The following is a 93,421-nucleotide window of genomic DNA, read 5'->3' as shown; positions in this document are numbered from 1 at the left end:
CTGCTGCCGCATACCATCGGCATTCTGTTCGGGCGCTACGTCCTTAAGATGGACCCGCTCATCGTGCTCGGCGCCTGCGCCGGGGCCGGCACCATCACGGCGGCGCTCAGGGCCATCCAGGACGAGGCCCAGAGCAGCATTCCGGCGCTGGGTTACACAGTGCCCTATGCCATCGGCAATATCCTGCTCACGGCCTGGGGGCCGATCCTGATCGGAATCATGTCGCGTTAGGGCAGCCGATCTGTTGCGGGTCCGTTTCCACGCTGTGGACATCCAGCCCCTGGCGAAAGCTCAGGTCGCGCGTGCTTTCGGGTATTCGAGGAAAGAACCGTGGCAGTGCGCGGGTTGATCGCAGCAGAGATGGCGCTCTCCTTATCTCACAAGGAGCTTCGTCTGATGGGCGCTTCCTGAACAGAGCCGAACAATTCCGTTCATCCTGCGTTCCCTTTCGGAAGGCTTTAATCGCCGGGAGGAAAGAAGGAGAACCCCGATGCGTCGGTTCTTGATCACAGCCACTATCGTCTTGGGCGCGGCCGCAACCATGGCCGGCCTCGCGCCCGCAGCTCACGCCAGCGAAGCGATTGCGCCCTCGATTGCGCAGCAGCTCGACAAGCAACCGTTGGCGTTCGCCATGACCGAGGCGAAGCGGGAACGCTTGATGATCATCCAGGGCAACATGGATCGGCAGCGATATTACGGCCGCCGCGATGGCTATAGTCACGGCTACGGCTATGGTTATGGCCGTCGCCATGGTGGTCCGCCGCCCTGGGCGCCTGCACATGGCTACCGCCGGCACCATTATGAGCGCTGGTAGGCTCGCTCCCGCGGGATAATTTCCCCGCTGAATAGGCGGAGGGCCGGCAGGCGGCTCTCCGGAATGGTCGAGGCTCCGGTCTCATAAGCTCGGAGCCTTGGTCATGGGAGCCACGCGTTAGGCTCGAGCAGGTCAGCCTTGTGCATCGTCGCGCGCGTGTCGCCGCCGACTTCGTGCGTGCCGCCAGAACGCGACAAGCGCAATCAGGGCGGTGACCAGCAGGAGTGAAACGCCCATCTGGATCAGTCCGAACTTGTGTGCGCCTGGAGGCACAAACCACCCGGCGACGACGGCGGCGACGTTCAGAACGGACTCAACGAAGCGGTCCAACATCTTGATCCCCTTTCCCAAAGCCCGTTTCAGGAGCAAGTCGCTGAACGGTGGCGAACGAGAGGACTCTCATCCTCATTTGTCGGGGGTGCCCGCTCGCGGTGCAAGCAAATTCTAGAAGATCCTGCCCGCAAAATTCATTCTGGAAGCAGTATTCAGCGGCATCGGGCTGCCTGAACATTTCCGAGCCACTTGCGAAACCGGGATGCGCCCGGACTACCCTTCAGTCAGCTGCTACAGCCGCGCAAATCAACCAGGTCTGGCGTGCGCCATCCCAGGGCTTTCTGCCCTCGGGCGGTGTTGCGGCGGCCAAGCTAACAGCTGATCGAGGCCTATGCCGGTGGTCCTTATCCACCGCCGGGAACCACCCCCCGGCAGGCCCAGGCGACCGCCGCAAATGAGCGCGGGCCATCAGGTTGGCCGGCCTCATAGGCGGCCCTGACGGCTTCACCGGCCTTTGCCCGGGACGCCGGATCGAGCCCCGCCACATATTTGCCGAGCGGCCCCTCCCCGGCGGCGAACGGGTCCCAGTAGTCAGCGAAATTCGCGTAATCCATCCTGATCATAAGCGAGGTCTGTTCGACGCTCTCGAGGCCCTGCGCCGTGAAGGTCTGCCGCATTTCGTCGGGCCTCATCATGGGCTGGAAGCAGTAATGAGCGCGCAGGCTTCGCGCCTGCTCGTCCTGCGCAGCGAGGGTGTCCAACATCATGCGCATCCCCGACATCCCGCCGAGATGATCCCAAACGGCGGCTGCGACAACGCCGCCCGGCCGCACGACGCGACGCATTTCGGCAACCGCCTTGTCGGCTGCCGGCACGAAGTGCAGGACGAGCAGCGACAGGGCCCGGTCGAATTCGTCGTCGGGGAAAGGGATGGCGCAGGCATCGCCCTCCTTGATCGTGATCCGCGGATCACTGTTCCGGCGCCGGGCCTCCGCGACGAAGATCGGTGAAAAGTCGATCGCCGCGACCTCGGCGATTTCCGCTGCCTGGGGCAGCGCGAAGGTCAGGCTGCCTGTGCCGCAGCCGACGTCGATGACGCGCTCGCCATGGGCGATACCGGCGAAATCAATGAACGGGCCGGCAAGCTGACGGCTCCAGCGGCCCATGAGCTGCTCATAACCGCTGGCGCTGCGGACGGTGAAGCTGGACGGCATGGTGGGGCTCTCCTTGCTCGCTGAAGAACCTCCCTACTGCGCAACCTGGGAAACGGCCGACATGAGCTCCTGGGGGTTCGGCGCCCCGAACATGTAACGCCCCCCTTCCGGAACTTCGGTGAAGCACCAGCGCACGATGCCTTGCCGGTCGAGCAGGAACTGGCCGACAAGCTGGCCAAGGCCTGTCGCCTTCATCTCCAGGTCGGCCTCGGTCAGTTCGTAACCGTCCTTGTTGTCGAGGAATTGCGACCCCGCCAGCGGGTCGAGCGGTCCTGGCGTCTCGCCGGAAATCTCGACCCGCATACCCAGCACGGCGGCCATCGAGACCTTGTGCGGCCACGCCGTCTCGTTCTCCGTGAATTCGAGATTTGGCAGGCCAAATGCCTGGTGGGAGGTTCGTTTAGGGTCGGAGGCGGCGATAAGATTGGGCATCGGATGATAACGGAAATAGAGCCGCGCGCGTTCAATCGGCGTGTTGACCACGGTCAGGCTCTCGACGCCCGCAGCACGGAGCGCCGGATCGAGCTGCGCCTGGGCGGCGATATGGCGCCGGCAGAAGGCACAGTGCAAGCCGCGGTACAGGCCGACCAGCACCGGCTTTTGACCGCGAAAGTCGTCGATCGCGATCTTTCCCTCGCGGGTGATGGCGTCGAGCACGACGTTCGGTGCCCTGTCGCCGGGTTGAAGAGGAACCATGTCGGCCTGCGCGAGCATATCCAACCTCCTCCGCGGTCAATCGAGGAAAGGCAGCACCACGAGCGCTTCCGGGTCGAGCCCGTGCCGGGCGCAGACATCTTGCGCCAGCGAAAAGTAACGGTCGGCTTCCGCCAGATCGTCACGGTCGAGATTGAGTGTTGCGAGACCATCATAACATGGAAAGAGCAGCTGCGGCTCGCCCGTTTCGCGGGCAACGTCGAGCGCTTCGTTGTAGAAGCTGGCCGCGATGTCTGGTTGCCCCTGGCATTGGTGAATCTGCCCGAGCACGATCAGGGGCACAGGCAGGTGCTCGCGCTGGTCGAGCGCACGGTCGATCTCCACCGCCTTCTCCGCCGCCGGAACGCCCTCTGTCGGGCAGCGGTCCGTGAATGTGCAGCAGGCGACCGCCAGATTGGTGAGGAGGCGTGCCTGGAAACCCAGATCGCCGATACGCCGCGATATCTCGAGGCCGCGCCGACACACCTCCATCGCCTGCACGGGATTGATCGTTGTATAGAGCACGCCGAGATTGGTGTAGCCGCGGCAGGCGGCGCCAGGCAGGTCGGCAGCTTCAGCCACCTCTATGCTTCGCTCCACCTCGCGCACTGCTTCGCGGTTCCGCCCGAGCCGGGCCAGCGCGACGCCCTTGGTGTTGAGCGCTTCCGCAGTCACGAGCGCTGCCTCGCGCCCGATCCCGGAGGCCTCGTCCCGGGTCAGCGTGCACGCGCATGCGAGCGCAGCGTCGGCCCATTCTGCTGCACGCGCGTGGTCGCCGGTCCGGAACGCCAGGCGGCCGCGTTCCTGCCAGAGATGCGCCTGCTCGATCGGTGCGTCAGCTCCGTCGAGAAGTGTCGCGGCCTCGGCGTAGCAGGCTTCGGCCTTGTCGCGCTTGCCGACATCCCAGAGCAGGCGGCCGATCTTGCGAAGAACCCGGGCCGAGGCGACGCGGTCGCCGTTCTCGCGATAGACCCGCAGCACCATCCCATAGTGCTCATGCGCCAGCGCACGGCGGCCGGTCGGGCCACAGAGATCGGCAATCCGCTCGCCGACCTGCAACCTGACCCCTGTCGGTTCGGCCGTCGCCAGCGCCGCGAGCGCCTGCTCGTAGAAGCGAAGGGCGTCATCATTGGCATAGATCATGCGGGCGCGATCACCGGCCTCGCGCAGGTATTGCGCGCCCTTTTCCCGCTCTGCGCTCAGCCCGAAATGATGACCGAGCACGGTCAGATCTTCGAGCCTTTCGGGACTTTCGCCGCACAGGCCTTCGAAGGCGGTGGCGATCTGCCCGTGCAGTTCGGTCCGTCGTAGCAGCAGCAGATTCTGGTAGATCACATCGTGCAGCAATGTCTGCGTGAAGCGGTAGCACTGCGACGAGATTGCGCCTGTCCCGGCCTTCTGGATGATTTCCGCGTCGCCAAGCAGTTCGAGCCCGGCTTCGAGCCTGGCGGGGTCGGCGGTCACCGCTGCAAGCAGCGTCGCATCGAAGCGAGGGCCAATGACCGCGGCTTCCTGCGCGAGACGCCGCGCCTCCTGCGGCAGCCGGTCGAAGCGGGCGAGCAACATCGCCTGGATCGTGTCCGGGATGCTGACTGCCGCTTCGCCCGCCACGATCTGCCAGTGCTGGCCGTCGCGCTTCAGCACGTCGAGCTCGATCAGGCTGCGCACGATCTCCTCGAGGAACAGGGGGTTGCCGCCGGCGCGCTCGAGGATCCTCTCAGGCAGCGCCCCGATGGAACTCAGCCAGCCCTCTCCGAACAGGGCCGCGAGCAGGCGGCGTCCGTCGCTGTCTCCAAGCTGCGTCAGCCTGAGCGCGGTATGGCTGAAGCGGCTTGAGTCCAGCGGGTCGTTTTGCTGCGTGGGGCGATGAGTGACCACCAGCATCAGCCGCGATCGGTCCAGCCTGTCCATCACGAAACGCAGCGCTTCCAGCGATACCGTGTCAGCCCAGTGCAGATCTTCGACGACGATCAGCAGCGGCGATAGCGCCAGGCGCCGCTCGATGATCGTGCAGACAGCATGGAGGATTTGCCGCCGCAATTGCTCGGGCTCGACATGCTGCAAACTTGCCTTGGGGTCGCCCAGGCCGAGCACATGGTAGAGCAGCGGCATCAATCGCTCCGCCTCTTCGCCCGCCATGCCAAGGTTGGCCAGCAAGGCTGCGAGCTTCAAGCGCATCTCGTCGGGAGCATCGTTCTGCATCACCCCGGCAGCGCTGCGCACGACTGCGCCGATGGCGCCGAAGGACTGTTCGCCAAGCGGCGAGCAGGCGGCCTGCCGTACGGCAACGTCGCGAAAGCGCTCCTCGCAGCCGAGGCGGCCGACGAACTCGTTCACCAGCCGAGATTTCCCGATGCCGGCCTCACCGACAAGGCGCAGAAGCTGCGCCTGGCCAGCACAGGCCTGGTCGAGACTCGCCAGCATGCGCTGGAGCTCCGCATCGCGGCCGATCAGCGGTGCGCTGAGGCCGAGTGCATCGAGCCCACGCGCTGCACGGGGTGATGCGAGCGGTCCACCCAGCCGATGCACCAGCACGCTGCCGGACCTGCCGCGAAGGGCGACCTCACCGAGCGAGGTATAGGAGAAGGCATGCCGGGTCAGCCTATAGGTCAGCGGCCCCACCAGGACCTCGCCCGGGGCGGCCAGCGATTGCAGTCTCTGCGCTGTATTCACCGTGTCGCCGGTCACCGAATAGGATTTCGCAGTACCGACGCCGAGACCTCCAGCAACAACCGGCCCGGTGTTTATGCCGAGATGGAGCACCATTTCAGCGCGCCCGGCGGCGGAGCTTTCGCCGAGCCGCGCCGTGCGGGCGATCATGTCGAGCGCAGCGCGGAGCGCGCGTTCGGGATCATCCTCATGCGCGACAGGTGCGCCGAACAGTGCGAGCAGCGCATCGCCGATGAACTTGTCGACAAAGCCACCGAAGCTCTGCACGGCCGCGGTCAGTTCCGTGAACAACGCGGTCTGCAAGGTCTGGACGACCTCGGGGTCGAGCCGCTCGCTGAGCGCGGTGAAGCCGCTGAGGTCGGCGAACAGGACCGTCACCGTCCTGCGATCCGCATCGGAGACCGGCGGCGCGGTTGTATGGTCCCTTTCAACGTCCGGAAGCGGTGCTGGCATCCGGGAATCCAGCGCAGCGATTGCTCTCGACGCGGACGCTGTCTGAGGAGTGGCCCTCGCGGTGGTGCGGGCGCCGCATTGCGGGCAAAAGGCGAAATCCGGCGCACAGAGAAAGCTGCAACTCGAACACGGCACGGGCTGGCGCACGCCGCATTTCGGGCAGAAGGCAAAGCCGCTTTCGATCTGGAAACCGCAGCCCGAGCAGTCCATCGACCAAGACCTCGCGGGGCCGTAAAAGCCTGCTCTCGCTTCACGCTTTGCCGCACGGCCTTCATGAGGTTGAACCCATAACGGCCAGGCTGCAAGCGACGGCGCGATAACGGAATCAGTCGGCCGTTCCTACCAGGCGAGTTGGCCGGTCGGGCTCTCGGCGGCAGCCGATCGCGTCGGCGCGTCCTGCGCCATGAGCGATTTGCCGTCGGGCCGAGAACGTTCCTGCGTGCGCGGTCGTCCCCTGCCCTCAGAACCTCATTCCAAGCCTGGCGTTGAAGCTATGGTCGGTGGCGCCCCGCGCGAGCTGGCCATCATAGGCGATGCTGAGCTCGGCCGCCGGCGTGAGCTTCATGCCGATGCCCGCGCCGACCACCAGCGCATCGCGGGCGATCGGAACGCCCGCGATCGAGAACGGGGCGCCGCCGGCGAAGGCCTGGAGCGAGAGTGGCGTCAGGTCGCCGCCAGCATGGCGCCAGCCGAGCGTGCCGTTGAGCTGCACCGTGCTGCTGCCGAGTTCGACGCTGGTCTGCGCACGCAGGCCGAGCGTGGCGAAGGTCACGGCGGCGGTCTGCGGGCCCGCGGACAAAGCGGCGATGCCGCCCGTCTCACGAAAGCCATCACTGCGAAGGTTGACATAGGCCAGATTGGCGAACGGCTCGAACACGCCCGGCCCGAAGTCGAGACGATAGGCGATCTCGCCAAAGGCCTGGAGGGAGTGGGCGCCGTAGCCCGACAGAAGCTGCTCGCCGCTGCCAGGGAAGGAGACCGAACGCCGCATCGAGAGATCGTGCCAGGTAAAGTTCGCCGCGCCGGTCAGGCGGAGACGATCGAAGCGGGCCCCGCCATAGAGGCCGATCGTGTAGTTGTCCGCGTCCGCCTGCGACCTGCGGCGCGCCACCTCGAAATGCGAGCGCGAATATCCCGCCATGATGCCGGCCCGACTATCCGCCGTGGCAGCGAGGTCGAGGCCGGCGACGAGGCCGTTGGTCGAGCGCGTGAGCGAGGCGGCATTGCCGTCCCCTTGTGTCTGCCCCCAGGAGCCGAAGCCGCGCGCCCATAGCGCCAGGCTTTCCGCCGGGGCCGTCGAGATCGCCCCGTTGCCCGAAGCATAGGCCAGCGTCGCGATATGCGGCGCGCCGATTCCGTCGAAGGCCGCGCGGATCCGGTCGGAAACCGCACTGCGCACGATCTGGCTGCCTTCGATCAGCACGGTCTTGGCCGAGGCGTGAATCTCGCCGGACAGGCTGTCGAATGCGCGTCGGCCTTCATCCTCGTCGCGCAACTGCGTGAAGCGCTGCCAGAGCGGATTGGCCTCGTCGAGGCTCTCCAGGCCGAGGCTGGTCTGGGTCTGGTTGCGGGTCTGTGCGAGAGCGGAGAAAGGCAGGTCGTTGCGCAGCAAGGTCAAGGTGACGCTGGTCGCGTCATAGCCCAGCGTCGGATCGAGGAAGAGATAGCGCGAGCTGACATCGTCGAAACGGCCCTGCACGCCCCGATCGGCGGTCAGGATCGTATAACGCTGGTTCGCTCGATAATTGCCGTCCTCACCGAGATGCACCACCGAGCCGCCGCCGAGCCGTGCCGCACCACCGGCACGGATCAGGTCGCTCGACATGCCGCTGGCATCGACCTCGACCTCATAGCTCGCGCCCGGCTCGAACGCGATGTCGCCGGTAACCGTCAGCGTGCCGATCGAGTTGCCGGGCGCGATCGTCGCGCCGGAGCGGATCGTCGTTGCGCCGACGGAACCGCTGCCCTGAAGTCTGGCGCCAGCGAGCACGTCGATCTCGCCGCCAAGGGAACCATTGACCACGAGCATGCCCGCCGACACCGTGGTCGTGCCGGAATAGCCCGCGCTATCGCCGCGCAATTCGAGCCCCCCGCGGCCGGTCTTGTCGAACCGTCCCGTCCCGGAGAACACGCTAGCGATGCTGGCGTCTCTGCGCTGATCGAACACGACCGTGCCGTTATTGGCGATGTCGCCGGAGATCGAGGCTGCGTCGCCGACGAGCCTGCCCGCCGCGACGACGGTGCGGCGATAGAAGTTGGTGCCGGTCAGCGTCAGCGTTCCCGCCCCGGTCTTGATCAGATCGCCGAAGCCATAGACCCCACCCGTCAGCGTCGCGTCGCGGCCATTGGTATCGACGGTGCCGTTGCCCAGCAGCAGCACGGTGCGGCTGGTGTCGAACGCGGTGCCGAAGCGCAGCGCGCCGCCGAAGAAGCTGATCGCCGTGCCCCGGGCGCCGAGATTGCCGTCGGACGCGACCTCGAGCACACCAGCCCTGATCACCGTGCCGCCGGAATAGCTGTTATTGCCGGTCAGGATCGTCGTGCCGCTGCCGGACTGGACGACGCTGCCGCTGCCCGAGATGGCGCCGACGAAGACGTAGTCGTTCGTGCGGTTGAAGCTCAGAAGGGCGTTGTTGACGACATCGCCGGCGAGTTCGCCGGAGGTCCCGCCATTGCCGATCTGCAGCATGCCGGCCGCAATCGTCGTGCCGCCGCCATGGCTGGCGCTTCCTGTCAGTGCGAGCGTGCCCCAGCCGTCCTTCACCAGGCTGCCAGTGCCGCTGACTGCCCCACCGAGGGCCAAGGTTGTGCCCGCGATGGTCTCGATCGTGCCCGAGCCGGTGAGCGTGACCGCGCGGCTGCTGGTGATGTCGGCGAGCGTCGCCAGCCGGCCTCCCCCGCTCAATGCAAGGCTGGAGGATGCATTGCCGAGATTGGCGTCGGCGATGATGGCCAAAGTGCCGCCGCGGATCGCCGTGCCCCCGGAATAGCTGCTCGTCCCCGTCAGCAACAGCGTGCCCGCACCTGCCTTCGCGACCCGTCCGGCGCCGGTGATGCTGCCGGCGAAGGCACTGTCCTCGGCCTGGTCGACGGTCAGCGTAGCCGTGCCGAGCGCAATCTCGCCGCCTGTGCCGGCGAGTTGGCTCATCGCCAGATGATAGCTGTTGAGATCGAGCCTGCCGCCGGTCAGGACGTAGCCGGTCATCCCTGGCAGGGCTCCGGCGCTCTCTGCGATCAGCGTTCCGGCCGTGATGAGCGTGCCGCCGGACCAGCTGTTGCTGCCTGAAAGCGCGAGCGTACCGGTGCCCCATTTGATCAGCCCGCCCGCGCCGCCGAGCCCCCCGGTGAGCCGCAGCGTCGTGCCAGTATCGGTGTCGAGGGCGCCGGTGTCGCGCAAGGCGATGCTGCGGCCGGAGGTGAAACTCGCGGTCGTATGGAGCGCGCCATTGTCGAAGGTGAGGCCGCCCGCACCGCCAAGATTGCCGTCATCGGCGATCTGAAGCGTGCCGCCCCCGATCTCCGTGCCGCCGGTATAGGTATTGGCTCCAGACAGGATCAGCGTGCCGTCGCCGGTCTTGGCGAGACCGTCAGAGCCAGTAATCGTCAGGGCGACCGTTGCGGTCTCGCCGTCGAGGACGCGGATCTCCGGCGTCGTGATGACGAAGCTGCCGTTATTGTAGCCGCGCAGGTTCAGGCTGCCTCCGGCCCCGTCGACCAGCGTGTAGCTGCCGCCCGCGAATTGCAGCCCGACGAGGTTCTGCTGGCCGTCAACGGTAACGGTGCCGCCCGGACCGCGGAAGACACCGTAGCCGCTCCCCCATTGCGTCGGAGTGGCGCCGGCATAGTCGAACCAGTTCTGGCTTCCGGCATTCCAGGTGCCGGATGCGCCGCCCGCCGATGTCGTGCCCCAGAGTTGCAGGATGTTGAGGCCGTTCTGCTGGACGAGCAGGTCGACCTTGCCCGCCTGCGAGATGTCGATTCTGTAGTCATAGGCGAACGGGCTGGTCGCCGGCGTGCTCCCGATGCCGAGGCCGCCGCCGGAGAGGGCACCGGTATAGGTGAAGACACGATGGAAGCCGATCATGGGCTGAGAACCGGCGCCGATGTTCAGTATCCCGCCATTGAGGGCGAGGTTTCCATTGACCTGTGTCGTGGCGGAGTCGATCGGGGGGGCGTCGGCGCTGCGCAGTTGGTAATCGTAGTTGCTGCCGGCGTTGAGTGTCAGCGTGCCGTTGACGATGAGCGGGGCGGCATCCGATGGCCTGATGGTGCCGCCTGCATTCCCCGTGAGGTTGCCGTTGACGGTCAGCGAGGTCGGGCCGGAGGGCGCCAGGGTGCCGCCATTGCCGATCGTGATCGCACCCAGGCTGCCCTCGCCTTCGACACGGCCGCCAGCATTGAGCGCGATGGCGCCGCCGAGACGCGCCGAGCCCGCCATCCTGAGCGTGCTGCTCGCCACCGTCACAGCGCCCGAGAAACCCGAACTGTCGCCCGTCAGGATCGTCGTGCCCGAGAGCAGCCGGATCGTCCCCGCGCCCGCGCTGGCGCTGGAGAGCGCCGCATCGAAGCGATAATCCGACGCCGTGTGGTTGAAGACGAGCGCACCGGCTGTCGAGATTTGCACGCCACCGGTTTTCAGGAATCCGGGAGCGGCTGCCGGAGCCCCGGCACCAGCACCGATGTTCAAGGAGCTGGGGCCGTAATCCTTCAAGGCGATGACATATTTGCCGGTATCGATCAGCCCGCCATCCGAGACCGTCGCGGTTGCGGCTGCGCCGCCGAGCCCCGACAGGGTGAAGGCCTCGACGCCATGATAGAGGGCATCCGAATTGACCGTGGTCAGCACGGAACCGGCACCTGTGACGACGAGGCTGCCGGCGACCGCCACCGTGTCGCTCTGGACCCGACCACCATCGGAGATGAGCAGCGAACTCGTGCTGCCGACGCCAAGTTCGGCGCGCTCGAGGTAGCCGGGGCCGCGATGCACGGTCCAGCGCGAGCCTGCACCCGTGACGACGGCATCGGAGCCGGGCGCGCCGGGCTTGCCGCCGATGATCGTCTCGCCATAGCTGTCGAGGCTCCCGCCATTGGCGATCGTCATATGACCTGAGCCGTCGATCCCGAGGTACAGCGCCGAATAATTGCTCCAGTGCGACCCTGGCCCGGAAATGAGGACCGTGCCGCGAGAGCCGGCCTCCTTGCCGATGATCGTGGCGATCCCGAGCTGGGGCTGGAAGAGCGTGAACAGGCTGGTCAGGGTACCGCCATTCGTGATGGTCAGCGACGCATCCCCCCTGTCGCCCACGACCATGGGGACAGCATTGTTCCATTTGGCCGCGGAACCGGAGATCGTGACGGCAGCATGGGAGCCCGCATCAGGCGCGATGACCGCCGTCGTGCTGGAGAATTCCGCCGCACCGGACAGGACGAGCCCGCCATTCCTGACGCTGATCGTGCTGAAGCTCGCCGCGCCCGTCACGGTCCAGGTGCCCGGGCCGTCCTTCGCAAAGGTGCCGAAGGCCTGGCTGGCATTGCCCAATGCGCCGAAGTCGAAACCGGCATTCTGCCAGCCTCCGAGGACGAGCGTGTTTGGATTGCTGTCGTCGCGGGTCAGGACGACAGTGCCGAGGATGCGATAGCCCGCCTGCAATTCCAGCGTATTGCCGCCGCCGCTCAGATTGATGGCATCGGCACGCGACCCGTCGGGATTGAGCCCGCCTTCGATCTGCCCGGCCGTGACGATCCGAACGCCGCCGCCGCCCGACACAGCACGCCCGCCGCGCCCGTTCTGGCCCGCAGTGCCATCATGGCCGGGATCGATATTGTACGACCCATATCCTGCCGCGCCGGCCGCCCCTCCAGCGCCGCCCTTGCCGCCGGCAACGAGTCCTCCGGCCTGAACCTCCAGGCTTCCGCCGGCGGCGAGGACGAGACCGTCACCGCCATTGCCGGCGCTGCCGCCATGGCCTCCGTCGCCGCCGTTCTTGCCCCCGCCCCCCGTTCCGCCGATGCCCCCGGCACCGCCGTCACCGCCGCGAATGACCGACTGGTTCTGGACGATGATCGGGCCGGAGCCGGAGGCATAGAGCCCGGCTGCGCCATCGCCGCCATTGCCGCCGCTGCCGCCATAATACCCGTCCCCGCCATCGTCTCCCCAGAGGAAACAGGGCAGGCCCGGAGGGCAGTTCTGGCCGAGCACACCTCCCGCGCCGTCCCCGCCCGTACCGCCGGCACCGCCTGCGCCGCCATTGCCGCCCGAAATCACCGACCTGACGAGGACTTCTCCGGACTGCAGCAGCACCAGCCCGACCCCGCCGCCGCCGCCACCGCCGCCACCGCCGCCCGCACCGCCATAGCCTGCCCCTGGGATCGGTCCAACCAGGCCGACGGCACCGGTGCCGGCCTTGCCGCCTCTCGCGCCCGCGCCACCGCTGCCACCGAGAATCGGCGCGGTGACGAAACTCGCGCTCGGATCACTCAGGATCGCGCCGGTACCACCGCCGCCACCGCCGCCGCCGCTGCCGCTGTCATGCCCCCAGATGCCACCGAAGGGCTGGCCGTCGCTGCCGTCTCCGCCAACCGCGCCTGCCTCACCGGCACCGCCCGTGATCGCTTGGCCGCCCGGTAGCGGGCCGGAACCACTCCTGCCGTCGAAGCCGATGGCACCGGCACCGCCGCCATCGCCGCCGCCTTTGGCATGCGCGCCGCTACCCCCGGCTCCGCCCAGGCCGCCGTTGGCAGTACCGCTGCGCTTGTCGCCGTGCCGGCCGCCGCCGCCGCCGCCTCCCCCGCCCGCGAACAATCCCGAGCCGGCGCCCGCTCCGCCAGCGACAGGCTTGCTGACGCCATGGCGGCCGCCCGCGCCGCCGCCGCCCAGCGACTGGGCTGCGGCCGGAGATGCGCCGATCAGGATGGCGCCGAGCATGACGCCCCCGGCCAGGGCTCCGGCGATGGCCGTGGACGAGCGCAGCGCAGCCCGCTTCTGCGACAATGCCGCGCCGTGATATCCGCGCAAGCTTGCAATCGGCGTCCGGTCAGGACGCCGGCTGATTTCAAAGGCCAGGCTCGGCCGCGCCGCCGTCATGCCCCTGCCGTCCGCAACGCTCAGCGCCCTTCTGCCGCGGGCACGAGTTCGGCAGCGAGATCCCGGACCGCCTGCCGTATCCCTCCGAACATGGCGAAGTCGACGCGGCTGGCGACGACGAAGATGCCGAGCTTGCGGTTGGGCGAGAGCACGACATAGCTCATGAAGCCGCCGATGCCGCCGCTCTTGCCGAGCAGCAGCGGCACGCGTTCGCGCGCCGGGCTGACGATCCAGCCCAATCCCATCCCGTCGGAATCCGTGGCCTCGACGCCAACGAGGCGCGCAAGTCCGTCATGGGGCCGCCAGAGCGCATGCGCGAGTGTCCGCGCCGGGCGCCCGGCCGCGTCATCGGCCAGATGCCAGCGCATCCATTTCACCATGTCCTCGGCGGTGGTGTAGATGCCGGCGCTGGCCTGCATCACCTCACTTGCCTCCCAGTTCGGATCGGGCTTGCCGAACGGATCGAGCCCGGTCATCAGTCGGGGCTTCTGAGCCTCCGAGAGACGCAAGCCCGTGTCCGCCATGGCGAGCGGCGCGGTGATGCGCTCGCGCACCAGTTCGGCAAACGGCTTGCCACCGGCCCTGCCGAGCGCGTCGCCGAGCAGGCCGAAGCCGAAATTGGAGTACATCGCGGTGGTGCCGGGGCGGTAGGCCGGGCGATGACCCGAGATCCAGTCCCAGTAATAGGATGCCTTGAAGGTCGCGAACGGGTTCTTCTCTTCCGCCGGCGTCGCTGGATCGGCCATTTCGCGCGGCAGTCCAGCCGAATGCGTTGCGAGGTCGAGCAACGTGATCGGCCGGTCGGCGAAATCCAGCGGAGCCTTGCCGGGCGGGGCATAGCGACTGAGCGGAGCGTCGAGGGCGAGCTGCCCGGTTGCGGCCATCGCGGCAAGCACATCGGCCGCGAAGACCTTTGAAACCGAACCGACGCGGACGATCGATCGGCGGTCGGGCTCCTTGCCGCTGCCCGGCGCGGCTTCGCCATAGCCCGCGATGACGCTGTCCTCGCCCCTGACGACGGCGAGGATCAGCCCCGGAGCGCGCGCGTTCAGGAACATCGCGACGCCGGCCATCGATGCCGCATCCTGCAGGGCCAGATCTTCGGCAGCGGCTTGGCGCTGCCAGCCTGCGGACAGCACGACGGCCAACAAAGAGACGACGGCTAACCTTGCCGCCTTGCGTCCCGGGATGCGTCTGGAGGTTGGAGCGGTGACGGTGCGGCGGAGCGGCATGGGCAAAGCGTGAATCGGTTGATCGGTTCGCCTATCGGGTTGGCGTGCCGGGCGGGAGGCAAGCTCAATTCGACCAACCGACATGCCGGTTCGATGAATGCCCTTGCCGATAGGTTTCATCGTGAGAAATCGGTAAAGCGGCAGGAGGTTACGTTACGCAAAGCGGCCGGCGCTCAAATCCCGAGTCGCTGCCGCAATTCCTGCCGGTAGGGGCGCGACACGGGCCAGGCGTCCGCGAGCTGGCCGAGCGCAATCTTCCAGCCATTTCCGTCGCGCCGGTCGAGCCCGCTGACATGATGCAGATTGACGATCGCGGTGCGGTGCACGCGCAGGAAGGAGGCCGAAGGCAGCAGCCCGGTCCAGAGGGCGAGCGGGCGCAGGTCGAGGACCGTCGAGCCGTCCTTCAGCCAGACCTTGGCATAGTCGCGCGCCGAGCGGACGCCGAGAATGGCATGGGGCTCCACGCCGATGATCTGCCCCTGCCGGCGCAGATGGATCAACGGTGCGAACGCCTTCGCCGGGCCGTCCAGCGCCTGCGCGCTGCGGTGCGATCCGTAACGCGCCAGCGCGATAAGCTCCGCGCATTGAAACAGCGCCCTGATATCCGCCTGCTGCCAGCGCCGGGCTGCGGTGGTCGCGTCGAAACCGATACAGGCACGCAGCTGCCCATCATGGAAGACCGGGACGCTAAGCACGCTCTGGTCGCCCTGGCGCAGCATCTCGACCTGGAGCTGGCGGGCCGGACGCGGCAAGTCGGCAACCCGATTGATCATCACGGCCTTGCCCGAGACCAGGAACTGCTGCAGCCAGGCAATCATCGTCACCGGCGTGTTCTGCAGGTCCTCGACGAAGGAGCGAACGCCCTGCCTGCTCCATTCATGGGTGTTCCGGAAGCGGAGCAGCGCGGCGTCATATTCGAACATCCAGGCCCGGTCGGCACCGGCAAGCGCGCCGATCTCGGCCAGCGCAGCCGTGATCGCGACATCGGCCGGCTCCTGAATCAGCCGCTTGGCCGTGCGATGGGGCCAGTCGGGCCCTGGTCCATCGCCGCAGTCGGACAGCGAACGGGCCTCGTAGGCGGCGTCAGGCGGCTCGCCTGCCGGGGTGCCTGCCTCCGCCTGCGCAACGACCTGCCAGCTGCCTGTGCCACGCACGGCGATTCCTCCTGCTGCATCCGCACATTTGGCGGCGGCCACTGTGCAGGTGCAACCGAAATATTGGCCGTGACGCAACCAGTCCGAACGATGGCAGGGGGCCGCGCCTGCTCGCTCAGCGTGATTGCAGCGTCGGGTCGAGCCTGTCGCGGACCCAGTCGCCGATGATCGAAATCGACATGGTCGTCAGGAAGATCGCCATGCCGGGCAGGATCGCGATCCACCATGCGGTGGTCAGGTAGGCGCGCCCTGCCCCCAGCATCTGGCCAAGGCTGGTCAGAGGCGGGCGGATGCCGAGGCCAAGGAAACTGAGCGAGGTTTCGAGCAGGATCACCTGCGGAAAGTTGAGCGTGAACTGAACGATCAGCACGCTCAGGATGTTGGGGAGGATATGCCGGAGATAGACATGGCGCGCCGGCGCGCCGAGCGCGACCACGGCCGTCGCATAGCCTTGCGTGTTTGCGGCGATGACGACGCCCCGCGTCAGCCGCGCAAAGACCTCCCAGCCGTAGAACCCCATGATGGCGATGAAGAGCAGGAAGCCACCCCCGAACATGGCGATCAGCGCGAGCGCGATCATCATGAAGGGCAGCGACGCCTGGACGTCGGCCAGCATCATGATCGCTTCCTCGACGAAGCCGCGGAAATGCGCCGCGATGAACCCGAGCGCCGTGCCGATCAGGGCGCCGATCAAGGTGCCGCCGAGTGCGACAAGCACGCTGAAGCGGATGGCGTAGATCAGGCGGCTCAGGACATCGCGGCCGAGTTCGTCGGTGCCGAGCAGATGATCCGTCGTCCCACCGAGGAAGACCGGCGGCCTGAGGCGCTTGAGCAGCGCTTGCGCGCGGTAGTCATAGGGCGCCAGCCAGTCCGCGAAGAGAAAGACGACAACGATCAGCGCCAGCAGGACGAGGGCAACGACGACGAGGACGGGATAGCGCGCTTCCGCACGCACCGGAGTGTCGTCAGCCCGACGGAAGGACCATGGCATCGCCATCTCAGTTCTCCGAACGTGCAGCGCGCATGCGCGGATCGATCAGGGTGTAGATCGCGTCGACCGCGAGATTGGCGAGGATCATGGTGACCGAGACCATGATCAGGATCGCCTGGACCAGCGCGAAATCGCGCGACGTGACCGCGTTGACGAGAAGCCGACCGACGCCAGGGACCGCAAACACCGTCTCGACGATGATCGAGCCCGCGACGAGATCGCCGAGCTTGAGCCCGATGATGGTGACGATCGGGATCGCGGCGTTGGGCAGGGCATGCCAGAGCACGCGGCGCATGCTCGGCACGCCCTTGGCGCGGGCCGCTACGACATATTGCTTGTTCAGGACCTCAAGCATCGCCGAGCGGGTGAAACGCGCGAATGTACCCGCAAAATGCGTGCCCAGCGTCACAGCAGGCAGGATCAGGTGCAGGGCCGTCGCGTCGCCCGAACTCGGCAGCAGCCGCCAGTGCAGCGAGAACAGCAGGATCAGCAGGATGCCGAGGAAGAAATTCGGCAGGCTGAAGCCGAGCACGGCGAAGCTCATCACCAGCCGGTCCACCGGCCGATTGCGGTTCAGCGCCGCGACGATGCCGAAGCCGACACCAAGAATGAGGCCAAGCACGAAGGCCGTCAGTCCAAGCCGCAGCGTATGGGGGAGCGCACCTGCGATCAGCTCCACCGCCGGGCGCTGATCGGAGAGCGAGAGGCCGAAATCGCCCTGTGCGATGCCGGCGAGATAGGAGACGTATTGCTGCCAGAGGGGTCGATCGAGCCCGAATTTCTCGCGGTAATGCGCGATGAGTTCGGGCGAGGCCTGGTCTCCGACCAGGGCATCGATCGGGTCCCCCGACAGGTTCAGCGCGACGAAGGTCAGGGTCACGATCAGCCAAACCGTCAGGAGGCCGCGCGCCAGCTTGGTCAGGAAATGACGGCCCGGCATCACGACGCCACGCGGTTTTGTGTTCCGACGAGCAGGTCGGGGTCGTTGAGCAGCACGGCCTGCGGCGACTTCTCCAGGATGGCAGCAAGGCCATCGGCATCGACATCTCCGACACGGCGCCCGGTTCCGCTCCCTCCCGCCGTGACCCAGACCGGCACATGCCCGAGCAGGCCTGTCGCGACCGTTCCGTCGAGACCGCCTTCCCAGATCCGGAAGGCGCTCGCTCCGGCTGCCGCGAAATGGTCCGGGTTTGCCTTATCGGGAAGGAAGGCGAGCACCTGGACGCCCGGCATCTGGAGCCGGGCGTGGGCGACCTGCAGGACGTCGCGCACACCGATCCATACCCGATCGCGCAGCCCTGCCCCATCGATCACCGCGATCACCGCGTCGATGATCGTCAGATCCTGCGTCTTGACGTCGATCAGGGCCTGTCGATGCGGGCAGATCGCTGCGAGCGCCTCGGCCAGGGTCGCGAGCCGGATGCCGCTCGAGCGCGCGATCGTCGCCAGCTCCGCGTAGGTGGTTGTCGCGATGGCCGCCGTGCTGCCTGCCAGCCGCGCCAGATCTGGATCATGCGCGGCGATGACGACGCCGTCCGCCGTCAGGCGCGCATCGGTCTCGACGAGATCGGCCCCGGCGGCGATCGCCGCCCGATAGGCCTCCAGCGTATTCTCCGGGTAGCCGGCGGAGTGGCCGCGATGGGCAATGACAAGCGGCCGGTTCACGATTCTGCCCTCAGTTCTTCGGAGAAATGGCAGCGGACGCTGCGGCCACCCTCGACTTCCCGCAGCACCGGCATCTCGACGGAGCAACGCGGGCGGGCATAGGGGCAGCGGGTGTGGAAATGACAGCCCGGGGGCGGATTGGCAGGCGACGGCGGATCGCCCATAAGCCGGGCCGATCGCGTGCGCCTGGGCGCGGAGAGATCGGGAATCGCGGCCAGAAGCGCCATGGTGTAGGGGTGCAGCGGCTGCCGGTAGACCGGATCCGTCGGCCCCTCCTCGACGATCTGGCCGAGATACATCACGGCGATGCGGTGCGAGAGCTGCTTCACTACGCGCAAATCGTGGGAGATGAAGAGATAGGCGATATCGAACCGCTCCTGCAGCTCCTGCAGGAGTTCGGTCACCTTCGATTGAACGGAGACATCGAGCGCCGAGACCGGTTCATCACAGACGATCAGGCTGGGTTTCATGGCCAGCGCGCGGGCGATGACGACGCGCTGCGCCTGGCCGCCACTGATCTGATGGGGAAAGTGTCCGGCCGTTTCCGGCGGGAGGGCCACCGCCCGCATCAGGCGCGCGACCTCGGCATCCCGACCGGCCCGATCTCCGATCTCGTGCAGGTCGAGCGGCTCGCGGATCTGCCGGCCGATGCTCAGCCGCGGATCGAGCGCCGATTGCGGATTCTGGAAGATCATCTGGATGTCGCGGCGCTGCCGCTGCCAGACGCCCGGGCTCAAACCGGCAAGGTCGCGCCCCTTGAAGACGATCTCGCCGCCGCTCGGGCGCTCGAGCCCGACGATCATCCGGCCGGTCGTGGACTTGCCACAACCGGATTCCCCGACAAGGCCGAGCGTCTCGCCGACCCGCAGCATGAGCGAGACATCTTCGACGGCGCGGATCGTCTGCTGCGACCGGAAGAAGGAGCGTCCGCCGCCGAAATGGCGACGCAGCTTCGAGACCCGCAGCAGCGGTTCCGACCGTTCACTCATGAGGCGACCCGCTCGCGATAGACCGGCGCGGAGACATCGAGGCGCGGCATCGCGGCCAGAAGCTCGCGCGTGTATTGCGCTTCCGGCGCCTGCAGGATGCGCTCGGCCGGGCCGGCCTCGACCACGCGGCCATGGCGCATCACGACGACATCGTCGGCCATCTCGGCGACAACCCCGAGATCATGGGTAACGAACAGGATCGCCATGCCCAGCTCGGCCTTCAGCCGGTTGAGCAGGTCGAGGATCTGCGCCTGGATCGTCACGTCGAGTGCCGTCGTCGGCTCGTCGGCGATCAGCAGACGCGGCTCGCAGGCCAGCGCCATCGCGATCATCACGCGCTGCGCCATGCCGCCGGAGAACTGGTGGACATAGGATGCCAATCTTTGTGCGGGCTCGGGAATTCCGACCATCCGCAGCAGCTCGAGCTCGCGCGCCTGGCGCTGCGGCTCGGAGAGCGAGCTGTGCAGCCGCAGGGTCTCGCGCAGTTGCGTGCCGACGGTGTGCAGCGGATTGAGCGAGCCGAGCGGGTCCTGGAATACCATGCCGATGCCGCGTCCACGGATCGTCTCCAGCTCGCTTTCGCTCGCCAGGGCGAGATCGCGCCCCTCGAACAGGATGCGCCCGCCGACGCGCCGGCCGTTCCGCGGCAGCAAGCCGAGCACGGCCTGGCAGGAGACGCTCTTGCCGCTGCCGCTCTCGCCGACGACGCATGTCGTGGCGCCGCGACGGACCGAGAACGAGACGGAATGGAGGATGTCGGCATAGCCGGCGGCGGTGCGGAAGCCGACCGTCAAATCCTCGACGGAGAGGAGCGTGTCGCTCCCCTCGCCGGTTTCCGTGATGCGGTCCGTGTCCGTCACTTCGCGCCGATCGACAGGTTCGAGGGGCGGAAGTCCATGTAGTACTGGCTATAGGGCGTCCAGTTGATGCCCTTCTTCAGCGCGTAGCCGGTGACGGGGTTGTAGAGCATCGTCATCGGCATATCGTCCTCGAAGGCAACGAGCAGCTTCGCGAACTGCGCCTTGCGCTTGGTCTCTTCGGTCTCGGCGAGCAGCTCCCTGGCGGCCTCGTTGAATGCAGCGCTCGCGCCGTAATATTTCCAGGTGTTCTGGTTGTCGGTGTCGGGGCCCCACAGGGTCAGGATCGCGCCTGCCGGATCAGGCACGCGATAGGTGTTCGACCAGGCGAAGACCTGGGCACCGGGCTTGCGGACATCCTTGAAGCTGTCGACGAAATCGATGCGCGCATTGATGCCGACTGCGCGCCACATCTCCTGGATGACCTGCGCCGCCTCGACATTATAGAGGTAGTAGTTCGGGATCAGCCTGTAGGAGATCTCCTGGCCCTTGTAGGAGCTCTCGGCAAGGAGCTTCCTGGCGAGCACGGGATCGTAGGAATAGCCCTTGTTCTCCTTCACATAGATCGGCCCGAAGCTCGGCAGCTGGTGGCCGTTGGGCGCATAAGTCTGGCCCTTCCAGAGAGCGTCGATCAGCCCCTTGCGGTCGATCGCCAGGCTCATCGCGTGGCGCAGCTTCTTGTCGGAGAGCACCGGGTCGTTGGTGTTGAACTGGAGCACATGGCTGTTCTCCAGCGGCTCCGTCTTCAGCGTGACATCCTTGTAGCGCTTGAGGCCGTCCCACTGGTCCGGCGGGATCTCGACGGCGATATCGAAATCACCCGCGACGAGACCGGCGACACGGGCTGCGACCTCCGGAACCGAGCGGAAGGTGATGGATTTCGCGGCGGGAGCGCCCTCGAAATAGCGATCGAACGCGGCAAGCGTGATGCGGTCGTTCTTCTGGTAGTCGACGAAGCTATAGGGGCCTGTGCCGACGGGCTTCCAGCGCAGCGCTTTGGCCGCCTGATCCATCCAGGTCTTCGCTTCGACACCCTCCGTCCTGAACTTGTTCCAGGCCTCGTCGCAAATGACGAAGGACATGTAGCTCGACAGGCGGTGCTCGATGATCGGGTCGTGCTGGGCCGTCGTGATCCGGATCGTAAACTCGTCGAGCTTCTCGACATTGGTGAAATTGCCGAAATAGACGCGGCCATCGGGATAATAGGACTTCGCCCCCCAAAGCCGATCGGCAGAAAACGTCGCCAGCACGTCATTAGCGTTGAACGGGCTGCCATCATGGCACACGACGCCGCGGCGCAGCTTCATGTCGAAGGTGGTCGGCGTGCTCCAGGACCAGCTTTCCGCCAGCCCAGGAACCAGTTTCGCACCGCCGTCCGCCGTCGGATGCGCGAAATCGCGCCGGATCAACGTATCGAAGATCGAGTAATAGACCCGGACGTCGACATTGCCGGTGTTCTCGCCGGGGTCGAGCGAGCGCGCAAGTTCGTTCACAGCCACCGTGAGGGCCGGCCGCTCCGCTGCCGACGCGCCGGTTTGCATGGATGCAGCCAGCCCCGCGCCAAGCACCGCCCAAAGCCCTGCATTGCGTTTCATCGCTCTTGCCATTGCATCCTCCCTTGGGGCGCCCCGCTACCGGGGTCCTTGTTCAGTGGTCCGATCACGCGCGACACCGCAGCCGCTATCCCGGCTTGCCGCGAAACATCCGTTGCAGCGTCTCGACCTTTGCCAGCGTCTTCAGCGAGCGACCGCGGTCGGTGCGCGACAGTTCCAGGATCAGGGTATTGCAGATCGCCATCGGGACGGTGAGCGAATGGAATTCGCCCTGCTCGCCACGGTCGGCAACGAGTTGCGCGTCGCAATCCGGCACACCCGTGCGCCGGTCCGTGATCAAGAGCGTTCCGGCATTGATGCCTTGCGCATAGGCGATGATCCGCGCGGCCGCCGGGCTCTCGTGGCGAAAGACCAGGGCGACGACGACATCGCCGGCGGCGAGGCCGAGCAATTGGTCAGCCGCCTGCCAGTCGGCATGGGCGACCACTGCCGCCCTGTAGCCGGACCTGACGAGACGGCGCACGAACAGGTCCGCCAGGCTGCTCGCATGCCCCTCGCCGACCACCAGGATCCGCCCGGCGTCGCGCAGCAGACCGGCGGCGGCAATGATATCGGCATCCGAAATCTGCGCAGCCACCGCGTTCAGGGCACGGATTTCACCATCGACGACAGAGCCCAGGAGGGAATCGCCGCGGACGCGGCTGAGCCGGCGCCGGACGCGAACCGACGCGTCGAGATCGGCGACGACCGCGTCCTGCAAGGCGCCGCGCATGTCGCGATAGGTGGCAAAGCCGAGCTTGCGTGCGAGCCGGCCCGCAGTCGAGGGATGCACGCCGGCCTGCCCTGCGACCTTGTGCGCCGGCAGAAAGCTGCCCGCTGTCCGGTCAGCCAGGAGAACCTCGATCAGCCGCCGATCGGCTTCGGTCAGTTCGTCCCGGTGCGCCGCGATAATCTCCGTCAGGCTCATGCAACCCTCCCAATGCCGCCCAAGGTAGACAAGCCCTTCGGAGCTATGCAAGATAAATTGCTGACTCTTGATATCGCAATTTATCTTGCAACGCAGAAAACCTCTTGGACTGTGACGGTGACATGACAGAGATCGCCTCTCATCGCGGCGGAGCCAGACTCTGGCCCGAGAACAGCCGCCTCGCCTTCCGCAACTCCGCCGCGATGGCTGTCGACTTCATCGAGTTCGACATCCATCGCAGTCGCGACGGCGTGCTGCTCGTCCATCACGATCCGCTGCTCGGCCGAACCTCTGCCGGCACCGGAGCGATCGCGGACAAGGACTGGGCCGACCTCCGGGAGGTGGCGCTGCTGCGCACAAGCGACGAGACCATTCCGAGCCTTGACGAAGTGCTCGACGTTCTCGAGCCGAGCGGCATCAAGCTGCGCATCGAGCTGAAGAACCGGCACGACGGCAGCCGCTATCCCGGGATCGAGGCCCAGATCGTCGAAGTGCTCACGGAAACGCGCCTGCTCGACCGGACGACCTTCACCGCGTTCGATCTCGCGACGCTGGAAGAACTGTCCAGCTTGGCGCCAGCCACGCCATTGATCTGGCTGATCGCCGAGAAGACGCTCGCCGCGCCGACGCGAGATCTCGGTGCCTTGTGCCGAAAGGCGCGCATGGCGGGCGTTCCGGAGATTGCGGTGCGCATCTCGCAAGCCCAGGACACCGATGCGGAGATCTGCCGGCGTGAGGCGATCCGCTACGGTCTCTTTGCCGTGCATGAGGAGGCGGAGATCAAGCAGGCCTTCGCCGCGGGCGTGAGCGCCTTCACGACGGATCGGCCGGACCTCGCCGTCGCCCTAAGGCCATAGGCAAGTCGGACTGCGCGGGCTCTGCTGCGTCTTGCCGATCCATCAGAACTTTCCCGCTTCCGGTCTCGAAGGGGTGCCGCCATGCCAACCAAGGCGGCACGCTGGAAAACCTCGATCCAATCTCTCAATATTTGATCTCATCCTGAACGTCGGTATTATCCAAAAAATAATTATGGATCTTTCCTGAGTTATTCACGCTATATAGCGGCGCGATCGACTTTCTCGATACTTTTAAAATTCACCTCATAATTTAGGTTAAATCTCGTCCGTAGTGAATTGTTCTCATGTCAGGAAGCGCCATTATTTTGTCGGCGACACTCCCTGGTGTGCGCCGGCTGCTTGGGGCCAGCTCAAGGACAAGGCCGGGAACGATCGTGTGCGGCCAGACTTTATGCTGCGGGCCGCGTGTTCCGGCATGGCGTCAGTCGTGCAACTCTGCCGAATGAGGGCATGTGCCTTTCGAGGCGACGCGCAATGGATGATGAGATCCGTCTGCACGGCACCCTTGCTAAGAACCGAGCCGTGCTAGCCGGTCTCAGCCCTGGCGCGCAGGTCCTCCCATGAAGCGGAGCACCTGATCCATCGAGGACCGCGCGACGCGCGATCATCCAGCTATCCGGGCCGCGGTCCTGCTCCAGCGTTGGAGCGGTATCTGGCCTGTTCGATGCGCCCAACGAGCGCATGATGCTGCCTGCGGCGGGCCTTTTGTCCCTCGCCAGGCGCCATTGAAAGCCGTCGCCGACCATTGCCGCATCGATCGACAGCCGTCGCTCGATCACTGGCGATGCGCACCAGGAGACCGATATGGCGCTCGAACAGGCCTGCGTACATGCGATGCCCAAACCCTGGGGGTCGACCGATCTCCTGCCCTGGAGCGAGGTCGCGCATGACGGCGTCGCCATCGGTGAACTCTGGTTTCAACGCCGCGACATTCACGCGGCCGAGCCCGCCCTGCTGCTCAAGTTGTTGTTCACGCGCGAGGCATTGTCGATCCAGGTGCATCCGGACGACGCTTTCGCGCAAGCTATGGGGCTCCCTCACGGCAAAACCGAAGCCTGGTATATTCTCTCCGCGACACCGGATGCCACGATCGGCGTCGGGCTGAAATCGGCCCATACGCCCGCAGAACTGCGGGCCGCCATCGAGGATGGCTCCATCACCGACCTCGTGCAGTGGCGCAAGGCCTGCAAGGGCGACGTCATCTTCGTGCCGGCCGGAACGATCCACGCGATAGGCCCCGGGCTTGTCCTCGCGGAAATCCAGCAGCGAAGCGACACGACCTTCCGCCTGTTCGACCATGGCCGCCAACGCGAACTTCACATCGAGCACGGCGTTGCAGCGGCCCTGGCCGCGCCCGCCGCAGGGCAAGCCCCAGTGCGGTATCTTGGCGATTGCAGGACCCTGCTCGTCGCGAGCCCGTATTTCGTCCTCGAGCGGTTTGATCTGGCTTCGGGATCGGTCTGGAACCTCAGTGCAAGCAGAGAGACCTGGCTGGTCATCATCGCTGGCACCGCCAGGCTCGGGGCGTTCCAAGCAGTCGCCGGCGAGGGCTGCTTCATCGAGGCCGACAGCATGCGCATCGAGGCGGGGGGCGAAGGCCTGACCTGTCTGGTGGCCTATGACGCGACAAGCCCCTGCCCCGACCTTTTGCATGCCGTCTCTGCGCATGATGCGAATGCGCCAGGCGACGCCGTTTCCCAGCCGCCTCAGCCGCCCCTGCCGCTCCCGACGCTGGCGGGTCCGTCCAACCCCTTCACGGAGGCCCGACCATGAGCCCGCTCCACCGCATTGCCTTCATCGGCAACTCGCTTCCGCGTCGCTGCGGAATCGCGACCTTCACGACGGATTTGCAACAGGCGGTCGCCTTGTCGGGCTCGGATCTCGAAACCTCGATCGTGGCCATGAACGACCATGGTCATGCTTACGACTATCCACGCTCCGTCCACTATCAGGTCGGCGACGACCGGTTGGAGGATTATGCAGGGGCCGCCGACTTCCTGAATGATGGTCGGTTCGACATCGTCTCGCTCCAGCATGAGTTCGGCATCTTCGGCGGAGAGGCCGGCGGCCACATCATGGCGCTGCTGTCGCGGCTGAAGACGCCGGTGGCCACCACACTCCACACCGTCCTGTCCGAGCCGACGCCGGTGCAGCGCGATGTCATGGAACAGATTGTCGACGCCTCGACGCGCATCGTCGTCATGGCCGAGAAGGGCCGTGACCTGCTGCGGACCGTCTACAGACTCCCTGCCGACAAGATCGAGGTGATCGCGCACGGCATTCCCGACGTCGCCTTTCTCGCACCTGACGACGCCAAGACCAGGCTCGGGTTCAGCGGCCGCTCCGTCATCCTGACCTTCGGTCTGCTGTCGCCCAACAAGGGCATCGAGGTGATGATCGACGCGATGCCGGCGATCCTGCGGCGTCGCCCCGATGCGGTCTATGTGGTTCTGGGTGCAACGCATCCCAATCTCGTCCGCGACCAGGGCGAGGCTTATCGCGCCAGCCTGATGAGCCGCGTGCGCGAACTCGGCGTCGAGGATCATGTGGTCTTCCTCGACCAGTTCGTCGATCAGGCGACGCTACTGGGCTTCATCTCGATGTGCGATGTCTATGTCACGCCCTATCTCAACGAGGCGCAAATGACATCGGGCACGCTGGCCTACAGTTTCGGCCTCGGGAAAGCCGTCGTCTCGACGCCCTACTGGCACGCACAGGAACTGCTCGCTGATGGGCGCGGCATTCTGGTGCCCTTCGGCGATGCGGTTGCCATCGGCGACGAGATCGCGGGACTGCTGACCGATGTCGACAGGCGCCAGGCAATGCGGCTGCGTGCCTATGCCAGTAGCCGTTCGATGACATGGGAACGAACGGCCAAGCGCTATCTCGCCGCGTTTGAGACGGCGCGTCGGGGCCGGGTGCTGAGCGTCGTCGCCAGCCCCATCATGACAACGCCCTCGCCGCAGATTCCTGCGCCTCCGGAGATGCAGACAGGACATCTCCTGTCCATGTGCGACGATACCGGATTGTTCCAGCATGCCGTCCATTCCGTGCCGGATCGCGCGCATGGCTACTGCGTGGATGACAATGCCCGCGCGCTCCTCCTCGCCTGCACCTTGAGCAGCACCGGCGAACGGCAGCTTACGGACGCGCTGACGGCGCGTTACGCATCCTTCGTCCAGCACGCCTGGAATCCCGACACGCGACGCTTCCGCAATTTCATGAGCTTCGACCGGCGCTGGCTGGAAGATACGGGTTCCGAGGACAGTCATGGCCGGACGCTCTGGGCGCTGGGCGAATGCGCGCGCAGCGATGTCAGCCCGTCGCGCCGGCAATGGGCAGCCGCCCTGTTCGCACAAGCCCTGCCCATCGTCGAGAGCTTCACCTCGCCCCGCGCCTGGAGCTTCACCCTGCTCGGCCTCGACGCCTATTGCGCCGTCGCCGGGGCGCCGCCGACTGCCATCTGGCTGCGCCCGCTGCTGGCCGATCGCCTGCTCGCCCTGCTCTCGGCGGTCGAGACACCGAACTGGGTGTGGTTCGAGGACGGGCTTTCCTATGACAACGCGCGCCTGCCTCAGGCCCTGATCGCAACCGGTACCTCCATGAAGGTCCCAGCCTATCTCGAGGCCGGGTTGCGGTCGCTGCGCTGGCTCGCGGATCTGCAGACGACGCCCGCGGGTTTGTTCAGGCCTGTCGGCTCCGACAGTTTCGGCGACAAGCGCCGTGCACCGAGGTCCTTTGATCAGCAGCCGCTGGAGGCCACGGCGACAATCTCAGCCTGCCTCGCAGCCTGTCGGGCCGATGGCGATCCGCATTGGCGGACCGAGGCCGCACGTGCCTTCGCCTGGTTCCTCGGCCATAACGACCTCTCGGTGCCGCTGGTCGATCTTGATACCGGCGCCTGCCGGGACGGCCTGCACCGCGACCGCGCAAACGAGAACCGCGGGGGCGAATCCGTGGTATCCTATCTTCTCAGCCTCGCCGAGATTCGCCAGCAGGCCCGCATCAGCGGGGACCGCCCGAAACTGGCGCCGCTTCGGGTCCTCCATGCCTGATCCTTCCGCCAGCGCGCACGAACAGACTGGGGTCGCCTTGTCCCAGCCCGCTTTCCTGAACCGCCAGGCCCTGTATTTGCGCCCCGATCCTTCCAGGGTGGTCGTGCGCCGGTTCGGCCCCGCGGTCGAGCCCAGGGACCTCAGCCCAATCGACAAGACGCGGGCGAATCATATCGTCGACCGGGTCCTGGCGCTGGATGCCGATACGGCCGAGAGCCTGCTCTCCGACGTCTTGGAGAACTTCAAGGGCCGACACCGCAACCTGCTGGAGAAATTCGAGGAGCGCGCCGATGAGATGGAGGAGGCATTCGCAACGCATTGCGACTTCACCAGGATTCAGCGTCAGCTGGTCGGAGCCTACTTTCTCCAGGAGAATTCATTCGAAGCAGCGGCGCTCTTCAACCCGAGCATCGTTTCGCACCCTGACCAGTCCGGCGCTCCTCCAGGCGGGCGCCGCTTCATCCTGAGCGTTCGCGCGGTTGGCGAGGGCCATATCTCGTCCCTGACTTTCCGCTCGGGCTCGATTGCGAATGACTGCAGCATCAGTGTCGATCCGACATCGCGGCTGGCTTCGATCGCCACCTTGCGCAACCGCATGGCGCGCCTCGACGGCGACGATGTCGAGGTCGCATTTTCGCCCGATGGCGACATCAGCGAGCGGGTGATCTTCCCCATTACCGCATCTCAATCGAATGGCATCGAGGACGCACGTTTCGTCGCGTTTGACGAAGATGGGAGGACGGTGTTTCGGGCGACCTACACGGCCTATGACGGCCGGGCGATCCGGTCCGAACTGATCGAGACCAGCGATTTCCTGTCGTTTCGGATGTCGCCGCTGCGGGGCACCGCGGCCGCGAACAAGGGCATGGCGCTGTTCCCTCGCAAGATCGGTGGGCGCTACGCCATGATCGCGCGGCAGGACAATGAGAACCTCTATCTCATCTATTCCGATGACCTCTTCACCTGGAACGGTGGGGTCGTGATCCTGAGGCCCCAATTTGCATGGGAGTTCGTTCAGATCGGCACCTGCGGCTCCCCGATCGAGCTTGACGAAGGCTGGCTGCTGTTGACCCACGGCGTCGGGCCCATTCGGAAATACGCGATCGGAGCGGTTCTTCTCGACAAGCAGGATCCGTCGAGGGTCCTCGCGCGGACCCGCGAGCCGCTCGTCCGGCCAGAACCGTCCGAGCGTGAAGGCTATGTTCCCAATGTCGTCTATACCTGCGGCGCGATACGCCATAACGACCACATCATCCTGCCCTACGCGGTCTCCGACACGTTCTGCAATTTCGCGACGATCAGGATCGCTGCGCTGATGGGCGCCATGGAACGCTAGGAAGTCTTCCGGGCACGGGCTCGCGCGAGAAATCGGCTACGCAGGCTGGAAAAAGGTTCCGCCTGCGCCTGGCTCAAAGTAAGCATCGACGTCGTCATATGTCATGCCTTCGGCCAGGCCGGAATAATTGAAATCATCAAGCAAATCAGGGTTAAGACAATCGGCAGAGGGGCTGGAACGATGTATGTGCGAAGATGACGCGGCCTTAGAACTTGCTTAGCGACTGAAAGAAGCGCGTAGTGGATTGTCGCCTCCCTTCGCACTGAACCGAGAGCGGGTCGCGGTGTCATTGTGGCGCCGGTCGGCACTGGATTTTCGTCTTGCAAGGCAATGGCCAGATCATCTGGCGCAACGGCACGCGCCAGCCGGCATCATTCAGCTTCAGAACGTCACTGAATGCCAGGGACATGTGTTCCGGGCATCTTGTCGCGAACCTGAGCCGGACGGACCCGCTCCAGTTCGCCTTTCCGATCCACCTGATCCGGGACGACGGAGACATCGTGGATCTCCTGATCATGGGCCATCGCCACGATGGGGCGGCCTTCATCGGCCATCTGGCTTCGTCGAATGAGAAGGCGCGCAATGGATCGGGCATCGAGGACACATGTCATGACAACCGATTATAAGGCAGGCGATGTCATCAGCTTGGCTTTTGGCTTCTTCGACAGAACCGGCGTCGGGAAATACGAGATCATACGGGTGCTTCCGGCGAGCGAGAACGGACAGCGGCAATATCGGGTGCGCGGCGCCGATGGCCACGAGCGCGCCATCGAAGAACTCCAGATCCGCGCCAGCGTCACGCAAACGAACCATTTCGGCAACCTGAAATAACCGCGGCGTCCGGAAGAGAGCCGAGCAGGCGGCTCTGTTAGCATTGGCAGGGAATGGCAGGTGCGGATCATGACGGACCGGACCACCGAAACGGAGATCACGTTCAGCCATCCCTTCAGGTTGAGCGCGCTGTCGGATCCTCAGCCGGCCGGAACCTATCGGGTCGTCACCGACGAAGAAGAGATCGTGGGCGTGTCGTTCCGGGCTTTTCGCCGGACCGCCACGATGCTGCAGATCCCGGCCATCGAATTTTCACGCGGTTCCTCGCAGATCATCCTCGTGGATCCGATCGAACTTACAGCTGCCCTGGAGAAGGATAAGCAGGCCTAGTCACACCTATGAACCGTGAAGTGAGACGATCATGCGTTATCTCGGTGGAATCTCGGGGCGAGGCGCCCTGATGAGCAACGGCATCAAGATCGGCCGTGCATCCTACGATTTTGAAGGTTTCTTCCAGGATCCGATCGGAGTGACCAGCTGCGGCGAGGTCCGGCTGGCCTTTCCCGCACTGAAGACCGTCTTCGGCCGCGCGGATGTGCAGCTGCTGACCGATGATGGCCATCTCCTCGATCTCAGGTTCTCCTATCGGGAATTTCCGTCGACGACCGGCGCCGCCCATGTCGAGGTCACGGGAGATCTGCCTGCTACGCCGCAGAATTGGCACCATTGATCATCTCGCCCGCGATGCTGCCGATCGGCGGGCGTCGCTCGAATCCCCGGCTCTCATCTCGCTCGACATGATGCGGTCGAATTGCCCGGCCCACCCGCCGCGAGGTCGAAGAAACGGAAACAGCCCGGCGCATGGTCCGGGCTGTTTGCAGATCCAGGATGCGCGACTCAGAACTTGTAGTTCACGCCGACGCGAACGATGCCGCCATTACCGCCACCATTGGTGGTCGCGGTATAGAGCCCGGCCGGGAGCACGCCACCCGCCGGGTTGGTGAAGGCCCTGTTTCGCCGGCCCTCGCCGGTATCGACGTAGAGACCTTCGAGCTTGACGGTCCAGTTATTGGTGAAGGCATATTCGACGCCGCCGCCGATGGTCCAGCCGGTATTGCTCGTCGTGTTGCCGGTCAGCGGGTTGCTGTTCAGCCCGCCATAGGCGAGACCGCCCGTGATGTAGACCAGGGTCCGATCGAAGGCGTAGCCGACGCGGGCACGCACGGTGCCGAAATAGCCGCCGTCACCACCGCCTCTGTTTGCCCACCAGGTGTATTGCCCCCAGGACACATCGCCGCTCGAACCGACATATTGGATATCGGTCTCGAGACCGTAGACCCATGCGCCGGACTGCCAGTTATAGCCGATCTGGCCGCCACCGACGAACGCGCCGTCGCCGCCACCGCCACTCAGGATTCCCGAGGAGCCAGTCGTCGGCCCGGTGACGATGACGTCACGCGACCCGCCCCAGCCCACACCGGCGTTGAGACCGACGTAGAAGCCGGCCCAGGTAAAGACGGGAGCGTAGACGATCGGGGCCGGGGGCGCGGAGCGGCTGGGAAGATCGGCGGCGAAGGCAGACGTAGCCAGGCAGGTTGCAAGGACGGCGGTGGATGCAAGCCCTAGTCGCATGGTGTCCTCCGAGGTCGGCATTTCACCTCACAATTGTTGCACAACAATCCACATCGGTGAACCTCAATAATCGACCGTCCTTTACTGCAGGAGTGGCCTAGTATTCCGATGGAGATGCTTTGGCCAACCAGCCGATTCCAAACGTGGAATCTGCACTGCCCACGCCATCCCGATCCGGTGGCCGCTTCACAGTCGCCACGCCCGCCGGCGCGCTTTCAGTCCAGCTCCGGCCGTCATGGCTTGGCCCGCTCGCCCTCCAGATCATCCTCGCGAGACGTTGCGAGCGATGGCGGTGTCTCCCGGCTGTAAATGAGAATTGCGCGCTACGGCGCGATCGATTGGGGGGATCGCTCGGCTTCGCCTTCGGCCGCGACGATGCAGTTTCGGCCTCTCGACTTGGCGGCATAGAGGGCCTTGTCGGCACGTGCGTACAGGCTCAGCGATACATCCGTCGGATCCGTCTCGGCGATTCCTGCCGAAAAGGTGCAACGAAAATCGCCATGGCCGCCTTGCGGCTTCATCGCCCGAACGACGATGAGCATGCGTTCCAGGACCAGCGCAGCCTCGGCAGCGGATGTCCTGGGCATGACCAGGACGAACTCTTCGCCGCCGACCCGGCCGAAACAATCGGAGCGCCTGACATTCGCGTGGATCTCCTTGGCAAATCTGCACAGGATCTCATCCCCGGCCGCATGCCCGAAGCGATCGTTGATGACCTTGAAATGGTCGATATCGAGAACGGCCAGGCAGCCCGTCAGCCGGCTGTCCAGGCGCCGTTGAAGCAGCATGTCGTCGATCCGGGCCATCACGAACCGGCGGTTGGCGATCCCCGTCAGTTCGTCCGTGTACGAGGCCTTGACCGCACTGTCCCGGTCCTGGCGCAGAGTTCTCTTGTCGGAATGGAGATCGGTCGTGACGCTCGCGATGCAGAGCATCCAGCCGTCATCGCTGACCATCTCGGTCATCCAGAGCCACCGCCCGTCATGCAGATCGGTCTCGTAGGCGCGGTACCCGACCTTGCCTCGCCGCGACTGCGTCGAGATCAGCCATTCCTCGAAATTCTTGGTTCGAACGACCGTCCCGGTTTCCGCCGAAAAATTCCGGCGCATGATCTCCGACCAGGACGGATCCTCGCTGGCGCGGATGGAATAGGCCTGGCGAAAGGCTCGGTTCGCCTTTCGAAGCCGGTCGAACTGGTCATACAGGGCGACCAGGACCGGGGAGCCCTCAAGCATCTCAATGAGCTGTTGAGTCGTCTCGTCCATCGATCGGGAACCTAACACGTTACCGGGAGGGGAAGCAGCCCTTCACTCGACGAATGACCGGCCCGGTTTCTGTCCGACGAGCACGGCATTGCCGGAAAGGGACTGCCGATCAGGCAGTCGAGCGGAGGTTTGCAGCATAAGGCCAGTATGCAGTGACGATGGCTCACCGTACCCAACCCTCGCACTGCCGATCAACCTGCCTTTTGCCGAGGAGCGGTCGAGCGCCTTGCTGCCGGCCTTGCCGGCGCCCTGGCTCAGGCACTGGCGCGCAAGGTTTCCATAAGGTCGCCTGCAGTCGCGACCCGGCTCGTTCCGGCTGAAGTTCCGATCGGGCCGCGTCGTCACTGCATGTTGTAGACGATGCGCCCGATCCAATAGCCCTGATAGGCAAGATGCACGGCAGCCATGGACATCTGGACCCAACGTTGCGCGAAAACACAGGCAACGAGACAGAGAGCCAGGCCAATCGGTACCTGGATCAAGTAATCGCCGCTGAGTTGGGTCCAGCGCTCCGTGCCCTTGATCAGGGTATCGACCACGTCGAGAATGAAGGACGTCGCCATGAGGCCGAAGAACCAGCGCCGCCGGTTGATGAAGAAGTCCTCGTAGCCGGCATATTCAGCGACGTTGTCCGGAAACAGCAGCGCCGACAGCAAATAGAGCACGATCGCGTAGCCGATCAGGAAGATGTAGACGCCGAAGCTCCAGTTGGGGATGCGCGACAGCCCGAATTCCCACCACCAGAACAGCACGAGTTCCAGCAGGATCGAGCCGACCCAGAGCATGTGAAGCATCGAGACGCGATAACGATCGGGATGCTGGATGAAACCGGCGATGCCGGTCAGCATCCGGGTGATGCCGAGGCCGATGATCATGCCCATTACGATGCGGACATGGGGAAAGAGTTCATGCGGCGCGACGGTATCCATCGCGTGTGATTAGAACATCCGGCCGGAAATTGGAATCCGGTTCAGCTTCGAAGCGGATCGTTCACTCTTGCCTCGAAGAGATTGAAATCACGTCTGAAAATTGAAGCGACACTTGCCAGAAAGACCCCCTCTGCTTCCGAGGCAATGCAGGCATCGCCTACTCCCTGCGGCGCGGAAAGCATGGACACCGATCCGCGCAACCTCGGTCGCCGGCGAGTTCGTCCTGGAGGCGCAGCCCCCCTGCCCGGATTACTTGGTTTTGACCAGAACGACGCGAGCGTTGCTGTCTTCCCACCGCTTCAGGACATTGATCGTGACATCGCTCTCATGCCGATGCACGCGCACATCGAATCGTGAGGCCCCAAGTCTCAGCCCGCGAATTGTCACATCGTCGAGAAACGAAGGCAGGACGGGATCCAGGAGTTTGACCTCGTTCGTCGCCGCCGGCAATTGCAGCCCCAGGCAAGCGGCCAGCATCGCGAAGGGCGCGGCTGCAGCCCAGGCCTGAGGCGAGCAAGCGACGGGATAGGCAGTCGGTCCACGTCGACGCCGTCTCAGGAAGCCGCAGAAGAGCTCCGGCAGGCGGCGCTGTTCCTGATAGGCGGCCGCGTCAAAGATCGCCTCGAACAGCCGTGCAGCCTCAGTTTTCAGGCCGTAATTGCTGAAGCCGAGCGCGATCAGCGCGTTGTCATGAGGCCACACCGAGCCATTGTGATAGGACATCGGATTGTAGCGGGCTTCATTGACATTGAGCGTGCGAATGCCCCAGCCGCTGAACCCCCCTTCACTCATGAGTGACTGGGCGACCTGCGCCGCCCGCGAGGGGTAGGCGATGCCACCGAACAGAGCATGACCGGCGTTGGAAGAGCGGACGCGACACTGCCGCTTGTTTCCGTCCAGCGCCAATGCGTAGGAGCCGATATCCTCGCACCAGAAAGCCCGATCGAACCGCTCCTGCAAGATCGATGCTTCACGCCGCAAGACGTGGGCGCGCTCGCCGAGATCGAGAGCGCTCGCCATGGTGGCTGCAGCTTGCTTTGCGGCATAGACATAGGCCTGAACCTCGACGAGGGCGATCGGTCCCTGAGCCAAGGAGCCATCGGCATGCGAGATCGAATCGTGACTATCCTTCCACCCTTGATTGGTTAGGCCATTGTCCGTCTCGCGATAGTATTCAACAAACCCGTCGCCGTCGCGATCTCCGAATGTGTCGCACCATTGAAGTGCGGCCTCGACGTTGGCCCAGATCTGCTCGATCGTGGCCCGGTCGCCTGTTCGATCAAAATACTGGCCGGCCAACATGACGAAGAGCGGGGTGGCATCCACGGAGCCGTAATAGAGTCCGAATGGAACCTCGCCGAGATTGGCCATCTCTCCGTGTCGTCGTTCATGCAGGATCTTGCCCGGCTGCGCATCGGCTTCAGGGTCAGGGGCGATGGCCTGTGCCTTCGCCAGCTGCAGCAGTACGCCCCGCGCCACCAAGGGATCGGTCCATAGCAACATCATTGCCGTGATAATGCCGTCGCGCCCGAACATCGTCGAAAACCACGGAATGCCAGCATAGGGGTAAACTCCGTCGGCGCTCCGGGTCATGAGCGTGTAAAGATCCGATGTCGAGCGATAGATAAGATCTGAAAAGAGTGTATTCGTAGACTCTACCTTGGCAATATTGGAAGTCAGAGCGCGCAGGTCTCGGCGAGCGTCCTGGTAGGCCTTGGCAAAGCCCTGAGGTGGGGCGCCGGGGGCGTCCTCTCCGGAACGAATGTCTCGATTGGGTGCGTCAAGCACGTCGCAGGCGATGGCGATAAGGAGCGACGTTCGCTCGCCTGGCTTGAGCGAAAATTGAAATGACGCAAAGTCCCTGGTCAATTGAACAGGTTCAGGCTCGAATCGAAGAACGGTTCTGCGCACCCTGTCGTCGAGGCCGCGATAGAGGAAACGCGCAATCTGCGAAGACATGAGGACGTCGACTTCGCCGCGATGCGCGCGTTTCATACCCCTGACTTCGAAGAGATCCCGGAAATCTGCCGCGAAAGACAAGGAAATCTTGAAATCGTGCGGAACACGGTCGAAATTGCGCAATCCGACACGCTCATAGCAAACGGAGTTCCAGAGAAATTTTGTCCGCTCGATGGCGATCGCATCGCGCGGAATGATGGTCGTGCCATCATTCCGGACAATCTCAGGATTGGCCAGATCGACGGTCAAGGAAGCATTGTCGTCCTGGATGACCGAGCTGAGAAGGAGTGGACGCTTGCCTTCGAAGAAGAGTTGCAGCCGCGAAAGGTGCCTGGTGTCGTTGCAGAATAGCCCCTCCGACGTGTCGGGGGTGATGCCCAGGTCGCCATAGCTGTCGAGAACAGCGAACGCATCGCCCGCCTTCAGTGTGCGCAATGGGCGCTCTACGAGCGACGGGTGGGCATCGAGGGCGTGCTCGGCCAGTTGTTCCTGCAGAGGCGGGATCTGGCGCTCGCCTGCGGCGACGCTGTGCTCATTCATCCCACTGCTCCTCCTCGCTGGAGATCAGGCAGGTTCGTGCGGATTGGGTCATGGTTCTGCGTCTATTCTGCGGCCCTTCGGGTGTGCCCTGGCGAACGCAGCAGGTGATCGAAGGCGTCGAGATAGTCGGTCGCCATCCGGGCGGCGGTGAAATGGCCTTCGAAATACCGCCGGACCTGGAAGCGATCCATGGCAACGCTATGCTTTGCAGCGGCAACGGCTTCAGCGATGGAGTCGACGAGGATCCCGGATACGCCATCCCTTACGACTTCAGGCACGGAACCGTTGCGCCAAGCGATAACCGGCGTTCCCGCCGCCATCGCTTCGATCATCACAAGCCCGAACGGCTCTGGCCAATCGATCGGAAACAGAAGGGCACAGGCTCCGCCGAGGAACGCAGATTTCTGCGCCTCGTCGATTTCCCCGATGAACTCGATTGAGGGATGATCGAGCAGCGGCAAGATTCGGGTCCTGAAATACTCCTCATCAACCGGATCGACCTTCGCCGCGATCTTGAGCGGCATGCCGGCACGCTTGGCGATCTCGATCGCCCGATCCGGTCGCTTCTCCGGCGTGATGCGCCCGAGGAAGGCCAGATACGCCCCTCCCCGCGCGTCGAACGGGCAAAGGCCCGGACCCAATCCGTGATGGACGGTCGCCAGCCAATTCGCAGTTGCCGGCATCGGTTTCCGTTGGCAATCGGAAATCGATATCAGCGGCATCTGGGGGAAGGCCTCATAGACCGGGAGAAAATCGGGCAGGTCCAAGCGGCCATGCAGCGTCGTCACGCATTTGTGCGCGAGATCCGTGAACAAGGCATGCTGCAGCAGATCGAGATGGAAATGAATAATGTCGAAGGAAGCCGCACGCGCCCGGACCTTCGCAAGCATCGCAAGATGGCTCGCGGTGTGATCGCGAATGCCCGCAAGTCGCAAGCCCTGCGGTGCGCAAGCGACAAGCTCGGCGGACGTCGTTGAATCGGCCGATGCGAACAGAGTGACCTGATGTCCTTGCCGAACAAGCTCTTCGGTGAGCCAGGACGCGACCCGCTCCGTCCCGCCATACAGTCTCGGCGGAACCGACTCGGCCAGCGGTGCAACTTGCGCAATCCGCATCCGATTTCTCCAAACGCCGCTGACGCCTGCCGGGACGGCGAGCTAGCAACTCCGGTCGGGCGGAAAAGTTCGGACGCCTTGACCGCCGGCAGCCTGCCCGGCCTGGATCCGGGGGACCGTTTCCGGCATTGCCATCACCATCAGGATAAGCGCGACCAGCCCCACTGCGGACAGCACGGCAAAGGCAACGCTGTATCCGGCCCAGACCACGAGACTGCCGGCAAACACATAGCTCGACGCACCGCCAATGCCCTGAATCGTGCCGATGATCCCGCGAGCCATATTGTAACGACCGCTGCCACGGACGGCACCATAAAGAATAAGCGGGAGCAACACGTCGAACAGCCCTGCGCCGACTCCGTCGAGAAGTTGGAAGCCGATCATCCAGTAGGGGTCATCGACAAGCGCGAACAGGATGCCGCGCAGAGGCACAGCGGCGAATGCCAGCGTCAGCAGCCACTTCCCACCGATGAGATTGGCCCGCATGACAAGGAAAGCCATCGGGATCGTCGCCAGTTGGGCAACGATGATCGCCGCGGACGTCACGGCCGTCTCGAAGCCCTTGGCCTCCAAGGCAAGCTTCTGGCTCGCAAGGGCCAGCATCGGCGCATTGGTGAAATGGAACAATGCAGCTCCGATCGCGAGCACCGCAAAGGGCCGCTCGGCAAACAGCCGTCGCCATGCATAGGGACCGCCCCGGTCGCGGCTCGGTCCTTCGAGACCGCGGGCCAATTGATGGTCGATCGCGCTCGCGGGAATCGAAAGCGCGGCAATCGTCGCCAATCCTGCGAACAGCGGAAGCATGTAGAAGACGCCGCGTTGCCCGAAATGGGTGCCGATCAGCGCAGCAAGTGCAGCAATGAACACATTGCCGATGCGGTCATACGCGGCATTGCGCCCAAGTTGCCGGGCAATGCCGCGCGGCCCGAACATTCCCACCGTGATCGCCGCAATCGTCGGTGCAAAGACGGCCCCCAGCAGCGCCATGCTGACGTCCGCGACGAAGACAACGGCGAGTGTCGGGACCGTCGCAATGGCAGCGCCCAGCGTCGCCAGGGCCCAGGCCCCGCCGACTATGAGGGCCCGCTTGGCCCGCGTGGCATCGATCAAGGCGCCGATCGGGGCGTGAAAGGCAATGCCGATCAGCCCGCTTACGGTCAGGAGCGCCCCGATCGTCGCTTGATCCCACCCGACATCCGTCAGGAGGAACACGTTGACATAGGGCCCAAGGCCCCCACGCAAATCCGCCAACAGGAAGTTCAACCAGTCCAGGCTGAGCCGATGCGACACTGAAACCTCGCCGTGGTTTCCCACCCAGATGTCGATGACTGCGTCGTCCACAGGGCGCCCCCCGGCGGCGCTGCGGTTTGAAGCGATATGCCGAAGCCGGCAGAGGGAGCCTTGGAGAGATGCCCAACGCTCCTTACCGCCAGTGTGCCAGGCCGCTGCCGCGATTGCAGACGTGTTGTCCGCGCGTTTCGCCCTGTGCACGCCGTGCTACAGGAGGCTGGTAGCCACCATTCCAATGGCGGTGACGGCCATCACAGCGGTCGAAAGCCAACCAAAGAAGGTCAGTCCACGGCCGATCGTTTGTACGCCCATCACCCGTGGCTGGGTTGCCATCACCATCATCAGCACCATGATCGGAACGGCCACGATGCCGTTGATGACGGCGCTCCAGTAGAGCGCCTTGATCGGATTGATCGGCGTCAGATTCAACGCCACTCCGCAAAGGGTTGCCACCGCAATTGTGACGTAGAACGCCTTCGCATGCTTCGGCTTGCGATCGAGCCCCGTCGGCCAGCGCAGCGTTTCGCCGACGGCATAGGCTGCTGATCCGCCGAGAACGGGGACGGCCAACAGGCCGGTCCCAACAATGCCAAGCGCGAAAAGTCCTTCGGCAAAGACGCCAGCGACGGGTTTCAATGCTTCCGCAGCTTGCGAAGAGCTTTCAATGTCCGTCACGCCATTGGCATGCAGCGTGGCTGCGGCCGTGACCATGATTGCCAGCGCGATGACATTCGAAAATCCCATACCCACAAAAGTATCGAGCCGTATGCGCGCCTTGGCGTCATCGGCTTGCCGGGGCGCCTCCTTGAGCGGTTCGCGCTTCGGATTCGCCATGATATCCTCGACCTCCTGGGAGGCCTGCCAAAAGAACAGATAAGGGCTGATCGTCGTGCCCAGTATCGCGACGATTGCAGTCAAATAATCAGCCCTTAAAGATATGCTTGGAAGTATAAGACTCCGCCCCAATTCCAACCAATCGATCTTTACAAAAAACAGGGTTCCGACATAAGCGAAAAGGGCGATCGTCAGCCATTTCAACACACTGACATAACGTTTGTATTCCAGTAGAACCTGCATAAGGATGCAAGCAATTCCAAATATAATGACATAGACGAGCTGCGGACCAGCCACGAGCAGGCGCAAGGCATCTGCCATCGCACCGATGTCCGCTCCAATATTGATGATGTTTGCAACAAGAAGCAGGGTTACGCCGCCATAGACCAGCCAATCGGGATAATGCCGACGCAGATTTCCTGCGATCCCATGTCCTGTGGTGCGTCCCAGCCGGGCACTGATGATTTGAATGGCACTCATCAAAGGATAGGAAAAGACGAGCGTCCAGGTCGTCATATAGCCGAACTGCGCCCCGGTCTGGGAATAGGTCGCGATCCCGCTTGGATCGTCATCAGATGCGCCAGTGATCAGCCCGGGGCCCAGAACATGCAGGAGCCGCGGCTTGCTGGGCTCCACGACAGGCCTGCGAAATCCATGCGCGTCAGCCATTGTCGTCCGGCTCCTGCGGCCTTTCCTCCATAAGTGGCGAGATGCCGCGATGTTCCCAATAATCTGCCGGAGACTTACGCGACGATCGGATTGCAGCCAGAGATCGTTCCCGATCTGAGGTCATCCATGTGGGGATGACCGCGCCAAATGGTTCCTGGCGTGTCCGGCTAAGCCGAAGGCGCGTTGAACCGACAATCCGCGCGCCAGGGCCAAGATTCCCGACAAGCATTGTCGCGCCGAGGCGAGCGTTGCCCTGCTAGATCATCGGACCGGAGATCGTATCCAGTCCGATGATCTAACCCTTTGTCTTTGCATCGGCTTTGCCCCGAAAACCGCAATCCACTTTTCGGGCCGATGCTTTAGACCGGAACCTTGCTTGCATTCATGCGCGATCAATGACCGCGAGGGGCTCGACGAATGGCAGGCCTTGAGCCCTTGCCACGGGCTCGCAGGTGACCTGCCCGACGCATATGTTGAGACCTTGGCGCAAGTGCGGATCCTGCTTCAAAGCCTCGCGCCAGCCGTGATTGGCGATGGCCAGCACGAAGGGCAATGTCGCATTGTTGAGCGCGAAGGTGGAGGTGCGCGCGACTGCGCCAGGCATGTTGGCCACGCAGTAATGCACGACCCCATCGACGATATAGGTCGGGTCGGAGTGCGTGGTGGCCTTTGAGGTCGCGAAACAGCCGCCCTGATCGATGGCCACGTCCACGACGACGGCGCCCTTCTTCATGGTGCGGATCATATCGTGGCTGACCAGCTTGGGCGCCGACGCGCCAGGGATCAGCACCGCACCAATCACCAGGTCCGCTTGCCTGACGAGCTCTTCAATCGCCGCCTGCGTGGAAAAGACGGTGGTGATCGCATTGCCGAACTGGGTGGCCAGGCGCTTCAGCGGCTCCGCCGACCGGTCCACGACCGTCACCTGCGCTCCCATGCCAATGGCGATGGTCGCCGCATGCGTGCCCGACACGCCTCCGCCGAGAATCACGACGGACGCTGCCGGGACTCCCGGCACACCGCCCAGCAAGATGCCGCGTCCCCCTTGGGCCTTCTCCAGGGCATGTGCGCCGACCTGAGGTGCGAGTCTGCCCGCCACTTCGGACATCGGCGCCAGAAGCGGCAGGCTGCCGGAGGGTGAAGTGACTGTCTCGTAGGCGATACAGATCGCCTTGGATTGAATGAGATCGCGGGTCTGCGCAGGATCGGGAGCAAGGTGCAGATAGGTGAACAGAATCTGTCCGGGCCGCAGACGCTTTCGCTCCTGGGCCAGGGGTTCCTTGACCTTCACCACCATCTCGGCTTCTGCGAATATTATCTCCGGCCCGTCGACTATCTTGGCGCCGACCGCGACGTAGTCCTCATCGGTGATGCCGGCACCAAGACCTGCGCCCGACTGGACCATGACCTGGTGACCATGATGGACCAACTCCCGGACGGATGACGGGACGAGCCCGGTACGCGCTTCATTGTCCTTGATTTCGCAGGGCACGCCGACGAGCATGGAATTCTCCTCCCATGGAGCCAGGGCCTTTATGTTTGGCCCATAGTGCGCGTTTGATTGCGCGGCTGGCAGGATCATTCACCAGCCCGCGCTCGATCATTGCGTCAAATGAGCCCGCTGGCCAGTGCATGGCGATCTGGTCACCCCATCACGAAGTGCGTGAGCTGCGAACGACTTCGATCTCGATTTCTGTACAGCACTCGCCGTTTGTCGGATGGAAATCGACCGAACACGCCGTAACGACCAGGAGAAGATCGCACTCGGCTCGAACGACGACATACCCGCCAGGCGGGTTGATCGACGGGAGAACCTCAAGCCGACCGTCTGGTTGCGGAGGCGAGTTTTGGAACAGGTCGACCGGATCGGGTACGAAAGGTAGCGCAACGCCCTCTTCCTGAAGTGCCAAGAGCAGGTTGTCCCTGCAGTTTGGGTGATCGTGCAGCCCGGCCCGCTCGTAGAGTTCACGGTTGCAGGCAGGAAACAGCATGTCGTGCGGACCGGGGGACCCGTCCTCGACCAATGTCAGAAACGGAACGCCGCGGTCGCTGTAGAAGCTCTCTCCGACCTTGGGAAACAATCGCTCGTTGATGTCTCGGGTCTGGGCCGTGCTCAGCCAGTCGAGTCGGGGCGAGGTGACGAAGGCCCAGAGATCGGCGACCTGCTGCCCCTTCGGATCGACGATGCGGATGATATCGCCACCCGATACGCGTACTGACCGTCCGGATTGGGCGGGAACGACGATGGACAGGTCGCCTGGCTCACGCTTCACAGAACTCGACTGCATTCCAGATCCTCACATCCATTCCGGATCATCCTAAGGTGCCGGTGTTAATTGACGATCAGGATGGCTTGTTCATGGTTCGGGGCGCGCACGATAGCGCTTCAGCTGGACCTCACGCGCCCCCTGACGTCGCAGGTCTCGAAGTTTCGGAACAATCATTTCCCGCGCCTGTTCCTGTGATGTCTTTGCACGGAGTGCCGCCAGGACGTGCATCTTGCGTGCAAGCTCAGCCGCGAACGCGGAGTGTCACTTGGAAAAGCTCAAGGCGTATCGTCAGAAGCGCGATTTCGAGAAGACCAGGGAGCCTGACGGAGACGCTGCGGTTTCGAAATCGAACCGCCTGCGCTTCGTCATCCAGAAGCATGATGCGACCAGGCTTCATTATGATCTGCGCCTGGAACTGGACGGGGTCTTCAAGTCCTGGGCGGTGACCAAGGGCCCCTCGCTTGATCCTGGCGACAAGCGCCTCGCAGTCGAGGTGGAAGACCACCCCCTGCCCTATGGAGATTTCGAAGGGACCATACCCAAGGGGCAATATGGTGGGGGGACGGTTCTGCTCTGGGATCGCGGCTACTGGCAGCCGGAGGGCAAGATCAGCCCGGAGCGCCAACTGGAAAAGGGCGAACTCAAGTTCGTTCTGGACGGCGAGCGCCTCGAGGGCAGCTTTGTCCTCGTTCGGATGCGTCATGACCGGGATGGCGGCAAGCGCACCAACTGGCTGCTGATCAAGCACCGGGACGCGCATTCCGTGGATGGCGACGGTGATGCGGTCTTGAAGGCCGACACGTCCGTTGCCTCCGGCCGCAGCATGGACGCGATCGCGGCCGGCAAGGGGCGTTCGCCCAAGCCATTCCTCCTCGCGAAGGACGCCCTCGCCGCTGACGCCGAATGGGACAGCCGGAAGGGTCTGGCCGCGCAGCGCAGACGAAGCCCGGAACGATCCGGATCTCCCAAGAGATCTCGCCCGGCCCCCATGCCACCGTTCATCGCGCCGCAGCTATGCCGAAGTGTCGAGCGTCCCGCCAATGGTGGCGGGTGGGTGCATGAGATCAAGTTCGATGGCTATCGCATCCAGATGCGGGTCCAGGGCGGGACCGTCACGCTCAAGACGCGGAAGGGGCTCGATTGGACCTCCCGTTTTGAAACGATCGCCAAGGCGGGAGAGAGCCTGCCCGATGCCATCATCGATGGCGAGATCGTCGCGCTCGACAAGCATGGCACGCCGGATTTTGCCGCCCTCCAGGCCGCCATTTCGGAGGGCAGGACGGAGGATCTGATCTTCTTCGCCTTCGACATGCTGTTCAGCGTCGGGGCCGATCTCCGCGAGCTGCCACTCCTGCAGCGCAAGGAGCGTCTGAAGGAGACTCTCGACGACCACGGCGACGGCGTCATCCTGCGCTATGTCGAACATTTCGAGACCGGCGGCGACGCCATCCTGAAATCGGCCTGCCAACTCTCCCTGGAAGGCATCGTCTCGAAGGCGGTCGATGCGCCCTATGTGTCAGGGCGCAGCAACAGCTGGACGAAGGCCAAATGCCGCGCCGGGCACGAGGTCGTGATCGGCGGATGGTCCACGACGGCCGGCAAATTCAAGTCGCTTCTGGTCGGCGTCAATCGAGGGTCGGATCTTGTCTATATCGGACGGGTGGGTACGGGCTACAGCGCCGCCAAGGTGCAGGCGCTGTTGCCAAAGCTGAAGGCGGCGGCCGCGACAGCCTCGCCCTTCAAAGGGGCCGGCTCTCCAAAGCGCGAGCCCGGGGTCACCTGGTTGAAGCCCGAACTTGTCGCGGAGATCGAGTTTGCCGGCTGGACCGGGGATGGCATGGCTCGTCAGGCCGCCTTCAAGGGCTTGCGCGAAGACAAGCCCGCCGACGAGGTGGAAACCGACCTCCCCGCCGATCCGAAAGGCACCGAGACGCCGCAGCCGAAACAGGTATCCTCGCGCCGTCGGGGCGAGAGGGCCACTGTCATGGGGGTCGGTATCAGCCACCCCGAGAAGATCTTGTGGCCGAATGCGGGGGATGACCGGCCTGTCTCCAAGCAGGAACTGGCCGAATATTTCGCGGCGGTCGGCGACTGGATGATGCCCCATATCAAGGGCCGGCCCTGTTCGCTTGTGCGCGCGCCCGATGGAATTACGGGCGAGATGTTCTTCCAGCGCCACGCCGGCATGGGAACCTCGAACCTGTTCGAACTCGTCCGGGTCTTTGGCGACAAGAAGCCCTATCTCCAGATCGATCGGATCGAGGCGTTGGCGGCGGCGGCCCAGATCGGCGGCATCGAGCTTCACCCGTGGAACTGCGCGCCCGGAGATCCGGAGACGCCGGGCCGCCTGGTCTTCGATCTCGATCCAGGGCCCGGCGTGACATTCGGTGAGGTGATCGAGGCCGCAAGCCAGATGCGCGAACGGCTGGATGCGCTTGGACTGGCCAGTTTCTGCAAGACCACAGGCGGCAAGGGACTGCATGTCGTCACGCCCTTGGCGGCTGGAAAGCGCAACAAGATCGAGTGGCCTGCGGCGAAAGATTTCGCTCGCCATATCTGCGCGGAACTCGCCGCCGAACAGCCCTCACGCTACGTGGTCAATATGGCCAAGCGTCTCAGAAATGGCCGCATCTTCCTCGACTATCTGCGAAATGACCGCATGGCGACGGCGGTCGCCCCCCTGTCGCCGCGGGCACGGCCGGGCGCTCAGGTCTCGATGCCGCTGACTTGGCCGCAGGTCAAAGCCGATCTCGACCCCAAGCGTTTTACCGTRCGGACCGTGCCGGGCCTGCTGAAGACGACCAAGGCTTGGGAAGGCTATGACGACGCGGCAGGCTCGCTCTCCGACGCGATCAAGAAGCTGGGCAGGCGCGCCACGGCTGCCTGACGGGTTGCCGAAAGCGGCGCCGGGGAACGATCAGCCACGCCACCGCGTTCACCGCGTGTGTCGGGAGATGTGACCATGGCGCCGCGGACGTTCTGGAAGGGCTATCTCAAGCTGTCCCTCGTGACCTGTCCAGTCGCGATGATGCCGGCCCGATCGGACAACGAGAAGGTCCGCTTCCATACGCTCAACCGCAAGACCGGAAACCGGATACGAAGTCGCTTCGTCGATGCGGTCACCGGCAAACCCGTCAGCGACGAGGACGAGGTCAAGGGCTATCCAAGGGGCGATGACGACTATGTCATGTTGGAAGACGATGAACTCGACTCCGTGGCACTGGAGAGCACCCGAACCATCGACATCCAGACCTTCGCTCCAAGATCATCGGTCGGCTGGATCTGGTATGACACGCCTCATTACCTCGTGCCCGATGCAAAGGTCGGGGAAGAGGCATTCTCCGTCATCCGCGAAGCGATGAAGCGTACGAAGACGGTCGGAATCTCGCGGCTCGTCCTCTATCGGCGCGAACGGGCCGTGCTGCTGGACGCCCGCGATAACGGCATCGTCTTGTGGACCTTGCGCTATGGCGATGAGGTCCGGCCCGAGAAAGATTATTTCGCCGGGATCGGCGAGGCCGCACCGGACTCTGACCTGCGTCCCCTGATGGACAAGCTCATCGCGACCCGCACCAAGGACTGGTCGCCGGAGCTTGCCAAGGATCCGGTCCAGGAGGAGCTGCTTGGTGTCATCAAGGCCAAGGAGAAGGGCCGCAAACCGACGAGGACATCGCCGCGTCCGGCCTCGGAAGGCAATGTCGTCAACATCATGGACGCGCTCAAGCGCAGCCTGGAACCGCGGCGCAAATAATCAACTCGCCTTCTTGCGCGGGGCTTGCTTCGCCGCGGCGGGCTTTTCGCCGCCGCCAGCCTTGGCACTTTGACGCAATGCCTCCATCAGGCTGACGACCTTCGAGGGCTCGGGCCGCTTCTGTGGCTTGATCTTGCGGCCTTCGATCTTGGCCTGGACGAGTTCGGCCAGCGCGGCTTCATAGCGATCGTCGAATTGCTTGGGATCGAACCTGCCAGCCTTCGTCTTGATGATGTGCTCGGCCAGGTCGAGCATCTCACCGTCGATCTTGATGCCCGGGATCTCGCTGAAGGCGTCCTCGGCCGAGCGGACCTCGTAGTCGAAGTTCAACGTCGTCGCCACCAAGCCCTCGTCCTGAGGACGGATCAGGATCGATCGCATCCGGCGGAAGATGACCGTTCGGGCCAGCGCGGCCGACTTCTGGTCCTTCATTCCCTCGCGGATCAGCGCGAAGGCTTCGGACGCCACGGGTGAGGCAGGCGCGACATAGTAGGGCTTGTCGAAGAAGATCTCGTCGATCTCGTCGCACCGCAGGAACGTCTCGACCGTGAGGGTCTTGTCGCTTTCCGGGATCGCGGCGGCGATCTCTTCCGGTTCGAGCAGGACGTAATCGCCGTTGCCCTTGTCGTAGCCCTTGACCTGATCCTCGGTCTCGACCGGCTTGCCGGAGACCTCGTCGATGTACTGACGATGGACGCGGTTGCCGGTCTTGCGGTTCAAGGTGTGAAACGAGATCCGCTCGGCGGTCGAGGCTGCCGTGTAGAGCGAAACCGGGCAGCTCACCTCGGCGATCTTCAGAACGCCTTTCCAGACAGCGCGCGGCGCCATGACATTCCCCCATAGCATTTCAGCGGACGCGAGCGAGCAACGAGCGGGCGTCCATGATGGTTCCAGTTTGCACCGCACCACGCGACCAAAGAAGCACCGGAACCGTGATGGACGTCGGCGCGCGGCTGCATTCGTTCACGACAGAAACGGCGTCGACTGGCGGCTACAGGGAACACGTTATCGTGAGATGGTTCTGCCCTTATGCGCCCCAGGCACCCGAGCACCTGAACAGGGCTTGCCCGGCCGGAGCGTCGCAACGGCTCTGTCTCGTCTTCCGTTTCGTTGACGGGCTGGTCGCATTGCCCTGCCAAGCGCGGGAACCTCAACCAGGCCTCACGTGGTCATGGCGATGTCCGCAAGGGCGTCTGCCGCGGCTCGTAGGCGTGGATGGCCGTTCTAAGCGCAGCGAGCTGACGATCTCGGGCGGTGCTCGGCCTGATGCCTTCCAACTGGCCAACGCGCTCACAAGCATCACGATAGTCTTCGTGCGTGCGGAGTGTCACCGTCACTGGTTCTGATCTAGAAAGGGTATCGGACATGCAAAGCACCTCCCTGTAGGGAGCAACCTAAACCTTGGAGCGCTTCCGGCAATGTCATTTGCCGGATGCGGCAACACTTGGTCGAATTCACTCCAGCCGCGTGATGATCAGACCGGTTCTGGCGACCTCGAACTTGCGCTCATCGACAAAGTTCACGAGCGCGCCGCTATCGAGCGTGTAGGTGATGCTGCGCAGACCGGGATAAAGCCGCCAGACGATGACCGCATAATGCTTGCCGTCCTCGTCCTCACAGATCTCGCGTGACAGCTCGGTCGGCATGATGGCAGCCGGCCGGGGGCGACCACTCAGCGGCCGTCGATCGGAAGGTCGTCCGGGTTTCCGCTTGGGATGAAAAGCGCGGGGTAACGAACCCATGTCAGCACTCCCATATCACCACCATATCCTAACTGCTGAGGCGGCACGAAGTTCCACGTCGCCGGAACGAGTGCCCGCTGCCCGGCGTTTGTCTGCGGTGGAGGAGAACCCGTCATGCGCGCGCGCCAGATGTCGCGGTCCGGCCCCGGTTCGGAGGCGTTGAAGGGCACGGTCGTGTCGCCCGTTGCCATACCAGTGGAGGCCCGTCTCCCTGACGACAGCACGCAAGATGACGATCCCATGCCGCAGCATGTCGAGCCATGCCTTGCCAGTGAGGCGGCAAAGCCGCCCAAGGGGGCCAATTGGTCTTTCGAGGTGGCATGGGACGGCTACCGGCTTGCCGTCCATATCGAGCCTTCGCGCGAGGTGCGCCTGCTTACGCGAGACGGCCGGGATTGGACGGCCCGCTTTCCCGCGATCGTGGCGGCGGCGAAACAGATCGTCGTCGACAGTGCTATCCTCGATGGCGAGGCCGTCATCCTCGACCGGAGCGGAAAATCGGATCTCGCGGCCTTGGAGCAAGCGCTCGGCGGGCGAGACGGCAAGGGCAGCGCCGAACTCGCGGTCCTGTTTGCCTTCGATCTTCTGTACCTCAATGGACAGGATCTGCGGCATCTGCCGCTCTCGCAGCGACGCGAGGTCCTGGCCGATGCAATCGACCGCGCGTCTCCCGGTATCCTGCTCAGTGAGGACGTGATTGCCGACGGAGAGGCGTTCTACACCCTCGCCTGCAAGCTCGGCCTCGAAGGCATCATCGCAAAACGCCTTGATGCACCCTATCGCTCCGGCCGCGATGGTGACTGGCTCAAGATCAGGTGCATCCAGTCGGAGCGCTTCGTCATCATCGGATATGAGCCTTCGATCGGCTTTGGAGGAATCGGCAGGTTGCTGCTCGCTGCGGAAAAGGCCGACGGCCTGGTCTATGTCGGCGGGGTTGGCAGCGGCTTCACCGAGCTGTCCGGCGCCGCCTTGAAGGCGCGGCTCGACGCGAGACTCGTTCCGCGACCACCCCTGGCCATCCAGCGGACAGCCGCGCGCTGGGTTTCGCCCCTGCTGGTTGCCGAGATCGAATTCCGCGGCTGGACCGATGACGGCAAGCTTCGCCATGCGACTTACAAGGGCCTGCGCGACGAAGCCGGTGCTGCGACGATCTTTCGGTTCGATGATGCATAGGAGTCAGGACCGAGCCAGGGCCGGACATCGCGGACAAGGCCACGCGTTCGCCAGGCAGCAAACGGCCCGCCAACGGAAGCCGCTGGCGGGCCGAACGGTTGGACGATTGTGCTGATCACTCGATGATCTGAACGATCCTGCGGGTGCCGGGCTCGACCAGCACAGTGCGGTTATTCACGACCGTATAGCGGTACTGGGTCGCGCCATACTCGCGCGGCACTTCGCGATAGGTCACGCCCTCATTCGGGAGCACGGTGCCGACCGCGAGCGGCTCGGCATAGGTGTAGGACGGCACACGCTGCTCGACCACATAGGTCTTGAAGCGGGGGGTGTTGTCGCCGACGATGCCGCCTACGACAGCGCCACCCACGCCGCCGACAACAGCACCGACCGGACCGCCGACGATCGCCCCGCCCACGGCGCCTGTCGCCGCGCCGGCAGCTGCACCACCCTGCGCGCCCTGCGGATTCTGGGCGAATGACGCGACGGGCACGAGAATCAGGGTCGCGGCGAGAGCAAGTTTCTTCATCATCACAGATCTCCTTCGCTGAGGGTTCTGTGTTCAGGAACGGGCTCGATTCCGGTTTGTTCCACCGATCGGCATCCGGACGTTGGTGTCCCGCGAGAGGCCGCCTCCGCCGCGAACGGCCGCAATCAGGTCTCGGCCTGGGTCACCCCAAGCTTGTGCCAGAGCTGTTCCCTGTCCATGCAGGAGACGTCGTAGGTGACCTGCCGGCCCTTGAATTCCGGTCGTTTTCCGAACTCCAACGTCATCGCGCGCGCGATGTCGTCGATGCGGGCCTCGCAGGCCTGCACCGTGGTGAAACCCAGTTCGCTGATCCGGGCGGCGGTGCAGGTCGCTTCGCCGGAAATGCAGGCGACAATCACCATCGTGAAGGCATCCATGGAGGCACTCCGAGTGAAATCGAGTCAGGCCAGCCATTAAGGCTGGGGTTTCTGGGTTACCGAGAGCTTAAGGGGAACAAGCAAGATGCGGGCCGGCGCCACCGGCGCAGGCCGATCGCGCCCTGTGCGGTCGCATCGGCTTACCCGAAAACCGCAATCCTCCGGGCCGATGCTTCAGCGCCACATGCCCTTGAGCCGTGCCGATACGTCAATTCTCACGCCGCTGCGGTGTTGCATGGCGGCCTGAGCCTGCTCGATGGGCCAGGTCGCCTGCTCGAACAGGTGCAGCAGGGCATGCGGGATGAACCGCGTGCGTGCCGCGTAGACATGCCGATCGCCTCGCGCGGCCTGGCCATGAGTGAAGAAGCGCTGCGGCACGACCAGATGCAGGTCGTCCCTGGCGCGCGTCATCGCGACATAGAGCAGCCTGCGCTCCTCCTCGATCTCGGCGGTCTCCCCGACGGCAAGGTCACTGGGAAGACAGCCGTCCACCGTGTTCAGCACAAAGACCGACTTCCATTCCTGTCCCTTGGCGGAGTGGATGGTCGAGAGGATGAGAAAATCCTCGTCCAGCGATGGCGGACCCGCTTCATCGCTCGTTGCGTCGGGCGGATTGAGGGTGAGCTCGGTGAGGAAGCGCTCGCGGGATGGATAGCCGGAGGCGATCTGCTCCAGCTGAACCAGATCGGCTCGACGCGTGGTGAAATCCTCGTGAATGCGCTCCAGGTGAGGGTCGTACCAGAGACGGGCCCGTTCGAGGTCTGCCGGCCAGCCTATCCCTGAGCGCAGCGCCCGGAATGTCGCAACGAAATCCGGCCAGGCGTCGCCCGTACGCGCGGGCGCCGACAGCTCCGCGAGGCCTGCTGCGAAATCATCTGCCGTGCCGGCCTGATCGAGCACGCGTTGCGCGGAGGTCGGCCCCACGCCCGGAAGCAGCTGCAGCAAGCGGAACCCGGCGACCCTGTCGCGCGGATTCTCGACGAAGCGCAGCATCGCCAGCATGTCTTTGACATGGGCGGCATCGAGGAATTTCAGCCCGCCGAACTTCTTGTAAGGAATATTGCGCCGTGTCAGCTCGACCTCCAGCGGGCCGCTGTGATGCGAGGCGCGAAAGAGCACCGCCTGCTGCTTGAGCGTGTGCCCCGCCTCCCTGTTCTCCAGCACGCGCGTCGCGACGAAGCGCGCCTGGTCGGCTTCGTCGCGAACATTGACGAGTTGGGGCTTGCCGCCCGACTGGCGGTCGGTCCAGAGGTTCTTGGTGAAGCGCTCGCGGGCGAGCTCGATCACCCCATTCGCGGCGGCCAGAATGGGCTGGTTCGAACGATAGTTCTGATCCAGCGTGACGACCTCAGCCGGTGGGCTGAAGGCCTGGGGGAAATCGAGGATATTGCGGATCTCGGCGGCGCGGAACGAGTAGATCGATTGCGCGTCATCGCCGACGACGGTGAGCCCCTGGCCATCGGGCTTGAGCGCCAGCAGGATCGAGGCCTGAAGCTTGTTGGTATCCTGATACTCGTCGACGAAGACATGGTCGAAACGTCCGCCCATCTCCGCGGCAAGGCTGGGCTCGCTTGCGGCCTGGGCCCAGCACAGCAGAAGATCGTCGTAATCAAGGACGTTCTGGGCCTGCTTGGCCTCGACATAGGCTGAAAAGAGCTGCTTCAGCTCCCCTGCCCATGATGCGCACCAGGGAAAGGAAGCACCCAGCACGGCCTCAACCGGCTCTTCGGCATTGACGCAGCGCGAATAGATCGCAAGGCAGGTGCCCTTCTTGGGAAAGCGCCCTTCCGTTTTCGAGTAGCCAAGCTCGTGACGAGCGAGGTTCATCAGGTCGGCGCTGTCCTCGCGGTCATGGATCGTGAAATGCGGATCGAGCCCAAGCTCCGGCGCGTAATCCCGGAGCAGCCTTGCTCCCACGCTGTGAAAGGTCCCGGCCCAGGTCAGCGCGTCGGTCATGACGGCAGCCCCCTCTCCCAGCACGTCGCGCGCGATGCGCTCCACCCGCCTCGCCATCTCGGCTGCAGCGCGTCGGGAGAAGGTCAGCATCATCATGCGGCGCGGGTCCGCACCGTTCAGGATCAGATGCGCGACACGATGCGCGAGCGTGTTGGTCTTGCCGGATCCCGCCCCCGCGATCACCAGCAAGGGACCCGGCTGCGTGCCGACGCCGTGCTCCACCGCGCGGCGTTGCGCGGGGTTGAGCCTGTCGAGATAGCTTGGTGGCGCCAGCGAATCGAGAGCGAACATGTCTCATATTCGATCATTTTTCGCGTTTTGTTCGCAACGCAAAAGATCGGGAATAGGGCAGCCGTCCTGAGCCAGATGGCCGAAGCCCTATGGCAGGATCGGTTTCGACCTGATCATGAGGCGGCGATTCACCTCACCCAGCCAGCGAGGCGAGCGCCCGCTCGATCCGGGAACAGCCGCCCCTGGCGCGCGCCTTCTCGAAGGAGGCCGCGAGCTTCCCGTTGGCATAGGCCTTCACCACGATGGCGTGGACATAGCTCTTGCGCGTCACGGCAGGCGTGTTCGCCAGTTGCTCCGAGACGGCGCGCATGATCTCGGCGAGCTGACGCTTCTCGCTGCCATCGCCGATCATGATTTGGCTGGCCAGCAGCAGTTCGGCGGCCGCAGCGTTCCCCGCCAGCATCCTCAAATCCTTGGCACTGATGGCGAGGCCGGAGATCTCGCGGAGATAGGCGTTGATGTCGCCGGCATGGACCGGCGTCACCTTGCCGTCCTCGTCCCGGTATTGCAGCAGTCGCCGGCCGGGCAACTGCGCAATCCGGGCAAGTGCTCGGGCGAGCGGGCCATCCTGCCGCGAGCATGCGATCTGCTTTCCGCCCTTGCCGCGAAACAGCAGGTCGATCCGCGAGGCCGTCAACGCGACATGGCGCTTGAGGAGCGTCGAGGCACCATGGCTGCCATTGCTCCTCGCATAGGCCTCGCCGCCAACGCGCAGATGGCAGCGGTCGATGATGGCGACTGCGCAAGCCAGCGTTTTCCTGCGGCAGAGCGCACGCGCCTTGAGATCATCGGCGACCGCCTTGCGCAAACGGGGCAGCGCGTCGATCAGCAGCCGCAATCGCTTCAACTTGCGGCGTTCGCGGACCCGCTCCCATTCGGGATGATAGAGATATTGCAGCCGCCCGGCCTCGTCCCGCCCGACCGCCTGGAGATGGGCCCGTGGATCGGCCGCGATGCGCACCTCGCGATAGGCGGGCGGAATTGCAAGTGAGCGGATCCGCTCAAGCAAGGCCGCGTCCCGGACGGGCTCGTCAGTGGCGTCGAGATAGGCAAAGCCCCTGCCGCGCCGGCCCCTGCGGATCGTCAGATCTCCGGGATTGACGATCCGCAGCCGACCAGGGGCGCGGGATGGCTTGCCGGCGACCATGGCGTTACTGCTTGCCCAGCGCTTCCTGCATCAAGCCGCTTCCCGGCGGTTATGATGGCGGCGCACGAGTTCTTCGGCGTAGGCCAAGTCAGCCTGCGTGAAGGCCGGCACCGGATCCGTGAGGATGGCGGTGAGGACATCCCGGTCGCGCTGGCCATTCGCTATCACAAAGGCGAGCGCATCCCTCGTCTCGCGTTCGGCATGAAGCTGGGCCACGAGGGCCGCAATCAATCTGTCCTTGGCCGATAGCTGCATGGCAAAACCTCCGCAGGAAGCTTCGCGATAAACACGGTCGGGCCAGCGCTTGTTCCGCCCAGGCGCAATCTGTCAGCCCGCCAGCGGCGACGCGCCGATCGTGACGGTGAGCGCGCCGAGGCGCTCGATGCTGCCGACGAGAACATTACCGGGAAGGACCGCGCCGACGCCATGCGGCGTACCGGTCATGATCACATCGCCGGGCTCGAGCGAGTAATATTTCGAGAGTGTCGCAATGATCTCGGGCGTGCGCCAGATCATCAAGGACAGGTCGGAATCCTGGCGTGCGACACCGTCGACCTCGAGGCGGATTTTGCCCGTCGACGGGTGGCCGACCTGTTCGACCGGGTAGATCGGGCCGCAGGGCGCCGAGTGATCGAATGATTTCTTAAGTTCCCACGGGATCCGCGGGCCGTCTGGCGTGTCGAGCAGCTTGCGGCGGGTCATGTCGAGGCAGATGCCGTAGCCGAAGACATGCTCGAGCGCTTCGTCCTGAGGGATGTTGTAGCCGCCGGACTTCATCGCCACCATGAGCTCGAGCTCGAAGTGAAAATCGTCCGTCATCGGCGGATAGGGAACGACGCCGCCGTTCTGGACGATTGCATCGGCCGGCTTCTGGAAGATCAGCGGGAAATCGCGGGTCTCGTCGCCGCCCATCTCCCTGACATGGGCGACATAGTTGCGACCGACGCAGTAGATCCGCCGGATCGGGAAGCGCGCCGAGGAGCCCTCGATCGGCAGTGACTGGAGGGTCGGCGCCGGAACGGCGAAGTCTGCGAGTGTCGTCATCTGGGAAGCCATGCGCTGGGTCACGATCGGGACAGCATATGGGCCGGCTCGATCCTGTCCAGATAAATCTGCATATTTTTATCACACGCCAGATAATCTGAATTTATTTGACACGTTTGATCGATAATGCATCGTTCGCTAATCCGTATCAGAAAAACGCAAGGGGAGCGGGATGAAACGTAGGCAGTTCATGGCAGCGGCGGCGGGCCTGCCGCTTGCGCTCGCAGCGTCGCGTGTTCATGCGCAGGCGCAGGATGAGCTCACGATCGTCTATCCGAGCCCGGGCGGGCTGGGTTATTTCGCCCTCTATGCCGCGATCGGCGAAGGTTATTTCGCCGAGGAGAAGCTCAAGATCCAGCCGCGCAGCGTCAATGGTTCGGCCCAGGCCATCCAGGCGCTCCTTGCGGGCCAGGCGCAGCTCGCCCATCCCGGTCCGGGGCCGCTGATGGCGGCGCGCGAACGGGGCCAGGATCTGGTCTACATCTACAATTACTTCACCCGCAGCCAGTTCAACCTCGTCGTGCCGGAGGCTTCGCCGTTCCAGAAGCCCACCGACCTGAAGGGCAAGGTCATCGGCGTCGGCACGGCAGACGGGGCGGAGGTCGCGTTCGTGCGCTCGATCTTCGACGCCGAGGGCATGAAGGAAGGCCAGGACTACAAGTTCATCACGGTTGGCGAGGGCGGCATGGCTGTCGCCGGCTTCATGCAGAAGGCGATCGACGCCTATGCCTCCGACACCGCGGGCGCGGCCACGCTGACACTGCGCGGTGTCAAGCTGCGCTCGCTGACACCTCCGCCGTTCCAGTCCTTCTTCGGCAACGGCTATGTGGTGACGCGGAAATATCTCGACGAGAACCGCAGCATGCTGGAGCGCTTCGGCCGCGCGCTGGTCAGGGGCACCAAATTCGGGATCGACCCGGCCAACCGGGCCGCGACCCTGAAACATGCCCGCATGGGCAATCCGCAACAGCTGGAAAACATGCCCTTCGCCGAGGCTCTGCTCGACGTCTATTACAAGCTGACCAGTCCGATCGATCCCGCCAAGGGTTTTGGCTACAACCACCCCGCCGCCTGGGAGATGTGGCAACAGACGCTCGTTGCCTCGGGCGATCTCAAGAAGCCGCTGGCCGACCTGACCAAGGCCTATTCCAACGATCTCGTCACGGCCTGGAACGCTCCGCGATGACGGTGGCGGCGACTGTATCGGCCGAGGCGCGACCTCGGCCGGTCTACGAACTCGCGCAGGTTTCGAAATCCTACGGCGAGCGCGTGGTGGCGCTGGAGAACGTCGATCTGGTTCTCCGGGAAGGTGAGTTCCATTCGGTCATCGGCTCGAGCGGCTGCGGGAAGTCGACGCTGCTCAAGATCATGGCGGGCCTGACACCGCCTTCGAAGGGCCGGGTGATGCTCGCGGGGACACCGGTGCTGGGCGCCCGTGCCGATATCGGGATGATGTTCCAGCAGGCGACGCTGTTTCCGTGGCGGACGACGCTCCAGAACATCCTGCTGCCGGTCGAAGTCCGCGAAGGGCGCGCTGCAGCCGAGACGGCCGCGGCGCGTGCTCGCGTCCTGCTCGAACTGGTCGGGCTGAAAGGGTTCGAGGACACCTACCCCTCGCAGCTCTCGGGCGGCATGGCGCAGCGCGCCGCGATCTGCCGGATGCTGATCTCGGAGCCGAATGTGCTGCTGCTCGACGAGCCGTTCAGCGCACTCGACGAGATCACCCGTGATTTCATGAACATGGAGCTGCAGCGCATCTGCCGCGAGCGCAACGCCTCGGCCTTCCTGGTGACCCATTCCATCGCCGAGGCCGTCATCCTCTCCGACATCGTGCATGTGATGTCGTCGCGCCCCGGGCGGATCGTGCGCAGCATCCCCATCGGCCTGCCGCGGCCGAGGACGCTCGACATGACCACGCTGCCGCTCTTCGGCGAGTATGTCGGTGTGATCCGCGGCCTTCTCGACAAGGGAGCATTCCTGTGAGCCATGTCGCGGAGAAGCCGTTGGCAGCCGCCCTGCCCGCCGACACGGTCTGGATCGAAAAGGTTTCGTGGATTTCCAAGGCCCCGCGCTGGGCCTCGATGCTTGGGCTGCTCGTGCTCTTCCTCGGGCTCTGGCAGGGCATCACCGCCGCCGAGATCGTCTCGCCGCTGATCCTGCCTACCCCCGGCGATACGCTGCGCGATATCGGCTTCGTCGGGCGCAACCTGATGGCCGGGGACTATATGCTGCCAGCCTTCTGGGTCACGGCAAGCGAGGTCCTCGTGGGCTTCGTCGTGGCGCTGGCGATCGGTGTCACGCTCGGCGTCGTGGTCGGGGAAACGAGCTTCGGCGAGCGCGCGGTGATGCCTTACATCGTCGCGGTCGACACCATGCCCAAGCTCGCCTTCGCTCCGCTCTTCGTCGCCTGGCTCGGGTTCGGCATCATGTCGAAGGTCGCGCTCGCAGCCTTCATCTCGGTGTTTCCGATCATCGTCGGCACCGCGGCCGGGCTGCATGCGGCCGACGAAAATGCGCGCATGCTGTTCAAGAGCATCGGCGCCTCGCGCCTCCAGACACTGGTCAAGCTGAAGATCCCGACCGGCCTGCCGCAGTTCTTCACCGGCCTGAAGATCGCGGCGATCAGCGTGGTCTCGGGCGCGATCGCCGGCGAATTCCTCGGCGGCGGCCAGGGCTTCGGCGAGCTGATCCGGGTCGCCGCATCGCAGCTCGACACCCCGCGCGTCTTCTCGCTGATCATCTATCTCAGCCTGCTCGGGCTTTTCATGTTCGGCGTCGTGTCCTGGATGCAGTACAGGTTCGTCTTCTGGCAGCGTTCGAGTAACACCATCTCTTCCAGGGCACCCCGGTGAGCGGCAGCAGGACAGACACGACCATGGCAAAAGCTGCCGAGAAGACCACGCTGTCGACGACGGTCTACCAGAAACTGCGCAGCGACATCATCCAGGGCGAATTCAGGCCGGGTGAGAAGCTGCGCATCGAGGGGATTGCCTCGACCTATGGCGTCGGCAGCAATGCGGTCCGCGAGGCCCTGTCGCGGCTGTCATCGGAGCGCCTCGTCGAGCGGCACGAGCAGCGTGGCTTCTCGGTGCCGACGATTGCCCTCGACGATTGGCGGGTCCTCGTCCGCACGCGCTGCTGGCTCGAAACCAGGGCGCTCGAGGAAGCGATCAGCCATCGTGACGAGCGCTGGGAGGAAGGCATCGTGCTCGCCCTCCACCGGCTCTCGCGCTATCGCTCGGATCTCCCTGCGGAGCGCGCCGCTTGGGAGGACGCCCATCGCAATTTCCACCGGGCGCTGCTGGCGAATTGCGGGTCGCCCTGGCTGCTCGAGTTCTGCGAGATCCTGGCCGACCATGCCTCGCGCTATATCTCGATCTCGCACGCCTTTGGCAGGATGCCGCGCAATGGGCAGAGCGAGCACGAGGCGCTGATGAAGGCGGTGCTCAACGGCACCCCGCAAGAGGCCTGTGCCCTGCTCGTCGCGCACTACACCAAAACGCTCCAGACGATCGAGGAACTGTTCACGGAGGAGCGTTTCGCAGCCCTTGCGACCGGGCCCGGGAGCACACGCACCGCGGAATTCACGGAGTGACCACAGCGACGCTACGCGGAAATCTGATCTCCGCGTCGGCAAATCTGTGGGGAGCGCCGTTGTTTCGAGTGTCGCCTCCAGCCCGATCTTGCCGGGCCTCTTCCCGTCTCCGCCCGCCGCAGCGACGAACGTGGCTGGCGTGTCTGACTGGACCTCAGGACAGTCGATGGTCAGGCTCGGCGACAAGGCCGAAATCCTCCTGGAGCCCCCCGGACCCGGCAATGGGCTCGTGAGCCGAAGGTGCGCATATTGGCGTAAGGCATCGCTCGTCAGAAGCCGACCGATGCGGTCGTAAACGGCAAGCCCGTCACGCGGTGCCTGTTCGGAAGCGGCAAAAGTCAGACGATTGCCGAACACCGGATTGTCCATGGTAGTGGACATGCTTGGTGGTGTGGCGATCGTCTGGGCAGCTGACGCGGCGGCCCGATAATTCGCGTGAGATGGTTCGGTTTCTGCTCGAAAGCTGAGGCGTGGGATTGCACGAGAAGGATCACGTTTCGGGTCGGCCGACATTGACGAAGGCGAAGTCCGCATGCCCTCACTCTGCCCCGCCTCTGCCGACTGCCGACGGACGAGCGCCCTCGACAGACTCACGGCGCGGCAAACGGCCATGCAGGATCACATAGGCGACGAGCCCGATCACCAGCCCCCAGAACGCCCCGCCGATGCCGAGCAGGCTGATCTTGGCCGATGAGGCAAGGAACGTGATCAACGCCGCCTCACGCGACCTCTGGTCGGCCATAGCGCTGGCGAGACTGCCGCCAATCGTGCCCATTAGCGCCAGCCCTGCGAGCGTCGTGATGAAGGTCGCTGGGAATGCCATGAAGACCGCCGCCAGAGCCACGCCGAAGACGCCGACAAGCACATAGAAAACGCCTGCGGCGATTCCTGCGATCCACCGTTTGGACGGATCCTCATGCGCTTCCTTGCCCGTGCAGATCGCCGCGGTGATCGCTGCGATGTTGAAGGCGTGGGAACCGAACGGCGCCATGATCAGCGAACCGAGACCTGTCACGGTCACGATCGGATTGGCGCTGGTCCTGAAGCCGTCATTGCGCAGGACGAGCATCCCCGGCATGTACTGCCCGGTCAACGTGATCAGGAACAGCGGCAACGCGACGCTCAAGAGCGCATTGAGCGAAATGTCCGGCGCAGTGAACACCGGAGCCGCAAGCTTGAACTGAAGCCCCGCGAGATCGACACGTCCCTGCACAGTCAAGAAGGCGAGGCCGAGCACCAGAATGCCAACGATAGCATAGCGAGGGATGAAGCGCTTCAGCACGAGATAGGCGATGATCAGAAGCCCAACCAGCAGAGGATCGACGCTCGCACCGCCAAACGCGCCGATGCCGAACTGCAGCAGGATACCGGCGAGCAAGCCTGATGCGATGCCCGGCGGGATCAGCCTGACGACCTTCTCGAAATAGCCCGACAGCCCGAGGGCGACGAATGCGGCCGCCGAGATCAGGTAAGCACCGACCGCCTCGGCATAAGGGGTCGTGGCGAGTGCCGTGACGAGGAACGCCGCCGCCGGCGTCGACCAGGCCGTGATGATCGGCTCGCGAAAGTGCCAGCTCAGATAGATCCCCGTCAGCCCCACGCCGATGGAAACAGACCAGACCCAGGATGCCGTCAGCTCCGGGCTGAGCCCCRCAACCTTTGCGGCCTGAAAGACCAGAATGAAGGTTCCCCCATAGTTGACGATGACAGAGATCAGTCCCGCGACGATCGGAGGCGCGAGATCACTTGGAGTGAGCGATGGTGGTGACGAGACAGGCGGCATGATCGTGGTCGTTATCCTGAAAACCCGCCTGGCCCGGGCCAGCGAGGCGGCTTGACTCCTAGCGGATCAATGGTCTGTTCATCCCCTCCACTTTCTTCGAGCAAGTCAGACCAATTGTTCAAGCATTCTCAGTTGGAATCGGTGAAGGCATGGCTTGCCCATCCCGCCCATGCGGAACTGCCGCTTCACGCGCGTATTCAACGGGCTTTGCGGCAGATGATCCTCGATGGTGCGCTGGGTCCCGGCAAGCCGCTGCCGGCCTCGCGGGCGCTCGCCAAATCGCTCGGTCTCTCCCGCGACACGATCGAGGCCGCCTATGCCCAGCTCCATGCCGAGGGCTTCATCGACCGGCGGGTGGGCAGCGGCAGTTTCGTGGCTGAGATGACCGAGTTCACTCCTGGCCTCAGGCTCTCTCATCGCGGCGCACTGCGGCGTAGCCCGGCTTCGAACCTCAGCGAACGCGGAGCGGCCATCTTCCGCGGTGGCGGCGTTCGCGAGCAGCTATCTCCCCGGCCGTTTGCCCCGGGCGTACCCGAGACGCGCAGCTTTCCGCTCGCGCTCTGGCAACGCCTGGAGCGGCAGGTGCTGAAGGAGACCGGCACGCGGGCGCTTCTTCACGGAGATCCCCAGGGCGCGGAGCCGCTTCGACGCGCTATTGCAGACTATGTCAACCTGGAGAGAGGCGCCCGCGCTCATCCCGACCGCGTGCTGGTCCTGACAAGCTCACAACAGGCAGTGGCGCTCTGCGCCAATATGCTGCTGGATCCTGGAGACCGCATCTTTATCGAGGATCCAGCCTATTACGGGGCACGCAAGGCCTTCGATGCAGCCGGTCTGGAATCTGCGCCTATCCGCGTCGACGATCAGGGAATTCTGGTCGAGCAACTGCGTGACGATCCGCGCAAGGCCAAGGCCGTCTTCCTGACGCCGTCCCATCAGTTTCCGACGGGCGCGACACTTGCGCTCGACCGGCGTCTCTCCCTGATCGAATGGGCAGCGAAGCATCAGGCCTGGATCATCGAGGACGACTACGACAGCGAGTTTCACTACGCCGGCAAACCAATGGCCTGCGTTCAGGGTCTCGATCAGCATGACCGGACCGTCTATATCGGCACATTCACGAAATCGCTCTTTCCAGGCTTGCGGGTCGGCTATGTCGTGCTGCCCCCGCAGCTGGTCAAGCCAATGACGATTGCGCGCACGCTCCTGGACGGCCACACCGCCTCGATCGCGCAATTGACACTCGCCCGTTTTATGGAGGGAGGACATTTCGGAGCGCATGTTCGCGCCATGCGTAATGTCTACGCCGAGCGGCTCGAAATCCTGGCAAGCCTCGTGCGGACGGAGCTTTCGGCTTTCGTCGAGCCTCGGGTTCCGATCGGTGGACTCCAGATGCCGTGCGCGCTGACCGGCGACCTTTCAGAGCGTGCGGCCATCGACGCCGCGCAGCGCGTTGGCGTCGAGCTTCTGGGTCTGTCGGCCCTTCATGCTTCTGGCAATGGCGAGGCTGGCTTTCTGATGGGCTTCGCGGCCTACACTCCGGCCGAGCTTGAGGTCGCAGTCAAGCAGCTCTCGAGCGCATTCCGGACTGTGAAGAGCGCGTAGACCGGGGCAGTCCGGCTCACCGCAAATGGCCGGCCTTATCCTCTGCAAGTGGATGGGTGCAGCAGGCCATTTTCAAGATAAATACCGACGAAGCGATCCGCCGCAGATCAACAGTCGCATGTGCCAGGACTACACTTCATCTGGGTATAACGGACCTGCATCAAGGCGGGATCGTCGGGTTGCCGCCCTCGGCAAGGTCTTCGCAAGACTTGCCCGGCGGTCTCATCTGGAGCTTGCTTCGACATGAATGCACCATCGACGGGCGCCCTTTCGGCCGAGGATATCGCCCGCTTCGGTCATGACCCTGCCGAAGCATTTGCGATGAACCTGAAAGCCGTTCAGGAGCGCATCGCGTCAGCGTGCCAGGGCTGCGGGCGAAATCCAGTCGATGTGCATCTGCTGCCGGTCACCAAGACGGTTCCCGCCCATATCCTGCGGCTCGCCTTTGCTGCAGGCATCTCCAGCTTTGGGGAGAACAAGCTTCAGGAGGCCCGGGACAAGCGGTCGGTGCTTGGCGACCTGCCGATCCGCTGGAGCATCATCGGTCACCTCCAGACGAACAAGGTCAAGTATCTCGCCCGCTTCGCCACGGAGTTCCATGCCCTCGACAGCGTCCGGCTGGCCGATGAGCTCAACCGCCGGCTGGAGGCCGAGGGGCGCGACCTCGACGTCTTCGTTCAGGTGAACACGTCCGGCGAGGCCAGCAAGTACGGACTGCATCCCGACGATCTTGTGTCGTTCGTCGAATGTCTGTCCGAGTACCCTCGCCTGAAGCCGCGCGGCCTCATGACGCTGGCAATCTTCAGTGCGGATTCCGAGCGCGTGCGCGCCTGTTTCCGGCTGCTGCGGACCCTGCGGGACCGCGCCGTCAGCATCGATCCCGGCCTTGTGCAGTTGTCGATGGGTATGTCGGGTGACTTCGAGTGCGCCATCGAGGAAGGCGCCGACGTCGTTCGGGTCGGCCAGGCCATTTTCGGTGCGCGACCGACCAGCGACGCGCTCTACTGGCCTGGTCTCATCCCGACCTCGCGACCGGAAGAGTGACGACACCGAGCCGAGCCTGTTCTGTTTCCGAAAGCAGACATGATCCGGCGGCAATGCGGGTTGCCGGCTGCGCCTCATGCAGCTTCGTCAGGCCCAGGTCTTCACCGCTGTGTCAGGTCAGCAACTGCCCGCCATCGACGACGATCGTTTGCCCGGTCACCCAGCTTGCCATGTCGCTCGCCAGGAACAGGGCGACATTGGCGACCTCTCCCGGCGCCCCGAAGCGCCCCCAGGGAATGCTGCCGAGCGTGCGCTCGTAGAGCTGCGGATCGGTCGTCTTGCGATTTTCCCACGAGCCGCCCGGAAACGCGATCGAGCCCGGCGCGATGGCGTTGACCCGGATGCGCTTCGGTGCGAGCGCCCGCCCCTGCCCCATGGTGTAGTTGACCACGGCCGCCTTGATGGCAGCGTAGGGCAGCGAACGCGGCACCGCCGTCAGGCCGGAAATCGACGAGATGTTGATGATGGCGCCGCCGCCCGCTTCCTCCAGGAACGGTATCGCCGTCTGGGTGGCGCGCACGGTCGCCATCAGGTCGACATTGATGCTGGCAAGCCAGCCGCTCTCGTCATCCTTCGAGCCGAAGCCCGACGCGTTGTTGATCAGGATGTCGATGCCGCCGAGCGCGCGAGCAGCGTCAGCCACAAAGCTCGCGGCCGCAGAGCCCTCGCCGAGATCGCATGCCATGCTGAAAACCGCCCCGCCATGCCGCTTCAACTCGGCTTCGACGGCGCTGAGCCCCTCGGGATTGCGAGCGCAGATCGCCACATCGGCGCCTGCCGCCGCGAAAGAGAGCGCGATGGATCGCCCGATGCCGCGGCTGCCGCCTGCGACGACGACCTTCTTGCCCCTGAAGGAGATTTCCATTCCGTAGCCCCGTTCAAACCATTTGACTGATCACGCCATGGTGCGCTTTCGGCAAACCGGCCTCAATCCGAATATGGCCCGGCGTCGATGTGTCCACACCCCAGTGAGGGGCGGATCATGCCGGCCGCTCCATCGCGGGCGCGAACTCCTTTTTCGGGGCAAGGGGCAATTTCTGTCGCGCATCACCGGCGGGCATCCCGGAGGCGATAGGCGCCGATCGAAACCCGGGTCGCTCAGAGGGTGAGCGGCATCCTGAATCTGAACCGCGTGCCCTCGGATGTCGAGATGACATCCAGCGTGCCTGCATGCGCCTTGGCGATCTGCGCGCAGATATAGAGGCCAAGACCGAGGCCCTGCTGGTGGGATCTGGCGGAGGCGCGCACGAAGGGTTTGAAGAGCTCGGCCATGATCTCAGGCGGGATTGGCTCTCCGGAATTCGAGACCGACAGCTCGAAATAGTCGGGAGACCGATGAGCGTCCACGATCACGGGGCCGTCCTCGGCGCCGTGCCTCAATGCGTTGGCGATGAGGTTCGACGCCATCTGGGCGATGCGCGCCGGGTCGCAGTCGATGACGCCGTCGAACCGCAGCGCCGCCGCGATCTCGCGATCGGGATATGCGGTCTGGAGTTCGCCGATCACCTGCTCTAGCGCAGGCTTCAGGTTCGTCTCGGCACCGCGCTCGAGAATGAACCCGCCGCCCAGTCGCCCGCGTGCGAAATCGAGAACGTCGTCGATCAGGCGCGACATCCGGCCAACGCTGCTCTGCATCATCGTCGCCAGCGTGCGCACCTTCGCCATGTCATCGCTCTTCAGCACCATGCGAAGGCCGGAATGGATGGAGGCAAGCGGATTGCGCAGGTCATGGCCGAGCACGGCGATGAACTGCTCGCGGATCTCGGTGTTCTGCAATTCGCCGACCAGTCTGGCCGCGCTGTCAGCGAGTTTCTGGTGGGCGTCGAGGTGGAAGGCGATCAGCTCAGCGAAGAGCTTGAACATGCCGGTAATGGCGGGCGTGCTGACGACATGCGGCCGCGGGTCGATCGCGCAGAGCGTGCCGAAGAATATTCCATCAGGCAGGATGATCGGCATCGAGATATAGCTCTGCAGGCCATAGGTCGCAGGCGTATGATGCCGGCAATAGACGGGGTCCGCGTCGACATGGTCGATGACGACCATCTCGCGATGGTCGCGGATTTCATTGCAGATCGTGGTCTCGATCTTTAGCTCGCCGCCGGGCTGCAGGCCGAACGCGATTTCGTCGCGAACGCCACAGGCGACCCAGCGGTCCTCGGTCACCCGCGCGACGGCGGCAAAGCCCATGCCCGTCGTCCGGCACACCACTTCCAGAATGCTCGGTACCGCGGCAATGGACGAGATCGCGGCGATATCTTCAGAGAAATCTTGACGCATCAAACCCCGCCCGGAAAAAATGAGCGGAAACACAATCGTGACGACGCGTCTATGTCAAAAGACCGGTCACGATTGGCCGTCCACGCCCGGATATGCGGCTCAGACATTTCTCCAAAGCCATGGGCATAGCGGCCATTCCGGCCCCATACCATAGGATAATGCCTAGCCTGTGACGCGTCCCAACACCCGCCCGAGCAGGTCCAGACCATAGGGCTTCTTGAGCAACTCGGTGCGCGGCTCTGCATCAAGACCCTCGACCTGGTCCCGCCCCGTCGCGAAGACAATGGCGATCGCCGGCTTGAGTTCACGCAAGCTCCGGGAGAGCTCGATGCCCGAAATGTCGGGCAGGCCGACATCGGTCAGCAGGATGTCGATCTCCTCCCGCGACGCGATATCGATTGCCTCGCGCCCGCTATCGGCCTCGATCGCGACATAGCCGAGCTCGCGGACCAGATCGGCGGTATCCATGCGAATGATGGCGTCATCCTCGCAAACGAGGACCGTGAGTTTCCGCGCGGGCTCGGATGCAGCGAGCGGTGCCGGGCTGACTGCCGGCTCCGGCGTGTCGCCAGACGGTTTCCTGCCGCCATGCGACAGGACCTGCCTGATCTTCCTGGCCAGAGCCTCGCGCGTGTAGGGCTTCGACAGCAGGTTGACGCCTTCATCGAGCCGCCCGCCATGCACGATGGAGTTTTCCGTGTAGCCCGAGGTGAAGAGCACGCCGAGTTCCGGCAGCCTCTCCTTGGCCTTGCGCGCCAGTTCCGGGCTCTTCAATACTCCCGGCATCACGACATCGGTGAAGAGCAGGTCGATGGGTATGCCGCTCTCGATGACCGCAAGCGCGCTTTGCGCGTCATGTGCCTTCAGGACGCGGTAACCGAGTTCGCCCAGCAGTGCGATCACCGTGTCGCGAACGGCCTCGTCGTCCTCGACGACCAGGATGGTCTCGCTGCCGCCGCTGACCGGGCCGGTTTCGCTCTCGACCGGCATATCCTCGACCTGGGTCGAGCGTGGCAGATAGAGCCGGATCGTCGTGCCGTGGCCGGCCTCGCTGTAGATCTTCACATGGCCGCCGGACTGTTTGACGAAGCCGTAGACCATGGAGAGGCCGAGGCCTGTGCCCTTGCCTTCGGGTTTGGTCGAGAAGAACGGCTCGAAGACCCGCTCCATGACCTCAGGGCTCATGCCCGAGCCCGTATCGGTCACCGCCACCATGACATACTGGCCCGCCGAGACATCGGAATGCGCGCGTGCATAGGCGTCGTCGAGAAAGGCGTTGCCGGCCTCGATGGTGAGGCGGCCCTGGCCGTCCATCGCATCACGCGAATTGATCGCGAGATTGAGGAGCGCATTCTCCACATTGGTCGGATCGACCAATGTGTTCCAGAGCCCGCCGGCGATCATCGTTTCCACTTCGACGGCTTCGCCCAATGTGCGGCGAAGCAGATCGTCCATGCCGCGGATCAGCCGGCCTACGCTGACGACCTTGGGCTCCAGCGCCTGCCGGCGGCCGAAGGCCAGCAGTTGAGCGGCGAGCTTTGAGCCGCGCGCCACGCCTGCCATGGCGTTCGCGGCCCGCTTCTCGGCCCTCTCATTGCCGGTGATATCGCGCGAGAGCAGCTGCAGGTTCCCGCTGATGACCTGCAGCAGGTTGTTGAAATCATGCGCAACGCCGCCGGTCAGGTTGCCGATCGCCTCCATCTTCTGGCTGTGGCGCAGGGCATCCTGCGCCCTGGCGAGCTCGGCCGTGCGGAGCTCAACGCGATCTTCCAAGGTCGTGGCGAGGTCCGAGAGCGCCGCCTCAGCCGTCTTCTGATCGTCTATATCGGTATTGGTGCCGATCCAGCGTGCCACCGCGCCGTTCTCATCGAGGATCGGGACGGCACGGGCGATGTGCCAGCGGAAGGCCCCGTCATGGCGCCTCAGCCTGAATTCGGTCTCGTAGCGAATCCCGTCACGCCGGGCATTTTCCCAGGCTGCGGCGGCACTCGCGAGATCGTCGGGATGAACGATCGCTGTCCAGCGCTCGTCGTCGAGCGCGCCTGCCTCGGTTCCAGAATAGGAATAGACCTGTTCGTTGAACCAATCGAGCATTCCGTCCGGCGTCGCGGTCCAGACATGGTTCGGCATGGATTGCGACAGAGTCCGGAAGCGGCTTTCGCTCTCCTGCAAAGCGGCCTCGGCCTTTTTGCGGCCCGTGATGTCCTGGAAGAGCACCGCGACCTGCTTCGCGCTGGCCGGCTCGATGCGAAAGGCCGAGAGCTCGAGATAGCGGCCGGTGGCGACGAGCTCACGTTCGAAGCGGATCGGCTGGCCGGTGCGCAGCACGCCGCCATAGAGCTCGACCCAGCCATCGGCCTCGTCCTGCACCATGTCGCGGAGCTTCTTTCCGACGACATCGGGAATGCCGGCATGAATCGCGTAGGCGGGGTTGGCCTCGATATGAATGTAGTCGCTCAGCGCGCCATGCGGCCCATCGAAGAACTCGATGATGCAGAACCCCTCATCTATGCTGTCGAACAGGGTGCGATAGCGCTCTTCGGTCGCGACCAGCGCCTCTTCGACCGATTTTTGCGCCGTAATGTCGCGGGAAATCGCCAGCAGCCGCTCCGGCTTGCCGTCGGGACCCGGGACAGGCGTGACGCGGACATCCCACCATTTGGGCGTGCCCGCCATCGTCCTGGCGAAGCCCTCGAATTGGCCGGTGCCGCCGGCCCTGGCCGCTGCAACAGCGGCGATCGCCTCTGCCCGATCCGTGCCCTCCCAGAAATCGGTCCAGGCGCACCCCTCGATCGGCCCAAAATCGGCGACCTCCATGACCCGTATGCCGCCTTCGCTCATGAAGGTCAGCTTGCCGTCGAGGTCGAGAACCTTGATGCAATCGTCGGATATCGCGAGCACGCTCTGGATCAGGCGGCGGTCGCGCTCCACGTCTGTGGTCACAGTCAGGTCCCTGCTCATTGCGCTGCGTGATGTCTCGAGCGTGCAAGCGTTCCTAGCGGCATTCGGCATGAACTGACACTGAGAGGATCATCGCGGGGCCGCCAGACTGAGCAGAGTGGAAGGAAAAACGGGGAGATAGACACGCCGGCAGTCCGCCGGGGAGACGAAGGATTTCGACACCGACAATCGACTGGCGACACTCAACTGCGATGCCCCCCGTCAGGTTCCATCGGTCCGAAAAGATTCTGCGCCTCACGATGCCGTCCGTGCGCAGGCACGAAGAGGCGCCCTCATTCTGATCCGGCCTGGGCCTCGCCTTCGCCGTCCCCGCCATTCATCACGCCGTAGGAGCTGGATTTTGCGCCCGGCACGAGCGTGTAACCGACGGCCTCCAGCCCTCGCCTGAGCAGCTCCCGCACGGCCGCGGCACGCGTCGGCATGCGATTATTGAACCGGAAGTCATCGATCACCCGCAGCTCGTCCTCGTCGAGCATGACCTGAAGTCGCTCGCCGCGGCTGAGGCTTGTTCCCTTGATCGTTGTCTCGCTCATTGTCCGACCCTGCGCTGCCCGGATCACTCAATCGACGCAAAAGCATCACTCTCATCAGAATGCGCCACTTACTCATTTGTTCCCATTGCGCCATCGGCTCGAAATGAGCAGGCGGTGCGCACGCCTCGCTATAAGCCACTGCACCAATTGGTTTTTTATCGTATCGACGGGCGAGGCGCGGTACTCTTGAGAAAATTATCTCAGGGACCGCGCCGAAGTTTCGCCCGTCCCGGAACAGGAGCAGCGATGCCAGTTGCAGGAAAAATCGTACTCAAGAGCGGAGCACAGCTTCCGCTGGAATACCGCATGGTGACCCAGCCGGACGGCCTCCTGTCCGGTGAGCTGATCGGCGATCTGGATGCCTGGGATCCGTTGGTCTTTGCCGACCGCCTGAGACTGGTCTGCAATGACGGGCGATCAGTCGAGGTGCTGATCACGCATGTGACGGACAAGGGCGCGCTTTTCATCGCCGCGCTGGAAGTTGCCGCCACGAACTCCGATTGCCAGGATGTGGCAACCACGACGGCAGCACTCGCCGGCTAGTATTGGGCCGCGGCGCAGTCGGATCTGCGTGCCGAATTCAGCTTGTTGCCGCGTCGACGGCACGCTGGAGATCGACCTGCCAGAACGGCTTTGAGAGCCGGGGCAGTTTCTGTCCCTGCTCGGTTGGCAGCTCCGCATAGCCGGTTGCCAGGATGATCGGCAGGTCCGGCCATTTCGCCCTGATGATTTCGGCGAGCTGGGCGCCCGTCATCCGGGGCATCGCGTGGTCGGTGATGACGAGATCGATCTTTGCGCCGCCGTCGAGCACCTCGAGCGCCTCCCTGGCCGAGGCCGCCTCGATCACGCTGTGTCCAAGATCCTCGAGCAAGGCCGCCGTGTTCATCAGGATGAGTGCGTCGTCATCGACGGCGAGCACCCGCAATGAGCGCTGGGGCTTGTCATCCGCCGGATACGATCGGGCATCGGGCGAGACCTCCTGCGTCGGCAATCGCTCTGCGACGGGAAGCCAGATTTCGGCCGTCGTCCCCTCTCCGGACCGGCTCTTGAGGACGAATCCCCCCCCGGACTGTTCGGCCATGCCATGGACCATGGAGAGCCCGAGCCCGGTGCCCTTGCCGACCCCCTTGGTCGTGAAGAACGGCTCGGTCGCGCGTGCCAACGTCTGCTCGTCCATTCCCTCTCCGACATCGCTCACCGACAGGCAGAGATAGCGCCCTGGCGCCAGGTTCGAGCGCCCGGCCGCCGCAATATCCTCAGCGCGCGCCGCAATGATGATCGTCCCGCCACCTGGCATGGCGTCCCGCGCATTCATGGTCAGGTTCAGCAGCGCCAGTTCGAGCTGATGCGGATCGACGCGCGCCGCATCCAGCGCCAGCGGAAACCGCGTTTCAATACTGACGAGCGGACCGAGCGAGCGCTGGAGCAACTCCGACATGCCCGAGACCAGCTTCGGCAGGTCGACCGTCGTGGGAGAAAGTTCCTGGCGGCGCGCGAAGGACAGCATGCGCTGTGTCAGGGAAATGCCCCGGCGCGCGCCCTCGATCGCGTTATCGGCGAGAGCGGCGACCTTCTCGCTCGAGGCCTGTTTGCGGATGAGCTCCAGGCTGCCGAGGATGGCGGCCAGCAGATTATTGAAGTCATGCGCAACGCCGCCGGTGAGCTGGCCGATGGCCTCGGTCTTCTGGCTTTGAAGCAGCGATTGCCGCGCCTCCTCCAGCGCCTGCTCATGGCGTCGCCGTTCGGTCATGTCCCGGGTGACCTTGGCGAAGCCGATGACCTCGCCATTGTCCCCCTTAATCGCATCGATGACCACGCTTGCCCAGAACGGCGTTCCGTCCTTCCGGAGGCGCCAACCCTCCTTCTCGAACTTGCCCTCGCGGATGGCCGTGTCGAGCGCGCGCTGGGGCTCGCCCCTCTCGCGATCCTCGGCCGTATAGAAACGGGAGAAATGCTGCCCGATGATCTCGTCTGGCGCATAGCCCTTGATCCGCTCGGCACCCTGATTCCAGTTGCTGACGATGCCGTCGCGATTGAGCATATAGATGGCGTAGTCGGTGACGCCCTGCACCAGGAGCCGGAAGCGCTCCTCGCTTCGACGCAGGGCATTTTCGGCTTCTCTCCGCTCGGACAGATCGCGCGTGATCTTGGCGAAGCCGAGGAGTTCGCCGTCCGTTCCATAGATCGCATCGATGACGACGCTGGCCCAGAAGGTCGTGCCGTCCTTGCGGACGCGCCAGCCCTCGCTTTCGAAGCGGCCCTCGCGCGCCGCCGTGCCCAGCGCGAACGCGGGCAGYCCCCTCGCGCGATCGGCATCGGTGTAGAAACGCGAGAAATTGGTGCCAAGCACCTCCAGCGCCGTGTAGCCCTTGAAGCGTTCGGCCCCGCGGTTCCAGCTGCCGATCGCGCCTGCCGGGTCGAGCATGTAGATCGCATAATCCGTGACGGCCTCGACCAGGATGCGATAACGCTCATCGCCCATTGCAGATTGTTCGGCCTTACCCATAGCGTCCCCGCGCATCACACCGGAACAGGGAACGTCGGCGAGTGGACATTGTTCCGTCGCCGGAATGAAAAAGCATCGAGCGCCCCGTCGCAGCGCAGCACGCCTAAGCCCCATTTGCTTTATCGAATGCCCCGAGCAAGATGGCTACCAACTCGCGAAAGCGTCGTTGGAGACTGGCATGGCCGACGCCGAAGCTCTGCTGGGCACCTGGAAAATGATCTCCTGGACGCGCGAGGCTGTCGCGACCGGGGTCGTGACCGACGCCATGGGGTCTGATCCGGTCGGCTACATTTCCTATCAGCCCGACGGTCGAATGATGGCGCTCGTGCTTGACCGGAACAGGGAGAAGCCCGTCGGGTCTGCGCCATCGCCCGAGGAAAAGATCGGTCTGTTCGATTCGATGCTTGCCTATGCGGCGGCCTATACGCTGGAGGACGACAAGGTCACCCACCATGTCGACGCTGCCTGGAACCCGACCTGGCAGATCGACCTGATCCGGCCCTACACCCTGGCCGGGGACAGCCTCGTGATCAGCGGAGCGCCCGGCCACGATCCCGCAACCGGCGAAGCGGTGATCTACCGCATGGAGTTCCGGAAGGTCTGAGCGCTTTCGCGGGCAGATCGGCACATTTTCAGATTGAACCGAACGACCGCCGCGCTAGCCTAGCTGCAATGATCATTCGTCAGCTTGTCTACCTGGACGCCCTTGCCCGCGAGAAGCATTTTCGACGCGCAGCCGAGGCCTGCCACGTCTCCCAACCCACCCTGTCCACCGCCATCGGCCAGCTGGAGGAGGAACTCGGCGTGCTCATCGTCGAGCGGGGGCGCCGGTTTCAGGGATTGACCAAGGAGGGCGAGGTCGTCCTCGCCCATGCCCGCCGCATCCTGGCGGAGGCCGACCTGCTGAAGGAATCGATCGCCGAGCTCAGGCAGGGCGTGAGCGGCCGTATCCGGCTCGGCGCCATTCCGACAGCCCTGCCGATGATCGCCCATATCACCGCGCCGTTCTCGGAGCGCTACCCGGCGGTCTCCCTGACCGTGCTGTCGCTGACCTCGGCCGAGATCCAGAGCCGAATCGACAATTTCGAGCTCGATGTCGGCCTGACCTATCTCGACAATGAACCTCTCGACCGCGTGATCTCGAAGCCGATCTACCTGGAATCCTATGTGCTGCTGACGCGCGAGGATGGCGAGATCGCGCGGCAGGACACCATCACCTGGGCGGAAGCCGCGGAGCTCAAGCTTTGCCTGCTGACCTCCGACATGCAGAACCGACGGATCATCGACGGCATCTTTCGCTCCGTCGGACATTCGCCTCGGCCGGCAATCGAAACCAACTCGATCTTCAACCTGTGCTCTCATGCCGGGATCCAGGGCGTCTCGAGCATCGTCTCGCTGCAGCTGCTCGAGTTCTTCGGGGTACCGCTCGGAACCAAGGCCCTGCCGCTCGTGGAGCCGGACGCCAAGCGCACCATCGGGCTGATCGTGGCGGACCGCCAGCCCTTCGCGCCCTTGGCGCGAAACCTGCTGATGATGTCGCGCCCGATCAGCGAGGCCGGCCTGCCTCGCCTGCCCATCGTGAGATAGCTGAGTTCTATCTAAGACGGCAGATCCAGCTCCTCCCGGAGGGAACTATAATCGTTTGGCCGCGTTCTATGGATTGGCACGCAAGGAGATGCGGCAAGCATCCCGGGAACGCTGCTTTTTGATAGCTAGAAACTATCACGTAGTTGGAACAAACGATTTGAAATCGTTCCAGCCTTGGCCACCCTGACCACAAGCATGACGGCCGGTTCAACGGCCCGCTTGGAGGAAATATGGCTGAGTTTCCGGCATGGGACCGGGACGAAGCACGTCGAATCGTCGGCGGGCTCGTTCATTTGGAAGGCGCAACCCTGCCCATCCTGCACGCGCTGCAGGAGGAGTTCGGCTATATCGACGCCGAGGCCGTTCCGCTGATCTCGGAAGCGTTGAATCTGTCGCGGGCCGAGGTTCATGGCACGATCAGCTTCTATCACGACTTCCGGTCCGAGCCGCCGCCGCGCCGCGTCGTCAAGCTGTGCCGGGCCGAGGCCTGCCAGGCGCTCGGCTGCGAAGACCTCGTCGCGCATCTTGCCCAGGCGGGCGGCATCGCGGTCGATCACGCGTCTCCCGACAGCCCCGTCGCGGTCGAGACCGTCTATTGCCTCGGCAATTGCGCACTCGGGCCCTCGGCCCTGGTGGATGGCGAACTGATCGGGCGCGTCGACGCAGCGCGCCTGCTTGCGCTTTGCGAGACGCAGCCCGGCTCGAGGGGGCAGCGATGAGCCAGGAGTTCACCAACAGCCCGCCCCCCGGCATCCGCGTCTTCGTGCCGATCGATGCGGCCGCCCTGTCGGTCGGCGCCGAAGCGGTCGCGCAGGCGATCCTGCGAGAAGCCGCGGAGCGCGGCATCGAGATCGAACTCGTCCGCAATGGTTCGCGCGGCCTGCTCTGGCTGGAACCGATGGTCGAGGTTGAAACCAGCGAGGGCCGCGTCGCCTATGGCCCGGTCACCGCGGCAGGGGTAGCCGGCCTGTTCGATGCAGGCTTCATGCATGGCGATGCGCATACGCTGCGGCTTGGCCCGGTCGCCGAACTCGACTGGATGAAGCGCCAGCAACGCCTGACCTTCGAGCGTGTCGGCGTCACCGATCCGCTCTCCCTGCCGGAATATCGCGCCCATGGCGGCCTGGCCGGATTGCAGTCGGCGCTCGCGCTTCAGCCGGCCGAGATCGTCGAGACGGTTCGCGCGTCGGGCCTGCGCGGCCGGGGCGGCGCCGGGTTCCCGACCGGGATCAAATGGAAGACCGTCCAGGACGCCAGGGCCGATCAGAAATATATCGTCTGCAATGCCGATGAGGGCGATTCCGGCACATTTGCCGATCGCATGCTCATCGAGGGCGACCCCTTCCTCCTGATCGAGGGCATGGTGATCGCGGCAATCGCCGTCGGCGCGACGCGTGGCTACATCTATCTGCGCTCGGAATATCCGCATGCCTATCGCACACTCTGCCGCGCCATTCTGAAGGCGGAGCATGCCGGCCTGCTCGGCGACTCGGTCCTCGGTTCCGGACATGCTTTCCACCTCGAGGCCCGGCTCGGGGCCGGCGCCTATATCTGCGGCGAGGAGACGTCGCTGCTCGAAAGCCTGGAAGGAAAGCGGGCGATCGTCCGGGCCAAGCCGCCCCTGCCTGCGCTGCAAGGCCTGTTCGGCAAGCCGACGATCGTCAACAACGTGCTGTCCTTCGCGGCCGTGCCCTGGATCCTGGCCCATGGCGCCCAGGCCTATGCTGATTTCGGCATGGGTCGCTCGCGCGGCACGCTGCCGGTGCAACTCGGCGGCAATGTCAGACGTGGCGGGCTGATCGAACTCGCCTTCGGCATCTCGCTGCGGGAGATCATCGAGGGCTTTGGTGGCGGCACACTGAGCGGCCGGCCGATCCGCGCCGTCCAGGTTGGCGGTCCGCTCGGCGCCTATCTGACTGCGAGCCAACTCGACACGCCGATGGATTACGAGGCGCTGGCGGCCAGCCGGGCGATGCTTGGCCATGGCGGCATCGTCGTGTTCGACGACACGGTCGACATGGCCAAGCAGGCGCGCTTCGCCTTCGCGTTCTGCGCCAAGGAAAGCTGCGGCAAGTGCACGCCCTGCCGCATTGGCGCGACGCGCGGCGTCGAGGTGATGGACCGCATCATCGCAGGCCACGAGCGCCCGAAGAACATCGCCGTGCTGCGCGATCTTTCGCGCCTGATGACCGACGCCTCGCTCTGCGCGATGGGCGGCCTGACCCCCATGCCGGTGCTGAGCGCGCTGAACCATTTTTCCGAGGATTTCGACCGGCCACCGCTGCCGATGGCCGCCGAATGAGGAGCATCTGATGAGCCTGATCAAGGAGATCGATTTCGGGACGCCGATCCGCGTGGCGGAGAAGCTGGTCACGCTGACGGTCGACGGGCAGAGCGTCACGGTGCCGGCCGGCACCTCCGTCATGGCGGCGGCAATGAGCCTCGGCACCAAGATCCCGAAGCTCTGCGCCACCGATACGCTCGAACCCTTCGGCTCGTGCCGGCTCTGCCTCGTCGAGATCGAGGGGCGGCGCGGCACTCCGGCCTCCTGCACCACACCGGCCGAGGACGGCATGGTGGTCAGGACGCAGAGCGAGCAACTCTCGACGCTGCGCAAGGGCGTGATGGAGCTCTACATCTCCGATCATCCGCTGGACTGCCTGACCTGTTCGGCCAATGGCGACTGCGAATTGCAGGACATGGCCGGCGCCGTCGGCCTGCGCGAGGTGCGCTATGGCTATGAGGGTGAGAACCACGTCTTCGCGAAGCAGGACGGCGCGGCCAACGCGCTGTTCCTCGGCAAGGACGCTTCGAACCCCTATTTCACCTATGACCCGTCGAAATGCATCGTCTGCAACCGCTGCGTCCGCGCCTGCGAAGAGGTGCAGGGCACATTCGCACTGACGATCACCGGACGCGGCTTCGAGTCGCGCGTCGCGGCCGGCCCAACCGACTTCCTCGGCTCCGAATGCGTCTCCTGCGGCGCCTGCGTCCAGGCCTGCCCGACCGCGACCCTGATGGAAAACTCCGTCATCGCGATGGGCCAGCCGGAGCATTCCAAGGTCACGACCTGCGCCTATTGCGGCGTCGGCTGCTCGTTCAAGGCCGAGATGCAGGGCGACCGCGTCGTGCGGATGGTTCCCTACAAGGACGGCAAGGCGAACGAGGGACATTCCTGCGTCAAGGGCCGCTTCGCCTGGGGCTATGCGAACCACAAGGACCGCATCACCCAGCCGATGATCCGCGAGAAGATCACCGATCCCTGGCGCGAGGTGTCCTGGAAGGAGGCGATCGGCTACGCGGCGTCCGAGTTCAAGCGGATTCAGGCCAGCTACGGGCGGGAATCGGTTGGTGCGATCACCTCGTCCCGCTGCACCAATGAAGAGGTCTTCCTCGTCCAGAAGCTGGTGCGCGCCGCGTTCCGCAACAACAATGTCGATACCTGCGCCCGCGTCTGCCACTCGCCGACCGGCTACGGTCTGAAGACGACATTTGGCACCTCCGCCGGTACCCAGGACTTCAAGTCGGTGGCCAAGGCGGATGTCATCATGGTCATCGGTGCAAACCCGACCGACGGTCACCCGGTTTTCGCCTCGCGGATGAAGAAGCGCCTGCGCGAGGGCGCCAAGCTGATCGTCGCCGATCCGCGCCGGATCGACCTCGTGAAGTCGCCGCACATCAAGGCCGAGCATCACCTCCAGCTCAGGCCCGGCACCAATGTCGCGCTGATCAATGCGATTGCCCATGTCGTGGTCACCGAGGGGCTGATCGACGAGGATTATGTCCGCGAGCGCTGCGACCTCACCGATTTCGAGATCTGGGCCCGCTTCATCGCCGAAGAGCGCAACTCGCCCGAGGCGAGCGAGGAATTCACCGGCGTGCCGGCGACCGAGGTCCGCGCCGCCGCGCGCCTCTTCGCGACCGGCGGCAATGGTGCGATCTATTACGGGCTCGGCGTCACCGAGCACAGCCAGGGCTCGACCACCGTCATGGCGATGGCGAACCTCGCGATGGCCACCGGCAATATCGGCCGCGAGGGCGTCGGCATCAATCCGCTGCGCGGCCAGAACAATGTCCAGGGCTCCTGCGACATGGGGTCGTTCCCGCATGAGTTCTCCGGCTATCGCCATGTCTCCGACGATGCGACCCGCCAGATCTTCGAGATGATGTGGGGCGTGCCGCTCGAGACCGAGCCGGGCCTGCGCATTCCCAACATGCTCGACGAGGCGGTCGGGGGCACGTTCAAGGGGCTCTATGTCCAGGGCGAGGACATTGCGCAGTCCGATCCCAACACCCAGCACGTCACGGCGGGTCTCGCTGCGATGGAATGCGTCGTCATCCAGGATCTCTTCCTGAATGAGACGGCGAAATACGCCCATGTCTTCCTGCCGGGCTCGTCCTTCCTGGAGAAGGACGGCACCTTCACCAATGCCGAACGCCGGATCAACCGCGTCCGCCAGGTCATGGCGCCGCTCTCGGGCAAGTCGGAATGGCAGGTCACGATCGATCTCGCCAATGCGCTCGGCTATGACATGGCCTACGCCCATCCCAGCGAGATCATGGACGAGATCGCGCGACTGACGCCAAGCTTCGCCGGGGTGAGCTATGACAAGCTCGACAAGCAAGGCTCGGTGCAATGGCCCTGCAACGAGAAAGCCCCGAACGGCACGCCACTGATGCATGTCGACCGCTTCGTGCGCGGCAAGGGCAAGTTCATGATCACGGAATACGTGCCGACGCAGGAGCGCACCGGCCCGCGCTTCCCACTGATCCTGACGACCGGCCGCATTCTCTCGCAGTACAATGTCGGGGCTCAGACGCGCCGGACCGAGAATTCGATCTGGCACGATGAGGATGTGCTCGAAATTCACCCATTCGACGCGGAGAACCGCGGCATCCAGACGGGCGATCTGATCTCGCTTGCCAGCCGCTCGGGCGATATCGCATTGCGGGCCGAGGTCTCGGAACGCATGCAACCGGGCGTGGTCTACACGACCTTCCACCATGCCTCGACCGGCGCCAACGTCATCACCACCGATTATTCGGACTGGGCGACGAACTGCCCGGAATACAAGGTCACGGCCGTCGAGGTTCGGCGCACCAATTACTATTCGCAATGGCAGGAGCGGAACCGGGAGGAAGACGTTTCGCTCAGGCTGATCGCGGGCAGGTTGCCGGATGCCGCAGAATAGTTCGCCCGCCCAGTCCCCGGCCTCCTGCGCCGTCCAGGTCGAACCGCTGCGGTTCGACTCAGGCCCGCAGCCGTTCGCGATCGCCGAGGTCCCGGTCGAGACGCCGGTGAACGTCGTCTATGGCACCCTGCCCTATGCGGTGATGATGGCGAGCCCGGCCGACCTGGAGGATTTCGTCGTCGGCTTCAGCCTGACCGAAGGCATCATCACCGGGGTTGAGGAGATCCGCGAGATCCGGGTCACGCCGCGGGAAGACGGCATCGTGGTCTCGGTCGATCTGGCGCCCGGCCGTTTCCGCGAGCATCTGGCCCGGCGTCGCAATCTCTCGGGCCGCACATCCTGCGGCTTGTGCGGCGTCGAAACCCTGGCCGAGCTGCCGGTCGCGGAGCGGCTGTCCCGCAGCCGCTCCGCGGTGACGCCTGCCGCCATCCGGGCTTCGCTCGCCGCATTGGAAGGCCACCAGCCCCTGCATCGCCTGACGCGCGCCGTCCATGCCGCGGCCTGGTGCGACGGCGAGGGCAAGATCCTGGCTGCACGCGAGGATGTCGGCCGTCACAATGCGCTGGACAAGCTGATCGGCGCCCGGCTTCGTGCCGGCCATGGCACCGATGACGGCTTCGTCCTCGTCACCAGTCGCGCCTCATTCGAGATGGTCGAGAAGGCCGCGATCTTCGGAGCCGGAACGCTGGTTTCGGTTTCGGCCCCGACATCCCTGGCGATCGAGCGGGCCAAGCGCCTCGGCCTCACCCTGGTCAGCATCGCGCGCAGCGATGCTGCCATGCTTTTCACTGGCACGCTCGCGCATGAGCGGGAGGCCCACACGTCATGAGCACGATAGGCAATACGCCCTCCTCGCATGCCGAAGCGGTGCTGGCAGGTAAAGGCGCCAAGCTCGCGCACATGGGCGGCCAGATCGCCGAGTTCTTCCAATCCTACCCGGACGAGCAGGCCGTGCCCGCGATCGCCGACCATATCAACCAGTTCTGGAGCCGGCGCATGCGCGACGACTTCATCGCAGCCTTCGCTGCGAACCCGTCCGGATTGCCACCGCTGCTGCGCAAGGCGCTGCCCAGGATCAAGGGCGCGCCCGCCGGACGCTGACATCTCTGCTGTTCACGGAATGCCACCGGCCCTTCGAGGGAAGGCCGGTGTCGGAAGAAGCCGGTGCGGAAACCGGCCAGGACGCCAAACGCTCGGGGAGAATGACTGGGATGAGCATCGCACAAGATCTGGGGCAAGTCGCACTGTCGCCCGGCCTGCTGGACCGGGAGCGGATCATCGCGACTGCGGGGTTCAATCGCTGGCTGGTGCCGCCTGCGGCGCTCTGCATCCATCTATGCATCGGCATGGCCTATGGTTTCAGCGTGTTCTGGCTGCCGCTCAGCCAAGCGATCGGCATCACCAAGCCCGTCGCCTGCGCGGCGGATGTCGGGCTGATCGGCTCGCTGTTCACGACGAGCTGCGACTGGAAGGTCGCCGATCTCGGCTGGATGTACACGCTGTTCTTCGTGCTGCTCGGCTCTTCGGCAGCGATCTGGGGTGGCTGGCTCGAACGCTCGGGCCCGCGCAAGGCTGCCTTCGTCTCGGCGCTGTGCTGGTGTGGCGGACTGCTGATCTCGGCCCTTGGCGTCTACACCCACCAGCTCTGGCTGATGTGGCTGGGCTCGGGCGTGATCGGCGGCATCGGACTTGGCCTTGGCTACATCTCTCCGGTTTCGACGCTGGTGAAGTGGTTCCCGGACCGGCGCGGCATGGCGACCGGCATGGCGATCATGGGTTTCGGCGGCGGCGCGATGATCGGCTCGCCACTGGCTGACATCCTGATGAACTATTTCAAGACGCCCACCTCCGTCGGTGTCTGGCAAACCTTCGTCGTGATGGCCGTGATCTACTTCGCCTTCATGATGGCAGGTGCCTTCGGCTACCGCATTCCGCCCGCCGGCTGGCGCCCGGAAGGCTGGACGCCGCCGGCAACGCAGAACGCGATGATCACGTCCGGCCATGTCCATCTCAAGGACGCGCACAAGACGCGGCAGTTCTGGCTGATCTGGGCGGTGCTCTGCCTCAACGTCTCCGCCGGCATCGGCGTGCTCGGCATGGCGTCACCCATGCTGCAGGAGATTTTCGCGGGATCGCTGATCGGCAAGCCCGAGATCGGCTTTGCCGCGCTCGATGCCGAGCAGAAGAAGCAGATCGCGACGATCGCCGCGGCCTTTGTCGGCCTGCTCTCGCTGTTCAACATCGTCGGCCGCTTCTTCTGGGCCTCGCTGTCGGACAAGCTCGGGCGCAAGCTGACCTATGCCACCTTCTTCGGCCTCGGCATGCTGCTCTACGGGCTCTCGCCCTGGGCGGCGCATGCCGGCTCGCTGGCGCTGTTCGTCGCCTTCTTCTGCATCATCCTGTCGATGTATGGCGGCGGCTTCGCGACGGTACCGGCCTATCTCGCCGACATGTTCGGAACCCAGTTCGTCGGCGCGATCCACGGGCGCCTGCTGACGGCCTGGTCGACCGCCGGCATCGTCGGCCCGGTGGTCGTGAACTACATCCGCGAGGCGCAGATCAATGCGGGCGTGCCCCGTGCGCAGGTCTATGACCGGACGATGTATATCCTGGCCGGCATGCTGGTGCTGGGCTTCATCTGCAACCTGCTCGTGCGCCCCGTTGCGACGAATTGGTTCATGAAGGACGCGGAAGTCGCCGCCCTCCAGGCCAAGTCGGCCAATGCCAGCGCCAGCCTGCATTACGGCTCCTTCGGCATCGGCAAGGGCGGGCTCGACGGCACGGCGCTGCTCGCCTGGGCCGTCGTCGGCATCCCGATTGCCTGGGGTGTCTGGATCACCCTGTCCAAGTCGCTGGCGCTGTTCCGGTAACCGACAGGATTCGGACGTGACCGTCGAGGCCTGCGGCATGCCGCGGGCCTCGATCCGTTTGGGGCGTGCCGGCCAAGGAGACAGCTCTCCGCCCTCCCCGTTATTCAGACGGAAATACAATGCGATGTCTTGGCTTCTTCGTTAGAGTCATGAAGTAACGGTTGCGCGCAAATCGTCCTTCCCAGCGATGGCCTGGAAGATCTGCGTGGACAACGACCTGCCCGGTCGGTTATATTCCAATGGATATAGCGAACTTCCTGATCGCGCGACCATTGGGTGCCATGCCGGACGACAGAGCGACCTCCCTCCCGGAACCAGCCGCGACGCTGGAAGCCAGGGCCTTGCAGGCCAGCGAGCTGTTCAAGGTCCTGGCTCACAAGAACCGGCTGCAGCTGCTCTATCTGCTTGCAGAGCAGGAACGCTCGGTCGCGGAACTCGAAACCGCCCTGTCCCTGAGCCAGGCCATGGTCTCCCAGCAGCTGACCCGCCTGCGGCTTCAAAGGATCGTGTCGACGCGCCGCGTCGGCCGGCGGATCTTCTACCGCCTGAACGACCGCGGCGTCGGCGCCGTGATCGCGGCCACCCTCGATGCGACGGCTGCGCATTGGACGAAAGCTCACGCCTGATCGAGGCGCGCGCAAAGGCCGGTCTAGTCCTGCTACGCGCCGGACAAGGGCCGTTCCGCCATTTCCGTTGCGACCGGCCCGTCGATCGGCGTGTCGTAGGTCATCAGGATATAGCCGAGCACGGAATAGAATCCGACGGTCGCGATCAGGTCGAAGACCGCCTTGCGCCCGAATGCCTCCGCAAGCTCGGCCTCGAGTTCGGCCGGCAGGCGGCGCTGATCGAAGAGCGCGTCGACAGCGCGGGCGACCAGCCCGTCCTCGCCCTCCGGCATCCCGCGCATCGCGGCGATACGCGCATCGCTCATCCCCAAAACCCGGGACCGGCTGACATGATGGGCCCATTCATAGGGCGAGCCCATCCGGTGCGCGGCGCGCAGGATAACCAGCTCCGAACGCACGGCGCCGAGCGCGCTGTCCCTCACCACATGCTGGCGTAGCGCAGCCCAGGCCTTCAGCAGCTCCGGATGATGGGCCATCGTTCGGTAGACATTGAGCGCGCCGGCAAAACCGGTTCGCATCTCGGCAATCTGGTCCGGCCAGCCGGCGTCAGTGATCGGTGGGCAAGGCGAGTTCGTCATTGTCAATCTCGTTGAAGGCAGCGCCGGAGGATGCCGGTTCTCAAAATCACTGGCCCGAAAAAGTTCCGGTTTTTGGGACCGATGCAAACACGGAAAGGCTGAAGCATCGGGCCAGTCAGCTGCGCACCGCTGCCTCGATCGCCGCGCCGATCCGCTCGACGATAAGGTCGATCTCGTCAGGCTGGATGATGTAGGGCGGTGCAAGCAGCACATGGTCGCCGAGCCGCCCGTCCACTGTGCCACCCATCGGATAGCTCATCAGGCCGCGCGCCATCGCCTCCTTCTTGATCCGGGCATGCAGCTTCAGGGCCGGATCGAAGGGGGCCTTGGTTTCCTTGTCCGCAACGATCTCGATGCCGCGGAACAGACCGCGCCCGCGGATGTCGCCGACATGGGCGTGCTGGCCGAGCCGTGCGTCGAGCCCAGCCTGCAGGCGCTCGCCCATCAGGCGGACATGTCCCATCATTTCCGGCTGCGAGATGATCTCGACGACCTTGTTCGCCGCCGCCGCCGCGAGCGGGTGGCAGATATAGGTATGACCATGCTGGAACAGCCCTGAGCCCTGGGCGAAGGCGTCATAGATCCGCTGCGACAGCAGCACGGCGCCGATCGGCTGATAGCCACCCCCCAGCCCCTTGGCGATGGTGGCGAGGTCGGGCGAGATGCCGTCCTGCTCGCAGGCGAACATCGTGCCGGTGCGGCCCATGCCGCACATCACCTCGTCGAGGATCAGCAGCACGCCGTATTTGTCGCAGACGCGGCGCACCCGCGCGAAATAGTCCGCGACCGGCCCGACAGCTCCCAGCGTTGCGCCGACCACCGGCTCAGCTACGAAGGCGATCACCTCTTCGGCGCCGAGTTCGAGGATCTTCGCCTCCAGTTCGTCGGCGAGCCGTTCGGCATAGGCTTCGGACGTCTCGCCTGGCCTGAGGTCACGATAGGCATAGCAGGGCGAGACATGGTGGCTCTGTGGCAGGATCGGCTGGAACTGCGCCCGCCGCCAGGCATTGCCGCCGGCCGCGAGCGCGCCGAGCGTATTGCCGTGATAGCTCTGCCGGCGGGCGATGAAATGGCGGCGCTGCGGCTGGCCGATTTCGACGAAATATTGCCGCGCCATCTTGAGCGCCGCTTCGACCGCCTCCGAACCGCCCGAGACGAGATAGACGTAGTCCAGCCCTGCTGGCGCCAGGTCGATCAGGCGCTCCGCAAGCTCTTCCGCGACATCGGTGGTGAAGAAGGAGGTGTGGGCATAGCTGATGCGGTCCATCTGGGCGCGCATCGCCGCAAGCACCTCCGGGTGGCCATGGCCGAGGCAGGAGACGGCGGCCCCACCGGAACCGTCGATATAGCTGCGCCCCTCGGCATCCGTGATCGTGATGCCCTGCCCCGCAACCGCTCGCGGTAGCCGCCCATTCAGGGAGCGATGAAGAATCCTGGTCATCCTGGCTTCCGGGTTAGCGTGGCCCCGCCGCCCTCACCGCGGCCTGCAATTCATGGCACAGGGCAGCAATCGGCGCACGTCGCCAGACACCGGTGCCAACAGAGTATCCTGCGGCGCGACGCGCCATACTCTTGTTGAGCACCGAGTCCTGAAGGTCTCTCTGTATGTATTGCGAAAGAGGGGCCTCGCGCCCGCGCTGCTGGCGATATCAGGGTGCTCTTGGCGGCATCCCCGGCGCATCTGCGCCCGCATTTTCCCTCTTCCGGGCGAGCACCTGTTCCGCATCGGCGCCCGGCCGTATTCATGACCGGCGCACCAACGGCAGGTCATAGCTGACGTTACGTAGGCGTCCCTTGAAAGCACAAAGGAAGTGCTTTATATCCTCGGCATGGTTTCGCGCTATCAGTCGACCATGAGCTACGTCCTGGACCCCTCGCCGGACGACATGCGCGCGATCCGCGCAACGCTCGCGGATTATGCCGAGATGATGCGCATTCTCGACGAGATCGAACGGGATCGCGGCGCCAGTGCGAATCTCGTCGCCTTGCACGAGCAGGCTTACGCCACCATCCGCGAACAGACGCGGTTACCGGCGCGGCTGGTGACGCTCGGCCTGCGGGATCACGCCGGCCGAACCAGTGGAACCGTCGTCGCCGACCTGCCGCTGGATGGGCGGCTCTATGCCATCAAGACCCCCACACATCTGAGCCTCTCCACCATCGAGGGGCGCAGGCTCATTCCCTATTCTGTTGCCGGCTACGTACCGGGTTGGTCGGATCACGCCGAAGCACGGCTGGTGCTGCGGGATGACGAGTCTCTCATCCTCGTCGGCATCGCTGCTGCCATCACACCGAAGGAGACCGTCATGGCCACCGAAGGAATTTTATCGCGCATCGGGCGTATCATCGCAGGCGCCGCCCACGGCACCGTCGATGCCCTTGAAGGCGCCAACGCCATCGTCACCGTCGAGCAGTCGATCAGGGAGATCGACGCGGTCGCGGAGGATGCGCGGGCGGGCGCCGGCAAGGCACGCGCCGAAGAGCACCGCCTCAAGGCGAAGATCGCCGAGATCAACGACGAGATCGAGGATCTCGCAGGGAAGATCGAAGTCGGCCTGGCCAGCGGGCGCGAGGATCTGGTCACACCCGTCATCGGCCTGCAGATCGACCTGGAGGCACAGCGCTCGGCGCTGGAGACGGCGCTGACCGAGGCTGCCGGCAAGATCGAGGAGGCGGGCAAGGCCCTCCAGGCTGTCAACTCCGCCCGGCAGGATGCCGTTGCCCGGCTCGCCGCCCTGAAGAAGAGCAAAGGCGCGGAGGATGCGAGCCAGGGCGTGAGTGCCTCGGTCCGCAATGACAACCGACTGGCCCAATCGCTGAACGCGATCGAGCGCGTCACCGGTGTCTCCGGGCGGCCGGAGATAGGCGTCTCCGAGGTCGAGGAACTGGCCCGCCTGCAACGAGAGAGGGCAATCCAGGAGCGGCTGGCCCGCTATAAAGGGCACAGCGGTTCATGAGCGCACTGACTGCGCCGGGCCTCTATCCCTTCACGATCGCTGCGCTGATCCTCGTCGGCATCGTCGCCATCGAGATCCTCGCGATGGTCGTGGGGATGTCGATCTCGTCGCTGGTGAATGACGGGCTCTCCCATCACGGCGTCCATAGCGAGCACGGCCCGCTCGATGCCTGGATGTCCTGGCTCAACCGGGGCGGCGTGCCGCTGCTCGTGCTGATCATGATCTGGCTGGCCTCGTTCGCCATCGCCGGATTCGCCATTCAGGGCGTGGCCCAGGCGCTCCTTTCGCCGCTGCCGACACTGTTTGCCAGCCTGCTCGCCGTGATGGTGGCGCTGCCGACGACACGTGCGCTGTCGCGTTGGACGGCGCGGATTATCCCGGGCGATGAATCCAACGCCATCAGCCAGTCCGACCTGATCGGGCTGACCGGCACGGTGACGCTCGGCCCGCTCGACCAGGGCAAGCCGGGGCGGGTCCGTGTCAGGGACCTGCACGGCAACATCCACGTCCTTCGGGCGAAAGCCGCCGCGGGCCACCTCATCCCGCAAGGGGCGAGCGTTCTGGTGGTCGATGGTTCCAATGGGTTGTTCGAGGCCATTCCTGCGCCCGATGAGCTCGGCGCGCAGACCTGAAGCTGGATAAGGGGAAATACGTTCATGGACTATGTTTCCGTCCTCACGATTGCCGGAACGGCGATTGTGCTCATCATCGGCATCGGCGTGGTCATGGCGGCGCTCTATACGCGCTCGACCCGGGACAAGGCCTATGTCCGTACCGGCCTAGGCGGCAAGCGGGTCGTCCTCGACGGCGGGTCCGTGATCCTGCCGATCTTCCATTCCTATTCCTGGGTGCAGCTCAGCACGTTGCGCCTTGAAGTTCACCGCAGCGAAGGCGAGTCGCTGATCACGGCCGATCGCATGCGCGCCGACATCACCGCGGAGTTCTACGTGCGGGTGAAACCGGATGCGGACAATATCTCCCTGGCGGCGCAGACGCTGGGCGACCGCACCAACAATGCCGACCTGCTGAAGACCCTCGTGGAAGCCAAGTTCGTCGACGGGCTGCGCTCGGTTGCCGCGACCATGAGCCTGAAGGACCTGCAGGAAAAGCGCTCTGACTTCGTGAAGGCGGTGCAGGATGCCGTCGCGGCCGACCTGCAATCCAACGGCCTCGAGCTTGAATCCGTCTCGCTCACGCGGCTCGACCAGACCGACATCAAGCATTTCAACCCCAACAACACTTTCGACGCCGAGGGTTTGACCGCGCTGACCCGCGTCACCGAGGAGCGGCGCCGCGAACGCAACGAGATCGTGCGCGAGAACGAGGTGGCCATCGCGACGAAGGACCGTGAGGCAACGCTGCAGCGCCTGACGATCGAGCGCGAGCAACGCGACGCCGAACTCAACCAGCAGCGCGACATCGTCAACAAGACGGCAGAGACGCGCGCGGAACAGGCCCGTGCGGAGCAGGCCGCACGCCTGGCCGAGGAGACGGCCCGGCTCGAGACCGAACGTGGCGTCGCCAAGAACGAGGCAGAGGCGCGCCAGGCCAAGGAGACCGCCCGCATCACGGCCGAGCGCGGCATCGCCGAAAGCGCGGCCGAAGCGACGCGCATCACCGAGACAGCCAGGATCGACGCCGCCATCGCCGTCGCACAGAAGAGCGAAGCCGAGTCGCAGGCCAAGGCAAAGGCGGAGGAAGCCAAGGCCGCAGCCGTCACCGCCGAGGAGCAGGTCGCGACCGCGCGCGCCGTCGAAGTCGCCGAACGCGCCAAGAAGATCGCCGTCATCGACGCGCGCAAGGACGCCGAGCAGGCCGCGACCGGTATTACGGTGAAGGCCGAGGCCGAACGGGAAGCCGCCGAGAATCTCGCTGCGGCCATGCTGACCAAGGCACAGGCCGAGGCCGAGGCCGCCAAGGTTCGTGCGGGCGGCATCATGGAACTCGGCGAGGCGGAGGCGAAGCGCGAGCGTGCGCTCAACGAAGCCCGCAATTCGCTCTCGCCGCAGATGGTCGATTTCGAGCTGACGAAGCAGCGCATCGCCGTCATTCCCGAAGCTCTCGCGCAGGTGATGAAGCCGATCGAGAAGATCTCCGACATCAAGATCTTCAGTGCGGGCGGCCTGCTCGGCGCCATGGGCGCTGGCGGCGCAGGATCGGCCGGACATGGCGGCCCGATCGCGGACCTCAGCAGCCAGCTCCTCAGCTATGGCGCGCAAAAGCCGATCGTCGATGCGATACTGGCCCAGGCCGGCTTCGCAGGCGATGATCCGGTGCATGCCTTGCTCAACGGAACGCAACACCCGACCGCGCTTCCCGCAGCCGAAAGCGGGGCGGCGTAAGCGACCTTTGCGCCGCGCGGCCCAGCGCCGCTCGGTCGAGAGGCACAAGGCGGCGGCTCAAGCGTCCGGCTTTGACCGCCCCTCCCTCAGAGGCCGGGAGCCTGATCGACAAGCGTCAACCGGGGGATTTTGGTCCCCCGGCCGATGATCGCGCCGGGCGCGATGACCGCGTTCGCGCCGACCCGCACGTGGTCCCCGACGAGCGCCCCGAACTTCTCGACGCCGGGCTCGACGACCCCTCCGCCAAAGACGAAGCGAATAGCCTTCGTCTCCCATTCGTTACGGTGGTTCGCGATGATCGCACCCGCTTCGAGATTGACGTCCGCACCCAGGATCGAGTCGCCGACGAAGTTGAAATGCGCGAGCGTGGCCCCCTGGAACAGGAAGCTCGACTTGAGCTCGCATCCGGGCCCGATGATGCAGCCCTCGTCCAGGAACACGCCGCCACGCAGATAGGCGCCGGCGGCCAGGAAGCAGCCCGGCCCGATGATCGCGGGCCCCTTCAGGACAGCCCCGCTCTCGATGGTCGCGGTCCGGTGCACCGCGATATCGCCTTCACGCCTGTAATCGTCATTAAGAGCGCTGAGCGCCGCTCCGACCAGTTCCGCGGCCCTCTGGGTGATCTGCCAGGCGTGTTGAGCGTCCTGCCGGAATGGCGAAACCGGCCAAAGCGCGACGAATTTCTCGATCCGCAGATCGGCAGACATGGCGTCTCCTCACTCTCTCGATCCCTTCGCTGGCCGAGGTCAGCATCGCAACGCCAATTGCCGTTGATGTGCAGCCGCGAGCCATGCAACACTTTGTATTCAGACCGGACCGAGGACGCTTGGTGTATTTCTCCGCGCATAGTGCCGGGCGACAACAGGGTTAGACGATCCCGCTTCGTCTAACGGCAGGACACCTGATTTTGGCTCAGGGAATTGTGGTTCGAATCCATGAGCGGGAACCACCCCAAATACATCGTCAGCCGGCATTCCCGGTTTCCGGACTTGACCGCGTTCCGAACAATCGTGAACGAAACCCTACCCCCTTGCCCGCTGGCCAGGACATGCTGACGCTCGACCATCTCACCGTGATTGCGCCGACGCTGGTCGAAGGCGTCGCCCATGTTCGATCCTGCCTCGATCTCGATGTCCCTTTCGGGCAGCGCCATGGCTATATGGGCACCTATAATCACCTGCTGCAGCTCGGCGGGACCGTCTATCTGGAAATCGTCGCGCTCGACCCGGATGCGCAAGGGCCTGGCCGCGCACGCTGGTTCGGCCTCGACGATCGCATCGCCGTCAAAGGCGATTGGGATGCGGGGCGCCGCCTGCGCGGCTGGGTCGCGCGAACCGACACCATCGACCTTGTCCTTCAAGGCCGCGAAGACATCTTTGGGCGAAAGGTCTCGCTGCCATGGTCCGCCCCCTCCTTTGACTTCGCGATCCCGGATGGCGGCGCCCTGCCCCTTGGCGGAGCAGCCCCTTCCCTCATCGACAGGCGGGGCAAGCCGCGCGCGATGGCTGCGATTGCGGATCTGGGTGCACGGCTGCGCTCATTCACGCTCGCACACCGTGACGCGGCCACCCTCTCGACGCTCTGTGAGACGCTCGGGATCGACCGTCCGCCTGTCATCATACCAGGCGATGATCTGCGCTATCGTGCGCTGATCGAAACGCCAGCCGGCGTGAAGGAGCTGTCCTGAGCGAGCGAAAAGCCCGATCCCATCGGACTGGTGCTGTCCCCAGCCGGGAGAACTGCCGAGGCCCGTTCGCCCCGATCAGCAGCTCTTGAATCGCATCAACCCGCATGAAAATCTGAACCAATCGCAGAGCGGTTCAATGCAAGATGCCTGGCCATTGCGCCCCATGAACAAGGTACGCCGTATGCCCAAACGCCCACCGTTCGAGCGTATCGCGCTGCTTCTGCAAGGAGGAGGAGCGCTCGGGTCGTATCAGGCCGGAGTTTACCAGGCCCTGGCCGAAGCCGAGCTGCACCCTGATTGGGTGGCGGGCATCTCGATCGGCGCGATCAATTCCGCCCTGATCGCCGGTAATCCGCCGGGGAAGCGCGTGGATGCGCTGCGCGCCTTCTGGGAGGCGATCACTGCACCTCTGCCGGGTTTCCCCGCCTTGCTCTCGTCCATGCTGGGAGCGATGCCCTGGAATGGCGATCTCGCTCACGGCTGGCTCAACCAGACGCGCGCCTTCGCCACGCTGATGGGCGGCGCGCCGGACTTCTTCAGCCCGCGCCCGATCCCGCCCTTCCTGTCCTCGGATAGCGGTGCTGCTGCAGAGAGCTTCTACGATGTCAGCCCGCTCAAGGCGACGCTGGAGCGGCTCGTCGATTTCGATCGCATCAATGCCGGCCCGATACGCTTCAGCGTAGGAGCCGTGAATGTGAGAACGGGCAATTTCGCCTATTTCGACACGGCGACCCATGTCATCGCGGCCGAGCATGTCATGGCCAGCGGGGCCTTGCCGCCGGGCTTCCCGGCGGTGGAGATCGATGGCGAGAGCTACTGGGATGGCGGACTTGTTTCCAACACTCCGCTGCAATGGGTCCTGGACAGCCGGCCTCGCCAGGACACGCTCGCATTTCAGGTCGACCTGTGGAGCGCGAAGGGCGAGTTTCCCAAGGATCTGGCCAGCCAGGATTCGCGCTTGAAGGATATCCGCTTCTCAAGCCGCACACGTGCAGCGACCGACCAGTTCCGGAAGAACCAGAGCCTGCGACGCGCGCTGCGGCATCTGATCGAATACGTTCCGAAAACGGCATTGGCCAACGCCGATCCTGACGTTCTCGCGTTGATCGCCGAGGCCGACGACAAGATCCACAACATCGTCCACCTGATCTACCGCTCCAAGAGCTATGAGGGCTCCTCCAAGGACTACGAGTTTTCGCGCGCGACCATGGAAGAGCATTGGGCATCGGGCTACGAAGACGCGTGCTTCACCCTGAGCTATCCCGAAGTGCTTCGGCCCGCGGAGACGCCCGATGGCGTCGCCACCTTCGATCTGGCTGAACTGGCGATGCGAAAGCGCAGTTAGTGGCTTGCGAGCATGTCGCAGCAGGCTTCAGGCAACGAGCAACGAGGACACAGCGTCATGAAGATCGCCGATGTGCGCGCCAATGCTTTCGCGATGCCACTGAACAATCCCGCCTACCCGAAGCCGCCCTACAAATTCTACAATCGCGAATTCGTCGTCATCAACTACCGGACGGATATCGAGCGGCTGCGCGCGTTCGTGCCCGAGCCGCTGGAGGTCATCGGCGATACCGTGGCCTATGAGTTCATCCGCATGCCGGATTCGACCGGCTTCGGCGACTATACCGAGACGGGTCAGGTCATCCCGGTGCGCTTCACCACCGCGTCGGGCGAGGTCCAGGAAGGCGGCTATGTCCACGCCATGTATCTCGACGACAATTCACCCATCGCCGGCGGGCGCGAGATCTGGGGCTTCCCGAAGAAACTCGCGACGCCGAAGCTGACGCATCAACAGGAGACGCTCGTCGGCACCCTGCATTACGGCTCGGTCCTCTGCGCGACCGCCACCATGGGCTACAAGCATCGCGAACTCGATCTGGCGCCGCTTGCCAAGGCCATGGCCAGGCCCGCCTTCATGATCAAGATCATCCCTCATGTCGACGGTTCGCCGCGCATCTGCGAGCTGGTGCGCTACTACATGGAGGACGTGACGTTGAAAKGGGCCTGGTCCGGCCCGGCCGCGCTACAGCTCTTCGAGCATGCGATGTGTGACGTGGCGCGGTTGCCCGTTCACGAAGTGGTCTCGGCGAGCCACTACATTGCCGACCTGACGCTGGGCCTCGGCGAGGTCGTGTTTGACTACCTCGCGACCGACGCAGCCAAGGCCTGAACGGCGATCCGTTCGGCGCGGCGAGCGCGCGGCGGCGGATGGGAACAGCGTTTCAGTGTCGGAAACATCCTAGCTCCCTTGTCGAAGAGCTGCGGGACCGTCACCCCACGCGGAATAATCGACACTGCCGTGGTGGCCCGGCGCGCTGTTTCAGTCCGCCCGTGGGTGGTGGATCAGAGCGATGACGAGCAAGCAGTCGTTGTTGCAGACGGCGGCCGCTCCAAGATAGCGAAACGGATCGGTTCCGACGCAACGCCGCCTCATTGAGACAAGTGCAGTGAAGATGCCGAAACGTCAGCATTCACGGTAAGTGTTGCTGATTTGTATCTGCGCTCAGCTTCCGTATTCCCGCGGATAGTTCTCGTCAACAATGGCTATTCACCGTAAGCGCGGTCTGACGGCCGCCTTGCGCGAAGAGTCCTGATCGCGCTGTTTCGATGTCTCCTGAACGGAGACGGGCATGGCCGACGAGATCGACGGAGATGCGAGGGGTCCTACGACCGATCGTAGGAGTGGTCACAGCGGCCGCGTGCAGGTGATCGCGCGGATGTCGAGCCGGCGGTCGTGGTCGACGGACGAGAAGCTGGCGATCCTCGAGGAGGCGTTCGGCGCGGGCGGATCGGTGTCGCGGACGGCTGATCATCACGCGATCGGCACGGGCCAGATTTACACGTGGCGCCGCTTGGCTCTGGACGGTTCCCTGGGCGCGCCAAGGCCAGCCGCGCCGACGTTTGCTCGGGTCGAGATTACCGACGCTCCGCCACAGGGATCGGCGGTGGCGCGTCGGGAGCCTGGACGATGCGAGATGTCGTTGCCGGCGTCGAAGCCAACGCCGACACTGATCGAGATCGAGCTTCCCTCCGGCGTCAGGGTTCGGGTTGATGGCGGCGTCGACGGGAAGGCGTTGAAGCGAGTGCTCGCCGCGCTCGGCGCGCGATGATCCCGCTCTCCGTCAACGGCCGGGTCTATCTCGCCTGCGGCGCGACGGACATGCGTCGCGGCTTCGACGGCCTGGCGGTGATGATCCAGGAGGTGCTGGCGCAGGATCCTCATTCGGGCGCGCTGTTCGCCTTCAGGGGAAAGCGCGGCGACCTGGTCAAGCTTTTGTGGTGGGATGGTCAGGGCCTTTGCCTGTTCGCAAAGCGGCTTGAGAAGGGACGCTTCGTGTGGCCGGCTGCGGCGACGGGGACGGTGTCGCTGACAGCGGCGCAGTTGGCGATGCTAATGGAGGGCATTGACTGGCGCGCTCCGATCAGGAGCTGGCGGCCAGGATTGGCTGGATAGGTAACGCATTGAATCAGAACGTTTTTACTGTCGTTCAGAGGCGTTTTGTGCTATCCATCCCTGGTGTCGAGCAGCACCGCATCGCTTCCTGATGACGTCGAATCCCTGCGCCGCCTCGTCGTCGCGCAGCGTGAGGAACTCGACCGCGAGCGGGTCGCCCGAGCCGTCGTGGAAAGCGCGCTGCTCGGCCGCGATCTGCTGATCGAGAAGCTCAAGGTTCAGATCGCCCGGCTCAAGCGGATGCATTTTGGCCGGTCCTCGGAAAAGCTGGCAACCGAGATCGCCCAGCTCGAACTGGCGCTGGAGGAACTGGAGACGGCGGAGGCGGAACTGCCGCGGCGCAGCCCGTCCATCGCGCCCGCGCGAAAGGCGCCGGATCGAGCCTTGCCGTCGCATCTGCCGCGCGAGGAGATCGTGCACCTGCCCGGCAGCGGTGACTGCGTCTGCCCGGCCTGCGGCGGGGCGCTGCGCCGTCTCGGCCAGGATGCCGACGAGGTGCTCGACATTGAGCCGGTCGCCTTCAGGGTGGTGCGCCATGTCCGGCCGAAGTTCTCCTGCCGCGCCTGCGAGGCGATCGTGCAGGCTCCGGAGAAGGCCATCGCACGCGGCAAGGCAAGCTTCCGCATGATCGCGCACGTTCTCGTCTCGAAGTTCGACCACCATCTTCCCTTGTATCGCCAGGCCGAGATCATGGCGGCGCAGGGCATCGACATCGATCGCTCGACCTTGGCCGGCTGGACGGGCCAAGGCGCAGCCCTGCTCGATCCGATCGTGGCGCGCATCAGGGAAACGGTTCTGGCCGCGACAAAACTCCACACCGACGACACGCCGGTGCCGATGCTCGATCCCGGCAGCGGCAAGACGAAGACGGCACGGCTCTGGGTTCATGCGATCGACGATCGTCCGCATGGCGGGCCGACCATGCCCGCCGTCTGGTTCGCGTTCACGACGGATCGGCGCGCCGAACATCCACAGACCCTGTTGAAGGACTTCCGGGGCCATCTCCAGGCGGACGCCTATGCCGGCTACGACGAGCTCTATCGCAGCGGCCGCGCCGTCGAGGTCGCATGCTGGGGGCATGCCCGCCGCAAGATCTTCGATCTGCACCAGACCCAGGCGACGCCCGCCACAACCGAACTCCTGGAGCGGATCGGCGGCCTCTTCATGGTCGAAAAGACTGTACGCGGCCAGCCGCCCGATATCCGACATGCAGCGCGCCAGGGGCAGTCGCGGCCTCAACTCGAGGAGCTGAAGGCGCGCATGGAAGCGATCCGCGCCAAGCTCTCGGCGAAAAGCGCGCTTGCCGTGGCGATCACCTACGCTCTCAGACGATGGCCGGCGCTCACCCGCTATCTCGACCATGGCCATCKGGAGATCGACAACCTGATCGCCGAACGCGCGCTGCGAGGCGTCGCAATCGGGCGCCGCAACTGGCTCTTCGCCGGATCAAAAGCCGGGGGCGAGCGGGCCGCCGCCATCTACTCGATCATCGAGACCTGCAAGATGAACGGCGTCGAGCCCTTCGCCTACATCGCAGACGTCACCCGCAAGATCGCTGAAGGCTGGCCCAATAGCCGCATCGGCGAGCTCATGCCGTGGCAATGGACGGCGGAAACCAAGCAGATCGCCGCCTGACGCAGCGCGGTCCGCAGACCACGCTTACCCGCAGACCACGCTTAC

Annotated in this window: 78 protein-coding genes and 1 tRNA gene; 38 read left to right on the top strand and 41 right to left on the bottom strand. The window is 64.6% G+C overall.

Annotated features, from left to right (window positions below):
* Both AC1DW9_RS26355 and AC1DW9_RS26350 read left to right on the top strand, forming a co-directional pair.
* Positions 1-231: aspartate-alanine antiporter-like transporter (locus tag AC1DW9_RS26355; RefSeq protein ID WP_476855221.1), on the top strand; the 231-nt coding region annotated here is incomplete at its 5' end.
* A gap of 259 nt (positions 232-490) precedes the next feature.
* Complete coding sequence (locus AC1DW9_RS26350; protein ID WP_441490985.1) at positions 491-814, top strand: hypothetical protein; 324 nt, start codon at positions 491-493, stop codon at positions 812-814.
* Positions 815-946: 132 nt separating this feature from the next.
* Here AC1DW9_RS26350 and AC1DW9_RS26345 read toward each other — a convergent pair whose 3' ends face one another.
* From AC1DW9_RS26345 to AC1DW9_RS26280, 14 genes are all read right to left on the bottom strand, one after another.
* Positions 947-1,147, bottom strand: coding sequence for a hypothetical protein (locus AC1DW9_RS26345; RefSeq protein WP_441490986.1), 201 nt, complete (start codon positions 1,145-1,147; stop codon positions 947-949).
* Between the two features lie 344 nt (positions 1,148-1,491).
* A complete protein-coding gene (locus AC1DW9_RS26340) occupies positions 1,492-2,301 on the bottom strand; it encodes a class I SAM-dependent methyltransferase (protein WP_441507779.1) in 810 nt (269 codons plus the stop codon).
* 33 nt (positions 2,302-2,334) lie between these two features.
* Positions 2,335-3,015 (bottom strand): peroxiredoxin-like family protein, encoded by a 681-nt coding sequence (locus AC1DW9_RS26335; protein WP_441507778.1) that lies wholly within the window; start codon positions 3,013-3,015, stop codon positions 2,335-2,337.
* Between the two features lie 18 nt (positions 3,016-3,033).
* Positions 3,034-6,327 carry an adenylate/guanylate cyclase domain-containing protein gene (locus AC1DW9_RS26330; RefSeq protein ID WP_476776603.1) on the bottom strand — a complete coding sequence of 1,098 codons (3,294 nt, stop codon included), beginning with the start codon at positions 6,325-6,327 and terminating at the stop codon, positions 3,034-3,036.
* Positions 6,328-6,577: 250 nt separating this feature from the next.
* Positions 6,578-13,132, bottom strand: a complete 6,555-nt coding sequence (locus AC1DW9_RS26325; protein ID WP_476855220.1) for an autotransporter domain-containing protein — start codon at positions 13,130-13,132, stop codon at positions 6,578-6,580.
* Positions 13,133-13,221: 89 nt separating this feature from the next.
* Positions 13,222-14,433, bottom strand: a complete 1,212-nt coding sequence (ampH, locus tag AC1DW9_RS26320; protein ID WP_441507775.1) for a D-alanyl-D-alanine-carboxypeptidase/endopeptidase AmpH — start codon at positions 14,431-14,433, stop codon at positions 13,222-13,224.
* Between the two features lie 173 nt (positions 14,434-14,606).
* The gene (locus AC1DW9_RS26315; RefSeq protein WP_476832496.1) at positions 14,607-15,587 is read right to left on the bottom strand and encodes a LytTR family transcriptional regulator DNA-binding domain-containing protein; all 981 of its coding nucleotides are present in this window, start codon (positions 15,585-15,587) and stop codon (positions 14,607-14,609) included.
* A gap of 115 nt (positions 15,588-15,702) precedes the next feature.
* Positions 15,703-16,584: an ABC transporter permease gene (locus tag AC1DW9_RS26310; protein WP_476769651.1), complete on the bottom strand. Its 882-nt coding sequence runs from the start codon at positions 16,582-16,584 to the stop codon at positions 15,703-15,705.
* A gap of 1 nt (position 16,585) precedes the next feature.
* Complete coding sequence (locus AC1DW9_RS26305; RefSeq protein ID WP_441507773.1) at positions 16,586-17,518, bottom strand: ABC transporter permease; 933 nt, start codon at positions 17,516-17,518, stop codon at positions 16,586-16,588.
* Positions 17,518-18,243 (bottom strand): glycerophosphodiester phosphodiesterase, encoded by a 726-nt coding sequence (locus AC1DW9_RS26300; protein WP_476776600.1) that lies wholly within the window; start codon positions 18,241-18,243, stop codon positions 17,518-17,520. The genes AC1DW9_RS26305 and AC1DW9_RS26300 overlap by 1 nt, the downstream gene beginning before the upstream one ends.
* Positions 18,240-19,232, bottom strand: a complete 993-nt coding sequence (locus AC1DW9_RS26295; protein ID WP_476776599.1) for an ABC transporter ATP-binding protein — start codon at positions 19,230-19,232, stop codon at positions 18,240-18,242. The genes AC1DW9_RS26300 and AC1DW9_RS26295 overlap by 4 nt, the downstream gene beginning before the upstream one ends.
* On the bottom strand, positions 19,229-20,092 hold the full coding sequence (locus AC1DW9_RS26290) for an ATP-binding cassette domain-containing protein (protein ID WP_441507770.1): 864 nt from the start codon (positions 20,090-20,092) through the stop codon (positions 19,229-19,231). Before AC1DW9_RS26290 ends, AC1DW9_RS26295 begins: the two co-directional genes overlap by 4 nt.
* Positions 20,089-21,684: an ABC transporter substrate-binding protein gene (locus tag AC1DW9_RS26285; protein ID WP_441507769.1), complete on the bottom strand. Its 1,596-nt coding sequence runs from the start codon at positions 21,682-21,684 to the stop codon at positions 20,089-20,091. Before AC1DW9_RS26285 ends, AC1DW9_RS26290 begins: the two co-directional genes overlap by 4 nt.
* 85 nt (positions 21,685-21,769) lie before the next feature.
* Positions 21,770-22,609 carry a MurR/RpiR family transcriptional regulator gene (locus tag AC1DW9_RS26280; RefSeq protein WP_441507768.1) on the bottom strand — a complete coding sequence of 280 codons (840 nt, stop codon included), beginning with the start codon at positions 22,607-22,609 and terminating at the stop codon, positions 21,770-21,772.
* A gap of 122 nt (positions 22,610-22,731) precedes the next feature.
* Here AC1DW9_RS26280 and AC1DW9_RS26275 point away from each other — a divergent pair, with 122 nt between their 5' ends.
* From AC1DW9_RS26275 to AC1DW9_RS26260, 4 genes are all read left to right on the top strand, one after another.
* Positions 22,732-23,466, top strand: coding sequence for a glycerophosphodiester phosphodiesterase family protein (locus AC1DW9_RS26275; protein ID WP_441507767.1), 735 nt, complete (start codon positions 22,732-22,734; stop codon positions 23,464-23,466).
* A gap of 804 nt (positions 23,467-24,270) precedes the next feature.
* The gene (locus AC1DW9_RS26270) at positions 24,271-25,239 is read left to right on the top strand and encodes a class I mannose-6-phosphate isomerase (RefSeq protein WP_441507766.1); all 969 of its coding nucleotides are present in this window, start codon (positions 24,271-24,273) and stop codon (positions 25,237-25,239) included.
* On the top strand, positions 25,236-27,521 hold the full coding sequence (locus AC1DW9_RS26265; RefSeq protein ID WP_476776598.1) for a glycosyltransferase family 4 protein: 2,286 nt from the start codon (positions 25,236-25,238) through the stop codon (positions 27,519-27,521). Before AC1DW9_RS26270 ends, AC1DW9_RS26265 begins: the two co-directional genes overlap by 4 nt.
* 37 nt (positions 27,522-27,558) lie before the next feature.
* Positions 27,559-28,857 (top strand): glycoside hydrolase family 130 protein, encoded by a 1,299-nt coding sequence (locus tag AC1DW9_RS26260; protein WP_476834860.1) that lies wholly within the window; start codon positions 27,559-27,561, stop codon positions 28,855-28,857.
* A 389-nt stretch (positions 28,858-29,246) separates the two neighbouring features.
* Here the strand turns inward: AC1DW9_RS26260 and AC1DW9_RS26255 are convergent, their stop codons facing one another.
* Positions 29,247-29,411: a hypothetical protein gene (locus AC1DW9_RS26255; protein WP_441507763.1), complete on the bottom strand. Its 165-nt coding sequence runs from the start codon at positions 29,409-29,411 to the stop codon at positions 29,247-29,249.
* A gap of 55 nt (positions 29,412-29,466) precedes the next feature.
* Here AC1DW9_RS26255 and AC1DW9_RS26250 point away from each other — a divergent pair, with 55 nt between their 5' ends.
* The 3 genes from AC1DW9_RS26250 to AC1DW9_RS26240 all read left to right on the top strand — a co-directional run bounded on the left by AC1DW9_RS26250 (position 29,467) and on the right by AC1DW9_RS26240 (position 30,358).
* The gene (locus AC1DW9_RS26250) at positions 29,467-29,688 is read left to right on the top strand and encodes a hypothetical protein (protein ID WP_441507762.1); all 222 of its coding nucleotides are present in this window, start codon (positions 29,467-29,469) and stop codon (positions 29,686-29,688) included.
* 69 nt (positions 29,689-29,757) lie between these two features.
* Complete coding sequence (locus AC1DW9_RS26245; protein ID WP_069882796.1) at positions 29,758-30,018, top strand: hypothetical protein; 261 nt, start codon at positions 29,758-29,760, stop codon at positions 30,016-30,018.
* 31 nt (positions 30,019-30,049) lie between these two features.
* Positions 30,050-30,358, top strand: coding sequence for a hypothetical protein (locus tag AC1DW9_RS26240; RefSeq protein ID WP_441507760.1), 309 nt, complete (start codon positions 30,050-30,052; stop codon positions 30,356-30,358).
* A gap of 167 nt (positions 30,359-30,525) precedes the next feature.
* Here the strand turns inward: AC1DW9_RS26240 and AC1DW9_RS26235 are convergent, their stop codons facing one another.
* The 9 genes from AC1DW9_RS26235 to AC1DW9_RS26195 all read right to left on the bottom strand — a co-directional run bounded on the left by AC1DW9_RS26235 (position 30,526) and on the right by AC1DW9_RS26195 (position 42,149).
* A complete protein-coding gene (locus AC1DW9_RS26235; RefSeq protein WP_441507759.1) occupies positions 30,526-31,260 on the bottom strand; it encodes an outer membrane protein in 735 nt (244 codons plus the stop codon).
* Positions 31,261-31,583: 323 nt separating this feature from the next.
* A complete protein-coding gene (locus tag AC1DW9_RS26230) occupies positions 31,584-32,525 on the bottom strand; it encodes a GGDEF domain-containing protein (protein ID WP_441507758.1) in 942 nt (313 codons plus the stop codon).
* Positions 32,526-32,866: 341 nt separating this feature from the next.
* A complete protein-coding gene (locus AC1DW9_RS26225) occupies positions 32,867-33,454 on the bottom strand; it encodes a hypothetical protein (RefSeq protein WP_476770981.1) in 588 nt (195 codons plus the stop codon).
* Positions 33,455-33,703: 249 nt separating this feature from the next.
* A complete protein-coding gene (locus tag AC1DW9_RS26220) occupies positions 33,704-35,953 on the bottom strand; it encodes an amylo-alpha-1,6-glucosidase (RefSeq protein WP_476776596.1) in 2,250 nt (749 codons plus the stop codon).
* Between the two features lie 62 nt (positions 35,954-36,015).
* Complete coding sequence (locus AC1DW9_RS26215) at positions 36,016-37,068, bottom strand: glycosyltransferase family 4 protein (protein WP_441507755.1); 1,053 nt, start codon at positions 37,066-37,068, stop codon at positions 36,016-36,018.
* Positions 37,069-37,110: 42 nt separating this feature from the next.
* Positions 37,111-38,409, bottom strand: coding sequence for an MFS transporter (locus AC1DW9_RS26210; RefSeq protein ID WP_476776595.1), 1,299 nt, complete (start codon positions 38,407-38,409; stop codon positions 37,111-37,113).
* A gap of 156 nt (positions 38,410-38,565) precedes the next feature.
* Positions 38,566-39,861 (bottom strand): NRAMP family divalent metal transporter, encoded by a 1,296-nt coding sequence (locus AC1DW9_RS26205; protein WP_441491013.1) that lies wholly within the window; start codon positions 39,859-39,861, stop codon positions 38,566-38,568.
* Positions 39,862-40,243: 382 nt separating this feature from the next.
* Positions 40,244-41,365: an alanine dehydrogenase gene (ald, locus tag AC1DW9_RS26200; RefSeq protein ID WP_441507753.1), complete on the bottom strand. Its 1,122-nt coding sequence runs from the start codon at positions 41,363-41,365 to the stop codon at positions 40,244-40,246.
* Positions 41,366-41,513: 148 nt separating this feature from the next.
* Positions 41,514-42,149: a DUF1989 domain-containing protein gene (locus AC1DW9_RS26195; RefSeq protein WP_441491015.1), complete on the bottom strand. Its 636-nt coding sequence runs from the start codon at positions 42,147-42,149 to the stop codon at positions 41,514-41,516.
* Positions 42,150-42,396: 247 nt separating this feature from the next.
* Here AC1DW9_RS26195 and ligD (AC1DW9_RS26190) point away from each other — a divergent pair, with 247 nt between their 5' ends.
* Both ligD (AC1DW9_RS26190) and ku (AC1DW9_RS26185) read left to right on the top strand, forming a co-directional pair.
* On the top strand, positions 42,397-45,018 hold the full coding sequence (gene ligD, locus AC1DW9_RS26190) for a DNA ligase D (protein ID WP_441491016.1): 2,622 nt from the start codon (positions 42,397-42,399) through the stop codon (positions 45,016-45,018).
* Positions 45,019-45,093: 75 nt separating this feature from the next.
* Positions 45,094-45,882: a non-homologous end joining protein Ku gene (gene ku / locus AC1DW9_RS26185; RefSeq protein ID WP_441491017.1), complete on the top strand. Its 789-nt coding sequence runs from the start codon at positions 45,094-45,096 to the stop codon at positions 45,880-45,882.
* Here ku (AC1DW9_RS26185) and ku (AC1DW9_RS26180) read toward each other — a convergent pair whose 3' ends face one another.
* Positions 45,883-46,710 carry a non-homologous end joining protein Ku gene (gene ku, locus AC1DW9_RS26180; RefSeq protein WP_476776594.1) on the bottom strand — a complete coding sequence of 276 codons (828 nt, stop codon included), beginning with the start codon at positions 46,708-46,710 and terminating at the stop codon, positions 45,883-45,885.
* Between the two features lie 626 nt (positions 46,711-47,336).
* Entirely contained in the window at positions 47,337-47,528 is a 192-nt protein-coding gene (locus AC1DW9_RS26175; protein ID WP_441491019.1) for a hypothetical protein, read from the bottom strand.
* A 210-nt stretch (positions 47,529-47,738) separates the two neighbouring features.
* On the opposite strand from AC1DW9_RS26175, the gene ligD (AC1DW9_RS26170) reads away from it, so the two are divergent.
* Positions 47,739-48,797, top strand: coding sequence for a non-homologous end-joining DNA ligase (ligD, locus tag AC1DW9_RS26170; protein ID WP_476776593.1), 1,059 nt, complete (start codon positions 47,739-47,741; stop codon positions 48,795-48,797).
* Between the two features lie 115 nt (positions 48,798-48,912).
* On the opposite strand, the gene AC1DW9_RS26165 is transcribed toward ligD (AC1DW9_RS26170), so the two are convergent.
* The 6 genes from AC1DW9_RS26165 to AC1DW9_RS26140 form a co-directional block, all read right to left on the bottom strand.
* Positions 48,913-49,329 (bottom strand): DUF1236 domain-containing protein, encoded by a 417-nt coding sequence (locus AC1DW9_RS26165; RefSeq protein ID WP_069881129.1) that lies wholly within the window; start codon positions 49,327-49,329, stop codon positions 48,913-48,915.
* A gap of 122 nt (positions 49,330-49,451) precedes the next feature.
* Positions 49,452-49,703 carry a hypothetical protein gene (locus AC1DW9_RS26160; protein WP_476776592.1) on the bottom strand — a complete coding sequence of 84 codons (252 nt, stop codon included), beginning with the start codon at positions 49,701-49,703 and terminating at the stop codon, positions 49,452-49,454.
* A 174-nt stretch (positions 49,704-49,877) separates the two neighbouring features.
* A complete protein-coding gene (locus AC1DW9_RS26155; protein WP_476770560.1) occupies positions 49,878-51,950 on the bottom strand; it encodes an ATP-dependent helicase in 2,073 nt (690 codons plus the stop codon).
* 133 nt (positions 51,951-52,083) lie between these two features.
* On the bottom strand, positions 52,084-53,097 hold the full coding sequence (locus AC1DW9_RS26150; protein WP_476770561.1) for a DNA topoisomerase IB: 1,014 nt from the start codon (positions 53,095-53,097) through the stop codon (positions 52,084-52,086).
* A 30-nt stretch (positions 53,098-53,127) separates the two neighbouring features.
* On the bottom strand, positions 53,128-53,352 hold the full coding sequence (locus AC1DW9_RS26145; protein ID WP_476770562.1) for a hypothetical protein: 225 nt from the start codon (positions 53,350-53,352) through the stop codon (positions 53,128-53,130).
* 72 nt (positions 53,353-53,424) lie between these two features.
* Positions 53,425-54,141: a fumarylacetoacetate hydrolase family protein gene (locus tag AC1DW9_RS26140; protein WP_441507743.1), complete on the bottom strand. Its 717-nt coding sequence runs from the start codon at positions 54,139-54,141 to the stop codon at positions 53,425-53,427.
* Between the two features lie 172 nt (positions 54,142-54,313).
* On the opposite strand from AC1DW9_RS26140, the gene AC1DW9_RS26135 reads away from it, so the two are divergent.
* From AC1DW9_RS26135 to AC1DW9_RS26120, 4 genes are read left to right on the top strand one after another with little or no spacing between them, the layout of a single operon-like run.
* Positions 54,314-55,327 carry an ABC transporter substrate-binding protein gene (locus tag AC1DW9_RS26135; protein ID WP_441477901.1) on the top strand — a complete coding sequence of 338 codons (1,014 nt, stop codon included), beginning with the start codon at positions 54,314-54,316 and terminating at the stop codon, positions 55,325-55,327.
* The gene (locus AC1DW9_RS26130) at positions 55,324-56,124 is read left to right on the top strand and encodes an ABC transporter ATP-binding protein (protein ID WP_476776591.1); all 801 of its coding nucleotides are present in this window, start codon (positions 55,324-55,326) and stop codon (positions 56,122-56,124) included. The genes AC1DW9_RS26135 and AC1DW9_RS26130 overlap by 4 nt, the downstream gene beginning before the upstream one ends.
* The gene (locus tag AC1DW9_RS26125; RefSeq protein WP_441491027.1) at positions 56,121-56,993 is read left to right on the top strand and encodes an ABC transporter permease; all 873 of its coding nucleotides are present in this window, start codon (positions 56,121-56,123) and stop codon (positions 56,991-56,993) included. The genes AC1DW9_RS26130 and AC1DW9_RS26125 overlap by 4 nt, the downstream gene beginning before the upstream one ends.
* Positions 56,994-57,016: 23 nt before the next feature.
* Positions 57,017-57,736, top strand: coding sequence for a GntR family transcriptional regulator (locus AC1DW9_RS26120; RefSeq protein ID WP_441491028.1), 720 nt, complete (start codon positions 57,017-57,019; stop codon positions 57,734-57,736).
* 538 nt (positions 57,737-58,274) lie between these two features.
* Here AC1DW9_RS26120 and AC1DW9_RS26115 read toward each other — a convergent pair.
* The gene (locus tag AC1DW9_RS26115) at positions 58,275-59,519 is read right to left on the bottom strand and encodes a benzoate/H(+) symporter BenE family transporter (RefSeq protein ID WP_476855219.1); all 1,245 of its coding nucleotides are present in this window, start codon (positions 59,517-59,519) and stop codon (positions 58,275-58,277) included.
* A gap of 114 nt (positions 59,520-59,633) precedes the next feature.
* On the opposite strand from AC1DW9_RS26115, the gene pdxR reads away from it, so the two are divergent.
* The gene (gene pdxR, locus AC1DW9_RS26110) at positions 59,634-61,124 is read left to right on the top strand and encodes a MocR-like pyridoxine biosynthesis transcription factor PdxR (RefSeq protein ID WP_441491030.1); all 1,491 of its coding nucleotides are present in this window, start codon (positions 59,634-59,636) and stop codon (positions 61,122-61,124) included.
* A 243-nt stretch (positions 61,125-61,367) separates the two neighbouring features.
* On the top strand, positions 61,368-62,168 hold the full coding sequence (locus tag AC1DW9_RS26105; RefSeq protein WP_476770784.1) for a YggS family pyridoxal phosphate-dependent enzyme: 801 nt from the start codon (positions 61,368-61,370) through the stop codon (positions 62,166-62,168).
* A gap of 112 nt (positions 62,169-62,280) precedes the next feature.
* Here AC1DW9_RS26105 and AC1DW9_RS26100 read toward each other — a convergent pair whose 3' ends face one another.
* From AC1DW9_RS26100 to AC1DW9_RS26085, 4 genes are all read right to left on the bottom strand, one after another.
* Positions 62,281-63,033 carry an SDR family NAD(P)-dependent oxidoreductase gene (locus tag AC1DW9_RS26100; RefSeq protein WP_441491032.1) on the bottom strand — a complete coding sequence of 251 codons (753 nt, stop codon included), beginning with the start codon at positions 63,031-63,033 and terminating at the stop codon, positions 62,281-62,283.
* 233 nt (positions 63,034-63,266) lie between these two features.
* The gene (locus tag AC1DW9_RS26095; protein ID WP_476776589.1) at positions 63,267-64,445 is read right to left on the bottom strand and encodes a GAF domain-containing sensor histidine kinase; all 1,179 of its coding nucleotides are present in this window, start codon (positions 64,443-64,445) and stop codon (positions 63,267-63,269) included.
* Between the two features lie 162 nt (positions 64,446-64,607).
* Positions 64,608-67,388 (bottom strand): hybrid sensor histidine kinase/response regulator, encoded by a 2,781-nt coding sequence (locus tag AC1DW9_RS26090; RefSeq protein WP_476771019.1) that lies wholly within the window; start codon positions 67,386-67,388, stop codon positions 64,608-64,610.
* Positions 67,389-67,678: 290 nt separating this feature from the next.
* Positions 67,679-67,939 carry a hypothetical protein gene (locus AC1DW9_RS26085; RefSeq protein WP_441491035.1) on the bottom strand — a complete coding sequence of 87 codons (261 nt, stop codon included), beginning with the start codon at positions 67,937-67,939 and terminating at the stop codon, positions 67,679-67,681.
* Positions 67,940-68,053: 114 nt separating this feature from the next.
* On the opposite strand from AC1DW9_RS26085, the gene AC1DW9_RS26080 reads away from it, so the two are divergent.
* Entirely contained in the window at positions 68,054-68,482 is a 429-nt protein-coding gene (locus AC1DW9_RS26080; protein WP_476769882.1) for a hypothetical protein, read from the top strand.
* Positions 68,483-68,519: 37 nt separating this feature from the next.
* Here AC1DW9_RS26080 and AC1DW9_RS26075 read toward each other — a convergent pair whose 3' ends face one another.
* Complete coding sequence (locus AC1DW9_RS26075; RefSeq protein WP_476776588.1) at positions 68,520-70,421, bottom strand: hybrid sensor histidine kinase/response regulator; 1,902 nt, start codon at positions 70,419-70,421, stop codon at positions 68,520-68,522.
* Positions 70,422-70,623: 202 nt separating this feature from the next.
* On the opposite strand from AC1DW9_RS26075, the gene AC1DW9_RS26070 reads away from it, so the two are divergent.
* The 9 genes from AC1DW9_RS26070 (at position 70,624) to AC1DW9_RS26030 (ending at position 80,720) form a co-directional block, all read left to right on the top strand.
* Positions 70,624-71,049: a lipocalin-like domain-containing protein gene (locus tag AC1DW9_RS26070; protein WP_476776587.1), complete on the top strand. Its 426-nt coding sequence runs from the start codon at positions 70,624-70,626 to the stop codon at positions 71,047-71,049.
* A gap of 68 nt (positions 71,050-71,117) precedes the next feature.
* Positions 71,118-72,032 carry a LysR family transcriptional regulator gene (locus AC1DW9_RS26065; protein ID WP_441491039.1) on the top strand — a complete coding sequence of 305 codons (915 nt, stop codon included), beginning with the start codon at positions 71,118-71,120 and terminating at the stop codon, positions 72,030-72,032.
* A 230-nt stretch (positions 72,033-72,262) separates the two neighbouring features.
* Entirely contained in the window at positions 72,263-72,751 is a 489-nt protein-coding gene (locus tag AC1DW9_RS26060; protein WP_441491040.1) for an NAD(P)H-dependent oxidoreductase subunit E, read from the top strand.
* On the top strand, positions 72,748-74,334 hold the full coding sequence (locus tag AC1DW9_RS26055; RefSeq protein WP_476776586.1) for a formate dehydrogenase beta subunit: 1,587 nt from the start codon (positions 72,748-72,750) through the stop codon (positions 74,332-74,334). The genes AC1DW9_RS26060 and AC1DW9_RS26055 overlap by 4 nt, the downstream gene beginning before the upstream one ends.
* Before the next feature lie 10 nt (positions 74,335-74,344).
* Positions 74,345-77,224, top strand: a complete 2,880-nt coding sequence (fdhF, locus tag AC1DW9_RS26050) for a formate dehydrogenase subunit alpha (RefSeq protein WP_476776585.1) — start codon at positions 74,345-74,347, stop codon at positions 77,222-77,224.
* The gene (fdhD, locus tag AC1DW9_RS26045) at positions 77,211-78,053 is read left to right on the top strand and encodes a formate dehydrogenase accessory sulfurtransferase FdhD (protein ID WP_441507730.1); all 843 of its coding nucleotides are present in this window, start codon (positions 77,211-77,213) and stop codon (positions 78,051-78,053) included. The genes fdhF and fdhD overlap by 14 nt, the downstream gene beginning before the upstream one ends.
* On the top strand, positions 78,050-78,325 hold the full coding sequence (locus tag AC1DW9_RS26040; protein WP_476776584.1) for a formate dehydrogenase subunit delta: 276 nt from the start codon (positions 78,050-78,052) through the stop codon (positions 78,323-78,325). Before fdhD ends, AC1DW9_RS26040 begins: the two co-directional genes overlap by 4 nt.
* A 110-nt stretch (positions 78,326-78,435) precedes the next feature.
* Complete coding sequence (locus AC1DW9_RS26035; protein WP_476776583.1) at positions 78,436-80,094, top strand: OFA family MFS transporter; 1,659 nt, start codon at positions 78,436-78,438, stop codon at positions 80,092-80,094.
* A gap of 239 nt (positions 80,095-80,333) precedes the next feature.
* Positions 80,334-80,720, top strand: a complete 387-nt coding sequence (locus AC1DW9_RS26030) for an ArsR/SmtB family transcription factor (protein WP_476776582.1) — start codon at positions 80,334-80,336, stop codon at positions 80,718-80,720.
* Between the two features lie 32 nt (positions 80,721-80,752).
* Here AC1DW9_RS26030 and AC1DW9_RS26025 read toward each other — a convergent pair whose 3' ends face one another.
* Together AC1DW9_RS26025 and AC1DW9_RS26020 are read right to left on the bottom strand one after the other, a co-directional pair.
* Positions 80,753-81,298, bottom strand: coding sequence for a carboxymuconolactone decarboxylase family protein (locus tag AC1DW9_RS26025; RefSeq protein WP_441491047.1), 546 nt, complete (start codon positions 81,296-81,298; stop codon positions 80,753-80,755).
* Between the two features lie 115 nt (positions 81,299-81,413).
* The gene (locus tag AC1DW9_RS26020) at positions 81,414-82,739 is read right to left on the bottom strand and encodes an aspartate aminotransferase family protein (RefSeq protein ID WP_476776581.1); all 1,326 of its coding nucleotides are present in this window, start codon (positions 82,737-82,739) and stop codon (positions 81,414-81,416) included.
* 370 nt (positions 82,740-83,109) lie between these two features.
* On the opposite strand from AC1DW9_RS26020, the gene AC1DW9_RS26015 reads away from it, so the two are divergent.
* The 3 genes from AC1DW9_RS26015 to AC1DW9_RS26005 are packed head-to-tail and all read left to right on the top strand — an operon-like array spanning position 83,110 to position 86,597.
* Positions 83,110-84,255, top strand: a complete 1,146-nt coding sequence (locus tag AC1DW9_RS26015; RefSeq protein WP_476776580.1) for a PspA/IM30 family protein — start codon at positions 83,110-83,112, stop codon at positions 84,253-84,255.
* Entirely contained in the window at positions 84,252-84,887 is a 636-nt protein-coding gene (locus AC1DW9_RS26010; RefSeq protein ID WP_476776579.1) for an OB-fold-containig protein, read from the top strand. The genes AC1DW9_RS26015 and AC1DW9_RS26010 overlap by 4 nt, the downstream gene beginning before the upstream one ends.
* 24 nt (positions 84,888-84,911) lie before the next feature.
* On the top strand, positions 84,912-86,597 hold the full coding sequence (locus AC1DW9_RS26005; RefSeq protein ID WP_476776578.1) for a flotillin family protein: 1,686 nt from the start codon (positions 84,912-84,914) through the stop codon (positions 86,595-86,597).
* Between the two features lie 86 nt (positions 86,598-86,683).
* Here the strand turns inward: AC1DW9_RS26005 and AC1DW9_RS26000 are convergent, their stop codons facing one another.
* A complete protein-coding gene (locus AC1DW9_RS26000; protein WP_476769893.1) occupies positions 86,684-87,304 on the bottom strand; it encodes an LbetaH domain-containing protein in 621 nt (206 codons plus the stop codon).
* Positions 87,305-87,472: 168 nt separating this feature from the next.
* Between AC1DW9_RS26000 and AC1DW9_RS25995 the strand changes: the two genes are divergently transcribed.
* The 7 genes from AC1DW9_RS25995 (at position 87,473) to tnpC (ending at position 93,376) form a co-directional block, all read left to right on the top strand.
* Positions 87,473-87,546: transfer RNA gene (locus AC1DW9_RS25995), tRNA-Gln, on the top strand.
* Between the two features lie 81 nt (positions 87,547-87,627).
* Complete coding sequence (locus AC1DW9_RS25990) at positions 87,628-88,284, top strand: VOC family protein (RefSeq protein ID WP_476776577.1); 657 nt, start codon at positions 87,628-87,630, stop codon at positions 88,282-88,284.
* A 181-nt stretch (positions 88,285-88,465) separates the two neighbouring features.
* Entirely contained in the window at positions 88,466-89,629 is a 1,164-nt protein-coding gene (locus tag AC1DW9_RS25985; RefSeq protein ID WP_476776576.1) for a patatin-like phospholipase family protein, read from the top strand.
* 57 nt (positions 89,630-89,686) lie between these two features.
* Positions 89,687-90,457: an acetoacetate decarboxylase gene (locus AC1DW9_RS25980; RefSeq protein WP_476855218.1), complete on the top strand. Its 771-nt coding sequence runs from the start codon at positions 89,687-89,689 to the stop codon at positions 90,455-90,457.
* A gap of 460 nt (positions 90,458-90,917) precedes the next feature.
* Entirely contained in the window at positions 90,918-91,397 is a 480-nt protein-coding gene (gene tnpA, locus AC1DW9_RS25975; RefSeq protein ID WP_441509181.1) for an IS66-like element accessory protein TnpA, read from the top strand.
* Positions 91,394-91,741 (top strand): IS66 family insertion sequence element accessory protein TnpB, encoded by a 348-nt coding sequence (tnpB, locus tag AC1DW9_RS25970; RefSeq protein ID WP_441509182.1) that lies wholly within the window; start codon positions 91,394-91,396, stop codon positions 91,739-91,741. Before tnpA ends, tnpB begins: the two co-directional genes overlap by 4 nt.
* Before the next feature lie 63 nt (positions 91,742-91,804).
* Entirely contained in the window at positions 91,805-93,376 is a 1,572-nt protein-coding gene (tnpC, locus tag AC1DW9_RS25965) for an IS66 family transposase (protein WP_476855217.1), read from the top strand.
* The last annotated feature ends 45 nt before the right edge of the window (positions 93,377-93,421 follow it).

It is taken from the genome of Allobosea sp. P4_E12 (assembly GCF_056401655.1).
This window is presented reverse-complemented; position numbering and strand designations above follow the sequence as displayed.

What these genes read in the sequence shown, in the direction of transcription:
- AC1DW9_RS26350 (WP_441490985.1), top strand. Translation starts at nt 491, where the DNA reads ATGCGTCGGTTCTTGATCACAGCCACTATCGTCTTGGGCGCGGCCGCA.
- AC1DW9_RS26345 (WP_441490986.1), bottom strand. Translation starts at nt 1,147, where the DNA reads ATGTTGGACCGCTTCGTTGAGTCCGTTCTGAACGTCGCCGCCGTCGTC.
- AC1DW9_RS26340 (WP_441507779.1), bottom strand. Translation starts at nt 2,301, where the DNA reads ATGCCGTCCAGCTTCACCGTCCGCAGCGCCAGCGGTTATGAGCAGCTC.
- AC1DW9_RS26335 (WP_441507778.1), bottom strand. Translation starts at nt 3,015, where the DNA reads ATGCTCGCGCAGGCCGACATGGTTCCTCTTCAACCCGGCGACAGGGCA.
- AC1DW9_RS26330 (WP_476776603.1), bottom strand. Translation starts at nt 6,327, where the DNA reads ATGGACTGCTCGGGCTGCGGTTTCCAGATCGAAAGCGGCTTTGCCTTC.
- ampH (WP_441507775.1), bottom strand. Translation starts at nt 14,433, where the DNA reads ATGCCGCTCCGCCGCACCGTCACCGCTCCAACCTCCAGACGCATCCCG.
- AC1DW9_RS26310 (WP_476769651.1), bottom strand. Translation starts at nt 16,584, where the DNA reads ATGGCGATGCCATGGTCCTTCCGTCGGGCTGACGACACTCCGGTGCGT.
- AC1DW9_RS26305 (WP_441507773.1), bottom strand. Translation starts at nt 17,518, where the DNA reads ATGCCGGGCCGTCATTTCCTGACCAAGCTGGCGCGCGGCCTCCTGACG.
- AC1DW9_RS26295 (WP_476776599.1), bottom strand. Translation starts at nt 19,232, where the DNA reads ATGAGTGAACGGTCGGAACCGCTGCTGCGGGTCTCGAAGCTGCGTCGC.
- AC1DW9_RS26285 (WP_441507769.1), bottom strand. Translation starts at nt 21,684, where the DNA reads ATGAAACGCAATGCAGGGCTTTGGGCGGTGCTTGGCGCGGGGCTGGCT.
- AC1DW9_RS26280 (WP_441507768.1), bottom strand. Translation starts at nt 22,609, where the DNA reads ATGAGCCTGACGGAGATTATCGCGGCGCACCGGGACGAACTGACCGAA.
- AC1DW9_RS26275 (WP_441507767.1), top strand. Translation starts at nt 22,732, where the DNA reads ATGACAGAGATCGCCTCTCATCGCGGCGGAGCCAGACTCTGGCCCGAG.
- AC1DW9_RS26270 (WP_441507766.1), top strand. Translation starts at nt 24,271, where the DNA reads ATGGCGCTCGAACAGGCCTGCGTACATGCGATGCCCAAACCCTGGGGG.
- AC1DW9_RS26265 (WP_476776598.1), top strand. Translation starts at nt 25,236, where the DNA reads ATGAGCCCGCTCCACCGCATTGCCTTCATCGGCAACTCGCTTCCGCGT.
- AC1DW9_RS26255 (WP_441507763.1), bottom strand. Translation starts at nt 29,411, where the DNA reads ATGGCCGATGAAGGCCGCCCCATCGTGGCGATGGCCCATGATCAGGAG.
- AC1DW9_RS26250 (WP_441507762.1), top strand. Translation starts at nt 29,467, where the DNA reads ATGACAACCGATTATAAGGCAGGCGATGTCATCAGCTTGGCTTTTGGC.
- AC1DW9_RS26245 (WP_069882796.1), top strand. Translation starts at nt 29,758, where the DNA reads ATGACGGACCGGACCACCGAAACGGAGATCACGTTCAGCCATCCCTTC.
- AC1DW9_RS26240 (WP_441507760.1), top strand. Translation starts at nt 30,050, where the DNA reads ATGCGTTATCTCGGTGGAATCTCGGGGCGAGGCGCCCTGATGAGCAAC.
- AC1DW9_RS26235 (WP_441507759.1), bottom strand. Translation starts at nt 31,260, where the DNA reads ATGCGACTAGGGCTTGCATCCACCGCCGTCCTTGCAACCTGCCTGGCT.
- AC1DW9_RS26230 (WP_441507758.1), bottom strand. Translation starts at nt 32,525, where the DNA reads ATGGACGAGACGACTCAACAGCTCATTGAGATGCTTGAGGGCTCCCCG.
- AC1DW9_RS26225 (WP_476770981.1), bottom strand. Translation starts at nt 33,454, where the DNA reads ATGGATACCGTCGCGCCGCATGAACTCTTTCCCCATGTCCGCATCGTA.
- AC1DW9_RS26220 (WP_476776596.1), bottom strand. Translation starts at nt 35,953, where the DNA reads ATGAATGAGCACAGCGTCGCCGCAGGCGAGCGCCAGATCCCGCCTCTG.
- AC1DW9_RS26215 (WP_441507755.1), bottom strand. Translation starts at nt 37,068, where the DNA reads ATGCGGATTGCGCAAGTTGCACCGCTGGCCGAGTCGGTTCCGCCGAGA.
- AC1DW9_RS26205 (WP_441491013.1), bottom strand. Translation starts at nt 39,861, where the DNA reads ATGGCTGACGCGCATGGATTTCGCAGGCCTGTCGTGGAGCCCAGCAAG.
- ald (WP_441507753.1), bottom strand. Translation starts at nt 41,365, where the DNA reads ATGCTCGTCGGCGTGCCCTGCGAAATCAAGGACAATGAAGCGCGTACC.
- AC1DW9_RS26195 (WP_441491015.1), bottom strand. Translation starts at nt 42,149, where the DNA reads ATGCAGTCGAGTTCTGTGAAGCGTGAGCCAGGCGACCTGTCCATCGTC.
- ku (WP_441491017.1), top strand. Translation starts at nt 45,094, where the DNA reads ATGGCGCCGCGGACGTTCTGGAAGGGCTATCTCAAGCTGTCCCTCGTG.
- ku (WP_476776594.1), bottom strand. Translation starts at nt 46,710, where the DNA reads ATGGCGCCGCGCGCTGTCTGGAAAGGCGTTCTGAAGATCGCCGAGGTG.
- AC1DW9_RS26175 (WP_441491019.1), bottom strand. Translation starts at nt 47,528, where the DNA reads ATGCCGACCGAGCTGTCACGCGAGATCTGTGAGGACGAGGACGGCAAG.
- ligD (WP_476776593.1), top strand. Translation starts at nt 47,739, where the DNA reads ATGCGCGCGCGCCAGATGTCGCGGTCCGGCCCCGGTTCGGAGGCGTTG.
- AC1DW9_RS26165 (WP_069881129.1), bottom strand. Translation starts at nt 49,329, where the DNA reads ATGATGAAGAAACTTGCTCTCGCCGCGACCCTGATTCTCGTGCCCGTC.
- AC1DW9_RS26160 (WP_476776592.1), bottom strand. Translation starts at nt 49,703, where the DNA reads ATGGATGCCTTCACGATGGTGATTGTCGCCTGCATTTCCGGCGAAGCG.
- AC1DW9_RS26155 (WP_476770560.1), bottom strand. Translation starts at nt 51,950, where the DNA reads ATGTTCGCTCTCGATTCGCTGGCGCCACCAAGCTATCTCGACAGGCTC.
- AC1DW9_RS26150 (WP_476770561.1), bottom strand. Translation starts at nt 53,097, where the DNA reads ATGGTCGCCGGCAAGCCATCCCGCGCCCCTGGTCGGCTGCGGATCGTC.
- AC1DW9_RS26145 (WP_476770562.1), bottom strand. Translation starts at nt 53,352, where the DNA reads ATGCAGCTATCGGCCAAGGACAGATTGATTGCGGCCCTCGTGGCCCAG.
- AC1DW9_RS26140 (WP_441507743.1), bottom strand. Translation starts at nt 54,141, where the DNA reads ATGACGACACTCGCAGACTTCGCCGTTCCGGCGCCGACCCTCCAGTCA.
- AC1DW9_RS26135 (WP_441477901.1), top strand. Translation starts at nt 54,314, where the DNA reads ATGAAACGTAGGCAGTTCATGGCAGCGGCGGCGGGCCTGCCGCTTGCG.
- AC1DW9_RS26130 (WP_476776591.1), top strand. Translation starts at nt 55,324, where the DNA reads ATGACGGTGGCGGCGACTGTATCGGCCGAGGCGCGACCTCGGCCGGTC.
- AC1DW9_RS26120 (WP_441491028.1), top strand. Translation starts at nt 57,017, where the DNA reads ATGGCAAAAGCTGCCGAGAAGACCACGCTGTCGACGACGGTCTACCAG.
- AC1DW9_RS26105 (WP_476770784.1), top strand. Translation starts at nt 61,368, where the DNA reads ATGAATGCACCATCGACGGGCGCCCTTTCGGCCGAGGATATCGCCCGC.
- AC1DW9_RS26100 (WP_441491032.1), bottom strand. Translation starts at nt 63,033, where the DNA reads ATGGAAATCTCCTTCAGGGGCAAGAAGGTCGTCGTCGCAGGCGGCAGC.
- AC1DW9_RS26095 (WP_476776589.1), bottom strand. Translation starts at nt 64,445, where the DNA reads ATGCGTCAAGATTTCTCTGAAGATATCGCCGCGATCTCGTCCATTGCC.
- AC1DW9_RS26085 (WP_441491035.1), bottom strand. Translation starts at nt 67,939, where the DNA reads ATGAGCGAGACAACGATCAAGGGAACAAGCCTCAGCCGCGGCGAGCGA.
- AC1DW9_RS26070 (WP_476776587.1), top strand. Translation starts at nt 70,624, where the DNA reads ATGGCCGACGCCGAAGCTCTGCTGGGCACCTGGAAAATGATCTCCTGG.
- AC1DW9_RS26065 (WP_441491039.1), top strand. Translation starts at nt 71,118, where the DNA reads ATGATCATTCGTCAGCTTGTCTACCTGGACGCCCTTGCCCGCGAGAAG.
- AC1DW9_RS26060 (WP_441491040.1), top strand. Translation starts at nt 72,263, where the DNA reads ATGGCTGAGTTTCCGGCATGGGACCGGGACGAAGCACGTCGAATCGTC.
- AC1DW9_RS26055 (WP_476776586.1), top strand. Translation starts at nt 72,748, where the DNA reads ATGAGCCAGGAGTTCACCAACAGCCCGCCCCCCGGCATCCGCGTCTTC.
- fdhF (WP_476776585.1), top strand. Translation starts at nt 74,345, where the DNA reads ATGAGCCTGATCAAGGAGATCGATTTCGGGACGCCGATCCGCGTGGCG.
- fdhD (WP_441507730.1), top strand. Translation starts at nt 77,211, where the DNA reads ATGCCGCAGAATAGTTCGCCCGCCCAGTCCCCGGCCTCCTGCGCCGTC.
- AC1DW9_RS26040 (WP_476776584.1), top strand. Translation starts at nt 78,050, where the DNA reads ATGAGCACGATAGGCAATACGCCCTCCTCGCATGCCGAAGCGGTGCTG.
- AC1DW9_RS26035 (WP_476776583.1), top strand. Translation starts at nt 78,436, where the DNA reads ATGAGCATCGCACAAGATCTGGGGCAAGTCGCACTGTCGCCCGGCCTG.
- AC1DW9_RS26030 (WP_476776582.1), top strand. Translation starts at nt 80,334, where the DNA reads ATGGATATAGCGAACTTCCTGATCGCGCGACCATTGGGTGCCATGCCG.
- AC1DW9_RS26025 (WP_441491047.1), bottom strand. Translation starts at nt 81,298, where the DNA reads ATGACGAACTCGCCTTGCCCACCGATCACTGACGCCGGCTGGCCGGAC.
- AC1DW9_RS26020 (WP_476776581.1), bottom strand. Translation starts at nt 82,739, where the DNA reads ATGACCAGGATTCTTCATCGCTCCCTGAATGGGCGGCTACCGCGAGCG.
- AC1DW9_RS26010 (WP_476776579.1), top strand. Translation starts at nt 84,252, where the DNA reads ATGAGCGCACTGACTGCGCCGGGCCTCTATCCCTTCACGATCGCTGCG.
- AC1DW9_RS26005 (WP_476776578.1), top strand. Translation starts at nt 84,912, where the DNA reads ATGGACTATGTTTCCGTCCTCACGATTGCCGGAACGGCGATTGTGCTC.
- AC1DW9_RS26000 (WP_476769893.1), bottom strand. Translation starts at nt 87,304, where the DNA reads ATGTCTGCCGATCTGCGGATCGAGAAATTCGTCGCGCTTTGGCCGGTT.
- AC1DW9_RS25985 (WP_476776576.1), top strand. Translation starts at nt 88,466, where the DNA reads ATGCCCAAACGCCCACCGTTCGAGCGTATCGCGCTGCTTCTGCAAGGA.
- tnpA (WP_441509181.1), top strand. Translation starts at nt 90,918, where the DNA reads ATGGCCGACGAGATCGACGGAGATGCGAGGGGTCCTACGACCGATCGT.
- tnpB (WP_441509182.1), top strand. Translation starts at nt 91,394, where the DNA reads ATGATCCCGCTCTCCGTCAACGGCCGGGTCTATCTCGCCTGCGGCGCG.